This window comes from Roseococcus sp. YIM B11640, assembly GCF_049727625.1.
GTDB lineage: Bacteria > Pseudomonadota > Alphaproteobacteria > Acetobacterales > Acetobacteraceae > Roseococcus.
In genome coordinates this window covers 657960-767869 of sequence record NZ_JBBJOZ010000001.1, presented here as the reverse complement: position 1 = coordinate 767869, position 109910 = coordinate 657960, and the positions used below count along the sequence as shown (strand labels likewise).

Genomic DNA, 109910 nt, shown 5'->3' with positions numbered 1-109910 from the left:
GGTGCCGATCCGCGACCTGCGCTGGGTGCTGGGCCACATCGCCGTGCTGAGCCGCGAGCAGGTGAGCAAGATCCGCGACCTCGGCCTCGTGATCACGACGCACACCAACCGCTACATCTACAAGGAAGGCCACCTGCTGCAGGAGCGAAACAAGCTGCCCGACGAGGACAGCATCTCGCCGCTGCGCTGGCTGGAGGAGGCGGGCGTGACCTACTCGCTGGCGACGGACAACGTGCCGGTCTCGCTGTTCTACCCGATGTGGCAGTCGGTCTCGCGGATGAGCCTCTACACGCAGAAGATGGTGGGCGAACGCCAGGCGATCAGCCGCGAGAGCGCGATCCGGGCCGCGACGAATGCGGGGGCTTATCTGACGATGTCGGAGAAGGACAAGGGGGCGATCGAGGTGGGGAAGCTGGCGGATCTCGCGGTGCTGACGGCGGACCCGCTGACGGTGGAGCTGCCGGCACTGAAAGATGTGGCGTCAGAGCTGACGATGGTGGGGGGGAAGGTGGTGCACGGGGGTGGTTAGATTATGGATGATAGTAGCTCGACGCTTGGACGGTTCAATCTAATTGCCTTTACCCACATCGAGTCGGCCGATAGAATCCTTTGCGGGTAGCTATGTCCACGAGGCGGTATGGCGCGACTTAAGGTACGGTTTGTATTAAATCGAGGGCGCCATGGCGCTCCCCTCTCGAAGCTTGGCCGAATTGCCGAACAAACCGAAAAATTTCTTCGTTCTCTCGCGAGTGATTGTCATGTCTCTACTAATCCAGGGGAATGGCTTGGAGTTAATTTTAGAAACGGTTCGGTTGAATATGACGCCGAATTTCAGAGAGATGTTAACGCGGGTGATGCGCAGGTTTTTGCTCGCAACCTTGAGTTTTTAGCGGACTACGATTCTGCGAGCGACGGACTAAATGGCTCGATCAGCAATGCAACTGCATTGGAATTTGCCAGAATTGGTTCCTTAATTGACCCCGATGAAGTTATCGGTTTGGGCATATTCCCAGTACATGGCGGGTCTTTAAAGTGGAGAAATATCACTTATAGCCAAACCGCTAATCTCCGAAGGGAGATTGAGACGCCATTACCTGCTCATGGCGCTCTTCAGGGAATTCTTCATGCTTGGTTTAAAGAAGCAAGAGAGCCTAACTTCCAAATAAGAGATTTATCCAACGATAATCTTATTAAGATAAGTTACCCATCGTCTTTGTATTCTCAAGTCGCTCAGGCCGTTCAGGAACGAACTACGGTATTGATAGTGAGCGGCTTGATAAACTTTAATCGAGCGACGCGCCAACCTTTAGACATGGTTGCAGAGCGCATCGAGCGTCAACGGATGTTATCGGCTGCCGAATTTGAACGGCTTGTTGGTAGTGAACCTAATTTCGTGGCAGACATGACGGAGTTCGAGCACGATCACGAGGTCACTTGAATGGCCGATTTGCGCAAAGTTTATGTCGATTCGTGCTGTTTCATAGATTTAGTGAGAACGGACATTGGCAAGTCCGTCACTTCCGAGCGGGAGCATGACGTTTGGTATCTCAAGCGGCTCCTCGAAGCACACAGGGATGGAGAGGTGCTCGTTTTCACTTCAGTCCTCTCTGTTGCCGAATGCAGACATGCGGGCGACAATAATATTAGTGACGAGGTAAAATCTCAATTTAATCGCTTATTGTGCTCAGGCCAGTACGTTCGACTTGTTATGATGACTCCATTTATTGCACAGGACGCAAGAGATCTGCATTGGGTACATGGTATCCTAGGCATCAAGGGCGCCGACAGCATCCATATTGCATCTGCCCTTGACCGAAAATGCGAAGAATTTCTTTCCTGTGACGGTCGATTAGAACGAATAGGAGCTCAAAGCGGCCCTCTTTCCAGATTTGGGCTATACTCCAAACGGCCAAAAGATACCTCTTGCCTACCAGCAAAGTATTTGCAGATGGAGCTAGGCAATACGAAGCACTGATAATTAGCGAATGGCCCCACCCGCAATCACCCGCCCCTCCCAATAAACCACCGCCGCCTGCCCCGGCGCCGCGATCCCCGGCACATCCGGCGTCAGAACCAACTCCGCCCCATCCCACTCCGCCATCATCCCCGCCGGCCGCTCGCGCCCGCGCAGCTTCGCCTCGCAGCGGAAGGCACCGGCAGGCGGCTCGATCAGCCAATTCACCTCGCCCACGCGGATCCGTGCCTGGGCCAGCTTCTCCCGATGCGCCACCACCACGCGCCGCTTCGTCGCGTCCAGCTGCGCCACGAAGAGCGGCGCCTCGTCCTCGCGCCGCGAAATCCCCAACCCGCGCCCCTGCCCCACCGTGTAGCGCGCCAGCCCACGATGCTGCCCCAGCACCCGGCCTTCCTCGTCCACGATCTCGCCCGGCTCCAGCGCCTCCGGCCGGAACTTGCCGACCACATCGGCATAGGTCCCGGTCGGCACGAAGCAGATGTCCTGGCTGTCCGGCTTCTCCGCCACCGCGACGCCGAGCCGGACGGCCTCGGCCCGCACCTCCGCCTTGGTGGCGTAGCCGCCCAGCGGGAACAGCGTCTTCGCGAGCTGCTCCCGCGTGGTCTGCGCCAGGAAGTAGGACTGGTCGCGCACGGGGTCCACGGCCTGGTGCAGTTCCGGCCCCTCCGGCCCGTCGATGCGGCGCGCGTAATGGCCCGTGGCCAGCGCCTCGCAGCCGAGGTCCGCGGCCAGCTCCGTCAGGTCGTGGAACTTCACCGTCTGGTTGCAGCGGATGCAGGGGATGGGCGTCTCGCCGCGCGCGTAGCTGTCGGCGAAGTCCTGGATCACGGCCTCGCGGAAGCGCTGCTCGCGGTCCAGCACGTAGTGCGGGATGCCCAGGTGCTCGGCCACGTTGCGCGCGTCATGGATGTCCTGCCCCGCGCAGCAGGCGCCCTTCTTCTGGATGGCGGCGCCGTGGTCGTAGAGCTGCAGCGTGGCGCCGACGACCTCGTGCCCCTGCTCGTGCAGCAGCGCGGCCACGACCGACGAGTCCACGCCGCCCGACATGGCCACCAGGATCTTCATCGGACCGCGTCCAGCCCCTGCTGCCAGAAGCGCTGCTCCAGCCGCGCGGCCATCGAGAAGTCCCGCAGCAGGCCGGCGAAGCGCGCCTCGCCGCCGTGGCTCTCGCCCAGCGCGTCGATCCGGTGCGCGGCGGCTTCCGCCAGCGCCTGGTAGCCATCGGCCGAATAGGTGTCGATCCAGGACTGGTAGGGGTTGCCCGCCACCATCCGCTTCGGGTCGGCCAGGATGCGCCGCGCCACCTCGCCATAGCCCACGGTGCAGGGCACCAGCGCGATCTCGAGGTCCATGATGTCGCCGTGCATGCCGCGGTCCATGACCCAGCGGGTGTAGCTCACGGTCTCCATGCTCTCGGGGATCATCGTGACCTGTTCCTCGGAAAGGCCCCACTCCGCGCAGTATTTCAGGTGCAGCAGCGTCTCGTCGAGGATGGCGAGCACGGCGGCGGCCTTGCCCCGCATGGCGGCCAGGCTCTCGCCCTTCACCACCGCCAGCGCCTTGGCGCGCGCGAAGTGGATGAGGAAGAGGTAGTCCTGGATCAGGTAGGTCTGGAACGCCTTCAGCGGCAGCGTGCCGTCCGAGAGCCGCTGCACGAACGGGTGCCAGGTGTAGGCCGACCAATCCGTGCCGGACGCCGCCCGCAGCCGGCGGAACAGCCCCCCTTCGGCGCCAAAATCCTCAATGCCCCGCATCACTTCTCCTCCGGGGCGGGCCGTCGTGCCTTCCGCCCCCCGCAATCCCGGCGGAGCTTCGCTTCGCCGGGCCACTCCGAACCCAACAAGCCCAGGCCCCATCCCGGGGCCCCGCAAAAATGCGAAGCGTTCTTGTGGGGTATCAGCCGGCCTTGGGCAGCTTCACGACGAGCCCGTCCAGCTCCTCGGTCATGATGATCTGGCAGCCCAGGCGGCTCGTCTCCTGCAGGTCGAAGGCGAGGTCGAGCATGTCCTCCTCATCCTCCGTCGGCTCGGCGAGCTTCGTGAACCAGTCGCTGCCCACGATGACATGGCAGGTGGCGCAGGCCAGGCTGCCCTCGCAGGCGCCCTCGATGTCCACGCCGTGACGATGCGCGATCTCCAGCACGGACAGGCCGAGGGGCGCTTCCACTTCGCGCGGGCTACCATCGCGCTCGATGAAGGTCATCTTGGGCATTCTGCAAACTACTCCGCGGCGTGGCTCTGGGCGACGAGGCCCTTCCAGGCCGCGCCCATCAGGGCCGCGGCCTTCTCCGCCTCGGCGGGCGAGGTAAAGCGCCCCAGCCCAATCCGCAAGGTGGCGCGGGCCTCCGGCTCGCGAATCCCCATGGCGCCCAGCACGTAGGAAGGCGCGATCTCGGCCGAGGAGCAGGCCGAGCCGGTGGAAAGGCAGAGGTCCGGCACCGCCGCCATCAGGGCCTGGGCATCCACCCCGCCCGGGAAGGTAAGGTTGAGGTTGCCCGAGACCCGGGCCTCCATGCTGCCATTCACGCGCAGGCCCGGGATGGCGGCCTTCAGCCCGTCCAGCAGGATCTGCCGCTGGCCCGCGATGCGGCCGGCATCCAGCGTGCCCTCGGCGGCCGCGATGCGCGCGGCCTCGCCGAAGCCGATGATGAGCGGCGCCGGCAGCGTGCCGCTGCGCAGCCCCCGCTCCTGCCCGCCGCCGGAGAAAAGCGGCGCCAGGCGCACGCGCGGACGGCGGCGGATATAGAGGCCGCCCACGCCCTTGGGGCCGTAGATCTTATGGGCGGTGACGGACATGAGGTCCGCGCGGATCTCGTTCACATCCAGGGGGATGCGCCCCGCGCCCTGGGCGGCGTCGGTGTGGAAGAGGGCGCCGGCCTCCTTCACCAGCGCGCCGATGGCGGCGAGGTCCTGGATGACGCCCGTCTCGTTGTTCACGGCCATGACGGAGACCAGCAGCGTCGGCGTCTCCAGCGCCTCGCGCAGGACATCCAGGTCCAGCAGGCCGTCGGGCCGCACCGGCAGGATGACGGGCTCGAAGCCCTCGGCCCCCAGGTCGCGGACGGATTCCAGGACGCATTTATGCTCGGTGGCGAGCGTGATGACGCGGCGCGGGGAGCCTTTGCCGCCTCGCGCTTCGCCGCCGGCGGAGGTGCCCGCGAAGCGCGCGGCGCCCTTGATGGCGATGTTGTTCGATTCCGTGGCGCCGGAGGTGAAGATCACCTCGCGCGCCTCGGCCCCGATCAGCGCGGCGACCTGGGCGCGCGCGGCCTCCACCGCCTCCTCCGCCGCGCGGCCGAGCGCGTGCTCCACGGAATGCGGGTTGGCGAAATTCTCCTCCCACCACGGCCTCATACAAGCCAGCACGCGCGGATCCATGGGCGTGGTCGCGTGGTGGTCGAGGTAGATGGGGCGGTTCGGTCGCATTCCGACTATGTGGAGGCACTTGCCCTGCGTGACGAGAGGCGCTTGTGCATGGCCGCGTAGGCGGCAAGGAAACGCTGCGGCGCATCATCCGGCGCGTTCCACGGCAGGGAGATGCGGATGCCGCAGGCCGCGTCCGCCCCGAAACCCATCGCCTCCAGCACATGCGAGGCCCCGACCTTGCCCGAGGAGCAGGCCGCCCCCGCCGAAACCCGGATGCCGGCGAGGTCGAGCGCGATCACCTGCGTCTCCGCCGGCACGCCCGGCCAGACGGCCAGGCTGGTATTGGGCAGGCGGGGCGCCCCACCCCCCGCGATGACGATGGCGGGGTCGAGCTCGCGCAGCCCGGCCTCGATGGCATCGCGCAGGCCGGCGATTCGGCGGGCGTCGTAGGGCTCGGCGGCGGCCGCGCCGAAGGCGGCGATGGCCGGCAGGGGCTCGGTGCCCCCGCGCCGCCCGCGCTCCTGCCCGCCGCCGGCGATGAGGGCGGGCAGATGCAGGCCGGGCGCGAGGATCAGCGCGCCGGCCCCCGGCACACCCCCCATCTTGTGGGCCGAAATGGCGATGCTCGCGGCACCCAGCCGGCGCGCGTCCAGCCCGACGCGCCCGGCCGACTGCACGGCGTCCACATGCAGCAGGGCGCCGTGAGACGCACAGAGCGCCGCGATCTCATCCAGCGGGTTGAGCACGCCGGTCTCGTTGTTCGCAGCCATCAGGCAGACCAGGGCGGGCGCGCCCTCGGCCAGCAGGGCGAGAAGGTGTCCCAGGTCGGCCCGCCCGTCCGGGAGCACGCGGATGGTCTCGGCGGCGGAGGCGGCGGCCCGGACGGCGGGGTGCTCGGTGGCGCCCACCAGCACGCGGCGCCCGGGCGAGAGCCCATGCAGGGCCAGCGCATTGGCCTCCGTCCCGCCCGAGGTCAGCACCACATCGCCGGGCGCGGCGCCGAAGCGGTCCGCGACCTGGCGCCGCGCGCGCTCCACGACGCCACGGGCGGCCCGTCCCCCGGCATGGATGGACGAGGGATTGCCGCCCTGGCGCAGCGCCGCCACCAGCGCGGCCTTGGCGGCCGGGCGCAGGGCTTCCGTCGCATTGGCATCGAGATCGAGCGGATCCATCTGGCTCCTCTCGGCCGGGCGGGCCGGGCGGTCAATTCCCGGCCGTGTCAGCGGGCGGCGCGGTGCCGCGGCGGCGGCGCGACTCGGGGATGAATTCCTGATGAGGACTTTGCCTGGGCTGCCATGCAATTAAGCCGACCCAGCCATGCAGCCTCTCGGATGAATCCATTATGAATTCAGCATCGCAGCTGACTATGATGCGCCCGTCGCGCACGACAGATGCGACAAATCTCTCGAAGCGATTGTTTTTCTTGCCGAATGAGACGATTTCGGCAGATACCGCCCGGTTTCCCTTGGGTCGCCCAGACCCATGAAAGGGTATGCAGTCTGGCGGTGGGAAGGATGCGCGTCAATGCACGCATCTCCCGGCATGGACTTTCGAGAACCACATGGGCAGCACGCCCGCGACGCCGGTCTCCCCCGGGACCGATTGACGCCGCGGGTGCCAGCTGGATCCCCAGGTGGGTACGCGCCATCTCGGCGTCGGGAGGCCCTCGGCAGGGGTTTCGCGGCGCCCAAAGAAACGGACAAAGGACACGATGCCTGAAGTCATGTTCGCCGGGCCCGACGGCCGCCTCGAAGGCCGCTATCATCACGCGAAGCGGCCCAATGCCCCCGTGGCGCTGCTTCTTCACCCGCACCCCCTCCATGGCGGGACGATGAACAATCGCGTGGTGCACGGGCTCTACGGCAAGTTCCAGTCGATGGGCTTCTCCGTGCTCCGCTTCAACTTCCGCGGCGTGGGCAAGAGCCAGGGCCGTTACGACGGCGGCATCGGCGAGATCAGCGACGCCGCGGCGGCGCTCGACTTCCTTCAGGCGGTGAACCCGAACGCGTCCATGCTCTGGGCGGCGGGCTATTCCTTCGGCTCCTATGTCGGCATGCAGCTCCTGATGCGGCGCCCGGAGATGGGCGGCTTCGTCTCGATTAGCTCGCCGGCCAGCCACTACGACTTCGGCTTCCTGGCGCCCTGCCCCTGCTCGGGCATGATGATCCATGGCGAGGATGACGAGCTGGTGCCGCTGAACAGCGTGCAGAAGCTGGTCGACAAGCTGAACACCCAGAAGGGCGTCGCCATCGACTTCCGCTCGATCCCGAAGGCCGGCCACGTCTTCTCGCCCGAGCAGGTCGAGACCATCACGGAGATGACCGAGGACCACGTCCTCTCCATGATGAACCGCGGCCGCATGGCCCTCGCGGCGGACTGAGAGCTTCCGCTCCTCGAAAAAGCCGGCCCGGCCTCGCCGCGGCCGGCTTTTTTGTGTCCCTGGCCCGGATCGCCCCGGGCAGATCGCAACGCACCCGGAATTTCCCGCGCCGCGAAAGCGTCATATATCTCGAGGCGGAGGAATACCGATGATCGCCCGCCGCACCCTTCTCGCCGTGCCGAGTCTCCTGGCCGCGCCTGCCCTCGCCCGTGCCCAGGCCGCCGAATGGCGCCCGGACAAGTCGCTCACCATGATCGTCGCCTTCGCGGCCGGCGGCGGCACGGACGCCGCGGCCCGCACCATCGCGCGCTTCATGGAGAAGGATCTCGGCCAGCCCGTCGTGGTGCTGAACCGGCCCGGCGCCGGCGGCGAGATCGGCTTCACCGAACTGGCGCGCGCCCGGCCGGACGGGCTGACGATCGGCTTCATCAACACGCCGCACATCGTCACCCTGCCGATCGAGCGCCGGACGCGCTTCCGGCTCGAGGATTTCTCGCTGATCGGCAATATCGTGGACGATCCGGGCGGCCTGTGGGTGCGCGCGGATTCCGACATCCGGGATTTCGCGAGCCTTCTCGCCGCCGCCCGTGCCCGCCCGGGCACGATCGGCTACGGCACCACCGGCGTCGGCTCGGACGATCATCTGGCCATGCTGGCGCTGGAGCGCGCCTCCGGCACCAGCTTCCTGCACGTGCCCTTCGGCGGCAGCGCGCAGGTGAAGCAGAACCTGCTCTCCCGCGCGATCCCGCTCGCCGTCATGAACGTGGCCGAGGGCGTGAACGAGACGCGCCAGGGCGTGCTGCGCCCCCTGGCGCAGATGGGCGCCACGCGCTGGGCGCCGCTCGGCGACGTGCCGACGCTGAAGGAGCTGGGCTTCGACGTGGTGGAGGGCTCGATGCGCGGCATGGCGGCGCCCGCCGGCCTGCCGCCCGAGATCCTGGCCCGCCTCTCGCTCGCCGTCCGGCGGACCGTGGAGAATCCGGAGTTCAAGGCCAGCGCCGAGCAGCAGAGCCTGCCGCTGCGCTTCCTCGGCCCGGAGGAATACCTGGCCGAGCTGCGCGGCCTGCAGCGGAACTACCAGTCGCTCTGGGACCAGCATCCCTGGCGCGACTGAGCGGTAGGTGGGGGCTCAGCCCCCCCTGATCAGGCCCCCGTGCCGCCGGTCCGGATCAGGTATTGCGGCCCGAGCTCCTCGAGCGCGTTCACGCCCAGCAGCGCCATGTCGCGGTCCATCTCGCCCTTCATGAGCCGGATGGCGTGGGCGATGCCCTCCTGCCCTGCCACGGCCGCCGCATGCAGCATGGGCCGGCCGACGAAGCAGAAATGCGCGCCGAGCGACAGCGCCTTCAGCACATCGGTCCCGCGCCGGATGCCGCCGTCGATCATCACCGCCATCTGCCCGGCCGCCGCCGCGATGTCGGGCAGGATGCGAAGGGGGCCGGAAGTGCTGTCGAGCTGACGGCCGCCATGGTTGCTCACGATGATGCCGTCCGCGCCCTCCTGCTCGGCGCGGCGGGCGTCGTCGGGGTGCATCACCCCCTTCACGATCAGCCAGCCGGGCCAGCGGCGGCGGATCAGCGCCAGGTGCTCCCAGTTCAGATGGTCGCGCGCCGTGAAGTCGCGCAGGACGTTGCGCGCCAGGATGGGCGCCCCGCGCTCGGCGAAGCTGTTCTCGAAATGCGGCATCCCGTGCTGCGCCCAGGTCCGCAGGAAGGAGCCGATGGACCATTTGGGGTGCATCGCGCCGTCCATGAACAGGCGCAGCGACGGGCGCAGCGGGGTGGAGAAGCCGTTGCGGACGTTGTTCTCGCGGCTCGGCAGCACGGCCGTGTCCACCGTCAGCAGCAGCGTGCCGAAGCCCGCCGCCGCCACGCGGTCCACCAGCGCCTCGACGCGGGTGGAATCGCCGGGCAGGTAGGCCTGGAACCAGGCGTCCGGATTGGCTGCGATCACCTCCTCCATGCGGATCAGCGACGAGCCGGAGAGGATGAAGGGCACCTCCGCCTCCCGCGCCGCCTGCGCCAGCGCGAGGTCGCCGCGATAGGCCACGAGAGCGGCCATGCCCATGGGCGCGATGCCGAAGGGCGCCGCCCAGTCCCGCCCGAAGATCGTGCGCCGGAAGGTGCGGGGCGAGACGTCGCGCAGCACGCGCGGCAGGAAGTGCAGCTCGGAATAGGCGCGGGCGGCATCCGCCAGGGAGGCGTTCCGCTCGGTCGCGCCGGCGATGTAGCCGAAGATCGGCCGGGGCAGATGGCGCCGGGACATCTCCTCGAAATCGTCGAGGCAAAGGGCGCGCTGGGCGATACGGGTGCTCATGCCGCGGGACTGTAACGTCTGGACCCATCAGCGCCAGACGGCGAAGCCGGATTTTGCCTCATGCCGCGCGATGCTCCATGTGGCGGACCAGCCACCCGGACGCCGCGCCCAGGTCCGGCTCGACGCCCAGGCCCGGGCCGGGAGGCAGCGTGAAGATGCCGTCGCGCATGCGCGGGAAGGGCTGGGCCAGCGCCTCGCGGAAGGGGTTCTCCATCACGTCGTGCTCCAGCATGCCGGGGCCGCCCGCCGCCGCCAGCACCTGGGCCGCCGCCAGCAGCCCGATGCCGCCCCCCAGCCAGTGGGGGCAATAGGAGCGCCCGGCCGCGATCGCGCGCCGGCCCACCGCGAAGGCCCCCGCCACCCCGCCCCATTTCAGCGTGTCCGGCTGCACCACGCCGTGATTTCCATGGGCGATGAGGGCGGCGAAGTTCTCGAAGCCCATGACGTTCTCGCCGCCGGCCAGCGGCACGGGCGAGAGCATGGCGAGCTCCGCCCATTCGGCGGCGGGACGGTCCGCCGGGATGGGCTCCTCGATCCAGCCCAGCCCATAGGCACCCAGGCGCCGCACGGCGCGGCGCGCCTCGGGCAGGTCCCAGCCCTGGTTGGCGTCGATCATCAGCCGCTCGCCGGGCCTGAGGTCGCGTGCGAGGCGGGAGACGGTCGCCTCGTCCGCCTCCGCGCCGAAGCCGACCTTCACCTTGAAGGCGCGGAAACCGGCCTCGCGGCAGCGCGCCACCGTCTCGGCCGAGCTGTCGGGGTTCAGGCCGCTGGCATAGGCCGGGATCTCTCGCCGCACGCCGTCGCCGCCCAGCAGCGCGCGCAGCGGCTTGCCCGCCCGGCGCGCCGTCAGGTCCCACAGCGCGAGATCCAGCCCCGCGATGCAGGCCGCGAAGGGCCCGGGTTCGCCCACCTGGTTGACCCAGCGGACCGTGCGCGCGGTCAGGCTGTTCCAGGCATCGGACGGATCGGCATAGCTGGCCGCGAGCGCGGCGGGCGCGATCACCGTCTCCAGCAGACGCTGCTTGTTGTCGGCGCCATAGGGCGGGAAGTTGCACCAGACCTCGCCCCAGCCATGGGCGCCCTCGGCGTCCTCGACGCGCAGCAGCAGGGCGCTGCGGCGCGCGATGCTGCCGAAGGACATCTTCACCGCCTCCTTCACCTCGGCGCGGTAGAGGAAGGTCTCGATACGGGCGATGCGAAGGGTCATGTCGGGCTTTCAGGGATGATGATGCGCGATCCAGTGGCGCGCGATCTCCTCGCGCCGGCAGACCCAGACCTGCGGTTGCGTCTTCACCCAGTCGAGCAGCTTCGCGAGCCCCGCCGCGCGTCCGGCATGGCCGATGATGCGGTTGTGCAGCCCCACGCTCAGCATGCGCCCGCCGGGCTCGGCCAGCATCAGCTCGATCGCGCCCTGGATGTAGCGGAAGAATTCCTCGCCCGTGGTCAGCGCCGCGCGCTGGAAGCGGATGTCGTTGTGGGTCAGCGTGTAGGGCACGACGAGGCGCTTGCGGCCGCCGACATCGCGCCAATAGGGCAGCTCGTCGTCATAGGCGTCGCAATCATAGAGGTAGCCCGCTTCCGCGAGCAGGTGGCGCGTGTGCAGCGACGGCGCGTAGCGCGTGTACCAGCCCAGCGGCGCGCTGCCCGTCATGCGCGCGATGATCTCGGTGGCCTCGGCGATGCGGCGGCGCTCCGTCGCCTCGTCCATGCCGATATGCATCTCCCATTTCCAGCCATGGCCGCAGACGTCCCAGCCCGCCTCGCGGATCGCGGCGGCGGCCTCGGGCGTGCGCTCCAGCGAGCGCGCGACGGCGAAGACGGTGCAAGGCAGGTTCCGCTCGGTGAAGAGGCGGTGCAGGCGCCAGAAGCCCACGCGGCTGCCGTACTGGAACATGCTCTCGGCGCCGAGGTCGCGCCCCTTCACGGCGGCGGTGCTGCCTTCCGTCAGCGCGTTCTCGCTGCGCGGATCGCCGTCGGGGATGCTCTCCTCGCCGCCCTCCTCGTGGTTGATGACGAAGTTGAGCGCCACCTTGGCGCCGCCCGGCCAGCGCGGGTCGGGCGGGTTGCGGCCGTAGCCCTCGAAGTCGCGCGGATGGCTGTCGGTCATGGCAGATCTTCCGATCCGGGCACGGTGCCCTTCGGCAGCGTCGCGACATACTCCGCCAACTCGCCCGGGCGCGTGATCCAGAGCTCGTCGCGATGGGCCATGATGTGGCGCAGCGCCTGGCGGAAGGGCTTCAGCCGGTGCGGCTGGCCGATGATGAAGGGATGCAGCACGACGCTGCACACCAGCGGCCGCTTCGCCGATTGCCGCAGCAGCTCGTCGAACTGGTCCACGATCATCTCGGCGAATTCGCGACCGCTGTGCTGGCGCGCGACAAGCGCCGGGCTGTCGTTGATCTCGACCGAATAGGGCACGGAGAGGATAGGGCCCGCGCGCGTCGTCATCCAGAAGGGCTGGTCGTCCGCCGGCCAGTCCATGACATAGGTGAAGCCCGCCTCGCGCAGCAGGTCGAGCGTCGCGCCGCTCTGCGCGATGTAGGGGCCGAGCCAGCCGCGCGGCGGCGTACCCGCATGGCGCGCCAGCACGTCGCGGCTTTCCTCGATGAGGCGGCGCTCGTCCTCTTCCCACATGCCGTCCTGGCGCTCGGAATTGCTGCGGCCATGGCCGATGAACTCGTCGCCGCGCGCACGCAGCGCGGGGCCGATCTCGGGGCAGGCTTCCAGCGCCGCGCTGTTGATGTTGTGCGCGGACGGGATGCCGAGTTCGTCCAGCGTGTCGAGCAGGTTCCACAGGCCCACGCGGTTGCCGTAGTCGCGCCACGCGTAGCTGCGCTGGTTCTGCACGGGCGTGAGGCCCGTGCTGTCCGAGCCCATCCCCGCGCGATAGGCGAAGTGCTCGATGTTGTTGACGACATGCAGCGCGAGGCGCTTGCCGCCCGGCCATTCATAGGCCGGGCGTGTCGGGATCGCGCTGTGCGCGTAGCGGGAATGGGTGGGTAGCTTCATGGGTGCGGATGCTCGCCCGCATATCCCGGTGCGGCAAGCTACTCGATCTTCACGCCGGCGGCGCGGACGATGGGCGTCCAGCGGTCGTATTCCTCGCGCACGAAACGGTCGGTCGCGGCGGCGTCCATCCAGATCGCCTCGCTGCCCAGGTCGCGCAGGCGGGCGCGGGCATTGGCCGTCTCCAGCGCCTCCTTCGAGAGGTTGGCCATGCGCTGGATGATCGGCGCGGGCGTGCCCTTCGGCGCGAAGAGGCCCGTCCAGGAGCGGACGGCGTAGTCCGGCACGCCGCCCTCGGCGACGGTGGGAAGATCGGGCCGCAGGCTCACGCGCTGGCCGGTGCAGACCGCGATGATGCGCACGCGCCCGGCCTCGGCCGGCGGGATGACGGTGGGCAGGTTCATGAAGGCGAGCTCGATCGTGCCCGCCACGAGGTCCGTCAGCACGGGGCCGCCGCCGCGATAGGGCACATGCGTCATGTCGAGGCCCGTCCGCATGCGAAAGAGCTCGCCCGCGAGATGGTTGGAGGAGCCGACGCCGGAGGAGCCGAAACTCATGCCGCCCCGCTTGCCGCGGATATGCGCGATCAGCTCCTGCACGTTATGGACCGGCAGGCTGGGGTTCACCGCGACCACGTTGGGCACGTCCACCCACATGGCCATGCTCTCGAAGACATCGCGCACATCGTAGCCGATCTCGCCCGAGATGAGCGGGTGGAAGACGTGGTTGGAGGCGGAGGAGACGAACAGCGTCTGCCCGTCCGGCCGCGCGCGCATGGCCTGGCCCATCCCCACCGCGCCGCCGCCGCCGGGCCGGTTCTCGACGAGGAAGGGCTGGCCGGTGCGCCCCTCGAAGGCCGGGGAGAGCAGCCGCGCCACCACGTCGTTGGAGCCGCCCGGCGCCCAGGGGACGATCATCGTCACCGGGCGGCTCGGCCAGGAATCCTGGGCCAGGGCGCTGCGGGTCATGATGGCGGGGGCGAGCAGGCCGGAGGCGGCCAGCAGGGCGCGACGCTTCATCGGATCGGATCCTCGGGGTGTTTTGTTGCGCGGAAGGATACACCAGCCCGCCCGGCCTGCCATCCGGATGCTGCAACCACGCCACAGACAAACAAATGGTTGCGAAAGCGCGACCCGGCGCCACCGATGATCCATGGCGCATTATTCAGACACGGTTTAGGGTTCGCGCGAGTGGCAGCGGAATGAGATGGAAGATGCGGGCAACCCAGCTGGCAGTTCTGGCGGGAGCGGCGGCGATGCTGAGCGCCTGCGGCGCCACCATTCGCGACGGCATACAGTCCACGGGCGGCGACGTGTTCTTCCTGCAGAACAGCAGTCTCAGCGGCTCCCGCGCCGTGACCGCGGGCCTCAATGAAGCGCAGGAATTCTGTTCGGCCCAGGGCCGGCAATTCGTGATGCAGAACAGCCGCGTGGGCTCGGGCAGCTACCAGCTGGAGTTCCGCTGCGTGACCCCGGGCAGCCTGGGCCCGGTCGCGCGCCCCACCTATTCCGCGCCGGTCGCCGAGGCGTCCGAGCCCCGCCGCCGCCGGGGCAGCCGTGCCGCGAGCACGGATACCGCCGCCGAGACGCCGGCGCCCCGCCGCGGCCGGGGCCGCCGCGCCGACGATCTGAACGCCGCCTATGCGGGCGGCGGAACCGCGACCACCACCATGGCCGCCCCTGCCGCGCCCGCTGCGATCAATTACGGTTCCGGCTACGCGCAGGGCGGCTATCTGCCCGCCCAGCCGGTAACGGCTCAGCCCATGGTGGCCTCTGCGCAGCCAGCCATGGTCCAGCAGCCCCAGGCGATGCAGACCTCGACGCGGGCACAGCCCAATCTGCCGGCGGAGCTGCCGCCGGTGGCCACCACGCCGCTGTTCAACCCGCCGCCCGGCACGCATTTCGCGCCGACGCCCGCACCGATGCGCCTGCCGGCCGACAACCGGCCCTATGCCCCGGTGGCGGGCCAGGCAGGGCCGGCCCCCGCCGGCACCGCCATCACGCCGGCCGCGGCGGCCCCGGCCCAGCCGCTCTCCGATGGACTGCCGCCGATCCAGGTCACGCCTGTCGTGGCGCCGAGCGCCGCGCCGGCCGCGTCCAGCACCTCCAGCCGGGCCGCTCCGGCACCCCAGACCTATGTGGTGCCGAGCCCGAATGCGCTGCCGGGCGCGAATTCCGCGCTGACGCCGATCGCGGCGCCGCCGGTCTCGGAGCGGCCGGCGCCGCGTGCGCCCGTCCAGAACCTCAACGTGCCGCCGCCCGGCTTCTTCACCGGGCCGCGCTGAGCGGTTTCAGCGCGACGGCGTAGAATCCGGCCGCGCGCCCGCCGCCTGAGGGCGTCAATCGTAAACCTGCGCGAGCGTCTCCGCGACGAGGCAGGGGCGCGGGCTGCCCTCCAGCTCCATCTCGTTCTCGATGGTGATGCGCACGCCGCCCTGGATCGGCTCGCAGGCCTTGAGCGTGGCATGCAGCCGCACGCGGGAACCCGCGGGCACCATCGCCGTGAAGCGCACCTTGTTGGTCCCGTAGTTGATCGCACGCGAGCGCTTCACCACGCGATAGATGGTCGGCGCCAGGCGCGGCAGCAGCGAGAGCGTGAGGAAGCCATGGGCGATGGTCTTGCCGCCCGGCATCTCCTTCTTCGCGCGCTCCACGTCGATATGGATCCACTGGTGGTCGCCCGTGGCTTCCGCGAAGAGGTCGATGGTCTTCTGGTCCACCGTGAACCAGTCGCTCGTGCCGAGCTTCTTGCCCACCCATTCCTGCATGGCGGCAGGCGATTCGATATCCAGCATGGCGATTCCTTCCCAGTGTCCGGCGGCAGATTGCCGTGCCTCCGCCGCGCTGGCGAGAGGGGGGCCGTCCGGACGGCCGGTCGGGCCACGCCGCCCTTTCCCCTGCGTTGCGGAAACGCTCTGATGCCGCCGGACCTGGAGACAAGATGAATGGACCCGTCCCTCGCCGCGACCCTCACCGCCTGGCGCCGCCACCTGCACGCGCATCCCGAGCTCTCGCAGCAGGAGAGCGAGACCTCGCGCTACGTGCAAGAGCGGCTGGCTGAGCTCGGCATCCCCTTCGTCGCGGGCGTAGGGCAGCACGGCATCGTCGCGACGCTGAAGCGCGGCGGCTCCAACCGCAGCGTCGGGCTGCGCGCCGACATGGACGCGCTGCCGATCGAGGAGACGACCGGCCTCCCCCATGCCTCCACGAAGCCGGGCGTGATGCACGCCTGCGGGCATGACGGGCACACCGTCTCGCTGCTCGGCGCGGCGGCGCTGCTGCGGGACGACCCTTCCTGGAGCGGCACCGTCCAGCTCATCTTCCAGCCCGCCGAGGAGAATGGCGCGGGCGCGCGCGCCATGATCGCGGACGGCCTCTTCGAGCGCTTCCCGATGGACCAGGTCTTCGCCTTCCACAATCTGCCGGGGCTGGAGGCGGGAACAGTGGGCCTGCGCCCCGGGCCGATCCTGGCGCAGGGCGGGCGCATCGCGATCACCGTGAAGGGCCATGCGGGCCACGCCGCCAAGCCGCACCTGACGCGGGACCCCATCGTGGCCGCCGCCGCCCTCGTCGGCGCGCTGCAGAGCGTGGTCTCGCGCAACGTCGATCCCATGGAGCCCGCGGTGCTGACCATCGGCACCATCCATGGCGGCACGGTGAGCAACCAGATCCCGGAATCCGTGGTGCTGGAGGGCACCGTGCGCTCCTTCCGCATCGGCCAGCGCGAGGAGATCGTCGCCGACATCCAGCGCATCTGCGGCGGCATCGGCGCCGCCTTCGGCGTGGAGGTCACGCTGGAGGCGAGCCGCGCCGGCCTGCCCACCATCAACAGCGCGGCCGAGGCCGAGCTGGGCTGCGAGGCCGCCGAGGCCGCGGGCTTCCCCGTGAAGCGCGACATCCCGGCCAGCACGGGCGGCGAGGATTTCGCGGCCATGCTCCAGATCGTCCCCGGCGCCATGGCCTGGATCGGCAACGGCCCGTCCGAGCCGGGGCGCGAGCTGCACAATCCCGGCTACGACTTCAACGACGCCATCCTGCCGGTCGCATCCGGCTGGCTCGCGGGCGTCGCGAAGCGGGCGCTTGCCGCTAGCGGTTGATCGACGGCGGCTTGAAGCTGGGCACCGTTGGCAGGGGCTGCGCGGGCGGCTTCGGCCCGAAGCGCATGGTGGCGTAGGTCCCGCCCGCGATCGCGACCAGCGCGCCCACCAGGATCAACAGCGCCGCGCGCCAGGCCGCGAAGGGATGGCGCCGGACGGGCGGCGGTGGCGGCGCCGCGGCCCTGGAGCGGCGGGCGGCGACGGTCATCGCATCGGCCAGCTCGTTCAGCGGCCGCAGCCGGCCCTCGCCCTCGATGCGGAAGAGGCGGCGCTTCAGGTCGATCTCCGCTGCGATGGCCCCGCCCTCGTGATAGCGCCGTAGCCCGAGGCGCAGCTTCCCGGGCCCGGGGAAGATCGGCGAGGCGTCCCAATCCGTGTTCCAGAAGTCGACCAAGACCTGGCCCGTCGCGGTCTCGACCACGCGCGGCGCGCGGACCCAATGGGAATTGCCCCACTCGACCTCCTGCAGATCCACGCGAAGCTCGCCATCCGGCGAGATGAGGCGGCGGAAGCCGGAGCCGGCGGCGCCCTGGCGCGCTTCCTCCAGCGCCATGTCCAGCTCCTCCAACGGCCGCTCCGGCCCGCCGGCGCCCTGGTCGCGGAAGACGCGCCGCGCGGGGTCGATGCGAAAGAGCGCGTCGAAGCCGTTCAGCTCGGCACGCAGGAAGAGGCTGCCATCCGGCCGGTTCTCGGCCCAGCTCGTGCCCCAGCGGGCGGCATCGGCCCGGACGCAGCCGGTGGCGGCCTCCGTCACCACCGCCCAGGAGGAGAAGGAATGGTCGCGCCCGTTCATGTATTCGCCGAGGCGATGCGCGAACCGCAGCGAGCCGTCGGCGGAAACGCCCTGCGAGATGACGGGCAGGTCGGTGGGCAGCCAGAAGCCCCAGACGCCATTCGAGAGCTCGCCGACCGCGAAGCGGACGCGGCCCGTGCCCTCGCCCGCCTCCAGCACCTGATGGGAATGCATCTGGCCGGGATGGGTGGGGTGGGGCAGCTCGACCGGCGGGCCCGCCTCGTGCCAGGGCACCGACCAGACATCCACGCCGCCGATCCGCAGGCCGTCGCGCTCGAAGCCGATATGCAGGAAGCGCCAGCCCCCCGTCTCGCGCGCCGATTGCAACGGCGCAGCGGGGACGGCCGCGGCCGGAACCGGCGGGGGCGGAGGCGGCGGCGCGCGCCGGAGGAAGTGGCGCAGCGTGAAGCCCAGGACGATCCCCGCGAGCCATATCCCGAGCCAGGGCAGCAGGAGGAAGGCGCCCATATAGGCCAGCGGGTAGAGCGAGGCGCCCAGCCAGCCGGCGGGCATCGGCTGCGTCGCCGCCTCCCAGAAGATCCAGCCGTAATAGGCGAAGAGTGGAGAGATCAGCCACAGCACCGTGGTGCGGCCCAGCCAGCGCGTGGGCACCGCCCAGATCACCAGCGCCGGCACCACCACCAGCCCGACCAGGAGCAGCAGGCGGCTGTCCATCGTCCCCCCTTGGGGAGAGGTGCTAGTCCTCCAGGCCCACGAGGCTGCGCGCGAAGTCCCGCGCCTCGAAGGGCCGAAGGTCCGCCGCCTTCTCGCCCACGCCGACGGCATGGACGGGCAGGCCGAATTCCTGCGCCAGCGCCACGACCACGCCGCCCTTGGCCGAGCCGTCCAGCTTGGTCACGACGAGGCCCGTCACGTCCACCATTTCCTTGAAGACGCGCACCTGGCTGACGGCGTTTTGGCCCGTGGTGGCATCGAGCACGAGCAAAGTGGAATGCGGCACGGAGGCATCCTCGCGCCCCAGCACGCGCACGACCTTGCGCAGCTCCTCCATCAGCGCGGACTTGTTGTGCAGGCGCCCAGCGGTATCGACCAGCAGCACGTCCACGCCCGCGGCCTTGGCGCCCTTCAGCCCATCGAAGGCGAGGCCCGCCGCATCGGCGCCCATCTTGGCCGGCGCCACCACATGCGCGCCCGTGCGCTCGCCCCAGACCTGGAGCTGCTCGACGGCCGCCGCGCGGAAGGTGTCGCCCGCCACCATCCAGACCTTGAGCCCGCGCGCGCGATACTGCTCGGAGAGCTTGGCGATGGTGGTGGTCTTGCCCGTGCCGTTCACGCCCACCACCAGCACGACATGCGGCGCGCGGCGCGGCTCGATCACCAGCGGCTTCGCCACGGGGGCGAGGATGGCGGAAATCTCGTCGGCCAGCGCGGTCTTCACCTCCTCGTCCGTCACCTCGCGGCCGAACTTGGTGCGGCGGAAGCTCTCCACGATGCGGCCGGAGGCGGCGACGCCGAGGTCCGCCGTGATGAGCATCTCCTCCAGTTCCTCCAGCGCGGCATCGTCCAGCTTGCGCTTGGTGAAGACGCTGCCGATGGCATCGGTGAGCTTGGCGGTGGAACGCGAGAGACCGGCCTTGAGCCGCGCGAAGAAGCCGCGCGGGGCCTCCGGTTCCTCGATCGGCGCCTCGGCCACCGGGAAGAGCACGACCGGCTCCTCCGCGCGGGGCGCGGGCACCGGCTCGGCCAGTTCGGCGCGCGCCGGGGGCGGCACCTCCGGCTCGCGGATCGGCTCGGGCGGGATCTCGGGGGTGGGAGGCTCCTGCACCGGCTCGGGCGCCGGGGGCGGCGTCTCGGCGGGAGGGGGCGTCTCCGCGGGGGGCTCGGGGGCCGGCGGCGGGGTCTCGGGGACCGAGGGCGGCGGGATGTCGCTGGGGCCGGACTTGCCCGTCAGGCGCCCCCAGAAGTCACGCAGGGCCATCAGGCGGCCTCCCCGATCAGCTTGCCGTCCATGACGGAAAGGATGCGGGCGCGCAGAAGCTGCCCGCGCGCGGCGCCCGGCAGCTTCACCGGCGCGAAATGCCGGGTGTGCCCCTGCCCGTCGCCTTCCATCAGGACCTCCTCCAACATGCCCAGGCGCGAGGCCAGGAAACGGCCGCGCTCGGCCTCGCCCGCCTGGCGCAGCCTGGCCGCGCGCTCCCGCCGCAGCGGCATGGGAAGCTGCGGCATACGCGCGGCGGGCGTGCCGGCGCGGGCGGAATAGGGAAAGACGTGCAGGAAGGCCAGCCGTGCCTCCGCCACCAGATCGACCATCGCGCATAGCTGCTCCTCCGTCTCGGTCGGGAAGCCGGCGATGAGATCGGCCCCGAGCGCCACATCAGGGCGTAACGCCCGCGCCCGGGTGGAGAGTTGCAGCAGGTCGGCCCGCGAATGCCGCCGCTTCATGCGCTTCAGGATGAGGTCGTGGCCATGCTGGGCCGAGAGATGGAGATGCGGCATCAGCCGCTCCTCCTCAGCGAAGAGGCGCCAGAAATCCTCGCCGAGCATGGCGGGGTCCAGCGAGGAGAGGCGAAGGCGCGGCAGTTCCGGCACCTCGCGCAGGATGGCACGGATGAGGGCGGTGAGCTCCGGATGGCTGGCCAGGTCCACGCCCGTCAGCACGATCTCGGCATGGCGGGCGGCGAGGTCGCGCGCGGCGGAAACGGCCTCGGCGACCGGCATGGCACGGGCCGGGCCGCGGCCCTGCGGGATGATGCAGAAGGTGCAGGAATGGTCGCAGCCCTGCTGCACGGCCAGGAAGGCACGCGTGCCGCCGCCCGCCGCGACACCCATGGGCATATCGCGCGAAATCGGCGCCACGGGCGCGGCCCAGGCGGCCGGGTCGAGCTTCCGGCCATTGCCGATGACGCGCGCCACGCCGGGCAGCGCGGCCCAGGCCTCGGGCGCGATCTGCGCGGCGCAGCCGGTGACGAGGATGGGGCGGCCGGGATTCTCTCGCGCCGCGCGGCGGATGGCCTGGCGCGCCTGGGCCTCGGCCTCGCCCGTCACGGCGCAGGTGTTCACGATGAGGGCATCCGCGAAGCCCGCGCGCGCGGCCAGGGCGCGCATGGTCTCGCTTTCGGCGATGTTCAGCCGGCAGCCGAAGGTGATTGCTTCAGCCAAGCTCGATTTCGCCGGTGAAGGCGGTGGCGACGGGGCCGCTCATCAGCACATGGCCGTCCTCGCGCTGCTCGATCACGAGGTCGCCGCCCGGCACTGTCACGGTGGCGCGCGCGCCGACCAGCCCGCGCCGGCGGGCATTCACCAGCGCCGCGCAGGCGCCGGAGCCGCAGGCCAGCGTCAGCCCCGCGCCACGCTCCCAAACCACCAGCTTCAGATGGTCCGGCGCCATCACCTGCACGAAGCCGATATTGGCGCGCCGGGGGAAGAGCGGGTCGTGCTCCAGCGCCGGGCCGATGCGCGGGATGTCCAGCGCGTCCAGGTCCGGCACGAAGAAGGTCGCATGCGGATTGCCCATCGAGAGGCAGGCCGCGTCCGAGACGCCCTCGGCCGAGACGGGTACGTGCAGCGTGTCCATCTCGCGCGCCAGCGGCACGTCGGCCCAGCCGAGACGGGGCGGGCCCATGTCGACGCGGAAGATCCCGCCCGGCAGGCGCTCGGCGCTCAGCTGGCCGCCGGGGGTGCGGATGGTGATGAAGTCGCGCCCCAGCTCGTCCAGCACCAGAGAGGCGGCGCAGCGCGTGCCATTGCCGCAGGCCCCGGCCTCCGAGCCGTCGGAATTGTGGAAGCGGATGAAGACATCGGCGTCCTCGGCGCGCTCCAGCGTCACGAGCTGGTCGAAGCCCACGCCGCGGTGGCGGTCGCCGACCTGGCGAATGGAATCCACCGGCAGGGCGAGCGCCGACTTCCGTGCGTCGAGGACCACGAAATCATTGCCCAGGCCATGCATCTTGCGAAAAGGGACACGCATGCAACCCATATAGGCGAGGAAAGCGCTTGGCGCGACGGGTCGGGGGCCCTACCTCCCGCGCATGCGACGCACAGCACCTCTCCTTTTTTGTGCAGGCCTCCTGGCCGCCTGCGCCCCGAAATATTCTGCGGACGAGTACGCGACCCGCGCCGTCCAGCAGGCGAACCCGGTCCAGCAGGGCGTGGTGGCGGGCTCGCGCCGCGTCGCCATCACCTCCGACGGAACGACGGGCGCTGCGGCGGGTGCGGCGGCGGGCGGTGCGATCGGCGGGGCGGCGGCGGGCGGCAACAGCGTCAGCACGGCGCTCGGCGCGGTGGGCGGCGCGCTGCTCGGCGGGCTGGTCGGCACCTCGGCCGAGCGGGCCAGCGCCAATACCGACGGCATCGAATACATCGTGCGCAAGACGAATGGGGAGCTGGTCTCCGTCACCCAGCGCGACATCGAGCCCATTCCGCTCGGGACGCGCGTGCTGGTGATCTCGGGCGCCCAGGCCCGCGTGGTGCCGGACTATACGGACAGCCAGACCGACGCCGCCCCGCCCCAGCCGCCGCAGGCCCGGCGCCCGGCCGCCCCGCGGCCCTCGCCCGATGCCCCGCCGGCGGCGCCCGCCGAGGGCACGGCCCCGCTGCCGCCCGCCCCCAGTTCGGAGAGCCTGGCCCCGCCGGAGGGCGCCTCGGCCTCGCCCGGCCTGGCCCCGATCGCGGCGCCCGAGGGGGCGGCCGCCAACCAGGTTCCGGCCGCGGCGGGCACCGAGGTGCAGACTCCGGCGGCGGCCGCCGAGGCTCCGGCCACGCCGGCGCCGGCTCCGGCGGCGGCCGTGCCCGCCCCGGCGCCCGGCCTTGCCCCCATCGCCGGGCCGGCATCGCCCTAGCGGCGGCGCGGCCCAGAATGTCTGCCATGCGCCGGCGCGCCCCCCTGGACTTGGGCGCGTGCCGCCGCTAAAGACCCGCCTCCCGCACCGAGGCCCTGGACAGCCCGGCCGGGGAAGCTCGCCTCCGTCGCATGGTGCGACAGCCTGGGGCAGCCCCAACCCACCGACAGGAGGGCCCGAATGTCCAAGATGAAGACGACCTCGAGCGCCAAGAAGCGCTTCAAGATCACGGCGACGGGCAAGGTCCTCGCCGGCCCCGGCAAGAAGCGTCACTGCCTCTCCGCCCGTAGCCAGAAGGCCAAGCGCCAGAACCGCGGCTCGCAGGTTCTGGAAGTGCAGGACGGCAAGACCGTCAAGCACTGGCTGCCCTACGGCCTGTCCCGCTAAGCCCGGCGAAGGAGAAGACAGATGGCACGTGTCAAGCGCGGCGTTACCGCCCATGCCCGCCACAAGAAGGTCCTGGACCTCGCCAAGGGTTACGTCGGCCGGTCGTCCACGACCTACCGCGCGGCCCTGCAGCGCGTCGAGAAGGCGCTGCAGTACGCCTATCGCGACCGCCGCAACAAGAAGCGCGATTTCCGTGGCCTCTGGATCCAGCGTATCAACGCCGCGGTCCGTGAGCACGGCATGACCTATTCCCAGTTCATCGCGGGCATCAAGGCCGCGGGGATCGACATGGACCGCAAGGTCCTCGCCGCCCTCGCCTTCGACGAGCCCGCGGCTTTTGCGGCCATCGTCGAGAAGGCCAAGGAAGCGCGCACCCCGGCCTGATTTCGCCGAGGGTTTAAGTGGTGTTTCGAAGGGCCGCTGCGCGTAAGCGTGGGCGGCCCTTTTTCATTTTGGGGAACCTGACCCATGACCGATGACCTCGCGGCCCTCGCGGCCAGCACCGAGGCCGAGCTCGCCGCCGCCGCCGACCTGCGCGCCCTGGACGCGGTGCGGGTGGGCGTGCTCGGGAAGTCCGGCGCCCTGACGGCGCTGCTCAAGGGCCTCGGCGCCATCCCGGCCGATCAGCGCAAGGAGCGCGGCGCCGCCGTGAACGCGCTGAAGACGCAGCTGGAGGCCGCCATCGAGGCCCGCCGCGCCGTGCTCGACGCCGCCGCGCTGGACGCCCGCCTCGCCGCCGAGAAGCAGGACATGACCCTGCCGCCGCGCCCCGCCGCGCCAGGCGGCATGGGCGGCATCCACCCCATCAACCGCACCATCGAGGAGCTGACGGCGATCTTCGGCGCCATGGGCTTCAAGGTGGTCGAGGGGCCGGACATCGAGGGCGACTGGTACAACTTCGCCGCGCTCAACATCCCCGACCATCACCCCGCCCGCCAGGACCAGGATACCTTCTACCTGCCCGGCATGGTGGATGGCCGCCGCACCGTGCTGCGCACCCAGACCTCGCCGCTGCAGATCCGCACCATGATCGGCCAGGAGCCGCCGATCCGCATCATCGCGCCCGGCCGCACCTACCGCTCGGACCACGACGCGACGCATTCGCCCATGTTCCACCAGGTGGAGGGGCTGGTGATCGACCGCGGCATCACGCTCGGCCACCTCAAGGGCTGCCTGACGGACTTCCTGCGCGCCTTCTTCGGCATCGCGACGCTGCCGGTGCGCTTCCGCTCGAGCTACTTCCCCTTCACCGAGCCCTCGATGGAGGTCGATATCGGCTGGAACCGGAAGACGGGCGAGCTCGGCGCCGGCACCGACTGGCTGGAGATCCTGGGCAGCGGCATGGTGCATCCGCGCGTGCTGGCCAATTGCGGGCTGGATGCGCGCGAGTGGCAGGGCTTCGCCTTCGGCATGGGCATCGAGCGCATCACCATGCTGAAGCACGGCATGGCCGACCTGCGCCCCTTCTTCGAGGCCGACACGCGCTGGCTGAGCCATTACGGCACGAGCCCCCTGTCCCCCGCCACGCTGCACGAAGGGGTTTGAGCATGCCGCACAGGATTATCGCCTCGCCGACGGCATCCGGCCGCGAGCCGGCCGGCGCCGCCCCACCGACCCGCCAGCTCGCGCTTCCGTGGCGCGGCGAAGCCAAGGCCGCGGATGCGGCCGCCCGGCGCCTGAGGGCATAAGAAAATGAAGTTCCAGCTCTCCTGGCTCCGCGAGTACCTCGACACCGATGCCAGCGTCGATGAGATCGCCACGACCCTGAATGCCATCGGCATCGAGGTCGAGGGCATCGAGAATCCCGCCGCGATCCTCTCCAGCTTCCGCATCGCCCGCGTGATCGAGGCCGTACAGCACCCGAACGCCGACCGCCTCCGCGCGCTCCGCGTCGATGCCGGCGACGGACGCGAGTATTCCGTCGTCTGCGGCGCGCCCAATGCCCGCACCGGCCTGGTCGGCGTGGTCGCCATGCCCGGCGCCTATATCCCCGGCACCGACGTCACGCTGAAGGTCGGCGAGATCCGCGGCGTGAAGTCCGAGGCCATGATGCTCTCCAAACGGGAGATGGGCCTCGGCGACGACCATTCCGGCATCGTGGAGCTGCCCGAGGATGCACCCATCGGCACGCGCTACGTCGATTATGCGGGCCTCGACGATCCGGTCATCGAGATCAAGGTGACGCCGAACCGCGGCGACGCGCTGGCCATCCGCGGCGTGGCGCGGGACCTCGCGGCCGCCGGCCTCGGCACGCTGAAGCCGTGGTCGCCGCCGACGGTCGCGGGTGTCTATGAGACGCCGCTGCAATGGCGCATCGAGGATCCGCGCGCCTGCACCTGGGTGCTCGGCCGCGCCATCCGCAAGGTGAAGAACGGCCCCTCGCCGCAATGGCTGCAGGACCGGCTGACCGGCATCGGCCTGCGTCCCATCTCGGCGCTGGTGGACGTGACCAACTGGTTCACCTTCGCCCTCGGCCGGCCGCTGCACGTCTTCGACGTCGCCAAGGTGAAGGGCGCCACGCTCTCCATGCGCATGGCGCGCGAGGGCGAGGAGCTGCAAGCGCTGAACGGCAAGACCTACGCGCTCAGCCCGGAGGACGGCATCATCGCCGACGCCGCGGGACCCGAGGCGCTGGGCGGCATCATCGGCGGCGAGCCCTCGGGCTGCGACGAGACGACCACCGAGGTCTTCATCGAATGCGCGCTGTTCGATCCCGTGCGGATCGCCCTCAGCGGCCGCCGCCACGGCGTCTTCACCGATGCGCGCGCGCGCTTCGAGCGCGGCGTGGACCAGGCGCTGCTTCCGGCCGCGCTGGACGCCGCGACGGCCATGATCATCGAGCTCTGCGGCGGCGAGCCCTCCACGGTCTCCGAGGCCGGCAGCGAGCCGCTCTGGCGCCGCGAGGCGACGCTGCGCTTCGAGCGCCTGACCGGGCTCGGCGGCCTCATGGTCCCGCCGCATGAGGCGGAGGGCCGGCTGGAGCGCCTCGGCTTCACCGTCACGGCGCGCGGCAGCGACCGCATCACCGTCGCCGTGCCGCCCTGGCGCAACGACGTGGCCGCGCACATCGTGCTCGACCAGGATCCCAAGCTCGACCCCGAGCGCGCGCGCATCGCCGCCGAGGGCTGCGCGGCCGTCGAGGCCGAGTGCGACCTGGTGGAGGAGGTGCTGCGCCTCGGCGGGCTGGATGCCGTGCCGTCGGTCTCGCTCCCCGTCGCCTCGCCGGTGCCGCCGCCGTCGCTCGACGCGAAGCAGGTGCGCAGCATCCTCGCGCGCCGCGTGCTCGCCGCGCGCGGGCTGCAGGATTGCGTGACCTACGGCTTCCTCGAGACCCGCATCGCCGCGATGTTCGGCGAGACCCCCGAGGCGCTGCATCTCGAGAACCCGATCGCGTCCGACCTCGACCAGATGCGCCCCACCCCGCTGGCCTCGCTGGCGATGGCGGCGGCGCAGAACGCGGCGCGCGGCTTCGCCGACGTGGCGCTGGCCGAAGTGGGCGGCGGGTACCGCGACACCTCGCCTGCCGGGCAGCTCGCCATGGCCTGCGGCGTGCGCTCCGGCGCCTCGCCGCTCAACTGGGCCTCGCCCGCGCGCCCCGTGGATGCGCTGGACGCCAAGGGCGACGTGATGGCGGTGCTGGAGGCGCTGGGCGTCCCCCTGGCCGCGCTGCAGGTCACCGCCGATGCGCCGGGTCACTACCATCCCGGCCGCTCGGGCGTGGTCCGCCAGGGGCCCAAGACCGTGATCGCGCAGTTCGGCCAGCTGCATCCGCGCCTCTGCGCGGCGCTGGACGTGCCGGCGGGCGCCGTGGGCTTCGAGATTTTCCTCGACGCCATCCCCGAGCCGAAGCGCCGCAAGAAGCCGGCGCCCGAGCTCTCGGCGCTGCAGCCGGTCCGCCGCGACTTCGCCTTCCTGGTGGATGCGGACGCGCCCGCCGAGAAGCTGCTGCGCGCCATCGCCGCGGCCGAGCGCACGCTCATCTCCGATGTCGTGCTCTTCGACCGCTATGCGGGCGAGCGCCTGCCGGAGGGCAAGGTCAGCCTCGCGGTCCAGGTGACGCTGCAGCCGCGCGATCGCACGCTGACCGATGCGGAGATCGAGGCCGTGGCGGCCAAGATCGTCGCGGCCGCGGCCAAGTCGGTGGGCGCCACGCTGCGCGGATAGCGCCCGATCCCACGGCTCCTGCCGCCCGGACCAAGCTCGAGGTGGCAGGCGGCCGGGCGGAGCGGCTAGCCTCTCTCCGAAAGAGGGAGAGCAAGATGTTCCGAACCATCCTCGCCGCCGGCCTGCTCGCGGCGCTCGCGGCAGGTTCGGCTCATGCCCAGGGCGGCGACGGAATAGATTGCATCGCCTCGGGCCGGCTGCAGATCCTGCGGGTCAGCAGTTACGAGGCGAGGGACGAAGTCGGCGGGTTGGTGATCAGCGTGGCGATCCTGAACCCGCAGCACGAGGTCCAGGCCTTCACCATCAGTTTCGTCGGCCCGGCACGGCATTCGGCGATGGGCCTGCGCGCCAGCCGTAACCCGCGCGAGCGCGCGGACCAATGGGTGGCGACGTTGCCGCCGGGTACCCGCATCTCCGACCGGCAGGTGCGCAGCCAGATACGTTTGAACTGCTACTGATGCCCCGAAGCATCGGCGTCACCCATCCGCCTGATTGGCAAAGCGGATTGGCAGGCCGCCGCGTGGGCCGTTAGCGTCCCTCCCATAGACGGAGAGAAACATGATGCTCAGGCCCATCCTTGCCGCCTCGCTGCTGACCGGCGCCATCGCGGTCTCGCTGCCCGGAACTGGCCAGGCCCAGTTCGCCCCCCAGAGCGTGGACTGCATCGCCACGGGCAAGCTCCAGATCACGCATATCGGCCGCAACCAGATGACGGGCGGCGAAGGCGGCGGGCTCGCGATCAGCGTGCTGATCTACAACCCGCAGAACACGTCGCAGCGCTTCTCCATCACCTATACCGGCGGCGCTCGGAACAAGGTGACGAACCAGGAGCGGAACTGGAGCGCCTACATGCGCCAGACGGAATGGGTAGCGACGGTCACCGGCGGCTCCTCCATCACCGACCAGCAGATCCGCAACAACGTCCAGCTGCGCTGCTACTGAGCGGCTCCGAACCCGTAGAGGCGCGCCGGGTTCTCCACCAGGATCTTCCGGCGCAGCGCCTCCTCCGGCGCCCATGACGCGAGCAGCCCCAGCACGTCGCCGTCATTGGGCATCACGCCCGTGAAATGCGCCACATGCGGCCAGTCGCTACCCCAGAGGATGCGGCCGGGCGCGGCCTCTATGACCGCGCGAGCCATGGCATGCGTGTCCGAATAGGGAAAGCGGTCCTCGGTGGAGATCCGCGAGAGGCCGGTGAGCTTCACCCACAGCAACCCGTCCCGCAGCATCGCCAGGAACTCGCGATAGCCGGGATGGTCCAGCCCGCCCTTCGCCACCTTGGTGTAGCCGATATGGCCGACCGAGACGGGCAGGCGCATCGCTTCCGCTAGGCGGCGCAGCTCGCCCGGCATTTCCTCCACATGCACCAGCAACTCCACATGCCAGCCGAAGGGCCGCAGCACGGATGCGACCTCGGCCAGCGCGTCGAGCGAGCGGAAGGGCATGCCGCCGCGGTCCACCAGGTTCACGCGAATGGCGCGGGCACCCTTCGCATGCATGGCGGCGATCTCGGCCTCGGTCACGCCCTCGCTGACCGCCACCACGGCGCGCAGCCGGTCCGGATGGGCGGCGGCCGCGTCCAGCACCGCACGGTTGTCGGTGCCGTGCACGCTCGCCTGGATCACCACGCCACGGGAAAGCCCGAGCGTGTCGTGCAGCCGGAGCGCCGTGCCGATTGGGGAGTCCGGCGGCGTGTAGCCGCGCGTGGCCTGGTAGGGAAAGCGCGCGCCCTCGAAGACGTGGAAATGCGTGTCGCAGGCGCCCTCCGGCATCGCCAGGGCGGGCTTGCGCGGGTTCGGGTCGGGCGCGGGGCAGTCGCGGATCTCCATGGTGCTCACGCCACCAGCCCCAGGCCGCGCAGGAAGCGCCGCACGCCCGGATGGATCAATGCGGGGTCCGCGATGGCGGCGGCCGTGTTCGCGGAGGTCGTCTCCGACGCCTGCGGCAGGCGCCGCCCCAGCTCCGCATGTGCCGCGTGGATGGCGGCGGCGAGGCGGTATCCCACCTCCTCCGGCAGGCCCGGCCGGGCCAGGACCAGGCTCCAGGTGCCGACCGAGGCGATGGAGGCGTCCTGGCCGGGATAGCTGCCGGCGGGCAGCGACATGGGGCGCAGGCGCGGGTCGGCGGCGACGATGCGCGCACGCTCCGCCTCGTCGGGGGCGAGGAACCGGCCGCCCTGGCGCGCCAGCGTCACGAAGCCCGGCCAGCCCGCGCCGCCGCCCCAGAGCGCGGCCACGCGCCCATCCATCACCATGGCGGGGCCATCGCCGGCGCGGTCCAGCAGGACGGGCTGGAAGTCGCGCTCGATGTCGAGTCCGAGGCCCGCCATCACCTGCCGCGCCAGCACCACGAAGCCCGAGCCCCGGGCGCCCCAGGCGATGGGCTTGCCCTTCAGCTCCTCGATACGGCGGATGGGACTGTCGCCCCGCAGGCCGAAGAGGCCGGGCTGCGCGTACATGGCGGCCAGCAGCGTCACCCCCTGCCCCGCCGCCAGCGCCGCCGCCGCCGTCTCGCCCGCGACGAGGCCGAGATCCACGCTGCCTTCCGCCAGCAGGCGGACGTTCTCCAGGCTGCCGGCGGTGTTGCGGGGCTGGATCGAGAGGCCGGGGTCCGTCGCCATCACGGCGCCCGCGAAGGCCTCGCCATAGGCCGGGAAGCCGCCGCCCGGGGTCGCCGTGGCGAGCGAGAGGGGCAGCGGCGCCTGGGCCTGCGCGACACCCGCCGAGAGGCCGCCCCACAAGGTCAATCTGCGCGAAACCGAGCCCGCCATCCCACCGGTCCTCCCCTTTTGCCGGGAGGCTATTCGGAAGCGCGCCTCAAGTCTCCTCCTCCTCGGGAGGCTGGATGACGGGCAGGAGCACCGTCTCCTTCACGGTGGCCATCGCGATCTCCACCCCCAGCCGGTCGATCCCCGCCAGGCCGCGGATCTCCTCGGCGATGAGCGTATCGAGTGCCGCGATGTCGGGCAGGCGCAGCTTCAGCAGATAGGACCACTCGCCGGTGAGCTGGTGGCACTCCAGCACGGACTCCAGCTTGCGGACGGCGCGGCGAAAGCCCGCATCCTCCTTCCCCGGTCGCACAGCCACGCGCAGGAAGGCCAGCAGCGGGCATCCCACTTCAGCCGGGTCGAGCTCTGCGTGCCACCCTCGGATCACGCCCCGCTCCTCCAGGCGCTTCACGCGCTCGGCGGTGGCGGAAACGGAGAGGCCCGAGACCTTGGCGAGGTCGGAAAGCCCCGCGGCGCCGTCCTGCTGGACGGCGATGGCGATCTTCCGGTCAATCCCATCCATGGCCGAAGTGTATACGGATTTCGCTCCGGCGTGAAGGAAAAATCCGGGCTGCGCCAAAGTCGTATCGGCTGGGGGCGAAACCTGGGCGCAACCATCTTGTGCCGGGCCTCGCCGCTCAATACATGGGCAGGGAAAGAAAGGCCGCGCGACGGGCGCGGGCTGCCAAGGGGCTTTGTCCGGTGCCTCCCCGGGCCGGGAAAAGCCGCCGCAAAGGAGCAGGGCATGAGTAAAGTCATCGGTATCGACCTCGGCACGACGAACAGCTGCGTCGCCATCATGGAAGGCGGCGAGGCCAAGGTCCTCGAGAACGCGGAAGGCGCGCGCACCACGCCGTCGATGGTCGCTTTCGCCAAGAACGGCGAGCTGCTGGTCGGCCAGAGCGCCAAGCGCCAGGCCGTGACGAACCCCACCAACACCCTCTACGCCGTGAAGCGCCTCATCGGCCGCAAGTTCGACGACCCGATGGTGCAGAAGGAGAAGGGCCTCGCCCCCTTCCACATCGTGAAGGCCGACAACGGCGACGCCTGGGTCGAGGTGGACGGCAAGAAGTACGCGCCGCAGCAGATCAGCGCGAACGTGCTCACCAAGATGAAGGACACCGCCGAGGCCTATCTCGGCGAGAAGGTGACGCAGGCCGTCATCACCGTCCCCGCCTACTTCAACGACGCCCAGCGCCAGGCGACCAAGGAAGCCGGGGCGATCGCGGGCCTCGAGGTGCTGCGCATCATCAACGAGCCGACGGCGGCCGCACTCGCCTATGGCCTCGACAAGAAGACCGCCGGCACCATCGCGGTCTACGACCTCGGCGGCGGCACCTTCGACGTGTCGATCCTGGAGATCGGCGACGGCGTCTTCGAGGTGAAGTCCACGAACGGCGACACCTTCCTCGGCGGCGAGGACTTCGACCAGCGGGTGATCGACTACCTCGCGGACGAGTTCAAGAAGGAGAACGGCATCGACCTGCGCGGCGACAAGCTCGCCCTGCAGCGCCTGAAGGAAGCCGGCGAGAAGGCGAAGATCGAGCTCTCCTCCTCGAAGCAGACCGAGATCAACCTGCCCTTCATCACCGCCGATGCCTCGGGTCCGAAGCACCTGGTGATGCAGCTCACGCGCGCGAAGCTGGAGGCCCTGGTCGAGGACCTGGTCGCCCGCACGCTGGAGCCCGTGAAGAAGGCGCTCGCCGATGCCGGCATGTCGGCCGGCGAGGTGAACGAGGTGATCCTGGTCGGCGGCATGACCCGCATGCCCAAGATCATCGAGACGGTGAAGGACTTCTTCGGCCGCGAGCCCGCCCGCAACGTGAACCCCGACGAGGTCGTGGCGATCGGCGCGGCCATCCAGGGCGGCGTGCTGAAGGGCGACGTCAAGGACGTGCTGCTGCTGGACGTCACCCCGCTGAGCCTCGGCATCGAGACGCTGGGCGGCGTGTTCACGCGCCTGATCGACCGCAACACCACGATCCCGACCAAGAAGTCGCAGACCTTCTCGACGGCCGACGACAACCAGACCGCGGTCACCATCAAGGTGTTCCAGGGTGAGCGCGAGATGGCGGCGGACAACAAGCTGCTCGGCAATTTCGACCTGACCGGGATCCCCGGCGCGCCGCGCGGCGTGCCGCAGATCGAGGTGACCTTCGACATCGACGCGAACGGCATCGTGAGCGTCTCGGCGAAGGACAAGGCGACGGGCAAGGAGCAGCAGATTAAGATCCAGGCCAAGTCCGGCCTGTCGGACGCCGACATCGAGAAGATGGTGCGCGACGCCGAAGCCAATGCCGAGGCCGACAAGAAGCGGCGCGAGGCGGTGGAGGCCCGCAACCAGCTCGACGCGCTCATCCACGCGACCGAGAAGACCATCGCCGACAATGGCGACAAGGTTCCGGCCGATGAGCGCGCCGCCGCCGAGGCCGCGATCACCGAGGCGCGCGGCGTGATGGACAGCGGCGACGTCGATGCCATCAACGCGGCCGCCGAGAAGCTCGGCCAGGCTTCGATGAAGCTCGGCGAGGCCATGTACAAGGCCGAACAGGCGAGCGCCCAGTCGGCGCAGCCCGGCCCCGAGCAGGCCGCCAAGCCGGACGACAAGGTGGTCGACGCCGAGTTCGAAGAGGTGGATCCGAAGAAGAAGAAGAGCTGAGGTTGCACGGCATTCCTCAATCCTTCGCGCCCGGGCCAGTAATGGCCCGGGCGTCGCTGCATTTCGGATAGGACTGGCATGAGCAAGCGCGACTATTACGAGGTGCTGAGCGTCAGCCGGGAAGCGTCGGACGACGAGCTGAAGCGGGCCTACCGCAAGCTCGCGATGCAGTATCACCCGGACCGCAACCAGGGCGACGCCTCGGCCGAGGTCAAGTTCAAGGAAGTCAACGAGGCCTACGAGGTCCTCAAGGACAGCGAGAAGCGCGCGGCCTATGACCGTTATGGCCATGCCGCCTTCGAGAATGCCGGCGGCGGTGGCGGCGGGCCCTTCGGGGGCGGCTTCGGCGGCGGCGGCTTCGAGGACATCTTCGAGGAGATGTTCGGCCGCTTCGGCGGGCGCGCCGGCGGGCGGCAGAACACGGGCCGCGGCTCCGACCTCCGGCAGGAGGTGCAGGTCACGCTCGAGGAAGCCTTCGCGGGCGTGAAGAAGACGATCCGCGTCCCCTCCTCGGTGCAGTGCGAGGCATGCAGCGGCAGCGGTGCGGAGGGCGGCAACGCCAATGTCCAGACCTGCGGCACCTGCCGCGGCTCAGGCAAGGTCCGCGCGCAGCAGGGCTTCTTCCTGATCGAGCGCACCTGCCCGACCTGCTCGGGCTCGGGCAAGATCATCAAGAACCCTTGCAAGATCTGCCATGGCGCGGGCCGCGTGCAGCGCGACCGCACGCTGAACGTCTCGATCCCCGCGGGTGTCGAGGACGGCACGCGCATTCGCCTCACCGGCGAGGGCGAGGCGGGGCTCCGCGGCGCGCCGGCGGGCGATCTCTACGTGGATATCGGCGTGAAGCCGCACCCGATCTTCCAGCGCGAGGGACCCAACATCATGGTCCGCGTGCCCCTGCGCATGACGCAGGCGGCGCTGGGAGCGAGCGTGGAAGTACCATCGATCGACGGCGGGCGGTCAGCCGTGAAGATCCCGGCAGGCACCCAGACGGGCGACAATTTCCGCCTGCGCGGAAAGGGCTTCTCCGTCCTGCGCAGCGCCGCGCGCGGAGACATGTACGTGCAGGTGGTCGTGGAAACTCCGCTCAACCTCTCGGCCAAGCAGCGCGAGCTGCTGGAGGCCTTCGAGGCCGAGGCGGAGGCCGGCGCGAAGCACTCGCCGGAGAATGAGGGCTTCTTCGCCAAAGTGAAGGAATTCTGGGACGGGCTGGGGCGCTAGGCCCCAGCCATTCCCAGTCCGTCAGACACCCCAGTAGTTGTCCACCATCGTCCAGTCGCGCGTGCCGACAGGCTCGTAGACCGGGGCGTTGTCCAGGCGGTCCTTCGTGATGTTGTCCACCACGAAGCCCTCGAGGTCGACGTCGTAGCGCAGCATGCGCCAGGGCAGCGCGTAGTGCTTCGAGCCGAGGCCGAGGAAGCCGCCGAAGTTCAGCACGGCGTATTCGACCGTCCCGGCGCGCTTGTCGATCATCAGGTCCTCGACATGGCCGATATGGTTGCGATCCGCGCCATAGACGGCCACCCCGTTGACGCGGCCGGCGGCGATGAGCACGCCGTAGGTGTCCCGGGTAAGATCGGCCGTGGTGGGCTGGCGAATGGTTTCCATGACGTGGTCCCTTTCCTGTGTCGTGCTCCCTCGTTGAACGTCCCGCGCGGGGGTGGGGTTGCCTTCCGCACCCCGCCGCGGGCATGACGATTCGGCTGCAAACAACGTTTCGGGAGTGGGCGGAGATGGGCCTTCGTATCGGCATCACCGGCATCGCCGGCCGCATGGGCAAGCTGCTGTCGGAGGAGGTGAACGCCGCCGGCGCCACGCTGTCGGGCGGCACGCGGCGCGGCGACGATCCGCGCGGCCTCTTCGAGGCCAGCGACGTCGTGATCGACTTCACCCACGCCCATGCCGCGCCCACGCATGCGCGGCTGGCGGCCGAGCTCGGCAAGGGCCTGGTGCTCGGCTCCTCCGGCCTCTCGGCCGAGGAGGAGGCGGCCGTGGCCGAAGCGGCGAAGAAAGCGCCTATCGTCTATGCGGCGAATTTCGCGACCGGCGTGAACATCGTGCTCGCCCTGGCCGAGAAGCTGGGCGCCGCCCTCCCGCCGGAGCAGTACGACGCCGAGATCGTCGAGATGCACCACCGCCAGAAGGTGGATGCGCCCTCCGGCACCGCCATCGCTCTCGGCCGCGCCGTCGCGGCGGGGCGTGGCACGACGCTGGAGGAGACGGGCCGCGAGAGCGGGCGCGACGGCCATACCGGCGCACGGAAGACCGGCACCATTGGCTTCGCGGCGCTGCGGGGCGGCCAGGTGGTGGGCGAGCATACGCTGCTCTTCGCCGCCGGGTCCGAGCACATCGCCCTCACCCATCGCAGCTTCGACCGCCGCGCCTACGCGACCGGCGCCGTGCGCGCGGCGCAGTGGCTGCAGGGCCGGTCGCCGGGTCTCTACGGCATGAAGGACGTGCTCGGCCTCGGCTAGCGGCTCAGCGCGGCAGGTGCGGCACGCGCGGGCGCGGGGCGTTGTTGGTCGTGAGCGCGGAGGGCCAGCCGATGCCGCGCTCGATCGCCACGAGCAGCAGTCCCACGCCCAGCACCACGAGCATGATGATGAGCTGCTGGCGAGAGGGACGGCGCCGCAGCCACTGCGAGAGGCGGATCGTGAGGCGAAGAAGCTGGTCCATCCTGGCAGTTGAACCTTCGACGGCCGTGCTGACCAGCCCATTCCCTGGCATCGCATCCCGCCGGACCGGCGCAGGGACGCTCGCGCAAAGGTTGCGAAACATGAAAATCAAACGACATCGACTAAATATCTGGTAATTCTTTATCCATTTTCTGTTGCCCATTTTGGTAAGGAATCGCGTCAGTATCGCGCTTGTGCACCCTTTTCCTGAAATTCCACTGGATCGAGGGGTAGTGGACGAATTATGTCACTTACAGGAATGACATTTATCGTTAAGTTGATCCTGGGGAGTCCTCTCGCCAGAAGGGAATCATGAGTCCGGGAATCGGCAAAGGCGGGGCCGCGCCGATGTCCGGATGAAAAAGAAAGGGTTGGGAATGTCCGCAAATACAATGGGGGCGCACAGCCCCAGGCCTATGACGCCAGGCGAGAAGAAGGTGATCTTCGCCTCGTCGCTCGGTACCGTCTTCGAGTGGTACGACTTCTATCTCTACGGCAGCCTCGCCGTGATCATCGGCGCCAAGTTCTTCAGCCAGTTCGACCCGAATACGCGCAACATCTTCGCGCTGCTGGCCTTCGCCGCCGGCTTCCTGGTCCGCCCCTTCGGCGCCCTGGTCTTCGGCCGCCTCGGCGACCTCGTGGGCCGCAAATACACCTTCCTGGTCACCATCGTGATCATGGGCGCCTCGACCTTCATCGTCGGCATCCTTCCCACCTCGGATCAGATCGGCATCACCGCCGCGGTCATACTCATCATCCTGCGCCTGCTCCAGGGCCTGGCGCTCGGCGGCGAGTATGGCGGCGCGGCGACCTACGTGGCCGAGCACGCGCCGCAGGGCCGGCGCGGCTTCTATACGAGCTGGATCCAGACCACCGCGACGATGGGCCTCTTCCTGTCGCTGCTGGTCATCCTCTTCACCCGCACCATCCTGGGCGAGGCGGCCTTCGCCGACTGGGGCTGGCGCATTCCCTTCCTGATCTCGATCGTGCTGCTCGGCATCTCCGTCTGGATCCGGCTGCAGCTGCAGGAAAGCCCGGCCTTCCAGAAGATGAAGGAAGAGGGCACCGGCTCGAAGGCGCCGCTGTCTGAGGCCTTCGGCCAGTGGAAGAACGCCAAGATCGCGCTCATCGCCCTCTTCGGCCTGACGATGGGCCAGGGCGTGGTCTGGTACACGGGCCAGTTCTACGCGCTGTTCTTCCTGCAGAGCATCCTGAAGGTGGACGGCTACACGGCGAACCTGCTGATCGCCTGGTCGCTCATCCTCGGCACCGGCGGCTTCATCTTCTTCGGCTGGCTGTCGGACAAGGTCGGCCGCAAGCCGATTATCCTGCTGGGCTGCGCGCTTGCCGCGCTGACCTACTTCCCGCTCTTCAAGATGATGACGAGGGAGGCCAACCCGGCCCTCTACGCCGCGCAGCAGAGCATCCCCGTGCGCGTGGTCGCGGCACCCGGCGACTGCAACTTCCAGTTCAACCCGACCGGCACGGTGACCTTCACCACCTCCTGCGACATTGCCAAGGCGGTTCTGGCAGGCCTGTCCATCCCCTACACCACCGAGACCGGCCCCGCCGGATCGCTCGCCGTGGTGCATGTGGGCAACAGCGCCGTGACTTCCTTCAATGCGACCCAGGCGGGCGCTGGCGCGGCGGCAGCACGCGCCACCTTCACGCGTGAGCTCAACGCCGCGCTGACGGCGGCGGGCTTCCCGCCCGCGGCCAACCCGTCGGTCGTGAAGATGTCGCATCCCTTCGACATCTTCCGCGAGCAGCCGGCCGTGATCATCGGCATCCTGTTCATCCTGGTGATCTACGTGACCATGGTGTACGGGCCGATCGCCGCGGCTCTGGTGGAGCTCTTCCCGACACGGATCCGCTACACCGGCATGTCGCTGCCCTATCACATCGGCAACGGCTGGTTCGGCGGGCTTCTGCCGGCCACGACCTTCGCGCTGATCGCGGCCACGGGCGATATCTACTTCGGCCTCTGGTACCCGATCATCTTCGCGGTCGCGACCGTCGTCATCGGCCTGATCTTCGTGCCGGAGACCAAGGATCGCGACCTCTTCGCCGACAGCGATGCGCCGGCCGCACGGCCGACCTACCGACCGGCGGAGTAGTTCGGAGATCGCCGAAACGGCGCCGGGGGCTTCGGCCTCCGGCGCTTTTTTTATGTGCCTCGCTTTGCCTGCTCAGGCCGCCGCCTGCCGCGACGGGCCGCTCACCGCCCTTGCCGCCAAGCGCGCGCGCATCGCTACCGGCAGCTGCCGCGCCGATTTCACGCGCGGTGCCTCCATCTCGGCACTGCCCGCCTCGCCATAGAGAGCGACGAACTCGGCGTGATTGTCGAAGCGGGCGCGCGTGCGGTTGTCCACGAAGGTCTCGACGGGCGTGCCCTCGGCCAGGATCACGGCGTGATCCTCCATCTCGACGTGGTACCAGGTAAAACGCGGCTCCGGCCGCATGACGCGCGTGACGGTGCTGCCGTTCACCAGCGCCGCGGCCTCCACCAGCAGCCCTTCCCACATCACGCCATGCGCGGGCGAGAGGAAAAGGTCACGCGCCGGCACGCCCTCGGCGAGCGCGCCGGCAGCGATTCGGATGGGGAAGCTCCGCAGCGGCTCGGCGAAGACCGCGACCACCTCCTGCCGGCCGATCCACTTCACCGCCCGTGCCTCGCCCCCCGCGGTGAGGACGAGGTCGCCGATGGCCAGCGCCTCGACGTCGCACCAGCCCTCAGGCGTCGCGATCCGCGTGCCGGCGAGGAAACAGACCGCAAAGGCCGCCGGATCGATCGTCACGAAATCGGTTTCGCAGAGGCAGTCGTTGGTCAGGAGGACCTTGAGGCTCGCGGTCTCGCCCGTGTCGGGATCCGTAATCGAGAACTCTCCGACCCACCCATGCCCGTACTGGCCGATATAGGTGAAGGCATCGGGGTCCGGGCTGCCGAGATCCACCAGAATGGTCTGGCCGGGGTCGAAGGTCGTCGAGGCGGGATCGCCGTTGCTGGCGACGAACGAGCCGTCCCCGACGAAGTAGGGGATGTACTCGCCGGGGCCGCCACCGCCGCAACCGCAATCCGCTGGCTCAAGGACGAAGAAATAGTTGGCTATGAACTCCGCCATGCCGTTGTCGCCTCTTTCGGGGGCGCCTCCTCTGGAGCGGCATGGTTCTCACATGGCCAGGTCGGCCAGCGCCAATCGGTCCTCGCGATGGGGCCAATAGGTGCCTGGGACTCTTCCCTACCGGGCGACGGCGGGCACGCGGCTCGCGCCCCTCGCCTTCTGCCAGGCCAGCAGCGCCAGTGCGGCCACCAGCGGCGGGATCAGCGTCATGTTCAGCACGCTCCAGCCGAAGCGCGCATGCACGAAGCCGGCGAAGAAGGCCGTGCACGCCACGGTGCCGAACACGATGAAGTCGTTCGCCGCCTGGGCCTTCACCCGCTCCTCCGGCGCGTAGCTCGTCGCCAGCAGGTTGGTCGCGCCCACGAACATGAAGTTCCAGCCGAGGCCGAGCAGCGCGAGGCCGATCGCGAAATGCCCGAAGCTCTCGCCCGAGAGCGTGATCGCCACGCAGACGAAGTTCAGGCAGGCGCCCGCCACGATGACCGGGCGCACGCCGAAGCGCTGGATCAGCCGGCCCGTGATGAAGCCCGGCGCGAACATCGCGAAGGCATGCGCCTGGATGACGGTCGCCGCATCGCCGACCGTGAAGCCGCAGAGCAGCATCTCCAGCGGCGTGCCGGTCATGGCGAGGTTCATCGTGCCGTAGGCCGTCATTCCCGCGACGACCGAGGTGATGAAGATCGGCCGCCGCAGGATCTCCCCGAGCGGCGTCGGTGCCGCCGCGCCTCGCTTGGGCAAGGGCGGCAGCTTCAGGCCGCTGAGCAGCAGCAGGCTGCCCAGCGGCAGCAGGGTCAGCGCCAGGTAGGTGCCGAGGAAGAGGTAGGGCATGAAGGCGTCATGCGTGTGCTTCACCAGCTCCGGCCCGAAGATGGCCGAGAGCACCGGCCCTGCCATCACCAGCGCGATGGCGCGCGGGCGGTAGGCCGGGGTCGCGGCCTCGGCCGCCGCGAAGCGGTAGTGCTGCGCCACGCCCCAGGAGAGGCCCGCGAAGACCGCGCCGAGGCAATAGATCAGGAAGTCCTGCTGGTAGACGCCGAGCGCGAAGGTCAGCGAGCCGAGCAGCGAAACCACCGCGCCCAGCAGGAAGACCGGCCGCCGCCCGAAACGCGTGAAGAGGAAGGAGGCGGGAATGGAAGCCGCCATCGTGCTGGCCATCTGCACCGCCATGGGCAGCGTCGCCAGCGCGGCGTCGGACGAGAGGCTGCGCCCGATCAGCGCGCCCATCGTCGCCTGCCCGACCATCGTGGCGTTCATCAGAGCCTGGCCCAGAAAGAGGCGCCAGACGGTGGCCCGCATCGTGCGGTCCGCATCGGACATCAGAAGTGGCTCCATCCCCCGCGGGGCAGGTTCAGGAGGCCGCCCGTCGCATCCCGCACCGTCACATCCGGCGCGCCTTCCGTGAAGCGCCCGATGCGCGTGACGGGGGTGCGCGCCGCGCGCCCCGCGGCCTGGACCCTCGCCGCATCGCCGGGCGGGGCGGCGAAGAGCAGCTCGTAATCGTCGCCGCCCGAGAGGATCAGCGGCAGCAGCGCGGCATCGGCCCCCAGCGCCGCCCGGGCGGCGGGCGAGAGCGGCACGGCAGCGGCCTCGATCTCCGCGCCGCATTCGGCGAGCCGGCACAGATGCCCGGCATCCTGGGCAAGCCCGTCCGACACATCCATCGCCGCCCGCGCCACGCCGCGCAGCGCCTGGCCGAGCGCGAGACGCGGCTGGGGCAGCCGGTAGCGGCCGGCCAGGAACCCGTCATCCGCAAGCTCGCCGCGCGCCGCGCGCAGCCCCAGCGCGCCGTCGCCGATCGTGCCCGAGACCCAAAGCTCGTCGCCCGGCCGCGCGCCCCGGCGCAGCAGCGCCTCGCCCGGCGGCACGCTCCCCAGGATCGTGAGCGACAGGCTGAGCGGCCCGGGCGTGGAAACCGTATCGCCCCCCAGCACCGAGAGCCCGAACTCCGCCTGGTCCATCGCCAGCCCGGCGCCGAAGCCGTCCAGCCATTCCGGCGTCGTGCCCTTGGGCAGCGCGACCGTCATGAGATAGCCGAGCGGCGCCGCGCCCATGGCTGCGAGGTCGCTGAGGTTCACGCGCAGCAGCTTGCGCCCGATGCTCGCGGGCGGATCATCGGGCAGGAAGTGGACGCCCGCCACCATCGCATCGGCGGCGAGCACGAGCTGCTGCCCCGCGGGCGGCGCCAGCAGCGCCGCGTCGTCCGAGAGCGCCAGCGCGCCCTCCCCGGCCAACGGCCTGAAGTGCCGCGCGATGAGCGAGAATTCCGGGGGCAGGCTCACCCCCCGTTGAACTCCTCGGCCCGCAGCACGCGTGCCATGGCATCGAGCACGCCGTTGCAGAAGCGCGGCTCCTCGCCGCCGAAGAAGCCATGGGCGATGTCCATGTACTCCTTGATGACGACGCGCGCGGGCGGGCCGCCCATGTCGCGCATCTCGCCGCCGGCGGCGCGCAGGATGGCGCGCAGCACGGGGTCCAGCCGGTTCATGGCCCAGCCGGAAGCCAGATGGGCCGAGATGACCTGGTCCAGATCCTCGGTCCCGGTCGCGGCGCCGCGCAGGATCCGGGTGAAGAGCGGCACGTCCGCCTCCTCCACGCGCCCATCCTCGAAGCCCTGCTGCCCGGCCATGGAGCCGAGGCGATGGCGGATGAACTGGTCCAGGACCGTCTCGATGGCGTCGCCGGACTGCTCCGCCTGGAACAGCGCCTGCACGGCGGCGACGCGCGCGCCTGTGCGCGGACGGCCGGACTTGCTCACGCCATCCTCCAGCGACGCTTCAGCGCGACCTGGAGCAGCGCGGCCTGCGCGGCCTCGGCGCCCTTGTTGTGCCCGTCATCGGCCGAACGCTCCTCGGCCTGCTGGATGGTGTGGACGGTCAGCAGCCCGAAACCGATGGCCGCCCCCGTCTGCACGGAGATCTGCATCACGCCCGAGCACGCCTCGCGGCAGATATGGTCGTAATGGTCGGTATCGCCCTTCACGACGCAGCCCAGCAGGACGAAGCCGTCCCAGTAAGGCGGCTCATCCGGATGCTCCATGGCATCGAGCGCCAGGCGCAGCGCGGCCGGGAGCTCGAAGGCGCCCGCGACGTCCACGACTTCCAGCGTGCCACCGGCCTCGGCCACCACGCGCTCCACCCCGCGGCGCATGCCGCCCACGATGCCCTCGTAGTAGGGCGCCTGGATCAGCAGGATGCGCGGCGGCTCGCCGTCGAGGCGGATGGTGTCGCGCTTCGGTCCGTCGATCGTGCTCATCAGCGCTTCTCACCGACCAGGGGACGCGTTTCGATGACGCGCAGGCCCCAGCCATCCAGCCCGACCAGCGGGCGCGGGTTGTTGGAGAGGCGGATGATGTCCTTCAGGCCGAGATCCGCCAGGATCTGCGCGCCAATGCCGTAGTCGCGCAGGCGCGGCATGGTCTTGCTGTCGCGCAGGTGGCGCACCTGCTGGCTCAGCCCGTCCGGCCGCCAGTCGCGCAGCAGGATCACGACGCCGCGACCCTCGGCCGCGATGGCCTCCATCGCGCCGTGCAGATCGCGCGTGCCGCGGCCGCCCACCATATCGTTGATGAAGCTCGCCGCATGCATGCGGGTCACGACCGGCTCGGGCGTGGTGATGTCGCCCTTGATGAGGGCGAGGTGCTCGCCGCCCTCGTCCAGCGCGCTGGAATAGACCACCAGGCGCCAGTCGCCGCCGACCGCGTGGGAGATCTCGCCCTCCTCGACCCGCTTCACCAGCCGCTCGGTGCGGCGCCGATGGGCGATGAGGTCCGCGATGGTGCCGAGCTTGAGGCCGTGCAGCTGCGCGAACTGCACCAGGTCCGGCAGGCGGGCCATGGTGCCGTCCTCGTTCATGATCTCGCAGATCACGCCGGCCGGGTTGAGGCCCGCCAGGCGCGCGAAGTCCACGGCGGCCTCGGTATGGCCGGCGCGGACCAGCGTGCCGCCCTCGCGCGCCACCAGCGGGAAGACGTGGCCGGGGGTCACGATATGCTCGCGAGAGATCTCGGGATTGATCGCCACGGCCACGGTGCGCGCGCGGTCGGCCGCGCTGATGCCGGTCGTCACGCCATCGCGCGCCTCGATGGAGACGGTGAAGGCCGTCTGGTGGCGCGTGCCGTTGCTCTGCGCCATCAGCGGCAGGCCCAGCTGCTCGACGCGATGGCGCGTCATGGCCAGGCAAATCAGGCCGCGCGCGTGGCGGGCCATGAAGTTGATCGCATCCGGCGTCGCGAACTGCGCGGGGATGACGAGGTCGCCCTCGTTCTCGCGGTCCTCGTCGTCGACGAGGATGAACATCTTGCCGCGGCGCGCCTCCTCGAGAAGCTCCTCGGTCGGCGTGATGAACTCGTGGAAGGTGGTCGTCTTGGTGGCTACGCTCACGCGCGGAACTCCAGGAGGCGGGCGACGTAGCGCGCCAGCGTGTCGATCTCGATATTCACCCCGTCGCCCGGCTGCAGCGTCCCAAAGCTGGTCACGGCGGTGGTGTGCGGAATGATGTTGACCCCGAAGCTCTCCCCGTCAACCTCGTTGACCGTCAGCGAGACCCCGTCCACCGCAATGCTGCCCTTCACCGCGATCAGCTTCGCGATCTCCGCCGGCACCCGGAAGCGCCAGCGCACGGAGGCGTTCTCCGGCACAGCCGAGATGACGGTCCCCACCGCGTCCACATGGCCTGAGACGAGATGCCCGCCCAACTCGTCGCCGAGCTTGAGCGAACGCTCCAGGTTGATCCGGTCGCCCGCCTTCCAGCCGAGCTTCGGCGCGGCATTGCCGCCCGCCGGGGCCTTCCAGTCACCCAGCGTGGTGCGGGAGAGGGTCTCCGCGCTCGCGTCCACGGCGAAGCTGTCGCCGTTCAGCTCCACCGCCGTCAGGCAGATGCCCGAGCAGGCGATGGAACAGCCCAGCTCCGCCCCCTTCAGGAAGTCAGGCGAGACGCCGATGACCAGGCGCGTGTCGTGGCCCTCCCCCTGCGGCAGGACCTCGCGCAAAGTGCCGAGGGCGGTAATGATCCCTGTGAACATGCGCTAGCCTTTCGTCATCTCGGTCATGATGTCGTCGCCTACGGGCCGCGAGTCCAGCAGGCGGAAGCGCGGCATGGCCGAAAGCGGCGAGACGCCCATGGCCGCCAGGCTGGGAAAGCCCTCGGCCCCCATGGCGCCGGGCGCGTGGAACCAGACCAGCCGGTCCACCAGCCCCGCCTTGAGCAGCGAGGCCGCGAGGCCCGCGCCGCCCTCCACCATCACCCGCGTCACGCCACGCGCGCCCAGGGCCTGGAGCATGGCGCGCGGCTGCAACCCGCCGCCGGGCGTCCGGCGGATGGGAACGACCTCCACCCCCGCCTCGATATAGGGCGCCAGGGCCGCCGGGCGATGGCCCGAGCCGGTGAGCAGCCAGGTCGGCTGCTCGCGGGCGCCGCGCACCAGCTTGGAGCCGTGAGGCAGGCGCAGCCGGGCGTCGGCCACCACCCGCAGCATGGGCACCGGGTCGAGGCCTGGGATACGGCAGGTGAGCTCCGGATCGTCGGTCAGCGCGGTGCCGCTGCCCACCATCACGGCGTCATGCCGGGCGCGGAGCGCATGCACCTCGCGCCGCGCGGCATCGCCGGTGATCCAGCGGCTCTCGCCCGTCGCGGTGGCGATGCGGCCATCGAGCGTGGAGGCGAGCTTGAGGGTGACGAAGGGCAGGCCCTCGGTGACGCGGCGGATGAAGCCGGCATTGAGCGCCGCCGCCTCCTCGCGCATCAGCCCTTCCTCGACCTCGATCCCCGCCGCCCGCAGCCGGGCGAAGCCGCGCCCGTCCACGCGGCTGTCCGGGTCGCGCAGCGCGACCACCACGCGGGCAACCCCCGCGCGGATCAGCGCATCGCAGCAGGGCGGGGTGCGGCCGTGATGGGAGCAGGGCTCCAGCGTGACATAGGCCGTGGCGCCGCGGGCCTTCTCCCCGGCGCGCTCCAGCGCCACGGCCTCCGCATGCGGTCGGCCGCCGGGCTGCGTCCAGCCGCGCGCGATCACCACGCCGTCCTTCACCAGCACGCAGCCCACGGCCGGGTTCGGCCAGGTATTGCCGAGGCCCCGTGCCGCGACCCTGAGCGCGGCCCGCATATGGGCCCCGTCGCACATCAGGGCGTGTCCAGCCCGCCGAGGAAGGCTTGGAAGTCCTTCGCCTCGGAGAAGTTCTGGTAGACCGATGCGAAGCGGACGTAGGCGACCTGGTCCACGCCCTTCAGCGTCTCCATCACCATCTCGCCGATCCGGCGGGAGGAGATCTCGGTCTCGGATTCCATCTCCAGCCGGCGCTGGATGCCGTTGAGCAGCCGCTCGATCCGGTCCTCGTCGATCGGGCGCTTGCGGCAGGCGATGCGGATGGACTTGCCGAGCTTGTCGCGGTCGAAGGGCACGCGGCGGCCGTCGGATTTCGTGACCGTGAGCTCGCGCAGCTGTACGCGCTCGAAGGTGGTGAAGCGGTTGCCGCAGGCCGGGCAGAAGCGCCGGCGCCGGATGGAGGAACCGTCCTCGGAGGGGCGGCTGTCCTTCACCTGGGTCTCGTCATTGCTGCAGTAAGGGCAGCGCATCCTATCGTGCCCTCAGACGCCGGGCGGCGGCCTTCGCCGCCTTGGCTTCGCGCCCTGTCATGTCTCGCTCGCTCTCAGGTCGGTCGCGGCGCGCCGGTCGCATTTGCGGCCGGATTCTCGCGAGTCGCGCTGATCCTAGCAGCGCGGCGCTTCCCGTCAGTAGATGGGGAAGCGCGCACAGAGAGCCTTCACCTCTTCGCCCACCGCGGCCTCGACCGCCGCATTGCCCTCGGCGGAGTTGGCCTTGCTCAGCCCTTCCAGCACGCGGCCGATCAGCGCGGCCACCTGCTGGAACTCCGCCTCGCCGAACCCGCGCGAGGTCGCGGCCGGCGAGCCCAGGCGCACGCCCGAGGTCACCATCGGCTTCGCCGGGTCGAAGGGGATCGCGTTCTTGTTGCAGGTGAGGTGCGCGCGGTTCAGCGCGGCCTCGGCATCCTTGCCCGTGAGGTTCTTCGGCCGCAGGTCCACCAGCATCAGGTGGTTGTCCGTGCCGCCGGTCACGATGCCGAAGCCCTGGGCCTTCAGCGCCTCGGCCAGCGCCTTGGCGTTGGCGACCGTCTGCCTGGCATAGGCGCGGAACTCAGGGCGCAGCGCCTCGCCGAAGGCCACGGCCTTCGCGGCGATGACATGCATCAGCGGGCCGCCCTGCAGGCCGGGGAACACCGCCGAGTTGATCTTCTTCGCCAGCGCCTCGTCATTGGTGAGGATCAGGCCGCCGCGCGGGCCGCGCAGCGTCTTGTGCGTGGTGCTGGTCGTGACATGCGCGTGCGGCACCGGCGAGGGATGCGCGCCGCCGGCCACGAGGCCCGCGAAATGCGCCATGTCCACCATGAAGTAGGCGCCCACCTCGTCCGCGATCTCGCGGAAGCGGGCGAAGTCCCAGTGGCGAGCATAGGCGGAGCCGCCGGCGACGATGACCTTGGGCCTGGACTCGCGGGCGATGCGCGCGACCTCCTCCATGTCGATCATCTGGTCCTCGCGGCGCACCGTGTAGGGCGCCACCTTGAACCACTTGCCGGACTGGTTGGCGGGCGAGCCGTGCGTGAGGTGGCCGCCGGCCGCGAGGTCGAGGCCCATGAAGGTGTCGCCCGGCTGCATCAGCGCGAAGAACACCGCCTGGTTGGCCTGCGCGCCGCTATGCGGCTGCACGTTCGCGAAGCCGGCGCCGAAGAGCTGCCTCACACGCTCGATGGCCAGGTTCTCGGCCACGTCCACGTATTCGCAGCCGCCGTAGTAGCGGCGGCCGGGATAGCCCTCGGCATACTTGTTGGTGAGGACCGAGCCCTGGGCCTCCAGCACCGCGCGGCTGACGATGTTCTCCGAGGCGATGAGCTCGATGCCGTCCTGCTGGCGCACCAGCTCCTTGCCGATGGCGGCGGACAGCTCGGGATCGGCCTCGGCGACGCCGGCCTGGAAGAAGCGGGCGGGAAGGAAGCGGGCGGTGCTCTCGTTCATGCGGGCGATCCTTGGGCCTGGGGCGGCGGGAATATCATGCTGCGGCCCGTGGGGACACCGGCCGGACGAAAAGTCAGGCGAGGGCCGAGGCGGGGCTCAGCTTGTCCAGGCGGCGCTGGTGGCGGCCGCCTTCGAACTCGGTCGCCAGGAAGGACGCGAGCGAGTCCAGCGCGACCTCGGCACCCAGCGTGCGCGCGCCGAAGCAGGCGACGTTCGCGTCGTTGTGCAGGCGGGTCAGCCGGGCCTCGGTGGTGTTGTGCAGCACCACGGCGCGGATCTTCGGGTTGCGGTTGGCCGCGATGGACATGCCGATACCAGAGCCGCAGACCAGCACGCCGAAGCGCGCCTCGCCGGCCGCAACCTTGGCCGTCACGGCATGGGCGAAATCGGGATAATCCACGCTTTCCTCGCCATTCGTGCCGGCGTCCAGCACGGTATGGCCGGCGCCCTCGAGGGCGGAGAGCAGAACCCGCTTCAGCGGCAGGCCCGCATGGTCGGAACCGATGGCGATGATCATGGCCCGCCATCTACCACGCGCGAGCGCGCGGCCGAAACCGCGCTCTCGTCATGGCGGACCGGCGTGTTCCTGCAGGAATTCCGCCACCAGCCGCCGCGATTCCGTCCTCGCCGCCGGGTCCGGCCCCAGCGAGACGGTGTTGCCGTTGGGCAGGTGCCGCTGCCGGATGCCGCCGGAGAGCCCATCGAAGCTGTGATGCGCGCCGGGGAAGGTGACGCGGGTGATGAGACGGGGCGCCAGCGTCGCCACCTGCTCGCAGGGCGCGGCCGGCGTCCAGTCGTCCAGCTGGCCCAGCAGCATGAGCAGGGGCGCCGTGCCCTGCACGGCCGGGACCGGCGGGCCCGAGCCGCGCCCGCAGCCGGGGTAGAGCGCCACGGCGGCGCGGACGAGGCCGGGCGGCGCCGAGTTCCAGGCCGCGAGCGTCGTCGTCCCGCCATGCGACCAGCCGATCAGCACCACGCCCTCGCCCCGCGCCCAGGGCTGCGCGCGCGCCCAGCGCGCGGCCTCCAGCGCATCGAAGCGGCGCACGCCGACCGGCCCGGCCGGGAAGTTCGGCACGCCGCAGGCCGGGCCGAGGCCCCGGCTGCCGAAGCTGTCGGGGAAGACCACCGGGTGGCCCGCCGCGACCAGCCGCGCCGCCCAGTCCCGCTGGTGCGGCGCCAACGTGATGGGCTGCTGGGCCGAGCCGATGCCCGAGCAGGAATGCAGCGCCACCACCGGCGGGCGCGTCGGGCTGGCGGGCACGAAGAGCAGCGCGCGCAGCGGCGTGCCCTCCGCGCCCGGCACCGTCACCGCCTGGGCGGGGACGGGCATGTTCATCGGCGCCTCGTCGGCCGCCAGCTGCCCGGCGCAGCCGGCAAGGACCAGCAGCGCGAGGAGGAGGCGCTTCATCGGCCCGCGAGCGCCCGCAGCCAGATCGCGACCGCCACCGCCCCGCCATCCGGCGCCCCCACCGCCCGCGCGCCGAGATAGCTGGCGCGGCCCAGGCGCGGGGTCATGGACGCCGTGGCCTCGGCGCCCTTCTCCGCCGCTTCCGCCGCGGCCGAGGCAGCGGCGGCGATGCCCTTGTGCAGCGTCGCCTCGAAGGCGGCCACGGCGGGATCGAGCGCGTCCACCATGGTGCGGTCACCCGGCTTGGCGCCGCCGAGCTCGCTCACCGAGGCGACGGCCGCCCGGAAGGCCCGCGCCCAATCCTCGGGCGAGGGCTCCTCCGGCAGGGCGCGGGCGGCGCGTAGCAGGGCCGTGGCGTAGAAGGGGCCGGAGCTGCCTGCCAGCGCCCGGCGCAGCGTGCCGGCCATGGCCTCGAAGGCGCGGGGCGGATCGGCCCAGGCGCCCTCCGGCAGCGCTCGCAAGGCCTCGGCGCCGCGCTGCATGCTGATGCCGAGGTCGCCATCGCCCGCCCGGCTGTCGAGGTCGGTCAGATGCGCCTCGGCCTTCTCCAGCGCCTCCGCGACCGCCAGGGCCAGGCGACGCAGCGCGGGCGCCAGCGGCCCCGGGGGCACCGAGGGGACGGCCTCGGGCGCCGCGGCGGCGACCATGTTCCGCTCGCCGATCCGGCCCGATCCCGGCCATGCCGGGGCCGTGCCCGCCATGTCCAGCAGGTCCAGCCGCACCGGGTCCAGCCGCAGGACCGAGAGCGAGGCGCCGGGCATTTCCAGCGCGGTCAGGAAATCGCCCGCCCAGGCGCGCTCCACCTTCAGCCCCTGCTCGCGGAGGCAGGCGATGGCCCGGCGCGCGACGATGGCCAATTCCATCGGCGGCGTGCCGCCGAGCCCGTTCACCAGCAGCGCCACCCGCTCGCCAGGCTTCAGCGCAAGGTCCTGCACGATGGTCGAGAGGATGCGCTCCACCAGGCGGTCGGCAGGCAGCAGTCCCGTGCGCTCCACCCCCTGCTCGCCATGAATGCCGAGGCCGAGCTCGATCTCCTCCTCGCCGATCTCGAAGCCCGGGCGCCCGGCAGCCGGGACCGTGCAGGCGCCGAGCGCCACGCCCATGCTGCCGAGATGATCCGCCGCCGCGCGCGCCAGCGACGCGACCTCCTCCAGGCTGCGGCCCGAGGCGGCGGCCGCGCCCGCGATCTTGTGGATCAGCACCGTCCCCGCGATGCCGCGCCGCCGGTCCTGGGGCACCGTCGCGTGCAGGGCCACGTCGTCCGCCACGACCACGACCTCGACCGGAATGCCCTCGCCGCGCGCCAGTTCCGCCGCCAGTCCGAAGTTCAGCCGGTCGCCCGTGTAGTTCTTCACCACCAGCACGGCGCCCGCGGGGCCGGCGGCGGCGCGGATCGCGGCCAGCACCGCGTCCACGCTCGGCGAGGTGAAGACGTCGCCCGCGATCGCGGCCGTCAGCAGGCCGGGGCCGACATAGCCCGCATGCGCCGGCTCATGCCCCGAGCCGCCGCCGGAGAGGATGGCGACGGGCCTCCCGGCGGGCGGCGGCAGGTCGGCGCGCACCACCACGTCCTCGTCCTCCAGCAGGGCGAGGCCGGGGTGCAGATCGCAGATGCCTTCCAGCATCTCGCGCACCACATGGCGGGGGTCGTTGATCAGCTTCTTCACGCAATCTCCCTCCCAGTTCTTTCTTGTTGCCGGGCAGCTTGCCCCGGCATCCGGCCCTCTGGGGAGGGGGCGCGTTCACATTTCCTCGCCCTCGGCGCGGCGGCGCAGATCGCGCAGGCGCTCGTTGCCGCCGGGGAGGTAGGGGTGGATGGCCATGGCGGCCTCTTGGCTGCGGAGCGCGCCGGCGAAGTCGCCCGCCTCCTCCTGCAGGCGCGAGAGGCTCAGCAGCGCGGGGAAGTGGCGCGGATCGAGGCGCAGGCACTCGCGCAGATCGCCCGCCGCCGCCACGCGGTCGCCCACCTGGGCATTGGCCTGGGCCCGCCAGTGCCAGGCATCGGCGAGGCTGGGCGAAAGGGTGATGGCGGCGTCGAAATCCTCCAACGCATCGCCCGGCTGGCCGGCGCGCAGGTTGCGGACGCCCCGGTTGATGAGCAGCGCAACGGAGGCCGTGGCCTGCCGCGCCCAGACCTGGCGGATGATGGCCTCGGCCGCGAGGGCGCCGCGCTCGTCCGGCGCCTCGCGCAGCGCCTCGAAGGCCCGCTCGAGGTCCCGCTGCGCCTGGCTGGGGGGCGCAGGGGCGGTTTGAGCCCAGGCGGGGCTGGCGAGCAGAAGGAGGGCAAGCAGCACGCGGCGCATCGGCGGATTGTCCGCCCCCGCGCCGCGCGAAGCAAGTTTCAGGTTCGGCCCAGGGTCAGGCCGGTCTCTCGGACGATGGAGCGGAACTTATCCAGCTCCGACGCCGCGAAGGCCCGCGTGCTGGCCGGCGTCGAGGACTCGGCCGGGTCCACGCCCGCATCCGCCAGGCGGCGGCGCAACGTCGGCTCGGCCAGCGCTTCCATGGCCGCCCGGTTGAGGCGCGTCAGGAGGGGCTCCGGCATGCCCTTGGGCCCCTGAACCAGGTTCCAGGTCACGACCTCGAAGCCGTTCAGCCCGCACTCCTGCAGCGTGGGCACGTCCGGCAGTAGCGGATGGCGCGTCAGCGAGGTGACGGCGAGCGGCCGCGAGGAGCCGTCGCGCACATGCGGGTAGGCGGAAGCCAGCACCTCGGCCGAGAAGTCGATCTCCGCCTTCCGCATCGCCTCCAGCACCGCCGAGCCGCCGCGATAGGGCACGTACTCGCCCCGGAAGCCGGAGCGATGCGCGAAGAGCGAGCCGGTGAGATGCCCGATGCCCCCGATACCGGAGCTGGCCCACAGCAGCGGCGAGCGCGCCGCCTTCGCCGCCGCCACCAGCTCCGCCACCGTGCGATAGGGGCTCGACCCCGGTACGATGATGAGCATGGGCCCGCCGCCCAGGATCGCGATGTGCGAGAAATCCTCCACGGCGTCGTAGCGCACCGTGTCGGGCAGCGCGGCGGGGTTGGTGCCCTGGCTCGACGCCGATTGCACCGCGAGCAGGTAGCCGTCCGGATTCTGCCGCGCGACATATTCCGCGCCGATGGAACCGCCCGCGCCGGGACGGTTGTCGATGATCATGCGCGCGTTGGGCGAGAGGTGCGGCGCCATGCGGTCAACCAGCAGCCGCGCCGCGATGTCGGTGGAGCCGCCGGCGAGGAAGCCGACCACGACGTTGATCGGGCGATCGGGATAGTTGGGCTGCGCTTGCGCCGGCCATGCGAGCAAGGCGGGCGCGGCGAGCAGGGTTCGGCGATTCATGTTCGTTCACTCCCGAAGTTGTTCGGAAGCTAGAACGATTCAGCCTCTCAATAAAGCTGGCTTCGGCCCGCCCGCCATCCAGTCCAGCAGCTGCACCGTGTGCACCACCGGCAGCGCGTCACCCGAAAGCTGGGTGATGCAGCCGATATTTCCCGCCGCGACCAGGTCCGCCTTCGTCTTCGCGATGTTGCCGAGCTTGCGCTCGCGCAGCTGCCCCGCGATCTCGGGCTGGAGGATGTTGTAGGTGCCCGCGCTGCCGCAGCAGATATGGCCCTCGGCGGGCTCCTTCACCTGGAAGCCGGCGCGCGTCAGCAGCTCCTTCGGCAGCGAGGTGATCTTCTGCCCGTGCTGCAGCGAGCAGGCGGAGTGGTAGGCGACGGTGAGCGCCGGCGCCTCGCGCGTCGGCGCATAGGCGAACTTCGCGAGCACTTCCGTGACGTCCATCGCGAGCGACGCCACGCGCGCGGCATCCTCGGCATCGGGCTCCTCGCGGAACATGAAGCCGTAGTCCTTCAGCGTGGTGCCGCAGCCCGAGGCGTTCACCACGATCGCGTCCAGCCCCTCGCCCGCGATCTCCGCGCTCCAGGCGTGGATGTTCGCGCGCGCGGCCGCCATGGCGCGGTCGTGATGGCCCATGTGGTGCGTCAGCGCGCCGCAGCAGCCCTGGCCGGGCGTGATCACCACCTCGATCCCCATGCGCGTCAGCAGGCGGATGGTGGCGGCGTTGATCTCGGGGTCGAGCACCTTCTGCGCGCAGCCCGTCAGCAGGCCCACGCGCCCGCGCCGCGTGCCCTCCGCGCGATGCACCTGGGCCTCCTGCGCCGGCAGCGGCGCGGGCAGGCTGGCGGGCGCGAGCGCGAGCATGCCGCGCAGCCGCTGCGCCAGCATCGACTGCCCCGGGATCAGCGCGCGGAGCGGCCGCGCCAGCGCGGCGGCGCGCAGCGAGAGGCGGAACAGCTTCGGGTTCGGCAGCACGCGCGCCAGCACGCCGCGCAGCATCCGCTCCGGCCAGGGGCGCGTGTAGGTCTCCTCGATGTAGCGGCGCGCGTGGTCCACCAGGTGCATGTAGTTCACGCCCGAGGGGCAGGTCGTCATGCAGGAGAGGCAGGAGAGGCAGCGGTCCACGTGCCGCACCTCCAGCTCGGAGGCGGGGCGGTTTTCCTCCAGCATGTCCTTGATGAGGTAGATGCGTCCGCGCGGGGAATCGAGCTCGTCGCCCAGCAGCAGGAAGGTCGGGCAGGTGGCGGTGCACATGCCGCAATGCACGCAGGTGCGCAGGATCCGGTTGCTCTCGGCCGTATCCGGATCGCGAAGCTGCTCGGCGGTGAAGCTGGTCTGCATGGGTTCTTCCTACGCCCGCATGCGGCCGGGGTTGAGCACCCCTGCCGGGTCCAGCACCGCCTTCACGCGGCGCGAGAGAGCCGCAAGCGGCAAGGGTTCGTCGGGAAGCACGGGAACGCTGGCGGCCAGCGAGGCTGGCGCGCGGAAGAGGGTGAAGGTGCCGCCCGCATTCGCCGCCGCCTGCATCACGGCGCCATGCGAATGCGCCGTCGCCGGACCGGCAACCCAGACCAGCCCGCCGCCGCAGTCGAGCAGCAGCTTCGCCGCGAAAGCCGCTCGCAGCGCGGCCACAGCCCCAGGAGCCTCGGACGGTGCGAGCGACAGGCGCCACACCGCCTCATCGGGCGCCGCGTCCAACGGCTCGGCATCGCGGATGGATCGCCACAGCGCGCGCGGATCCTCGACGGTGGAGATGTCGCCATGCCGCGCCAGATCCTCGCGCAAGCGACCGAGCCGGTAGGTGACGCTCTCCGCGAAATCCTCGATGCGCACGAAGGCCGTCACGGCCTCGCCATCGATCCGCAGCGCCGCGCCGCTCACGCCATAGGGCGAGCCGAGCGCGGCGCTCAGCGCCGCCACGCCGGCGGCCGCGTCGGGAACGGCGATCGCGAGCGTGCCCGTTGCCTCGGCGGCGGGAAGCACCTTCAGCGAGATCTCCGTCAGCACGCCGAGCGTGCCATGCGCTCCGCTGAGCAGCTTGCAGAGGTCGAGCCCCGTCACGTTCTTCAGCACGCGCCCGCCCGAGCGGAAGATCTCGCCCCCGCCCGTCACGGCCACGATGCCCAGCACGTGGTCGCGCATCGCGCCCCACATGATGCGGCGCGGGCCGGACAGGTTGGTGGAGACGACGCCGCCCAGCGTCGCCGGAACCTCCGTCCCGTAGAGCGCGCGGAGGTCCGGCGGCTCGGCGACGATCTGCTGGCCATGCTCGGCCAGCGCGGCCTCGATCTCGGGGATGGGCGTGCCGGCGCGCGCGCGGATCATCAGCTCCGTCGGGCGATAGAGCGTGATGCCGGTGAGGTTGCGCGTGGAGAGCGTGCGCGCGGCCTGCACAGGCCGCAGCATGGCCCGCTTGGTGCCCTGCCCTTCGATGGCCAGCGGCTCGCGCGCCGCCGTCGCGCGCGCGACCTCGGCAGCCAGCGCCTCGTCCGTTTCCGGGGCGATGACTTCGCTGGACATCCGGTTCAGCTCTCCGCGCCCTTCGGCGCTCCGACCATCGGATGTCATCACGCCGCGATCTTCGGATTGTCGTCGAGGGGAAAGACCTTCGCCGTGTTCAGCAGCCATTCCGGATCGAAGGCCGATTTCAGCGCGCGCTGCAGCCGCAGCTCGTCGCGCGTGAACTGCGAGGTCATGAGGTCGCGCTTCTCCACGCCCACGCCGTGCTCGCCGGTCAGGCAGCCGCCCACCTCGACGCAGAGCTTCAGGATATCGGCGCCGAAGGCCTCGGCGCGGCGAAAGCTGTCCGCATCGTTGGCGTCGAACATGATGAGCGGATGCAGGTTGCCGTCGCCCGCGTGGAACACGTTCGCGACGCCGAGCCCGTACTGCACAGACATCTCGCCGATGCGCTTCAGCACATGCGGCAGTTCGCCGGTCGGGATGGTGCCGTCCATGCAGAGATAGTCGGGGCTGATGCGCCCCACGGCGCCGAAGGCGCCCTTGCGCCCCTTCCAGATCGCGGCCGATTGCTCCGCGCTCTCCGCGACCTTCATGCTGATCGGGTCGAACTTCGCGCAGATGCCGCGGATGCGGTCCAGCAGCATGTCCTGCTCGGCGATGCTGCCCTCGACCTCGATGATGAGCATGGCCTCGGCGTCCAGCGGATAGCCGGCATGGGCGAAGGCCTCGCAGGCATGGATGCAGGGGCGGTCCATGAACTCCAGCGCCACGGGGATGATGCCCGAGCCGATGATGGCATCCACCGCCGCACCCGCGATCTCCACGCTCGAGAAGGCGGCGAGCATCGCGCGCGCGCCCTCCGGCCCGCGGAGGATGCGCACCGTCACCTCCGTCACCATGCCGAGCTGGCCCTCGCTGCCCGTGATGAAGCCGAGCCAGTCGTACCCCGCCGCATCCAGGTGCTTGCCGCCGATCTCGATCACCTCGCCCTCGATGGTGACGAAGGTGAGGCCCAGCAGGTTGTTCGCCGTGACGCCGTATTTCAGGCAATGCGCGCCGCCCGAGTTCATCATCACGTTGCCGCCGATCATGCAGGCGAGCTGGCTGGACGGGTCGGGCGCGTAGAAGAAGCCGTCGCCCTCCACCGCCTTGGTGATCCCGATATTGGTCACGCCCGCGCCCACGATGGCGTAGCGGTCCTCGTAGTTGATCTCGCGGATCGCGTTCATCCGCATGAGGCCCACCACCACCGCATCGGCCAGCGGCAACGCCCCGCCGGACAGCGAGGTGCCGGCACCGCGCGGAACCACGCGGATGCCGTTCGCGTGGCAGTAGCGCAGCACGGCGGCCACCTCCCCGGTCGTGCGCGGCAGCACGACAGCGAGCGGCACCTGGCGGTAGGCGGAGAGCCCATCCGTCTCATAGGGGCGCAGCCGAACGGGCTCGCCGATCACGGCGTCGGCCGGGACCAGGCGCGCGAGGTCCGCGAGGATGGCGTCGCGCCGGGCCAGGATCTCGGGCTTGGGAGCCGGAAGGGGAATCATGGGTGAAATCCGGACGTCTTTGCGAAAAGATGTCGCCGGGGGGCGCGGGGTGCAAGCGGCCGCCCGACATGGAAGGAACCGACATGCTCCGCTTCGCCCTGGCCGCGACCATCCTCGCCGGCGCCCTGCCCGCCGCCGCCCAGCGCGCAGGCGCCTACGCGGTGGAAGGGCGCGGCGCCGATGGCACGACCTATGTCGGCGCGGTCAACCTTCAGCCGACCGGGCCGCAGACCTGGCGCGTCACCTGGCGGGTGGGGGGCGAGACGGCGCGCGGCGTGGGCTTGACCATGCGCAACACGCTTGTGGTGGGCTACGTGCTGAGCAACGAGGTCGGCGTGGCGTCCTACGAAGTGCAGCCGGATGGCCGGCTCGTGGGCCGCTGGACGCAAGGGCTCGGCGGCGCCGTCGGCAGCGAGGTCTGGCTCCCGCGCTAGCCGGCGAGCCATTGCCAGAGCAGCACCAGCACGCCCAGCCATATCGCCAGCAGCGCCGTGCCGATCGCCGCCGCGGCCACCAGCGGGCGGCGCAGCCAGCGCGCGATCGCGGCATCGGCCCGGCGCGCCGAATCGGCCTCCACCGCCGCCGGCAGCGCGCCGGCGATGAGCGAGACGGCCAGCGGCACGATCAGCAGGTCGTCCACCACGCCCAGGAGGGGCACGGTGACCGGCACGAGGTCGATCGGGCTGAGGAGATAGAGGCCGGCGGCCAGGCTCGCGGCCCTGAGATGCCAGGGCGTCGCCGGATGGCGAAATGCGAACCAGAGAAGAAGGGCTTCCCGCCGGAAGGCGAGGAAACGCCGCTTGAGGAATCCCGGGCGCGGCAGGGATGCGGTGGCGATCATGCCGCGCGATATGGGGATGCGACCCGCCCGGCAAAAGCACCGGGCGGCAGGGGTTTAGCCCTGGCGCGCCTTGAAGCGGGGGTTCTTCTTGTTCAGCACGTAGAGGCGGCCACGGCGGCGCACCACGACGCAGTTCTTGTCGCGCGCCTTGGCGGACTTCAGGCTGTTGCGGATCTTCATGACGCGGACTCACGAAAGACAAGAAAGGATACGGGGCAGACGACGCCTGCCCCGGGGAGGCGCCGAAATAGTCGCAGGCGCCCGCAGAGTCAACATCATCGCGGCGCCACGCCGGGCGGAATGCCCAGCGCGCGCGTCCGCGCGACCTCGCGATCCTCGGCCGTCGGGGCCGGGTAGCTGCGCGGGTAGGTGATGGCCTCCTGCGGGCCCGGGGGCCGGGGCGGGCCGACGCGCCCGCAGCCCGCCAGGGACACAGCCGCCAGCAGGATCAGCGCGGACCTCATGCCAGTCGCTCCTTCCATTCCTTCACCATGGCCCGCACGTTGTCGGGGGCGGTGCCGCCATAGGAACGGCGGGAAGCCACCGAGGCCGCCGGGCTCAGCACGCCAAAGACGCTCTCGTCGATCCGGGGCTCCACCTCGCGCATCTCCACGATGGTGAGGCCCGAGAGGTCCACGCCCATCCCTTCCGCCTTGGCGACCAGCCGGCCCGTGACGTGGTGGGCGTCGCGGAACGGCAGCTTCAGCTCGCGCACTAGCCAGTCGGCGAGGTCCGTCGCGGTGGAGAAGCCCTCGCCCGCCGCCGCCGCCATCTTCGCGATGTTGGGCTGCATGTCGCGCACCATCGCGGCCGTGGCGGCGAGGCAGAGGGTCAGGTTCTCGGCCGAGTCGAAGACGCCTTCCTTGTCCTCCTGCAGGTCCTTCGCATAGGTCAGGGCCAGGCCCTTCACCACCGTCAGCAGGCCCACGAGGTTGCCCGTCATGCGCCCCGTCTTGCCGCGCACCAGCTCGGCCGCGTCGGGGTTGCGCTTCTGCGGCATGATGGAGCTGCCGGTCGTCAGCCCGTCGCTCAGCTTCACGAAGCCGAAGGACGGGTTGGTCCAGATCACGATCTCCTCGGCGAGGCGCGAGAGATGCGTGGCGCAGATCGCGCAGGCGGCCAGGAACTCCATCGCGAAGTCGCGGCTGCCGACGCCGTCCAGGCTGTTGCGCGTGGGCCGGTCGAAGCCCAGGGCCTTCGCCGTCTCGTGCCGGTCGATCGGGAAGCCCGTGCCGCACATGGCGGCCGAGCCCAGCGGGCACTCGTTCAGCCGCGCGCGGGCATCGAGCATGCGGCCCCGGTCGCGCCAGAGCATCTCGGCATAGGCCAGCATGTGGTGGCCGAAGGTGGTGGGCTGCGCGGGCTGCAGGTGGGTGTAGCCGGGCATGATGGTGCCCGCATGCTCCTCGGCGCGGGCGACCAGGGCCTTCACGCAATCGAGCATCTGCGCCGCCAGCCCGTCCATCGCGTCGCGCGTCCAGAGGCGGAAGTCGGTGGCCACCTGGTCGTTGCGGCTGCGCGCGGTGTGCAGGCGCTTGCCGGCCTCGCCGATGCGCTCGGTCAGGCGGGCCTCGATGTTCATGTGGACGTCTTCCAGCGCCTCGGACCATTCGAAGCCGCCGGCCTCGATCTCCTGGGCGATGGCGGCGAGGCCCTCCTTGATCGCGGCCTCGTCAGCCGAGGAGATGATCCCCACATGCGCCAGCATGGCCGCATGGGCCAGGCTGCCGTTGATATCCTGGCGCCACATCTTGGCATCGAAGCCGATCGAGGCATTGATGGCCTGCATGATGGCCCAGGGGCCTTCGGCGAAGCGGCCGCCCCATTGCTGGTTGGTGTTCGTGTCGTTGGGAATGGACAAGGGAGTACCGCTTCCGTGCTGATGTCGCGCCGCAGGCTGACCCGGGCTGGCATGCTCGTAGCCCCCGCCATTATGGCGACGCAAGCCGCGCTGGCTGCGGCCGGCCCGGAGCGCCTGCGCGAGGACACCAAGCCCCTGGCGCCCTTCACCTTCCAGGACGCCGACGGAAACGAGAAGACCGCCGCCGATTTCGCCGGCCAGGGGCTGGTCCTGAACTTCTGGGCCACCTGGTGCCCGCCCTGCGTGGCCGAGATGCCGGCCCTGGAGAAGCTGGCCGCCGCCCTCGCCGCAGATCGGGTGGCCGTGCTGCCCCTTTCCTCCGACCGGGGCGGCAAGCCGGTGGTGGAGGCCTTCTACCAGCGCGTGGGGCTGACGGGCCTCGGCATCTGGCTGGACCCGCGCGGCGCCGGCGCCCGGGCCCTGGGCGCGCGCGGCCTGCCGACCACCGTGATCGTGGACCGCGCGGGCCGGGAGCGGGCGCGGCTCGAAGGCGACGCCGCCTGGGACCGCGCGGACATGGTCGCCGCCGTGCGCCGGCTGGTGACGCCCTGAATGCCGAGCGCTGAGGACCGGGCCCGCTTCGGCGAGGACCCGCAGGCGAGCTTCGCGGCCAACCTGGCCGATGTGCGCGCCCGCATCGCCGCCGCCTGCGCCCGCGCCGGGCGCGACCCCGCCGGGGTGCGGCTGCTGCCCATCACCAAGACCGTGCCGCCGCACATCCTGCGCCTCGCCTACGCGGCCGGCATGGGGGAGATGGGCGAGAACAAGATCCAGGAGGCCGTGGGCAAGACCGAGGCGCTGGCGGACCTGCCGATCCGCTGGAGCATCGTGGGGCACCTGCAGTCCAACAAGGCCAAGTATCTCGCCCGCTTCGCCGTGGAGTTCCACGCGCTGGACAGCCTGAAGCTCGCGGCCGAGCTGAACCGGCGCCTCGAGGCGGAGGGGCGCGACCTCGACGTCTTCGTGCAGGCCAATACCTCGAGCGAGGAGAGCAAGTTCGGGCTGGAGCCGGCGGAAGTCGCGGATTTCGTGAAGCGGCTGGGCGAGTTTCCCCGCCTGAGGCCGCGCGGGCTGATGACGCTCGCCATCTTCAGCCAGGACATGGCCAAGGTGCGGGAATGCTTCCGCATCCTGCGCCGCCTCAGGGACGAGACGGGGCTGGAGCACCTGTCGATGGGCATGTCCGGCGACTACGAGGCGGCCATCGAGGAGGGCGCCACCATCGTGCGCGTGGGCCAGTCCATCTTCGGGGCGCGGCCGGCGGGGAGCGGGCCTTACTGGCCGGGGTATATCCCCGGCACGGGGTAAGGCGCTCATACCCAGATCGCCTTGATCATGCGCGGGATGCGGCGGCGCCCGCCCGCGACGCCGATGCATTTCCCGAGCGACTTCAGATAGCCGAGGACGGCGTTCAACTGCCCGCGCGTCCGCGGAATGTCGCGCGGAATCGGCATGGCGAAGAGCTTTTCGGACAAATCCGGATCGGGACACATCCAGGGCGGGGCCGGCAAAGCGCGGGTCAGCTTGAGGCGCCGGGCCAGGACGATGAGCGGAAGGCCCCGGAGGCGGATGGCGCGGCGGGTCGCGCGGCAGATGATGCGCGTGAGGGAGTGGAGCGGATGGCCGGGCGGGCTCGCCGCGAGAGTTCTAAGAAGACGTTCCCACAGGCCCGCATGGGTGAGGCGGCGGAAGCAGCGCGCGACGCTGGCGGGGTTGCCGTATCCGGGCGGGAGTTCGCGCCAGGGGCCGTCGGTGGCGGCAACGCGGAAGATGGCGTCGAGCTGGGCGCGGCGGTCGCAGGGGCGGCCGCTGGCGGAAGTGTGGGGGAGAAGGGCGCGGAGGGCGGCCCATTGGGCATCGGTGAGTGGGGAGTGGGGGATGCGGAGCGAGGCCATCGTCGGGATATAAGACAATTATCCTATATCTTCAACGAAAACCCGCCCCCCGCTCGTACCACCCCCTCGTTCGCCGCACGATGTGAACGACGGAAAGCATCACCGGCACCTCGATCAGCACGCCCACCACCGTCGCCAGCGCCGCGCCGGACTGGAAGCCGAAGAGCGCGATGGCCGTCGCGACCGCGAGCTCGAAGAAGTTGCTTGCCCCGATCAGCGCCGAGGGCCCGGCCACGCACCATTCGACGCCGAGCTTCCGGTTGAGCCAGTAGGCCAGCCCCGCGTTGAAATAGACCTGGATCAGGATCGGCACGGCCAGCAGCGCGATCACGGCCGGCTGGCGGATGATCTGCTCGCCCTGCAGGCCGAAGAGCAGCACCAGCGTCGCCAGCAGCGCGAGCAGCGACCAGGGGCCGAGGCGCCGCAGCGTGGCCTCCAGCCGCGCCGGCCCGCCCCGCGCCAGCAGCGACCGGCGCCAGAGCTGCGCCACGATCACCGGCACCACGATGTAGAGCACCACCGAGAGCAGCAGCGTGTCCCACGGCACCGTGATGGCCGAGAGCCCCAGCAGCAGCCCCACCACCGGCGCGAAGGCCACCACCATGATGAGGTCGTTGAGCGCGACCTGCCCCAGCGTGAAATGGGGCTCGCCCTCCACCAGGTTGGACCAGACGAAGACCATGGCCGTGCAGGGCGCCGCCGCCAGCAGGATCAGCCCGGCCATGTAGCTGTCGATCTGGTCGGCCGGCAGCCAGGGCCGGAAGAGCGTGCCGATGAAGAGCCAGCCCAGCAGCGCCATGGAGAAGGGCTTCACCAGCCAGTTCACGCCGACCGTCGCGGCGATCCCCTTCCAGTGCGCCCCGACCTGGCCGAGGGCGGCCAAGTCGATCTTGAGCAGCATCGGCACGATCATCAGCCAGACCAGCACCGCGACGGGCAGGTTCACCTCCGCCACGGTCGCGTCGCCCAGCGCATGGAAGAGGCCCGGCACCGCCTGCCCCAGCAGGATCCCGGCCAGGATGCAGAGCGCGACCCAGAGCGTCAGGTAGCGTTCGAAGAGGCCCATGGCGGGCGCGGCCGGCCTTGCCGGCGACAGCGCGGCGTCGCTCACGGGGCGGGCCGCCGGCCGGATGCGTCCACCACGACTTCCCCGTCCTCCTTGGCGAAGGCGCCGAGCTGCGGCGGCAGCAGGTCGAGAACCGCCTCGGACGGCCGGCACAGGCGCACGCCCTTGGGCGTCACGACGATGGGGCGGTTGATGAGGATGGGGTGCGCCATCATGGCGTCGAGCAGCTGGTCGTCCGTCAGGGCAGGGTCGCCGAGGCCGAGCTCCGCATAGGGCGTGCCCTTTTCCCGCAGCAGGTCACGCACGGAGATGCCCATGCGCGCGATCAGCGCCAGCAGCTCGGTACGGGAAGGCGGGGTCTTGAGATACTCGATGACCCGCGGCTCGACCCCGCTGTTGCGGATCAGCGCCAGCGTGTTGCGCGAGGTGCCGCAATCCGGGTTGTGGTAGATGGTCGCGCTCATGCCCCGGCCTCCACCGGCGGGCAGGCGCAGGCCGAGAGCGCCGCGACGGCGGGCGCGCAGACCTCGGGCCGCCCCTGGCAGCAATCCCGCATCAGGAAAGCGATCAGCCCCGAGAGCGCGTCGAAGCTGGCCGAGTAGCGGATCGACCTGCCCTCGCGGCGGGACCGGACCAGCCCGGACTGCTCCAGATGGCTGAGATGGAAGGAGAGGCGCGAGGAGGCGGCCTCCAGCTCCTCGCCGATCGCACCGGCGGGCATGCCGTCGGGCCCGGAACGGACCAACAGGCGCACGATGCGCAGGCGGGTTTCCTGCGCCAGGGCGGAGAGCGATTCGAGGGCTTGCGTTTCGTTCATGGTTCATCTCAATATCTCAAGAGACATCGAAATGAAAGAGGCTCCGTGATGAATGCCCCTGCCCTTCCCCTCACGCTGGATCTCCACGGCGATGCGTCGCTCGGCGCGTTCCTGGGCCTGCTGGCCGCCCATGAGGGGCGGAAGCTCGTGATCTCCTATGGCGGCCGGCTGATCCAGCCGGGCTATCACGTCACCGAGGTGAAGGCGGGCAGCTTCGTGACGCTCGACTGCGGCGGAAATCCCGATTCCTGGCGCGAGACGATCCTGCAGGTGGAGGATCTGCCTGCGTCGGAAAAGACGCCCGAGCACATGACCGTCGGCCGCTTTCTGGCGATCCTCGACAAGGTGGCGCAGCGCGTGGCGCTCGACCCCTCCGCACGGCTGACCTTCGAGGTCGGGCCGGCGGGGGAGCCGATGCAGGTCTTCGATGCCGGCACCGTCTCGATCGAGGCGGACCGGGTTCTGCTGCGGCTCGCCGCGCGGCCGGCCATCTGCAAGCCGCGGCATCGTGCCGAACAGGAGGCGGCCCCCGCCTGCTGCGCGCCCCAGAGCAAATGCTGCTGAGGCCGGGCCGCGCTACAGCAGCGCCAGCTGCCGGTCGTCCGCCCGCCCGTTGAACTGCGAGCAATCCAGCGGCTTCGCCCACATCCGCTGGCCGATCCCGGCACGCTTCACCGCCAGCTGGAAGCGCTGCCCCAGCACGCCGGCATAGACGCCCTCGCCCGACTGCCGCTGGCCGAAGGTGCTGTCGTAGAGCTTGCCGCCGCGCGTCTGCCGCACCAGCGCCAGCACCTTGGCCGCGCGGTCGGGGAAGTGCTGGTGCAGCCATTCCTCGAAAATCTGCTTCAGCTCGTGCGGCAGGCGCAGCAGCACATAGCCCGCGCTGTCCGCCCCCGCGCGGGCGCTCGCCTCCACGATGCGCTCCAGCTCGGCGTCGTTGATGCCGGGGATCATGGGCGCGGCCAGCACCGCCACCGGCACGCCGGCCGCGGAAAGCTGGCGCACCGCTTCCAGCCGCCGCACCGGGCTCGCGGCGCGGGGCTCCATCACCCGGGCCAGCCGCGCATCCAGCGTGGTAATGGAGACGCAGACCCGCACCAGGTTCTTCTTGGCCATGCGCGCGAGGATATCGAGGTCCCGCAGCACGCCGGCCCCCTTGGTCACGATGCTCAGCGGGTGGTTGAAGCGCTCCAGCACCTCCAGGATACGGCGCGTCAGGCCCTGGGTGCGCTCCACCGGCTGGTAGGGGTCCGTGTTGGCGCCCAGCGTCACCGGCTTCGGCACGTAGCCGGGCTTGGAGAGCTCCCGCGCCAGGATCTCGGGCATGTCGGGCTTGAAGAGGATCTTGGTCTCGAAATCGAGGCCGGGCGACAGACCGACATAGGCGTGGCTCGGCCGGGCGAAGCAATAGACGCAGCCGTGCTCGCAGCCCCGATAGGGGTTGAGCGAGCGGTCGAAGCCGATATCCGGGCTGTCATTGTAGGTCAGCGCCGATTTCGCGGCCTCGCGCGTCAGCTCCGTGCGCAGCGGCGGGATGTCCTCGACCAGCGAGCCCCAGCCGTCGTCGAAGGCTTCCGCCACCTGCGTCTCGAAACGCACATGGGGGTTGGAGACCGCGCCGCGGCCCTTTTGGGCCAGGGGATAATGAGCACCGTCGGGCATGACCGTGTTCTCTGTCTGTTCACGACGAACCCTGCCTTCCATGCCCAGGCACGTCAAGAACAAAAAGTGAATATACCCCTGGCCCGCGAAGCTTGTTGCATGCCGCGCATCCGCCCTGTCTCATGCCCGCCGAGCGCCGAAGCGCGCCACGCCAGTCCCGGCCGTCATCCTCTGAATGGCTGGGAGAGTTTCATGCATCGCCGTAGCCTGCTCGCCGCCGGGGCTTCCACCCTCGCCGCGCCCGCCTTCGCGCAGCCCGCGAATTCCCGCGTGGTGCGGTTCGTGCCGCAATCCGACCTCACGGTCATCGATCCGGTGATCACCACGGCCTATGTGACGCGCAACCACGCGCTGCTGGTCTACGACCAGCTCTACGGCTACGACGCCAACCTGAACCCCACGCCCCAGATGATCGAGGGCCACACCCTCGAGGACGACAACAGGCGCTGGACCTTCCGCCTGCGGGAGGGGCTGAGGTTCCATGACGGCACGCCGGTGCGCGGCGCCGACTGCATCGCCTCCATCAAGCGCTGGGCGGCGCGGGATTCGCTCGGCCAGGCGATGATGGCGCGCCTGGCGGAGATGACGACGCCGGACGACCGCACCTTCGTCATCCGCCTCAACCGCCCCTACGGGCCGATGCTGCACACCTTGGCGAAGATCGGCCCTTCCGCGCTCTTCATCATGCCCGAGCGCATCGCGAACGGCACCGACCCCTTCACCCAGATCCGCGAGGTCGTGGGCTCCGGCCCCTTCCGCTGGAAGCCGGACGAGCGCGTGGTCGGCGCCCGCGTGGTCTATGAGCGCTTCGCCGACTACAAGCCGCGCGCCGACCAGCCCATCGCCTGGTCCGGCGGGCCGAAGATCGCGCATTTCGACCGCGTGGAATGGACCGTGATGCCCGACGCCGCGACCAAGGCTGCGGCGCTCGCCAACGGCGAGATCGACTGGTGGGAGAACCCCCCGAACGACCTGATTCCCCTCCTCCGCCGCTCGCGAGATATCCAGATGGACAATGCGAGCCCGCTCGGCACCGTGGGCAGCGGCATCTTCAACTGCCTGCACCCGCCCTTCAACAACCCCGCGATCCGCCGCGCCGTGGTGGGCGCCATGTCCCAGGCCGACTTCATGATCGCGGCCGCGGGGACGGAGCCCGGCATCTACCGCGACAATGTCGGCATCTTCACCCCCGGCACGCCGCTCGCAAACGACGCGGGCATGGAGATCATCACCCGCCCCCGCGACATCGAGCGCTCGAAGCGGGAGCTGCGCGAGGCCGGCTACAATGGGGAGCGCGTGGTGCTCATGGGCGCCTCCGACCAGCCGGCGCTGACCGCGCTCTCCGAGGTCGGGCACGACCTGCTGAAGAAGCTCGGCATGAATGTCGACTTCCAGGTGATGGACTGGGGCTCCGTCGTGCAGCGGCGCGCGAGCAAGGAGCCGATCGACAAGGGCGGGTGGAGCATGTTCCACACCACCTGGTTCGGCATCGATAGCGTGAACCCTCTCGGCTACCAGGTGCTGCGCTCGAACGGCGAGAATGCGTGGTTCGGCTGGCCCAATGCGCCGAGGGCCGAGGAACTGCGCATGGCCTGGATCGACGCGCCGGACCTGGACAGCCAGAAGCGCATCGCGTCCGACTTCCAGCGCGAGATCCTGCAGCAGGCGACCTACCTGCCGACGGGCCAGTACTTCAGCAAGACGGCCTACCGGAAAAGCATCACCGGCGTGCTGGAAGGCATCGTCGCCTTCTGGAATGTGAGAAGAACCTAGTTTCCGCCCCCGGAGGCCGGGCGCGGGTTACGCGTGCCCGGCTTCGCCGGACAGCAGGCCCGGGTCGATCTTCAGCTTGGCCATGGCACGGGCCCAGCGCGTCTCGTCCTCGCCGCCGAAGAGCAGGTCCTCGTCGGCCTCGACGCAGAGCCAGTCGTTGCGCAGCAGCTCGTTCTCCAGCTGGCCCGCGCCCCAGCCGGCATAGCCGAGCGCCAGCACGCCCTGGCGGGGGCCGCCCCCGGAGGCGATCGCCTTGAGGATGTCGATGCTGGCGGTGAGCGCGTAGCCGCCTTCGACGGGCAGCGAGCCTTCGGTCTTCCACTCGTCGCTGTGCAGGACGAAGCCGCGGCTTTCCTCGACCGGGCCGCCGTTGACCAGGCGAATGACGCGCTGCGGCGGCTGCGGCTCCACCCCCACCTGGCGCAACAGGCCCTCGAAGCTCAGGGTCGGGATCGGCTGGTTGAGGATGAGGCCCATCGCCCCGCCTTCCGAATGGGCGCAGAGGCAGATGAGGCTGCCCGCGAAATTCGGGTCCCGCATGTTGGGCATGGCCACCAGGAGCTGCCCTGCGAGGCTGGTCGGGGCGGCGGGGGGCGCCGCGTCCTTGTCTTGCTGTCCCATGGCGCATCATGTGGCCGCGAGGGCGGGCGGGCGCAAGCGTGACAGGCCCCCGGAAATCGCGGATGCTCCCGGCCTCACTCATTCGGAGGCAACGCGTATGACGATCAAGGTCGGCGACAAGATCCCCTCGGCCAAGCTGATGGAAGCCACGGCCGATGGCCCGAAGGAGGTCACGACCGATGAGCTCTTCGCCGGCAAGACCGTCGTGCTCTTCGGCGTCCCCGGCGCCTTCACGCCGACCTGCTCGGCCAAGCACCTTCCCGGCTTCATCACCAACGCCGCCGCCTTCACGGCCAAGGGCGTGGACACCGTGGCCTGCATGGCGGTGAACGACGTCTTCGTCATGGGTGCCTGGCGCAAGGACCAGGGCGTGAAGGACGAGGTGGTGATGCTGGCCGATGGCGGCGCGGCCTTCACCAAGGCGCTCGGCCTGGAGTTCGACCTGACGGCGCGGGGCCTCGGCGTCCGCGTGCAGCGCTTCGCCCTGGTGGCGAAGGATGGCGTGGTCACGCACATCGCCGTCGAGGCGCCGGGCGCCTTCGAAGTCAGCAACGCGGAAAGCGTTCTGGCGGCGCTCTGATTCCTTAGCGCCTCGACGCCGGGCGGCGGCCTCCGCCGCCTTGGCTTCCCTTCGGACTCGCTGATCTTTTGAGGCCGCTCCTGCCATCGGCCCGGCCGATGGCGCGGTTCGGCGCTTTCACTTGGCGAAGGCCCGCGCGCTCCCCCTACCCTGCCGGCCTGGGAAGGGAGAGAAGCATGCCACGACATCGCGCGCATTTCTGGGCGGGCCTCGCCGCCGGCGCCATCCTCGCGGGCTCGGCCGCCTTCGCGCAGAGCGCCGTCACGCTGATCCGGGGCGAGACCTACGGCCTCATCATCGGCAATACCGCGACGATCTACTGCACCCTCGCCAACGGCCAGCCGCGCCGCGGCAGCGAACCGACCGTGCAGCAGACCCCGGCGACCATCGGCGGCGTGCCGATGCGCCAGATCCATGTGACTTGCTTCAATTGACCCTCGGGCGGCGGATGGCGCTCACCTGTTCGCGCGGGCGACCACCGCTTCGAACAGCACCTGGCAGCCGGCCTCCGCCTCCTCCGGCAGGATGCTCTCGGCCTCGTTGTGGCTGAGGCCGTCCTTGCAGGGGGTGAAGATCATCGCCGTGGGGATCAGCCGCGCCACATAGACCGCGTCATGCCCCGCGCCCGAGATGATTTCGCGCGCCGGATAGCCCAGCCGCGCGGCCGCCTGGCGCACGAGGTCCACGCATTCCTTGTCGAAGGGCTGGGCGGGGATGACGAAGAGCTCCTTCAGCTCCAGCGAACAGCCGGTGGCCTCCACCAGCGCCTTCGCCGCTGCCGGGAAGGACTTGGCGATGCCCTCGATCTCGGCGCCGTCGGGGTGGCGGAACTCGATGCTGAAGCGGACCTCGCCGGGGACGACGTTGCAGCTGTTGGGGAAGACCTGCAGGCGGCCCACCGTGCCGCGGCCGTCGTCGCCGCGGGCGCGCATCATCTCGTCCACCTTGGCGATCACGCGGGCGGCGGCCACCAGCGCGTCCTTGCGGGTGGAGGGGGGCGTGGTGCCGGCATGCGCGTCCTGGCCGGTGATCACGGCGTCGTACCAGACCTGCGCCTGGGCGCCGGTGACGATGCCGATCTGCTTACCCTCGCGCTCCAGGAAGGGGCCCTGCTCGATGTGCAGTTCGAAATAGGCGTCGGCCGGGAAGGGCCTGGCGGGGTGCGGGCCCTTGTAGCCGATGGCATCCAGCGCCTCGCCGACGGTGATGCCGTCGAGATCCTTCAGGGCATAGGTCTTGGCCTGGTCGTAGACGCCGGCCCAGACGCCGCTGCCCATGAGGGAGTGGCCGAAGCGGCTGCCTTCCTCATCCGTCCAGTTCACGAGCTCGATGGGGGCTTCGGTCTGGATGTTGAGGTCGTTGAGCGTGCGCATGACCTCGAGGCCGGCGATCACGCCCAGCGCGCCGTCGAATTTTCCCCCGGTGGGCTGGCTGTCGAGATGGCTGCCGAGGAGGACGGGCTTGCGCGTGGGGTCGCGGCCCTCTCGCCGGCCAAACATGTTGCCGATGGCATCCACGCGGACGGTGAGGCCGATGGCCTCGCACCATTCGGTGAAGCGCTGGCGGCCGGCCTTGTCGACCTCGGTGAGGGTGAGGCGCTTCACGCCGCCCTTGGGCGTGGCGCCGATCTCGGCCATCGCCATGAGGGTGTCCCAGAGGCGGGTGCCGTTGATGCGCTGGTTGGTGGTGGGGTTCATGGGCTGGGTTTTAGGGGAGGATGGGTAGGAGTGGGAGTGGAGTGAGGTCCGCTTCGGCCCATCATGATCCTTCTGGCTGTTCGAAATTGACAACGGAAACCGACACTCGCTCGTAAAGGTTCAACGGAACCACCAAGTCATGACGAATATGCCAATCGGCCGAGCGGCCGTGAGGACGGTGCTGGCTAGCTGCTTGAAGGCTGCAACATTGCCCTCGCCTAGAAGCGGCCGGTGGGCAGACGAGCAGTCTCTTTGACGATTTCCTCCAGGCGGTCATCACCGCGCAGCATTGCGTTCAAGTGACGCTCCAGGTGATCATCGTAGCTCAGATCCATGATTGGCGCCCCTCCACCACAGATGACGCGATTGTAGTCGGTGACGTAGCGACTCCGGAAGGAGATCCGTCCAGTCACCGACTGCAGCTTTCCGTCGATCTTCGCCGAGCCGTCGTCTAACTCGCCGCGGGTAATGAAATACTTGCCGTCAACGATGCCATATTCCTCCCAAAAATAAGAAAAGGGGCCTTGTCCCAACCCAATCTCAGCGATGTGATTTTCTGTATTTTTATAAATACCGGTAGGCGGCAGCGGCGCGATATCAAGCAAAACAAAGCTATATTTGTATGATGCAGAGTTAACCGCGGCGATCCGTCGAATTCGCATCTCATCGTCGTTCATCACAAGGATGCCACCCGACATTGAGGCGGAACTGATGTGCAAGTTGCAGTTGCCTCGCGTCCACCAGATGGGGGTTCCATCTTCGAACTCGAGCGGCTGCTTCAACAGTATCTCTAGTCGCTGCTGTATGTCGGCGGGATCATCGAACCACTCGATACCCCGGACCCCAGGAAACGCGTCGGCGAAACGCTTAGCGAACAGGATGGTACTGTGCTCACCCTCTAGCGACGGTCGCTTCGGCTCGGCCGCAATTGCAGCCGCCCGGGCCTCGAGCCTGATCGCAGCGTCCAAAACCAGTTCCGACAGCAGCAGTTGGTCACTCGAACTTAGTGGACCGGGTTCGCCCCGCCCTCTGCGGCGTGTGGCGTACCGACGGCTTAGGTCACCAAGTTGGGCACGTCGGTCATGAAGCATCATGGTCAGGCAGTCGGCGCCGACATTTACGTCGTACTCTGCCCCTGGATCACCGTCGCCATCGTCCTCGAGATATTGTACCATGGCGGCGTGGCGCATGATCGCTTTTGGAGCTGGATCCTCGCGATCGTCGAAAGGTTTGAGCGCCTCATCGCCGAGTGCGTTGGCAGCGAGATAGACGTTGCGCTGCTTCTGCGCGAACCTCACACATCCCAACACTAGTCGCTCAGCAATCTTTCGGCTACCAGCGCTCGGTAAGCCGTCAATTAACTTGCCCTCGAGCAGATCGTAAAATACATTGACTGTAAAGAATTCTGAAGTACCGTCCTTGTGAGCGTCAGCTGCAACCTCAAGCGCGGTTGCCGCGACCACGCTGCATATGAGCTCCTGTCGGTCCCGCCGCAATAGACGACCCAGCCTATCCTCGAGCTCGATCTTCTTTGCAAGCAATCGTTCGATCCACTTGGCGCGATCGACACCGTCCGGGAGTTCGGGCATCACGACGACGAGATCGACGTCGCTCTTATGGCTAAACTGCTCCCCGTCACGGTAGATCAGACTGCCGAACACATAGACGCCGCTTGGTCGGAGTTCGGCCGCAACATCATTGGCCCAGTGCCCCAAAAGCGCAATCGTCTCGGTTATGATATTTGCAGGCAGGGTTGCCCCCTCTTGTTATTCGATATGCACGAACACGCTGCGGACCATTAAAGAGGACAGTCTCCTTGAGCGGAAGCCTCCTTCGAACGAGAAATTACAAATTTCTGCGATGATCCATCAATATCATTCTCAGGAAATAGTTATAATCTTCCTTTTATTCATGCTATGGAATCTTCCATTCTTAAATATATCTTTAGAAGTGGACATATCGGCCTCGGCTCCAATAGATCACTCCATACCCGGTAGTTCACCGCCCCTACCTCGGCTGCAACAACAACGCGAACCCCGGAATATACGTGGTCAGCATCAGCACGATCAGCATCACCACGATCTGCGGCCAGATCGCCCGCGCGATCCGCGCCAGCGAGAGGCCGCTGATCGCCATCCCCACGAAGGCAGTAGCCGATCGGCGGCGCCGCCATGCCGATCGCGACGTTCGTTACGATGACCGCGCCGAAATGCACCGGGTCCACCCCAAAGCGCTGCGCGATGGCGATCAGCATCGGCCCCAGCACCACCATGATGGCGATCTCGTTCCATCACGGCCGCCAGTAGGAAGAAGGGCGCCCCGCATCGCGCGGCGCCCCGCCGCTCACCCCCGGCGCGCCCTCTCGATCGCCGCCACGTCGATCTTCCCCATCTCCATCATCGCCTCGAAGGCACGCCGGGCCTCCTCGCCGCCGGCCGCCAGCGCCTCGGTCAGCACGCGCGGCGTGATCTGCCAGGAAATCCCCCAGCGGTCCTTGCACCAGCCGCAGGCGCTCTCCTGCCCGCCATTGCCGGTGATGGCGTTCCAGTAGCGGTCCGTCTCCTCCTGGTCCTCGGTCGAGATCTGGAAGGAAAAGGCCTCGCTATGCGTGAAGGCGGGCCCGCCATTGAGGCCGAGGCAAGGGATGCCCGCCACGGTGAACTCCACCGTCAGCACGTCGCCGGCCTTGCCGGCGGGATAGTCGCTGGGGGCGCGATGCACCGCCGTCACGGCGCTGCCGGGGAAGACGCCGGCATAGAAGCGCGCGGCGGCCTCGGCCTCCTTATCGTACCAGAGGCAGATCGTGTTCCGGGGCATTTCCTGTCCTTCCCTGTGACCTGGCGGGAAGATGGGCCCGCCGGGAAACGGTTCCACCCCGGCCCGCCTTCGGGCAAAACAGGCCGGGCGACCTTTCCGGCCCTGCCACGTTAGGCATCATCACAACACCCGTGACGCAGAGCCCCCAGCCCGTGACCCACGCCCCCCCGGCGCCGGAATCTCCCGCCGATGCCCTGGCCCGCAGCGAGGCGCGCTACCGCGCGCTGTTCGAAGCCATCGACGACGGCTTCTGCATCATCGAGTTCATCGACGGCCCGCGCGGCCCCCTCAGCGACTACCGCCATATCGAGGCCAATAGCGGCTACGCGCGCCACACCGGCATCGCGGACATCGTGGGCAAGACGGTCTACGACGTGGCGCCCAGCGACGGCGCCGCCTGGGTCGATCTCTACGGCGAGGTGCTGCGGACCGGAAAGCCCCTCCGCTTCGAGCGCGAGTTCCGCGACGCCGGCCGCCATATCGAAGTCTCGGCCGCCCGGGTGGAGCCCGCCTCCCTCCACCAGGTCTCCGTCCTGTTCCGCGACATCACCCATCGCAAGCGGGCCGAGGCCGCGCTCCATGCCAGCGAAGCCGTGGCGCGGGAGGCGGTGCAGCGCGTGCAGCTCGCGCTCGCCGCCGGGGCCATCGTCGGCACCTGGCTCTGGGACATTCCGAACGACCGCCTTACGGCAGACGAGGCCTTCGCGCGCGCCTTCGGGCTGGACCCCGCGCTGGCGAGCCGCGGCTTCACGATGGCCCAGGTCCTCGAAAGGGTGCATCCCGACGACCGCCCCGGCCTCGACGCCGCCATCCGGCAGGCGGTCGAACGCGGCGGGCCCTACGCCCACCAGTACCGGACCCGCCGCGCGGATGGCAGCTATTCCTGGCTGGAAGCCAACGGCCATGTGGACAAGGGCGCCGACGGCCGCGCGATCCAGTTTCCCGGCGTGCTGCTCGACATCGACGACCGCCGCAAGCTGGAGGCCGAGCGCGACCGCGCGATGGAGATGCTTCGCCGCCTCAACGAGACGCTCGAGCAGCGCGTGGCGGAAAAGACGGCCGAGCTGATGGCCGCCGAGGAAGCGCTGCGCCAGTCCCAGAAGATGGAGGCGGTGGGGCAGCTCACCGGCGGGCTGGCGCATGATTTCAACAACCTGCTCGCGGGCATCTCCGGCTCGCTCGACATGATGCAGACGCGCATCCAGCAGGGCCGCATCGGCGAGCTGGACCGCTACATCATCGGCGCGCAGGGCGCGGCCAAGCGCGCGGCGGCGCTGACGCACCGGCTGCTCGCCTTCTCCCGCCGGCAGACGCTCGATCCACGGCCGACGGACGTGAACCGCCTCGTCGCCAGCATGGAGGAGCTGATCCAGCGCACCGTGGGCCCGCAGATCGAGGTCGAGACGGTGGCCAAGGGCGGCCTGTGGCCGACGCTGGTGGACCCCAACCAGCTCGAGAACGCGCTGCTCAACCTCTGCCTCAATGCGCGCGACGCCATGCCCGACGGCGGCAAGATCACCATCGAGACGGGCAATCGCTGGCTGGACGACCGCAGCGCGCGGCAGCGCGACCTGCCGGCGGGGCAGTACGTCTCCATGTGCGTGTCCGACACGGGCACCGGCATGACGCCCGACGTGATCGCCAAGGCCTTCGACCCCTTCTTCACGACGAAGCCCATCGGCGTGGGCACGGGCCTCGGCCTCTCGATGATCTACGGCTTCGCGCGCCAGTCCGGCGGGCAGGTGCGGATCTACTCGGAGGTCGGCAAGGGCACGATGGTCTGCATCTACCTGCCCCGCCACCACGCCGAAGCCACGGCCGAGATGGCGCTGGAGCCGGAGATCTCCCCGGCCGCGACCTCGCAGAAGACCATCCTCATCGTGGATGACGAGCCCCTGATCCGCATGCTGATCGTGGGGCTCGTGGCCGATCTCGGCTACACCCCGCTCGAAGCGGGGGACGGCCCGCGCGCACTGAAGCTGCTGCGCTCCGGTGTGCCGATCGATCTGCTGGTGACGGATGTCGGGCTGCCGAACGGCATGAATGGCCGCCAGGTCGCCGATGCGGCGCGCGAGCTGCGGCCCGGGCTGAAGGTCATCTTCGTGACGGGCTACGCCGAGAACGCGGTCATCAGCCACGGGCACCTGGACCCGGGGATGCAGGTCGTCACGAAGCCCTTCGACATGACCGCGCTCTCGAACCGCATCCGCATGACGGTCGAGGAGGATTAGCCGCCTATCTCGGCTGCAGGAGAAGCGCGAAGCCGGGGATGTAGGTCGTCAGCATCAGCACGATCAGCATCACGATGATCTGCGGCCAGATCGCCCGCGCGATCCGCGCCAGCGAGAGCCCGCTGATCGCCATGCCCACGAACAGGCAGTAGCCGATCGGCGGCGCCGCCATGCCGATCGCGACGTTCGTCACGATGATCGCGCCGAAATGCACCGGGTCCACCCCGAAGCGCTGCGCGATGGCGATCAGCATCGGCCCCAGCACCACCATGATGGCGATCTCGTCCATCACGGCCGCCAGCAGGAAGAAGGCCAGGTTCAGCGAGGCCAGCGCCAGCCACTTGTTGCCCAGGCTATCGGCCATCCAGGCCGCGAAATCGACCGCGATCCGCTCCTGCGCCACCAGCACGCCGAAGCCGACCGAGACCGCGATGATCGAGGTCACCATCGCGCTCGTCCGCGCGGAGCGGATGAAGAGCTCCGGCATCGCGCGCAGGCTCAGCGTGCCGCCCAGCAGCCCCACCACCAGCGCATAGACGCAGGACATGGCGGCCGCCTCGGTCGGCGTGAAGACGCCGCCATAGATGCCGCCCAGCACGAAGACCGGGGAGAGCAGCGCCCACTTGCCCGCATTCACCGCGCGCCAGACCTCGCCCCAGCTCGCGGCCGCCTGCCTGGGCACGCCATGGCGCCGCGCATGGAACCAGCAGATGCCGATGAGGCCGGCGCCGATGGCCAGGCCCGGGATCACGCCCGACAGGAAAAGCCGCCCGATGGATTGCTCGGCGACGATCCCCCAGATCACGAAGGCGATGGAGGGCGGGATCAGCGGCCCCAGCACGCCGGCGGACACCGCGATGGAGGCGGCGAAAGCCTTGTCGTAGCCCGCCCTCACCATGGCCGGGATCATGATCCCGCCGATGGCCGCCGTGGTCGCGGGCGCCGAGCCCGAGATGGCGGAGAAGACCAGCGCCGCCAGCACGGTCACGATGGCGAGCCCGCCCGTGCGGTGCCGCACCAGCGTGGACGCCACGTCCACCAGCCGTTGCGAAAGCCCGCCCGCCGTCATGATCTCGCCCGCCAGCATGAAGAGCGGGATGGCGAGCAGGCTGAAGGATTGCGAGCCCGCGATGAACTGCTGCGCGAGGAAGGCGGGCTCGATATCCGCCACCGCCAGCGAGCCCATGGTCACCAGCGCGATGGCGATGGCGAAGGGCACGGCGCAGATGACCAGCGCGGCGAAGCCGCCGGTCAGGAGGAAGGTGACGCTCATGCCTCGGCGGTCGCGACGGGCGGCGGCGCGGGCAGCGCGATGCGTCCCAGCGCGAAGAGGCAGACGAGGCCGCCGGCGATGGGTGCCATCACGTTCAGGATCTCGATGGGATATTCCATGGCGGCCGAGGTGCTGCCCGCCGTGAACTCCATGAAGCGCAGCCCCGACCAGGCGAGATAGGCGCCGAGCGCGGCCGTCAGCAGGTTCACGCCGGCCTCCCACGCCACCGCTGCCCGCGGCGGGAAGCGGTCTGTCAGCAAGGTGAGCCGCACGTGGAAGCCCTCGCGCACGCCGAGCGCGAGCCCGCCCATCGTCGCCCAGGAGAAGGCGAGCAGCGCCAGCTCCTCCGACCACGCCAGCGCGTGGGAGAAGACGTAGCGCATCACCACCTGCAGGAAGATGAGCACGAGCATCGCCGCCGTGGCAACGATCAGGCTCCAGCGCAGCAGCGCGGCGAGCGCGCCGAGGCCCGCCGCGATGGCTTTCACGAGCGCGACGCCGCCAGGGCTTCCTGCACGACGTCGGCGCCGATGGCGCCGCGGAACTGCTCGTACATGGGCAGCACGGCCTGGCGGAACTCGGCGGGGTTGGCGATGGTGTTCACTGCCATCCCCTTGCCGCGAAGCCCTTCGGCGATGGCGCGGGCGTTGCGGATGGAGGCTGCGCGCTGCGCCGCCGTCGCCGCGATGCCGGCGTCGCGCACCACCTGCTTCAGGTCGGCGGGCAGGCGGTCGAAGCTGCGCTTGGCGATGAGCAGCGCGATCATCGAATAGATGTGGTTGGTGAGCGAGAGATACTTCGTCACCTCGTTGTACCGGTTGGCATCGATGACCGCGAGCGGGATCTCCAGCCCATCCACGGTGCCCTGCTGCACGGCGGTGAAGGTCTCGCCCCAGGCCATCGGCACGGCCGTACCGCCGAGCGCGGTGTACATGCCCACATAGATCGGGCTCTGCAGCACGCGGAACTTCACGCCGCGCAGATCCGCCGGATGCACGATGGGGCGGACGTTGTTGATCATCTGCCGGAAGCCGCCCTCCATGTAGCCGAGGTTGACGACGCCGCGCGTCTCCAGCCGCTGCGCGAGGCTGTTGCCCATCGCCCCGTCCAGGCCGCGCTGCGCGGCCGCCTCGTCGGCGAAGAGGAAGGGCATGTCGTTGATCTGGAACGCCGGCTCCACCTGCGCGATCACGGCATTCGTGATGACGCCCATATCCACGGTGCCGAGGCGCATGCCGTCCAGCATCGGCCGCTCGTCGCCCAGCGCGCGGTTGGGGAAGAGCTGCACGTCCAGCCGGCCGTTGGAGCGCTTCTCGGCCTCTTCCTTGAAGAAGCGCGCGCCGGTCGCATAGGGGTCGTTCGCGCCGTCGCCCGTCGTCCAGCCCAGCCGGAGCACCGTGCGCGCCTGCGCCTGCGCACGGCCGACGATGGCGAAGCCGGCGCCGGCCAGGAAGGCGCGGCCCAGCGGGCGGCGAGAGACGAGCATGGGACGATCCTCAACACATGGTTGTTGTTGCGGCGAACCATGGCGGCGGTCCGCGATGCCGTCAAACCCATGCCTTGCCCCATGGCGCGCGCGGCGGCAATTTGCGCCGCATGGCCCACGCGCTCGCATCCTCCGCCCCTGCCCTGCTCCGCAATTCCGATCTCGACCTGCCGGAAATCCGGCAGGCGCGCGTCGATCTCGCCGCCTGCTTCCGCATGGCCGCGAAGCTCGGCCTGCAGGAGGGCATCTGCAATCACTTCAGCCTCGTCGTGCCCGGGCGCGACGACCTGATGCTGGTGAATCCCTACGGCTACGCCTTCGCCGAGGTGACGGCATCGAACCTCGTGATCTGCGATTTCCAGGGCCGCGTGGTGGCGGGGAACGGCGTGCCGGAAGCGACCGCCTTCTACATCCACGCGCGGCTGCACATGAAGCATGCGCGCGCCAAGGCGGCCTTCCACACGCATATGCCCAACGCCACCGCCCTCTCGATGCTGGAGGGACCGCCGCTGGTCTGGGCCGGGCAGACAGCGCTGAAGTTCTACGGCCGCACGCTGGTGGACGAAGATTATAATGGCCTGGCGCTGGATGAGCGCGAGGGCGACCGCATCGCGGAATCGCTGGGCGATGCGGATATCGTCTTCATGAAGAACCACGGCGTGATGGTGGTGGGCCCCACCATCGCCGAGGCCTGGGACGACCTCTACTATCTGGAGCGCGCGGCGGAGGTGCAGCGCCTCGCCATGGCGACGGGCCGCCCGCTGAAGCCCGTGCCGGAGGACGTGGCCCGCGCCACCTACGCCCAGATGCGAGAGGGCGACCGCGAAAGCGCGTTCCTGCACCTGGAGAGCATCAAACGGCAGCTGATGAAGGAGCAGCCGGATTTCGCGGACTGACGCGGCCGGCCGGCACGGCTTGGCGCCGGCTGAATCCCGCTGCTCCGCAGATCAACGCTATCCCCTGCTTTTGCCTTGCGGCATGCTGCGGCGTGTCCTTCCTGCTGCCCAACGCCGCCATGGCCCGGCCGACGCCCGCTGAGCGGGGCGTCGATGGCGCCATCCATCTCCTGGGAGTTGCCACGGCGATCCTGGCCTGCGTCGCGCTGGCCATCGCAGCGCGGCCAGGCATCGGGATTTCCGGAGGGGTGGGCATCGGCCTGTACTCAGCGGGGCTGCTCGCCACCTTCGTCTGCTCGGCGCTCTACAACACGGCGCCCACGGGCCAGTGGAAGGCGAGGCTGCGGCGATGGGACCATGCGGCCATCTTCGCGATGATCGCCGGCACGGTGTCGCCGCTCGCCCTGCTGGCTATCGGCGGGCAGCTGGGCTGGACCTTCTTCGCCGTGATCTGGTCCGGCGCACTCGCGGGCGCATCGCTGAAGCTCTTCGCCCCCGGCCGCTTCGAGCGCGCCGCGATCGGCGCCTACCTGGCGCTGGGATGGCTGGGCTTCATGATGGTCGCGCCCCTGGCGGAAGTGCTGAGCGCGAGGGACTCATCGCTGCTGCTGGCCGGCGGCCTCCTCTACAGCGTCGGCGTCGTCGCGCATCTCTGGACACGCCTGCCCTTCCACAACGCCATCTGGCATGCGCTGGTGCTCATCGCAGCGGGCTGCCACTTCCCCATCGTGCTGGGGCTCGCGGGCCTTCCGCCGCCTGCCTGATCGCGGGCAAGCGCGCCCAGGCCAAGAAAGTCCTTGCAGCGGCGCTTGCATGAAACCATATACAACCGATCAAGTTTGTTCGGCACGGGCTGCCGCCGCGCTTCCACGGAAGCCATCGATCGCCCCCATCTCGCAATATTGATCCGAGGGACCCGGTCAGGGCCTCGGTCCGAAGTCTCAAAGAAGGAAGACGGGCAGGCCCGGATCGTCCGGCACTGCCCCACATTCGTACATGCACACTCATTCCCTTTCCCTTGCCCATTCTCAGCGCCAGCCACAGCGCCAGCCTGAGAAGGAGCCGGCGCGCCCGGCCGACGTCACCAGCTTCTCGCAGAGCGAGCTTCGCCAGATCGTCCTCGATCTGATCGGCTGACGGCCCCCGCGCCCAACACCCAACAACACAGAAGGATATGTCCCTTGGCGACAGCGCCCGCATGGCAGGACCACCACAAGGATCGTGAGAAGGCCGCCAACCAGGCGCGCCAGAAGATGCTCAGCCGCTTCTCGCAGCGGCCTCGCCTGGACGACCCCGAAGTCATCCAGCGCCTGGCGGAGCAGAAGGCGGCCGGTGAGCTCCGCCGCGAGCGGAAATCCCAGCTCCAGGCGGAGAAGCTCGCCAAGGCGCAGGCCGAAGCCGCGGAGCGGATTCGGCTCGCTGCGGAGATGAAGGAGCGCGCGGCGGCCGAGGCTCTCGCCGAGGAGACCCGTGTGCGCGAGGAAAAGGCCGCGGCCATTGCCCTCGCGGAGCAGCAGAAGGCAGCGCGGGACGCGCGCTATGCCGCGCGCAAGGCTCGTTCCAGATAACCTGTCGCGGGCTTGCCCGCCGCCCCGGCTCAGCCCGGGGCAGTCTGGGCGAGGATCTCGCTCTGCCGCACCATGCGCTCGTGGCCGTTGGCCACGTGCTTCACGTGGTATTCGAAATCGACGCCATCGTTCAGCAGAGCCCGCAGGATTCTGTAGGGACCCGAATGCACGCCGAAATACCGGCCGGGCACCAGCGAGACGTTCTGGCCGGTATGGTATCTGTGGGTGGTCATGGCGTCGCTCCGAAGCTGTTGGCAGGGAATTCCCTTGGCGCGCGTGGAAGCTCCACAGCTCCAAAGCATCAGGCGTAGGCGGGTCCGAGGCGAAGGCGGGCATAGCCCGCCGTCATGCCAGTGACCGCACATGGCCCTGATTTCCGCCTTTGCAAGCTCCCGTGCCGGCCGGACCGCCTGACACTACCGGCAGGTCTGTCCACCGATGCCGTTCGGCGTGCAGGTGAACTGCCGCCCACCCGCGATGCCGCGCGTCGTGCCGCTCGCATCCGTCTGGCCGATGAAGGGCGTGTTGCCGATCCGGCCCGTGGTGTTCCCGAAGCGATCGGTCTGGGCCTGGATGGGCGTGTCGCCGATGCGCCCCGTCGTGAGCCCGCCCTGGTGCTGCATCTGGACGGGCGCCTGGCCGATGCGGCCTGTGGTGTTGCCGTAGCGATCCGTCTGCACCTGGGCCGAGGCCAGGAGGGGAAACAGCACCATCGGCAGGGCGAGGAGCTTTCGCATCATCCGTGAAACGCGGCCGGCCGGGGCACGGTTGCTCACGGCCCCTGGTCCAGCCCGGCGCGAAGCTTGCGGCCTTCGGCGCTGGCCGGGTCCACCAGCCCCTCGCGCAGGAACAGGTCGATCAGGACAAGGTTCACGTTGAACTTCACCGTGTCGGTCTCGGCCACCGCCTCCAGCAGGCGCCGGGCGGGCCAGAGCTCGAAGCGCTCCACCTCGTCGTCGTTGGGCTGGGGCACGAAATCCTCCGGCAGCTCCAGGTCGAAGACGTGCAGCACGTCGCGCCGGAGCCCCTCATTGTTGGTGAGGATGTAGGAGATCCGTCCCGTCCGCCGTGCCTGAACGGCAAGCTCCGGCGGGAGGGAGGCTTCCTCGCCCGCCTCCTTCAGCAGGGTCTCGTCCGCGTCGAGCCCGGCCGGGATGCCGCCGGCCACGAGGTTGTCGAGCTGCCCGGGCGCCACCGCCTTGTCCTTGGAGCGGATGCCGACCCAGACGTGCAGCCCGTCGGCCCGCCGCACCAGCCCGTTCAGATGCGCCCCCTGGCCGATGATCCCGAACTGCGGAATGGCGCCGCGGTCCAGCGTGCCCAGCACCGGGCCGTTCGCCTCGGCCCGGATGTCGAAGAGCTCGCCCCGCACCCGGCCGAAGCCCTGCTTCGCCAGCTGGCGCACCGCCGCCGCCAGCGCGTCGCTGCGCATGCCCGGTGTGCGGAGGCGGCCGGCCATGGCCACGCCCTTGCCCTCGAAGTGGAAGTCGCGCGGGAGGAACGTCAGCGCCCGCGCAAGCTCGGCCGAGACCCAGCCCACCTGCGCCGGCCCGAAATGGAACGGCAGCAGATGGTTGGGGGAGGGCGTGTTGTTGCAGGCCTCGATGTGGCGATACAGGCGGTCGGTCATGGCCGACATGTGCCAAAGGGGAGCCCTGGGGGAAAGGCACCTGTTTTCAAATCCCGCGCCGAGCGCCACATGGGGCCGATGACCCCTCCCCGTGAAACTGCCCCCCGGGACAACACCCAGGGCCGCGCGCTGCTGACGATCCTCCCCTACCTCTGGCCCAGGGGCGAGGTCGAGCTGAAGGCCCGCGTCATCCTGTCCCTGATGGCGCTGATCCTGGGCAAGGCGGCGAATGTGCTGGTCCCGATCATCTATGCCCGCGCCGTGGACGCGCTGACCCCGAAGGAGGGCGCGGCCGCCATCGTCGCCATTCCCATCGCGCTGGTCATCGGCTACGGCCTGCTGCGGCTGACGGCGGCCGGCTTCAACGAGCTGCGCAACGCCATCTTCGCCAAGGTCCAGGCCCGCGCCGGCCGCCGCGTGGCGCTGGAGGTCTTCCGCCACCTGCACGCGCTCTCCATGCGCTTCCACATGGACCGCGCGACGGGCGGGCTCTCCCGCGTCATCGAGCGCGGCACGCGCGGCATCGCGACGGCGCTGAACTTCCTGCTGTTCAACATCATCCCGACCATCATCGAGATCGTGCTGGTGGCCGCCATCCTGTGGTGGCTCTTCGCCGTCTCCTTCGCGCTGACGGTGCTGCTGACCATCGGCGGCTACGTCGCCTTCACGCTGCTCTTCACCAACTGGCGCCTGGCCTTCCGCCGCGCCATGAACGACACCGACCAGGAGGCCAACACCAAGGCGGTGGACAGCCTGCTGAACTACGAGACGGTGAAGTACTTCAACAACGAGGCGCACGAGGCCCGCCGGTACGACGAGAGCCTCCAGCGGTACGAGCGCGCCTATGCGCGATCCGAGATGTCGCTGAACGCGCTCAATGCCGGGCAGGCGGCGATCATGTCGCTCGGCCTCACGGTGGTGATGCTGCTGGCCGGGCGCGGCATCGCGGGCGGCACCATGACGGTCGGCGACTTCGTCATGGTGAACTCCTACCTCATCCAGCTCTACCTGCCGCTGAACTTCCTCGGCTTCGCCTATCGCGAGATCAAGCAGGGGCTGACCGACATGGAGGAGATGTTCCGCCTCCTCGCCGTCCCGCAGGAGATCTCGGACAAGCCCGGCGCGCCGGCGCTCGATGCCCGGGCGGGCGCCATCCAGTTCCGCGACGTGCACTTCGCCTACCGGCCGGACCGCGAAATCCTGAAGGGCGTCAGCTTCGAGGTGCCGCCGGGCAGGATGCTCGCCATCGTCGGGCCCACGGGGGCGGGCAAGTCCACCATCTCGCGCCTGCTCTTCCGCTTCTACGACGCAACGGGCGGCGCCGTGCTGATCGACGGGCAGGACGTGCGCGACGTGACGCAGGACAGCCTGCGCCGGGCCATCGGCGTCGTGCCGCAGGACACGGTGCTGTTCAACGACACCATCCGCTACAACATCGCCTATGGCCGCCCCGGCGCCACCGACGAGGAGGTGCAGCAGGCCGCGCGCCTCGCCCAGGTGCATGATTTCGTGACGCGCATGCCCGACGGCTACCGCACCCGCGTCGGCGAGCGCGGCCTCAAGCTCTCGGGCGGCGAGAAGCAGCGCGTGGCCATCGCGCGCACCATCCTGAAGGACCCCCGCATCCTGATCCTGGACGAGGCCACCAGCGCGCTCGACACCCGTACGGAGCAGGAAATCCAGGCCGCGCTGCGCGACGTCTCGCGCGGGCGGACCACGCTGGTCATCGCCCACCGCCTGTCCACCGTCGTGGAGGCGGACGAGATCATCGTGCTGGAGGCGGGGCGCATCGCCGAGCGCGGCACGCATGCCGGCCTCATCGCGCGGGACGGGCTTTATGCCGAGATGTGGCGCCGCCAGTCCGAGGCGGTGGCAGCGGCCGAGGCCGCGGCCCTGGCCCAGGCCCAGGCGGAGTTCGGCACCGGCCTGAGCGCCCGGGCGGCCGGCGAGATGACAAAGACTTCATGATGGGCCCAGACGCGGCCGGGGGCTTTCCTCCCCGGCCGATTCGGCCCATCTCCCCGGCAACTGGAGATTGCGATGATGGATGAGGACGCCCCCGAGGATCTGAGCCACGCCGGTTCGGTCGTCGACAAGGCCATCGAGTATATGCTGGAGCAGCAGATCGCCCCCGTCTCGGCCGCCTCGGCCCTGCTGGGCGGCGCGCTGGGCCTGCTCTCGCGCAGCATGGACGACCGGGCGATCGCGGGCGTGCTCCGCCAGGCGCTGGCGAGCGTGGAGGCCGGCGAGCTGCGCCAGCTTCCGAGTCTCCCAAAGCGCGGCTGACCCGCCTCCAAGGCTCGGCTCCGCCGCCGACACGGCTTGACTCTCCGGGCGCGCTGCCGCATACGCCGCGCTCCGTTTTCCACCCGCCGCGGAGATCCGCGCGCGACCTGACTGCAGGATCATTCATCATGGCTCGCCGCTGCGGCATCACTGGCAAGGGCGTTCAGTCCGGCAACAACGTCAGCCACGCCAACAACAAGACCCGCCGGCGCTTCCTGCCGAACCTGCAGGCGACGTCGTTCTTCTCCGAGATCCTCGCGACCTCGGTGCAGATCCGCCTGACGACGAACGGCATCCGCACCATCGAGCACAATGGCGGCCTGGACTCCTTCCTGCTGACCACGCCGGCGCGCAACCTGCCGCCGGAGGCGCTGGTCCTGAAGCGCCGCATCGTGCGCGCCCAGGCCAAGAAGGCCGCCGCCGCGGCTTGATTTAGGCGGGCGTTAACCCGTCCCCGTCATCATGCGGGGATGGCGCCCGATCCTATCGATCTGTTCCTGATCGTCCTCGCCTGCACCGGCTTCGCGGCCGGAGCGGCGGGGTTTTCGCGTTCGGCCCGCCTGCGCGCGGAAGCCGCCACCCAGCGGCGCCTCGCGGCCGCGCGGGCGCGCAGCCTGAACCTCCTGGCACGGGATCTGAAGAGCCTCGGCCTGACCCTGCTGGGCCGGGCCCAGGCCTCCGGCCCGGCCGGCCTCGCCTTCGAGGGCGAGGCGCGCCGCCTGCTCCACCTCTCCGACGCCGCCGCCGAGGAAGCCGGCGCCCACGCCACCCGCCAGCTCTTCGAGGAGCGCTTCGCCCTCCGCCCGGCGCTGGAGGAAGCGGTCGGCGAGGCCACCTCCCATCTCGGTCCCGGCCGGCGGGACTGGCGCATCGGCGCCGGGATCGGCGATGCCACGGTCCTGGGCGACCGCCGCGCCCTCCGCAGCGCCCTGGCCGAGGTGCTGGCCCGCGCGGCCCGTGCCACGGGCGAGGGCGACGTCATCGAGATCCGCGCCGAAGCCCGGCAGCACGCCATCTCCATCATCGTCGAGGATGAAGGCGCGGGCACCGCCTTGGCCGATCTCTCCCCCCGCGAGCATGACGGCACCGCCGAGCGCACGCGGGGCATGGGGCTCGGGCTTTCGCTGGCGCGCTCGCTGCTGCGCGCCCATGGCGGCGAGCTCGTGATCGAGGCTGCGCCGGGCGTGGGCGCCCGCGCCTTCCTCTCCCTCCCGCGCGAGCGCTTCTTCGCGGCCTAGGCCACTTCGTAGAGCGCCAGCAGGCTGCGCTGGAACGGGTTCTCGTTGTCATCGGTGGCGAGGATCACGAGCAGCCGCCCACCCACCCGGGCGGCGGCGACACCCTCCCAGTTCTCCGCGGGCAGGTCCGGCGGCATGTCGAGCCAGGTCTCGCCGCGCAGCACGCCACCCGCCCGGAAGGCGCTGGCGGGCACATGCGCGAGCCGGCAGCTGAAGCCGCCGAACAGGCTGAAATGCCGTTCCAGCACCAGGGCGCTGCCGTCCGGCAGGCCGGCCGCGTCGGTGGGCTCCAGGCCAGGGGCGGGATGGTAGCTCAGCCGGGACCAGGCCATGCGCCCCTGCTGCTGCGTGCCGAGCCAGGCCATGCGGCTCCCCTCGCCCGCCGTGCCGGGAAGGCTTTCGGCGATGCCCAGGATGCGACCATCCGCCAGTACCGCCAGCGTCTCCAGCCCGCCATTGTCGGGCGCGCCGGAAAGCCCCGGTGGCGGCTCCACGGGCTGCGCGGGGCCGCCAAGCTGGCGGTAGCGCATCAGCCCGTGCCAGCGCTCGAAGCCCAGGAGCCATTCGCCATCCGGCAGCCGGGCGAGGCTTTCCGAATCGCCCATCCGGCCCCGCAAGGGCTGGCCCCGCGAATCGCGCGTCAGCCCATGCGTGACGGCGCCGACCCCGGCCAGCACGCCATCGCGCAGTTCCAGCGGCGCACGCCACCAGCGCCCGCGATCGGTGATGGCGGTAAGCGTCAGGTCGGGTGCGAGGTGAAGGCCGGAGAAGCTGCCGAAGCCCCACGGCGAGGTGTCGAGCTCCAGCCCGCCCAGCGGCCGCAGGAAGGGCCGCGCCGGCGCGGCCTGCCGGAAGGGCCCTGCGCGCGCCGCCGCGTCGCCCGCCCCGAGAAGGGCGAGCCCGCCGAGGAGAAAGCCGCGGCGGATCAGGCTGTCAGGCCACCAGGGGCGCGCGCTCGGCGGCCGCGCGCTGCCAGGCCTCGGCGGCGTCCTCGTCGAAGAGCTCGGCGAGCTTCTTCATCATGGTGCCGCCCAACTCCTCGGCGTCCACGATCGTGACGGCGCGGCGGTAGTAGCGCGTGACGTCGTGGCCGATGCCGATGGCGATGAGCTCGACGGCGCTGCGGCCCTCGATCTCCTTGATCACCTCACGCAGGTGGCGCTCCAGGTAGTTGCCCGGATTCACGCTCAGCGTGCTGTCATCCACCGGCGCGCCATCGCTGATGACCATGAGGATGCGGCGATGCTCGGAGCGCGTCAGCAGGCGGCGATAGGCCCAGTTCAGCGCCTCGCCGTCGATGTTCTCCTTGAGCAGCCCCTCGCGCAGCATCAGGCCGATGGCCCGGCGCGAGCGGCGCCAGGGCGCGTCGGCGGCCTTGTAGACGATGTGGCGCAGGTCGTTCAGGCGGCCCGGATTGCGGGGCTTGCCCTCCTGCACCCATTTCTCGCGCGACTGGCCGCCCTTCCAGGCGCGGGTGGTGAAGCCGAGGATCTCGGTCTTCACCGCGCAGCGCTCCAGCGTGCGGGCCAGGATGTCGGCGCACATGGCCGCGACCGTGATCGGCCGGCCGCGCATGGAGCCCGAATTGTCGATCAGCAGCGTGACCACGGTGTCGCGGAAATCCGCGTCGCGCTCGCGCTTGTAGGAGAGCGAGAGCGTCGGGTTGGCCACCACACGCGCGAGGCGCGCGACGTCGAGCAGGCCTTCCTCCAGGTCGAACTCCCAGGCGCGCTGCTGCTGCGCCATGAGGCGGCGCTGCAGCCGGTTCGCGAGCTTGGAGACCACGCCCTGCAGATGCTGCAGCTGCTGGTCCAGCTGCTGGCGCAGGCGCGTCAGCTCGTCCGGGTCGCAGAGGTCATCGGCCTCCACCACCTCGTCGAACTGCGTCGTGAAGGCCCGGTAGCGCGTGGTGTCGTCGGTCTGCGGGACCTCCTTGCGGGCCTGCGGGCCGCCGGGCTTCTCGTCGCCCTCGGCGGCGGCGCCCTCTTCCTCGCTCTCCTCGGCCTCCTCGTCGGCGGCCTCGCCCTCCATGGCTTCGGGCTCGGCGCCCTGCATGGATTCCTGTTCCTGGCTCTGCGCCTCGCCGGCCGAGGACTGGTCCTGCTGGCTCGACTGGTCGCCGCCCTCGTCGCCTTCCTCGTTCTGGTCGGCCTCGCTCTCCGTCTCGGCCTCGGCGAGGTCGAGCGCGGTGAGAAGCTTGCGGGCCGCGCGGGCAAAGGCCGCCTGGTCATCGGTCGCGGAGACCAGCTCCTCCATCGCGGCGGCGGCGTTCGCGTCCAGGCTGTCGCGCCACATCTCCAGCACGCGGCTCGCCGCGGCGGGCGCGGCCTCGCCCGAGATGCGCTCGCGCGCCATGAGCGCGAGGGCGGAATGCAGCGGAAGCTGGTCCTTCCGCGTCATGCGGTCGTAGCCCTCGGCCTCGCATTCCTCGGAAAGGCGGGCACGGAGGTTCGCCGCGACGCCGGCCATGTGGCGGCTGCCCACGGCCTGCACGCGCACATCCTCGAGCGCGTCGAAGACCTCGCGCGCTTCCTTGCGGGAGGGGGCGCGCGCGGCGTGGGTCGCTTCGTCGTGATGGCGCAGCTTCAGCGCCACCGCGTCGGCGGCGCCGCGCAGCTTCGCCATTTCGGCGGGCGGGAGCGTGCGGGTGGGAAGCGGCAGGCGCGCGCGCTTGCCGGAGACGCCGGCCGGGCCGGGCTGGAAGGCGACCTGCACCTCCTGCTGCTGCGCGATCGCGCGCACGGCGCCGGCGGTGGCCCGCTTGAACTCTTCCTGCCGCGTGAGGTCCTGCTTGGACATGTTTCAACTCGTCGGATCGAGGCGGCGGACGGGCCGCTCCGCGCGCGGCGCGCTCGCGCCGCGCGGTACGGAAGGCGAGACTAGCTCGCCTTCTTGTAGAGACCCGTCGCGATCTCGGCGTTGAAGCAACGCTGGTAGTACTCGGCCACCGTCGGACGCTCCGCCTCGTCGCACTTGTTGAGGAAGGTGAGGCGGAAAGCGAAGCCGACATCGCCGAAGATGCGCGTGTTGTCGGCCCAGGTGATGACCGTGCGCGGCGACATGACGGTCGAGATGTCGCCCGCGATGAAGCCCGCGCGCGTGAGGTCGGCCAGCGCGACCATCGCCTCGACCTGCTTCTTCAGCTTCGCGTCGCCGGTCGCGCCGAGCTTCGCCAGCACGATCTCCGTCTCCTGCGCATGCGGCAGGTAGTTCAGGGTCGCGACGATGTTCCAGCGGTCCATCTGGCCCTGGTTGATCTGCTGCGTGCCGTGATAGAGGCCCGTCGTGTCGCCGAGGCCCACCGTGTTCGCCGTCGCGAAGAGGCGGAAGAACGGGTTGGGGCGGATCACCCGGTTCTGGTCGAGCAGGGTCAGCTTGCCCTCGACCTCCAGCACGCGCTGGATCACGAACATCACGTCCGGGCGGCCCGCGTCATACTCGTCGAACACGAGCGCGCAGGGATGCTGGAGCGCCCAGGGGAGGATGCCCTCGCGGAACTCCGTCACCTGCTTGCCGTCCTTGAGGACGATCGCATCCTTGCCGATCAGGTCGATACGGCTGATGTGGCTGTCGAGGTTCACGCGGATGCAGGGCCAGTTGAGGCGCGCGGCCACCTGCTCGATATGCGTGGACTTGCCGGTGCCGTGGTAGCCCTGGACCATGCAGCGGCGGTTGTGCGCGAAGCCCGCGAGGATCGCGAGCGTCGTCTCCTTGTCGAAGCGGTAGGAGGGGTCGAGTTCGGGCACATGCTCGGTGCGGACCGAGAAAGCCGGCACCTCCATGTCGATATCGACGCCGAAGACCTCACGCGCATTCACCGTCTTGTCGGGCGCGGAGATCGCCGAGGTCGGATTCACTTCGGCCAATTGAGCCAGCTTGGTCATCACGCTTCCGCTTCGTTCACTTGAGGAGATCGGCCGGATGTTAGGACAGCCCGTGACGGTCGGCTACCCGGCATGGGCGGGCTCGGCCCGCCCCACGCGCTGGCGCAGCAGGGAATAGGCCCGGTTGATGTCCTTCAGGCGCTCTTCCGAGCGCCGGTCGCCGCCATTCGCGTCCGGATGGAAGCGCTTGGCGAGTTCCTTGTAACGCGTCTTCAGCGTGGCCGGATCGAGCGGCCAGGCCAGTTCCAGCAGGCCGAGCGCGGCGCGCAGCTCGGGCGGCGCCTCGACATTCGGCTGGGGCGCGCGGCGCTTCTGGTGCAGGCCGGTATCCCGCAGGATTCCAAGGGGATCGGCCACCGCCTCGGGGTCCAGCCGCATGCCGCCGAGCCGGCCGAGCGGCCAGGTCGGGCGCTGCCAGCCGGTATCGGCGCGCAGCGAGCTCTCGATATCGGCCGCGCCCATGCCGCGATAGAAATCCCAGCCCGCATTGTACTGCCGGACATGGTCCAGGCAGAACCACAGATACTCGCGCAGCGCGCGGTCCTTGGGTGCACGGAATTCCCCGGGCTTGCCGCAATCCGGCGCGGCACAGCCCTGCGGGGGTGCCTTGGGGTCGTTCTGGGGCTGGAAGCTCGCGCGGCGCGCCATCGGGGATTTATGGGTTCCCGCGACGGGCTTGGCAACGCCGCGATCAGGGTCGATTCTGGGAAGCATGGACAATCGGGCCGATCGGATCCGTTCGGTGCTCGCAGCGCGCTTCGCGCCGCTGCACCTCGAGGTGGTGGACGACAGCAGCCAGCACGCGGGCCATGCCGGCGCGAGGCCGGGCGGGCAGACGCATTACAGCGTCCTGCTGGTCAGCGAGGCCTTTACCGGCATGAACCGCGTCGCGCGGTCCCGTGCCGTGCATGCGGCGCTGGAGGCCGAGTTCGCGGGCGGGCTGCACGCGCTGGCGCTGAAGCTCAAAGCTCCTTCGGAGCCTTGATTTTCATGCCCTGATGCGCCGGGCGGCCGCAGCCGCGGCCTTGGGCCGGGCTTCGGGCCGTTTCGCCGCTCAGCCGACGCTCAGCACGCTGAGCCGGCGCATGCGGCCATCCACCGTCGGCCAGTCGATGGACTGGCCCTCGGAGAGGCCGATCAGCCCCGCGCCGACCAGCGAGAGCACGGAAATCCGGCCCTCCGCGATATCGGCCTCGCCGGGCAGGACGAGGCGGGCTTGCCGCGTCTCGCCCGTGGATTCGTCGCGAAACTCGACGCGGGAGCCGAGCGCCACGACATGCGCGGGCACATGGTCCACCACCTCGCTCCGGTCGGCCTCCTCGGCGAGAAGGCGCGCGACGAGCGGCTGGCGCGGCGCGGCGGCATCGGCCAGAGCGTAAAGCTGGTCCTGGCCCTCGGCGGACATGAGCAGCGGCGGGCGCATCGGCGCCTCCTGGGGGTACATGATCGAGTGATTCCTTGGATGGACCCCGGCGCGCGTCGCACGGCCTCGGGTCCAGGGACTTAGTCGTGAGGAGAAAGGGCGGAGGGCGATGCCCGGGGGCAGCGCGCGGCTCCGCCTAGATGCCCGCGACGAGGCAACCCGGGCGCTCCTGGCGCTGATCCATGATCATCGGGTTGCGGGGCATGGCTCCCAGATGGGGAGACACGCGCCTCAGGTCAAGAGGCGGCTTCGGAAGGGGTCTTGGAGCGCGCGGCCTGACCGAGGTCGCTCCACTCCGGCCAGCGCTTGCGCACCACGGGGCTGTCCGGCGCATAGGCATGGCAGGTGCCGAGCAGCGCCGGGCGCTCGGCCGGCCTGCCCTCGCCCGCGGCGGCGCGCGCCTCGTCCATCTTGCGGCGGCGGAGCGGCCACATGGTCTGGAAGGCGACCGTCGCCATCTGGGCCAGCACCTCGCGCAGATGGGTGCAGCCGGCGACGCCGCCAACGCGCTCATTCACCGCGCGGTTGAAGCCGGCGCCCACCGTCAGCCCGGCAAGGCGCGAGAAGTTGGGCGCGGCATCCACGCAGACCGCGAAGGGCGTGTGGTCGGACACGGCCTCGCAGGAGTGGATCAGCATGTCCTCGTCCACGGTCATGCGGATCCACATGCCGTGCAGGGGCTCTCCCGGCTTCACGTCGCCGCGATGCTCGGAGGGGAAGCCGTACGTCTTGGTGTCGACCAGATGGGCCTCGATATCCACGAGCCCATCCTCACGCGCATAGCCCCGCAGGGTGATATCGCGCAGATGTTCGAGCTTCCGAGGGGCAGGAGCGGACAACGGCATCGCCACATAACTTAGCCCTTATGCCGCACCGCGCAATCTTCTGCGCGCAGGGCTGCCCCGCGTGGCGTCGCGCACTGGCGGCATGTCCGGGCGCGTGGTAGCGGGCGCCATCCTCCCTCCAAGCCAGGGCGCCCGCCATGTCCGACGAACCGATCCAGCTTCCGCCGCAGCAGCCCCCGGCCAACATGCCGATCATGCTGAACATCCAGTTCACGAAGGACCTCTCCTTCGAGGTTCCCGGCGCGCCGGAGGTCTTCAACAACCTGCGCGAACAGCCGCGCGTGGACCTGGCGCTGGACGTGCAGGCCCGGCCGGTGATCGAGGGCGGCAACGTGTTCGAGGTCTCGCTCATCATCCGGGCCGATGCGAAGGCGCAGTCCACGCCGTGCTTCATCGCGGAGCTGACCTATTCCGGCGTCTTCACCCTGAACGTCCCGCAGGAGCATCTGGAGCCGGTGCTTCTGGTGGAATGCCCGCGCCTGCTCTTCCCCTTCGCGCGCAACATCCTGGCCGACGTGACCCGCGACGGCGGATTCCCGCCGGTCCTGCTCGATCCGATTGATTTCGTTCAACTGTGGCAGAATCGCCGCGGGCAGACCTCGGGCACGGCCTGATCCCAGGAAAATCCTGACGTTTCCACTTCCGGCCTGGGAATTGAATATTGTTCCCAGGCATTTGTTCTCGTTTTTGAGTTGCAAGACCCCGCGGTCTCTACACGCGTCGCTTGCATTCACGATTCGTTTACCGAATCCTCGGCCCCGTCCCTGGACCGAGAGCCTGCCAAAAGATGGCGCATCTACAGCCGATTACCGAGCACGCGGCGCAGATACTCCCCTTCCGGCGCTCCTCCGCGCCCCGGCCCGAACCGCTTGCGCTGTCGCCGCCGCAGTTCGAGGGGACTGAGATTGAATTCCTGAGACAAGAGCTCGCCTCCGGCTGGCTGGCGCCGGCCGGCCCCACGCCGCGCCGGTTCGAGGCCGCGCTCTCGGCGGCGATGGACCAGCCGCACGCGGTGGCGGTGAATTCGGGAACCGCGGCCCTTCACCTCGGCTACCACCTTCTCGGCGTGCAGCCCGGCGACGAGGTCTGGACCAGCACGCTCACCTTCGTCGCCACCGTGGCGCCCGCGGTGCAGATGGGCGCGACCCCGCGCTTCCTGGATGTGGACCCGCAGAGCTGGACGCTCGACCCCGCCTTGCTGCGGCAGGAGCTCGCGGCCGCCGCCCGCCGCGGCCGCCTGCCCCGCGTGGTCGTGCCGGTGGACCTCTATGGCCAGGCGGCGGACATGCCCGCCATCCGGGCCGCCTGCGGCGAATGGGGCGTGCCGGTCCTCTCCGACAGCGCCTGCGGCCTGGGCGCGCTGCAGCACGGCCGCCCGGCCGGCCATGGGGCGGACCTCGTGGCCGTCAGCTTCAACGGCAACAAGATCGTCAGCACCGGCGGCGGCGGCGCGCTGCTGGGCCCCGGCGAGGCGCGGATCGCCCGCGCCCGACAGCTCGCGACCCAGGCACGCGAGCCCGCGCCGCACTACCAGCACGAGACAACCGGCTACAACTACGCCATGAGCTGCGTCCTGGCCGCGATCGGCCTGGCGCAGCTGCCCTCGCTGGAGCGGCGCGTGGCGGCCCGGCGGGCCATCTTCGCCCGTTATCGCGAGGAGCTGGCCGCCCTCCCCGGCCTGACCTTCATGCCCGAGCCCGGTTGGGCCCGCGCCACCCGCTGGCTAACCGCCGCCCAGATCGACCCCGCCCGCTTCGGCGCGGGGCGGGAGGCGTTGCGCCAGGCGCTGGAGGCCGAGGGCATCGAAAGCCGGCCGGTCTGGAAGCCGCTCCACCTCCAGCCCGCCTTCCGCGACGCCCCGCGCGCGGGCGGCGAGGTCGCGGCCGGCTTCTTCGAGCGCGGCCTGTGCCTGCCTTCCGGGAGCGGCATGAGCAGCGAGGCGCAGTTCCGCGCCGTCGCCACCCTCCGCGCGCTTCACCGGGGCTGAGGCCCCTTGGCGCGCATTCTCTATCTGCACCAGCATTTCTCGACACCCGAGGGTTCGGCCGCGACGCGCAGCCACGCCCTGGCGCGCGCGCTGGCGCAGCGCGGCCATGAGGTGACGCTGGCCTGCGGGCAGTGGCAGGGCGCGGAGACGGGGCTCGGCGGGCCCTTCCGCCTCGGCGCCCGGCAGGGGCGGGTCTCGGGGTTCGAGGTGGTGGAATTCGCCATCCCCTGCGCCAATGCCATGGGCCTCGGCCAGCGCGGGCTGGCCTTTATCCGCTATGCGATGCGCGCCACGGCACTGGCCCTGCGCCCGGGCTGGGACCTGGTGATCGCGAGCTCCACCCCGCCGACCGTGGCCATGCCCGCCCTGGCGGCGCGGCACCTGCGCGGCACGCCCTTCCTCTTCGAGATCCGCGACCCCTGGCCGGAGCTCCCCGCCGCCATGGGCCTGCGCGCGCCGCTGGCGCTGCGGGCCATGCGGCAGCTCTCGGCGCTGGCCTGCCGGGGCGCGGCCGGCGTGGTGGCGCTGACCGAGGGGATGGGCCGCATCGCGCTGGCCCACGGCACGGCGCGGCGGGCCCTGCACGTCATCGGCCAGGGCTGCGACCTGGACCTGTTCGGGCCGCAGGTGGCGCCGTGGCGCCCGCCCCAGGCCGCGAGTCACGAGGTCCTGGCCGTCTATGCCGGCGCGCATGGCCGCGCGAACGGCCTCGGCCTGCTGCTCGACGCCGCCGCCCGGCTGCGCGCCGCCGGCGAGCGGCGGGTGCGGCTGGTCCTGGTGGGCGAGGGCAGCGAGAAGCCGGCCCTCATGGCCGATGCCGCCGCGCGCGGGCTGACCAACCTCACCTTCCTCGACCCCCTGCCCAAGCGGGATCTGGCGGGGCTGCTCGCGGGCAGCCAGGCGGGGCTGCTCTGCCTCGCCCCCGTGCCGGAATTCGCCGAATGGACGGCGCCGAACAAGCTCATGGACTATCTGGCCGCGGGGCTGCCCGTGCTCTCCAACGTCCCCGGCGAGGCCGAGCGCCTGCTGGCCGAGGGCTGCGGGGTGACGGCACGGGACGCGGGCGCCATGGCCGCCGCCCTCGCCCGCCTTGCCACCCATCCCACGGAGCGCGAGGCGATGGGCTGGGAGGGGCGCGTGCTGGCGGTCCGCCGCTTCGACCGGCGGCTGCTCGCCCGGCGTTTCGTGGCGGCGGCCGAGGCCGCGCTGCACCCGCGCGCCGCCGCGCTGCCCCGTCCGGTGCGGGTGTGATCCTCCTGCTCTCGGCCGCCCATCCGGCCGACGACATGCGCGTGGTCCGCAAGGAGGGCGCTTCGCTGGCCGCGGCGGGGTGGGAAGTGCGGCACCTGTGCCCCGGCGCGGGCGGGGCGCTGGCGCCGGTCGCGGGGGTGGCGATCGAGACGGTGGCGGGCGCCTCCCGCCTGCGGCGCCTGCCGGCGCTGTATCGCCGCGCGGTGGAGCTGCGGCCGGCCGCGATCCACGCCTCGGAGCCCGATGCCTGGGCCGTCGCGCTGCTCGCCGGGCGGCGATGCGGGGCGCGCGTGGTGCTGGACGTGCACGAGCACTATCCCTCGCGGCTGGACACGCGGCTGCCCGGCTGGCTGCGCCCGGCGGCGCGGGCGGCGCTGCGGCTCGCGCTCCGGGGCATGGGGCGGCTCGCGGATGCGGTGGTGCTGGCCAAGGATGGGCTGGCCGGCGATTTCCCGGCCGGGACGCCCCGGGTCAGCGTCCGCAACCACGCGCTGGTCCCGCCGGGCCTCGGGCGGCGCGCGCACGGGCCGGGACCGCTGACCCTGCTGCATCTCGGCGCCATCGGGGTGAAGCGGGGCTGGCCGCAGCTCCTGGCCGCCCTGGCCCGGGCGCCGGCCGGCACGCGGCTGCTGGTCATCGGGCGCTTCACCGATGGAAGCGAGCCGGCCTTCCGCGCCGAGGCCGCGCGGCTCGGCCTCGGGGACCGGATCGAACTCGCGGGCTGGATGCCGGCGGACCGCGCCCTGGAGCGCGCGGCGGCGGAGGCCGACATCAACCTCGTCCTCTTCCAGCCGGGCGAGGTGAACCATCGCCTCGCGCTGCCGCACAAGCTTTTCGACGGGATGGCCGCGGGGCTGCCGGCGATCGCGCCCGCCTTCGCGACGGGGGTCGCGGAGGCGGTGCGCGAGGCCGGTTGCGGGGTGCTGGTGGATGTGACCGACCCGGGAGCCATCGCACAGGCCATCGGGGAGCTGGCCGATCCTGCCCGGCGCGCGGCGCTGGGCGGCCAGGGCTGGCGGGCGGCGAGGGCCGAATGGGGCTGGGAGGCGGAGGGCGCCCGCCTGCTGGCGCTCTACCGCGGCCTGCTGGGACCGAACGTTTCCGCCATCCCATAACAGGCGCTATAAGCCCGCCCATGGCCAAGGCGCCCTACCGAATCCTTCTGAACCTCTGCCTCGACGCGGTGCTCGCCGTCGCCGCGCTACCGCTCGCGCTGCTCCTGGCGGGCCCAGGCAGCTGGCCCTCGCCGGTCTGGTGGGCGCTGGCGGTGCCGCTGGCCGCGCTGACCATCATGCCGCCGGCCTGGGCGCTCGGCCTGCCGCAGCAGTACTGGCGCTATGCCGGCGTGCGCGACCTGCTGCAGGTGCTGGGGGCCGCCATCGGCGCCGCCGTGCTCTTCACCGGCATCCTCTGGATGGTCGGCGCCTGGCACTCGCCCAACCACGCCTTCCCCGCCCTGCACGCCATGGCCCTGACGGGCATGCTCGGCCTGCCCCGCCTCAACGGCCGCCTGCGCACCATCCGCCGCATCGCCGAGGAAGGCGCGACCCAGCCCGTCCTCGTCGTCGGCGGCGTGGACCAGGCCGACATCTTCATCCGCGCGCTGGAGCAGGAGCGCCGGCCGCACTACCGCGTACAGGGCATCCTCGCCCGCCGCTCGCGCCAGGTCGCGCGGCGCATCCAGGGCCACCCCATCCTCGGCACCATCGAGGAGGCCGATGCGGTGCTGGAGCAGCTGCGCGCCGAATCCCGCCTGCCCAGCCTGCTGGTGCTCGCCGCGCCCGACCTCCACGGCCCGCTGCTGGAGACGCTGCTGGACGCGGCCGACCGCCATGGCGTGCCCATCCGCCGCGCGCCGCAGCCTACCCACCTCGCCCAGGCCGCGCGGCCCGGCGAGGCGACGAAGATCGACCTCCGCCCCGTCTCCATCGAGGAGCTGCTGGACCGCCCGCAGGTGCCGCTCGACCGCGAGGGCATGGCGCGGCTGGTGCAGGGCAGGCGCGTGCTGGTGACGGGCGCCGGCGGCACCATCGGCGGCGAGCTCGCGCGGCAGGTGGCGGCGCTCGGCCCGTCGATGCTGACCCTGCTCGATCACGGCGAGTACGTCCTCTACGAGATCGACCTGGAGCTGTCGGAGCGCCATCCCGGCGTGCCGCGCCGCTCGGTCCTGGCGGATGTGCGCGACGAGGCGCGGATGCGCCGCCTGATGGAGGAGATCCGTCCCGAGCTGGTCTTCCACGCCGCCGCGCTGAAGCACGTGCCGATGGTGGAGAACGACCCGCTGGAAGGGCTTCTCACGAACGCCCATGGCACGCGCATCGTGGCCGATACGGCGCGGGCCGCGGGCTGCTCGCTCATGGTCTTCATCTCCACCGATAAGGCGGTGAATCCGACCAGCGTGATGGGCGCCTCCAAGCGCCTCGCCGAGATGTACTGCCAGGCGCTGGACATGCAGGCCCGCGCCGCCCGCGGCGACGAGGCCCGGCAGACCGGCCAGGGCATGCGCTGCATCACCGTGCGCTTCGGCAATGTGCTGGGCTCCACCGGCTCGGTCGTGCCGCTGTTCCGGCGGCAGCTGGAGCGCGGCGGGCCGCTGACCGTCACGCATCCCGACATGCGCCGCTACTTCATGACGGTGCGCGAGGCGGTGGGCCTGGTGCTCCAGGCCGCCGTCGTCGGTGCCGTGGACCGCGAGGACGCGCCGCCGGAGCTGCGCGAGGGCGGCATCTTCGTGCTCGACATGGGCAGCCCGGTGAAGATCGTGGACCTCGCCCGCCGCATGATCCGCCTCGCGGGGCTGCGGCCGGACGACGACGTGGAGATCCGCTTCACGGGGCTGCGGCCCGGCGAGAAGCTGTTCGAGGAAATGTTCCACGGGCAGGAGCCGCCGCGCCCCACGCAATTCCCGGGCCTGCTGGTGGCGACGCCGCGCACGGCCGATGCCGCGCTGGTCGGCCGCGCGCTGGATGAGATCGCGACCGCAGCGCGCACCGGCCACGGGCGGCTGGCGCTGGCGCAGCTCTCGCGGCTGGTGCCGGAATTCGACCACCAGGACGCGGCGACGGTGGCCCAGAAGGGTGGCGCTTAGGGGCAGGTTTGCCTCCCCCTGGATATCCATCAAGAATACCTGCCTCACGAAGCAAAGGCCGGTTCCCGATGGCATCCACCCCGCTCTGGCAACTCTGTGCGACCGAACTCGGTGGCCTCATCCAATCCGGGCAGGTGAGCGCGGTCGAGGCGGTGCAATCCTCCATCGACCGGATGCATGCGGTGAATCCGGACCTCAACGCGGTGGTCACCGATCTCTCGGAATCCGCGCTGACGCGGGCCAGGGCGCTCGATGCCGCGAAGGGTCCGAAGGGGCCGCTGCACGGCGTGCCGGTCACCATCAAGATCAACATCGACCAGAAGGGCGAGGCGAGTTCCAACGGCGTCGTCGCGCTCAAGGATCTCGTCGCCCCGGGCGACGCGCCGCTGGTGAAGAACCTGCTGGACGCGGGCGCCGTGGTGATCGGGCGCACCAACGTCCCGGAATTCTCGCGCCGCTGCGAGACGGACAACCCCCTCTTCGGCCAGACCTGGAATCCCTGGGGCCGGCATGTCAGCGCGGGCGGGTCCTCGGGCGGCGCCGGATCGGCGGTGGCGGCGGGCATCGGCGCGCTGGCGCACGGCAATGACATCGGCGGCTCGCTGCGCTTCCCGGCGGCGGGCAATGGCGTCGTGACGGTGAAGCCGGGCGTCGGGCGCGTGCCGGTCTTCAACCCCTCGGCGGGCGCCGAGCGCGGCATCCTGGCGCAGCAGATGTCGGCGCAGGGGCTGCTGGCGCGCTCGGCGCGGGACCTGCATCTCTCCATGCCCGCGATGATCGCGCCCGATGCGCGCGATCCGTTCCACGTGCCCCTGCCCTGGCGCGGTCCGGCGCTGGAAGGTCCGATCAAGGTCGGCTTCAGCCTGGAGTCGCCCGACCTGCCGCTGCATCCGCAGGTGGAGAAGGCGCTGCTCGCGGCAAAGGCCGCCCTGACGGATGCGGGCTATGCCGTCGAGGAGATCGCGCCCCCCTCGCTGAAGGAGATCCAGTTCGAGGGCCGCTCCGCGCTGATGACGGAGAGCTTCGCCCTGATGGCGGAGGACATCGCGAAATACGGCTCGCCCGCCATCGCCAGCGTCTTCGAGGAGAACTACCGCCGCACGCCGACGGTGGAGATGAAGCGGATGATGGAGCTGCTGGCGCACCGCACCTTCTTCGCGCGGCAATGGTCGGTGCTGATGGACGAGTATCCGCTCTTCCTCTCGCCCTTCTACCCGCTGCCCTTCTACAAGCCGGGCCGCGACGCGGAGGGCGCCGAGGGCCTGCGCGAGACGATGGGCCAGGGCCACTGGTCCACGCTCGGCAACTACCTGGGCCTGCCGGCCGGCAATGTCCCGGCGGCGCTGGGCCAGTTCCCCGAGGGCCCGAAGCCCATCGGCGTGCAGATCCTCGGCCGCCGCTGGCGCGAGGATCTGGTGGTGGACGCGATGATCGCCATCGAGGACCGGCTGGGCACGCTCTCCGCCCGGCTCTGGGAGCGGATGCGGGAGAAGGTTCCGGCGTAGAGCTGGGACCTACGCCGCCGCGACATGCACGGCGGGCCGCCGCCCGCCGTTCCACTTGCCGTCCAGCGCGCGCTCGACCTGCGCCGCCAGCTGCAGCAGCAGCCCGTCCTGCCCGAGCCCGCCGATGGCCTGGATGCCGAAGGGCAGGCCGTTCGCCTGCTCGCCCATCGGCATCGAAATGCCGGGAATCCCCGCGAGGTTGCACAGCGGCGTATAGGCGAAGATCCCCCAGAGATTGGCGAACCAGTCGTGCACCGAGGGATTGTCGGCGATCGTCAGGTATTCCGTGGTGCCGACCTGGGGCGTGGGCTTCGCGGTGATGGGCGTGAGGATGATGTCCCATTCCTCGAACCAGGCGCCGAACTCGCGGGAGGTCACGTTGAACGCCGCCTGCATCGCCGTGCGCTCGGAATAGGTCGCGCCGATGCCCGCCTCCCAGATGCGGATGTTCATGCGCTCCACGAGGTCGGCCGGCGGCTTCTCCAGCCCCCTGCCGCGCAGCAGCGCCGCGATGGTCTGCGCGAAATTGGTGATGTAGCAGGCGGTCTGCGCCGCATAGGCCGCGTGGAAATCGATGCGCGGCACCACCCATTCGACATGATGGCCCAGGCTCTCCAGCAGGCGCCCGGCCTTCTCCAGCTCCGCCACCAGCTCCGGCGCCGCGCGGTAGTCGCCCCATTCGTGGGAGAGCGCGATGCGCAGCTTCGGCGGCGCGCGGCGGATCAGATCCGTATAAGGTTCCGGCACGGTCCAGTAGGGCATGAACTCGCCCGGCGCGCCGCCGCGGCAGGCATCCACAAAGGCGGCCGTGTCGCGGACCGTGCGCGTGTGGCAGCCCTGGATGGAGACGACGCTCGCGAGGTCCGATCCATAGGGCGCGATGGAGAAGACGCCGCGCGACGGCTTCAGCCCGATATTGCCGTTCCACCCCGCCGGGATGCGGATGGAGCCGCCGCCATCGGTCGCGTGCGAGATGGGCGTCACGCCCGCCGCGACCAGCGCCGCCGTGCCCGCCGAGGAACCGCCCGTGGTGAAGCCCGTGTTCCACGGATTGCGCGTGACGTAGACCTCCGGATTCTCGGCCGAGGAACACGTGCCGAATTCCGGCGTGGTGCTGCGCCCGATGATGTTCAGCCCGGCCTTGCGGATGCGGGACGCGAGGAAGCTGTCCGCCGCGGGCCGGTTCCCGCGCATGAGCTTGGAGCCCATCTCCTGCAGCCGCCCCTTCAGGGTGGGGCCCAGATCCTTCATGAAATAGGGTACGCCCGCGAAGACGCCGTCGGGGGCCGTGCCGTTCGCGACCGGGTCGGCGACGGCGTCGTCGAAGACCTCGACCACCGCGCCGATGCTGGGATCGACCTTCGCGGCGCCCTCGGCGGCCTGGGCGGCGAGCTCGGCCGCCGTCACCTCGCCCTTGCGGACGCGCGCCGCCAGCGCCGTCGCATCATGCCGCGCCCATTCGTCCCAAGACATCGCCAGGGTCATGCCAAGCCACCTATTCCGGAATCGGGACGAAGCGTAGGTCCGCCGGGACGGGGGTCAAGGCGCGGCGAAGGCCCGCAGCAGCGTATCGGTCGCCGCCTCCACCTCGGCCGCGATCTGCTCGTCCGTCGGCGAGGGCATCAGCCCGAGCGTGACCTTGACGTAGAGCGCGCCGCGCAACAGCGCGAAGAACTGCGTGGCGGCGACCTGGGGCTCGAAATCCGGCCGCAGCCGCCCACGCCGCTGCTCCTCCGCCATCCAGTCCCGCACCCAGGCGAGGCTGATCGCGGGCCCGGCCTCGAAGAAGGCGCGCGCCAGGTCCGGGAAGCGGCCGCCCTCGGCCAGCACGATGCGATAGGTGCCGACGACGCCGGGGCTCAGCATGAAGCGCAGCCAGAAATCCATGATGCGGCGTAGCGACTCGCCCACCGGTATCTCATGGCCGATATCCAGCAGGCCCTGCTCGATCATGGCGGCGCAGCGCTCGGCCACCACGGCGCCGAAGAGCGCATCCTTGCCGGTGAAATGCCCGTAGAGCGTCGCCTTGGAAACGCCGGCCTCCCGCGCGATCGCATCCATGGCGACGGCGGCGTAGCCTTCCCGCAGAAAAAGTCCGCCCGCCGCGTTCAGGATAGCCTGGTACTTCGGGGACCGCTCGGCGGGTTGGGGGAGGCGTTCTCTCATGCCCCTCTTATGGGCCCTGCATGACCAGCGGTTCAAGAACGAACTGAACCGTTCAGTTCATTCTTGACGCGGCAACCCGATCGTTCCATCTTCGTTGCTGAACTGAACGGTTCAGTACGATGAATGCCAGCACCAAGACCCCTCCCGACCAGACCCGCCTGACCGCCCCGCCCGAGGCGAACAAGCCCTCGCGCCTGCGGCGCCTGCGGCCTTTCCTGCTGCTCGCCCTGCTGGTGGGCAGCGGGCTCACGGCCAATTGGTGGTTCAAGGTCGGGCGGCACATGGAATCCACCGACAACGCCTATGTGCAGGGCGACATCGTCCTGCTCGGGCCCCGCATCGAGGGCGATGTCGCCGCCATCCTGGTCACGGACAACCAGCGCGTGGAGGAGGGCCAGCCCCTGATCCGGCTGGAGGATCGCGACTGGCTGGCCCGGCGCGACGCTGCTGCCGCCGCCCTCGCCCAGGCCGAGGCCGGCATCGCCACCATCCGCGCGCAGATCGGCCAGCAGCAGGCGCAGATCGCCTCGGCCGACGCCCAGGTGACGCAGGCCGAGGCCGAGCGCATCCGCGCCACGGCCGATGCCTCGCGCTACGGCACCCTCGCGCAATCGGGCTTCGGCAGCCGCGAGAACGCCGACCGCACGCTGGCGGACCGCCGCAAGGCCGAGGCCTCCGTCACGGCGGCGCAGGCCTCCGCCGCCGCCGCGCGGGCCGCGCTGCCGGTGCTGGAAGGCCAGCTGGCCACCGCCGGGGGCCGCCGCTCGGAGGCCGCGGCGCAGCTGGCCCTGGCCGAAAGCAACCTCGCCTATACCGTGATCCGCGCGCCCTTCTCCGGCATCGTGGGCAACCGCTCCGGGCAGCAGGGCGCGCATGTGCGGCCGGGCCAGAACCTGATCGCCGTCGCGCCCCCGCCCGAGCGGCAATGGGTGGTCGCGAACTTCAAGGAGACGCAGCTCCACCGCATGCGCCCGGGCCAGCCCGTGCACATCACGGTGGATGTCGGCGGGCATGAGCTGCATGGCCATGTCGAAAGCGTGGCGCCGGCCACCGGCGCGCTGTTCAGCCTGCTGCCGCCCGAGAACGCGACCGGCAACTTCACCAAGATCGTGCAGCGCGTGCCCGTCCGCATCGCGCTCGATGCCGGGCAGGACGCCTCGCTGCTGCGGCCCGGCCTGTCGGTCGAAGCCGAGGTGGACATGCGCGCCGATCCCGCCGCGCCGCGCGGCCTGCTGGGCGCCGCCGCCGCGACGCTCGGCCTGCGCTGAGCCGCCCCCATGTCGGCCACCGCCGCCGCCCTGCCCTCGCCGCACCGGCAAATGGCGGGGGTGGGGCCCGCGAAATTCGCGGGCTTCATGGTCATGGTGCTCGGCATGTTCATGGCGATCCTGGACATCCAGATCGTCTCCGCCAGCATCGCCGAGATCCAGGCCGGCCTGGCCGCCAGCCCCGACGAGGCCTCCTGGATCCAGACTTCCTACCTGATCGCGGAGATCGTCATGATCCCGCTTTCGGGCTTCCTCTCGCGCCTGCTTTCCACGCGCGTGCTGTTCACCATCTCGGCGCTCGGCTTCACCGTCTTCTCGCTGGCCTGCGCGATGGCGACGTCGCTGCCGCTGATGATCGCCTTCCGCGCGGCGCAGGGCTTCCTGGGCGGCGCGATGATCCCAACGGTCTTCGCCACCGCCTTCATCCTCTTCCCCGCCAAGCAGCGCACGCGCGTCTCCGTGCTCATCGGCCTCACGGCCACGCTGGCGCCGACCATCGGCCCGACGCTGGGCGGCCTGCTGACCGAGACCTTCTCCTGGCACTGGCTCTTCCTGATCAACGTGCCTGTCGGCCTGCTGGTCGCCGGCGTGGTCTGGCGGACCATGTTCATCGACGAGGGCGACCGCCGGCTGCTGGCGCATTTCGACTGGTGGGGCCTCGCCTTCATGGCGGTCTTCCTCGGCAGCCTCGAATACGTGATGGAGGAAGGTCCGCGCTGGGAATGGCTGGAGGACGAGACCATCGCCTTCTTCGCGCTGGTCGCCCTGCTGTCCGGCATCGCCTTCTTCTGGCGCGCCTTCACGCGGCGCGAGCCGATCGTGGATCTGCGCGCCTATGGCAATGCGAATTTCGCCATCGGCAGCCTCTTCGCCTTCATCGTCGGCATCGGGCTCTATGGCGCGGTCTATCTGGTGCCGCTCTTCCTCGGGCGGGTGCGCGGCTTCAACTCGCTGCAGATCGGCGAGACGATGTTCGTCACGGGCCTCGCGATGTTCATCGCGGCCCCGATCGTGGGCCAGATGGCGCAGCGGATGGATGTGCGCGTCGTGCTCGCCATGGGGCTCGGCATCACCAGCTATGCGCTGTGGCTCACCGCCGGGCTCACCACGCTCTCGGGCTTCTGGGAGCTGGCGCTGCCGCTCGCGCTGCGCGGCGTGGGGACCATGATGGTGATGGTGCCGGTGAACCAGGTCGCGCTCGGCACGCTGCCGCCCGCGCGCATCAAGAACGCCTCGGGCCTCTACAACCTCATGCGCAACCTGGGCGGCGCCGTGGGCCTCGCCATGATCAACACGCTGGTGACCGATCGCGGCGCCGCGCATCGCCTGCATCTCGCGGAACAGGTGAGCTCCGGCCGCGTCGCCGCCACGCAGTGGTACGACAACCTCGCCAATGCCCTGACGCCGCGCCTGGGCGAGGCGCAGGCCTCCATCGCCGCGCTGCGCCGCATCGCCCAGATGGTGGAGCAGCAGGCGATGGTGCTGGCCTATAACGACGTGCTGATCGTGATGAGCCTGCTCTTCGCGGGCGCGATCCCGCTGGTGCTGCTGCTGAGCAAGCCGCAGGCCGCGCCGGGAGGCGGCGGGGCGCACTGACCCTCGGCCCCTGAGGCTGTCGGCGCCACCGGCGCTCCGGCTATGTTGCGCCGGAATGATCTGGGGGCGGAGCCTGTAACACGCATGTCGACAGCCATCGCCATTCTCGGCGGGGTGGGATTGTTCCTGCTCGGCATGACCGTGATGACCGACGGGCTGAAGGCGATGGCCGGCTCGGCGCTCCGCACGGTGCTGGGCAAGGCGGCGGCCACGCCGGTCTCGGGCGCGTTCTGGGGCGCGATCGTCACGCTCCTCGTGCAGTCCTCGAGCGCCGTGACCATGACGACCATCGGCCTGGTCAGCGCGGGCCTGCTGACCTTTCCGCAGGGGCTCGGCCTGGTCTTCGGTGCCAATGTCGGCACGACGGGGACGGGGTGGCTGGTGGCGCTGATCGGCGTGCGCGTCTCGCTCTCCTCCTATGCGCTGCCGCTCATCTTCGCCGGGGCGCTGGCGCGGCTGCTGGGCAGCGCGCGGATCGCGGCGGCGGGCGGCGCGCTCGCGGGCTTCGCGCTGGTGCTCTACGGGCTGACGACGCTGCAGCAAGGCATGGGCGGGCTCGCGGAAAGCCTGAACCCCTCGGACCTGCCCGCCGTGCTGGGCGCACCGGGCGTGGGGTGGCTCGCGGGCATGGCTGGGCTGCTGGGCCTCGTCGCGGCGGGCCTCGCGATGACGGCGGTGATGCAATCCTCCACGGCCGCCATCGCGGTCACCATCTCCGCCTTCGCGGCCGGGGCGGTGGACCTCGACCAGGGCGCGGCGCTGATCATCGGCCAGAACATCGGCACGGCCACGAGCTCCGCGCTCGCCGCCATCGGGGCAAGCACGACCGCCAAGCGCCTCGCCCTCGCCTATGTGCTGTTCAAGCTCATCGCGGCCCTCATCGCCGTCGCCGCCTTTCCCTTCACCTCGCGGCTGATGCACCACCTCCTCCCGTCGCTGGAGGGCATGACGCTGCTGGCCGCCTATCATACCGCCTACAATGTCGTGGCGGTCGCGGTGCTGCTGCCGGCCACGACATGGTTCACCCGTCTGGTGGAGCGGCTGCTGCCGTCCCGGCAGACGGCGCTCGAGCGCGCGCTCGACCCCAGCGCCCTCGCGAACCCGGTGATCGCGGTCGAGACCGCCCGGCGCGTGGTGGCGCGGATCCTTTCGGCGACCGCGGCCGGCACGGCCGCGAGGCTTTCCGGCGGTTCGGCGCCCATGAGTCCGGAAGCGGCCGCCGCGCTGGCCTCGGTGCGGGATTTCCTGTCGGGGGTGAAGCACCCGCCGGATTCCGAGGCCGAGCGGCTCCGCATGACGAGCACCCTGCACGCGCTCGAGCACGCCTCGCGCCTCGTGCGGGACCTCGCCGCCGAGGGTCCGGCCGCGGGGCGCGACCCGCGCACCGTGGCGCTGTGCATGCAGGCGATGCGCGGAGCGGAGGCTGTCGGCGCCTCGATCGCCGCGGAATCGGCCCTGAGCGCCCAGGCCGAGCCCATCGGCTGGCACATCTCGCCGGAGATCGGCGCGGCGCTGGACGCCGCGGAGCGCGCGGCGCGGGATCTGGAGGCCCTGCAGCGGGAGCAGCGCGCCGCCACCCTCGCCGCCGTCGCGCCCGGGGAGCTGACGGCCACGGAGGCCTTCGCCCGGATCGAGGCCACGCGGCATCTGGAGCGGATCGCGCGCCATGCCTGGCGGGCCGCGGCGCATCTTCTCGGGCGCGGGTCCGGGGAGCCGGCCGACGGGCCCATGTAGCGTTCGGTCACACAGCTTGAATCACCCGGGACTTGATCCTGGCGCCCCCCCGGCGCACTGAGGCGGCCATGACCGAACAGACCCGTCCCATCGCTCTCTTCGACATGCAGGCCCAGCAGGCGCTGATCCGGCCCGAGCTGGACCGCCGCATCGCCAGCGTCCTGTCCTCCGGCCGCTTCATCAACGGCCCCGAGGTCGTGGAGCTGGAGAAGCGCCTCGCCGATTTCGCCGGCTGCGCCCATGCCGTCGGCGTCTCCTCCGGCACGGATGCGCTGCAGATCGCCATGATGGCCGAGGGGATCGGCCGCGGCGACGCGGTGTTCCTGCCGGCCTTCACCTATACCGCCACGGCGGAGGTGCCTTTGGTGCTCGGCGCCACGCCCGTCTTCGTGGATGTGGACCCCGAGACCTTCAACATCGACCTCGCGGATCTCGAGCGCCGCATCGAACTCGTGGTGAAGGAGGGCAAGCTGAAGCCCCGCGCGCTGGTGGGCGTGGACCTCTTCGGCCTGCCGGCGGACTGGCCCGCCCTGCGCGCCATCGCCCAGAAGCACGGCCTCTTCACGCTGGACGACGCCGCCCAGGCCTTCGGCGCCGCGCTGCACGGCCAGCGCCTGGGCCGGCATGCCGACGCCACGGCGCTCAGCTTCTACCCGACCAAGACGCTCGGCTGCTACGGCGATGGCGGCGCGCTGCTGACCGACAGCGCGGAGCGCGCCGAGCTCTACCGCTCGCTCCGCACCCATGGCGAGGGCGGCGGGCGCTACGAGGTGCTGCGCACCGGCATGAACGGCCGCCTCGACACGCTCCAGGCCGCTATCCTGCTCTGCAAGATGGACCTCTTCGAGCAGGAGCTGAAGGACCGCGCGAAGGTCGCCTCCTGGTATGGCGCGCGCCTCACCGGCAAGGTCGGCCTGCAGCGCCTTTCCAACGAGGCCGAGAGCGCCTGGGGCCTCTACACCATCCGGCTCTCGGGCCCCGAGCAGCGCGCGAAGGTTCAGGAGGCGCTGAAGGCCCAGGGCATCCCCTTCGGCGTCTACTACCCCAAGCCGCTGCACCATCAGCCGGCCTACCAGGGCGCCCATGCGGCCGGGCTCGCCGCCGCGCCGGCGCTGGCAGTGGCCGAGTCGCTGTGCCACCAGGTCATGTCGCTGCCGATGCACCCCTACCTGACCGAGGGCGAAGTCGAGCGTGTTTGCAACGCGGTAGTCGCCGCAGTTTCATAACTCCGCAACTAAGGATTGCATTCGCAATTGCGGTAGAGGTTCCATGGACGACCCATGGAGTCTCGCCGCATGCGTCGTCGCTCTCTGATCACGGGTTCCGCTGCTGCCGCCCTCGCCCCGCGCCTCGCGCGCGCCGAGCCCGAGCCGGTCGACGTGCTGCTGGTGATGGCGGTGGACGTCAGCCGCTCCATCGACGAGGACGAAGCCAAGCTCCAGCGCGAAGGCTACCGCAATGCCGTGAGCGACCCCCGCGTGGTGGAGGTGATCCGGCGCGGGATGATCGGGGCGATCGGCATCGCCTATGTCGAATGGGCGGGCTTCGAGTACCAGCGGCTGGTGCTGCCCTGGACGCGCATCGGCCGGCAGTCGGACGCGGATGCATGGGCCTCGGCGCTCGCGGAGGCGCCGCGGGCTTCGCTGTCCTGGACCTCCATTTCCGGCGGCATCGACTTCTCCCGCCGGGTGATGGCGGAGGCGCCCTTCGAGGCCACGCGCCGCGTCATCGACGTCTCGGGCGACGGGGTGAACAACTCCGGCCGCCCGGCGGAATCCGCCCGGGACGACGCGGTGGCCGAGGGCATCGTCATCAACGGCCTGCCCATCATCAACGACCGCCCGACCTTCGGCCGCATGCCGAGCCTGCCGCTCGACCAGTACTTCCAGCAGCACGTGATCGGCGGCGACGGCGCCTTCATGATCGTCGCCGAGGATTTCGAGGCCTTCGGCACGGCCGTCCGGCGCAAGCTGATCCGGGAGATCGCCTAGATTCCTGTCGCCCTCAGACGCCGGGCTCGGCCCTCCGCCGCTGGCTTCGCCTCGAACCGGCGGGGCGGCCCACTCGCTTGACGCTTGGCATCGCAATGCGGAAAACATCCGCATGGAGCCGCACCTGATCCGGACACGGCGCGGCCTGGCCGCGCGACACGCTTGACCACGCAGCCCATTCCCCTCGCCACGGTCCGCTGGGCCTACCGCTTCCTGCTGGGCCGCGAGCCGGAGAGCGAGGCCATCGTCCGCGCCTGGGCCGGGGAGAGCACGCTGCACGGGCTGCTGGAAGGCATGCTGGGCAGCCAGGAGATCGCGCTCGCCGCCAGCCAGGGCTTCCCGGCGCGCGGCAGCTGGATCGAGAACGAGGTGAGCGAGGAGGCGGCCGTCGCACTGCTCTCGCTCCGCGACGGCCGCTTCCCGGCCGAGGAGGCGGTGCGGGAGCTGCGCGAGCGCTGCGCCAGCCTGGCGGAGATGCGGCGCGTCCTGCTCGAAGCCCCCGCCATCGAGGCGCGCCTCGCCATGCCGGAAGGGCCGCGCCGGCGCCGCCTGCTGCTCGCCGGCCGGCCCGTGACCCTGCATGGCGACAGCCGCGAGCCCGAATTCCTGCAAGGCCCTGCCCTGGCGCCCCGGCTGGCCGCGCTTGCCGCCGCGCTGCTTCCGGGCGGCGGCGAGGGCTGCGTGATCGTCGAGGCGGGGGCCGGCATCGGCGTCTCCACCCTCGCCTTCGCCGCCGGCGCGCCCGGCCATGCCGCGCTCGTCGCCCATGAGGCCGACCTGCCCCGCGCGGCGGCACTGACGCGCAACATCGTGGAGAACGGCCTGTCGCGCGCCGGGGCCCGCGCCGTCCCGATGGGCGATCCGGCCGAGATGCTGGCGCGCGAAGGGCTGTCGCGGCTCGACCTGCTGCGCCTTGCCGAGCCCGGCGCCACGCTCCGCGCCCCCCTGCTCGCGCCCTTCCTGCTGGCCCGGGGGGCGGCGCTGCTGCTGCGCCTCGACCTCGGCGAGCTCATCGCCACGGCCGAGGGCCCGCGCGCGGCGCTGGAGGCCTGCCTCGCGGCCTTCCCCCACGGCGCCGCCTTCGGCCCGGGCTCCGAGCCCTATCTGCTCGACAACCCCGCCGCCGTCGAAACGGCGCTCCGGGGCGCCCTCGCACGGACGGACCGGCGGGACGACATTCTCCTCTTCGGCGATACCGGCTGGATGGATCGCTTCGGCGCGCTTTGATCCGCCACGAAAGGACTCCCATGACCCCCTCGATCCTCGGCTGGATCCGGAACACCGCCGGGCTGATGGCGCGGATGGAAGCCGACCAGGAGATGCTGGCCGCCGCCAACGCGGCCGCCGATCTCTGCATCCAGGCGCTCAAGGCCGGGAACAAGGTGCTGATCTGCGGCAATGGCGGCAGCGCGGCCGATGCCCAGCACTGGGCCGGGGAGCTGGTGAGCCGCTTCTTCTACGACCGCCCCGGCCTGCCGGCGATCGCGCTCACCACCGACAGCTCCATCCTGACCGCCATCGGCAACGACTACGGCTACGAGCACGTCTTCTCGCGCCAGGTGGAGGCGCTGGGCGTGGCGGGGGATGTGCTCTTCGGCCTCACCACCTCCGGCCGCTCGCCCAATATCCTGGCCGCGATGCGCGCGGCGAGGGAGAAGGGCATCCATGCGGTGGGCTTCACCGGCAATGGGCCTGGCTCGGCGGATCTGGCGGCCGTCTCGGACGTCACTATCCGCATCCCGAGCCCGGTCACGCCCTCCATCCAGGAAGGGCACGAGGTGCTGGGCCATGCGATCTGCGCGATGATCGAGGCGGCGATTTTTCCCAGGAACTCCTGAAGGGAATCCCGGGTCTTTCGCTCGCTCAGGCGGCCAGGCTCGCGCTCGCGCCCGAGCCTGATGGACGGCGCCACTTCCTTATAAGCTCGCGGCAGGTCTAGCCTCTCCCAAAAGGGAGGTTCCGAACCGATGCTCAAGCCCGCCGCACTGGCGCTGGGTGCCGGCATGCTCGCCATGCCGGCCGCCGCCGAGGTCATCCGTTTCGAGCCCACGGGGCCGGCGCAACCCGCCTTCGAGGGCCGCGCCTTCGGCGAGGCAGGGCGCTACGAGCGGTTGGCCGCCCGCGCCACCATCGCGCTCGACCCCACCGATCCGCGCAACGCCGTCATCGCCGACATCGCCCTCGCCCCGCGCAACGCCCAGGGGCGCGTCGAGGCCGTCGCGGAGGTGGTGGTGCTGCGCCCGGCCGAGCCCTTCCGCGGCAACGGCACCCTGTTGGTCGAGGTCCCGAACCGGGGGCGCGAGCTGGCGGGGCAGCTCTACAACGAGGGCCCGGCCAACGGGCTGATGAACGGCACCAACCCCGGCAACGGCTTCCTGATGCGCCAGGGCCTCACCCTCGTCTGGGTGGGCTGGCAGGCGGACATCCCACCCGGCGAGGGCCGCGGCGCGGGTCTGCGCCTGGAGGCGCCCGTGGTGCCCGGCATCACCGGCGCCTCGCGCGAGGAATTCCTCTTCGACCACATGACCAGCCCGGTCACGGTCCCGCTGACCTACCCGGCGGCCGGCGAGCAGGGGGCGACGCTGACCGTGCGCGGCCGGTTCGAGGATGCGCGCCAAACGCCGGCCGGGCTTTCCTTCCGTTTCCTCGATCCCAGCCGCATCGAGATCACGCGGCCGGCGGGCTTCGATGCCGGCGCGCTCTACGAGTTCACCTACACGGCCAAGGACCCGCGCGTGCAGGGCATGGCCTTCGCCGCCATGCGCGACGTCGCCGCCTTCCTGCTGCGCGAGCGCGGCGCGGGCAATCCGCTGGCCGCGAACGGCCGCGTCTCGGTGGACCGCGCGGTGCTGCACGGCGTCTCGCAATCCGGCCGCTTCGTGCGGGACTTCCTCTATCTCGGCTTCAACGAGGATGAGCGCGGACGCCAGGTCTATGACGCCATGCTGCCGCATATCCCGGGCACGCGCCGCACCTTCACCAATGCGCGCTTCGCCCAGCCCGGCCGCAACCCCACGCCGCATGGCGACCGGCTCTACCCGGCCGACCAGTTCCCCTTCACCTATGCCACGACGCAGGACCACCTGACCGGCGCGCGCGACGGGCTGCTGCAGCGCTGCCGCGTCTCCGGCACCTGCCCGCGCATCATGCAGACGGACAGCGAGTACGAGTTCTGGGGTGCCCGCGCCGCGCTGCTGGTGACCGACACGCGCGGCAACCACGTCGAGCTCCCGCCCGAGGTGCGGGCCTATGCCATGACGGGCCATCCGCATTTCTCTGCCGGGGATGCGGTGGCCTCGCGGCTCGACCGCTGCGCGCTGCCGGTGAACCCGCTGCATGCGGGGGCGCCGATGCGCGCGCTGCTCGTCGCGATGGAGGAATGGATGCGCGAGGGCGTGCAGCCGCCCGCCACGCGCTACCCCATGCGCGCCCAGGGCACGCTGGTGCCGGCCGAAGGGCTCTACGCGGGGCTTCCGCTGCTGGGCTATCGCGGCGCCTATGGCCCGGCCCAGCTGGTGGACAACAGCGTCATGCCGCCGGTGGTGCGCGGCGAATACACCGTGCTGCTGCCCCGCGCGGATGCGGACGGCAATGCCATCGGCGGCGTGCGCAACGTGATGCTGGAGGTTCCCCGCGCGACCTATACCGGCTGGAACCCCCGCGCCGAG

General features: G+C 70.4%; 116 protein-coding genes (2 of these 116 cut by a window edge). 50 read left to right on the top strand and 66 right to left on the bottom strand.

The annotated features are described in order from the left end of the window. The 3 genes from WJM96_RS03930 to WJM96_RS03920 form a co-directional block, all read left to right on the top strand. A protein-coding gene (locus WJM96_RS03930) for an amidohydrolase (RefSeq protein ID WP_424811116.1) crosses the window boundary here: on the top strand, positions 1 to 529 show its final stretch. 1151 nt of this gene lie to the left of the window's left edge; the window shows 529 of its 1680 coding nt (coding positions 1152-1680); its start codon lies off the left edge, out of view; it ends in the stop codon at positions 527 to 529. A gap of 108 nt (positions 530 to 637) precedes the next feature. Beyond that, positions 638 to 1438 carry a hypothetical protein gene (locus WJM96_RS03925; RefSeq protein WP_424811115.1) on the top strand — a complete coding sequence of 267 codons (801 nt, stop codon included), beginning with the start codon at positions 638 to 640 and terminating at the stop codon, positions 1436 to 1438. Continuing rightward, on the top strand, positions 1439 to 1975 hold the full coding sequence (locus WJM96_RS03920) for a type II toxin-antitoxin system VapC family toxin (protein WP_424811114.1): 537 nt from the start codon (positions 1439 to 1441) through the stop codon (positions 1973 to 1975). A 3-nt stretch (positions 1976 to 1978) separates the two neighbouring features. Here the strand turns inward: WJM96_RS03920 and mnmA are convergent, their stop codons facing one another. The 5 genes from mnmA to WJM96_RS03895 all read right to left on the bottom strand — a co-directional run bounded on the left by mnmA (position 1979) and on the right by WJM96_RS03895 (position 6512). Further along, positions 1979 to 3040, bottom strand: a complete 1062-nt coding sequence (gene mnmA, locus WJM96_RS03915) for a tRNA 2-thiouridine(34) synthase MnmA (RefSeq protein ID WP_424811113.1) — start codon at positions 3038 to 3040, stop codon at positions 1979 to 1981. Beyond that, positions 3037 to 3729, bottom strand: coding sequence for a TenA family protein (locus WJM96_RS03910; RefSeq protein WP_424811112.1), 693 nt, complete (start codon positions 3727 to 3729; stop codon positions 3037 to 3039). The genes mnmA and WJM96_RS03910 overlap by 4 nt, the downstream gene beginning before the upstream one ends. Positions 3730 to 3871: 142 nt before the next feature. Continuing rightward, positions 3872 to 4186, bottom strand: coding sequence for a ferredoxin family 2Fe-2S iron-sulfur cluster binding protein (locus tag WJM96_RS03905; RefSeq protein ID WP_424811111.1), 315 nt, complete (start codon positions 4184 to 4186; stop codon positions 3872 to 3874). Between the two features lie 8 nt (positions 4187 to 4194). Further along, positions 4195 to 5400, bottom strand: coding sequence for a cysteine desulfurase family protein (locus WJM96_RS03900; protein WP_424811110.1), 1206 nt, complete (start codon positions 5398 to 5400; stop codon positions 4195 to 4197). Positions 5401 to 5405: 5 nt separating this feature from the next. Continuing rightward, positions 5406 to 6512 carry a cysteine desulfurase family protein gene (locus tag WJM96_RS03895; protein ID WP_424811109.1) on the bottom strand — a complete coding sequence of 369 codons (1107 nt, stop codon included), beginning with the start codon at positions 6510 to 6512 and terminating at the stop codon, positions 5406 to 5408. A gap of 461 nt (positions 6513 to 6973) precedes the next feature. Here WJM96_RS03895 and WJM96_RS03890 point away from each other — a divergent pair, with 461 nt between their 5' ends. After that, entirely contained in the window at positions 6974 to 7720 is a 747-nt protein-coding gene (locus WJM96_RS03890; protein ID WP_424811108.1) for an alpha/beta hydrolase, read from the top strand. A 148-nt stretch (positions 7721 to 7868) separates the two neighbouring features. Then, positions 7869 to 8834 carry a tripartite tricarboxylate transporter substrate binding protein gene (locus WJM96_RS03885; RefSeq protein WP_424811107.1) on the top strand — a complete coding sequence of 322 codons (966 nt, stop codon included), beginning with the start codon at positions 7869 to 7871 and terminating at the stop codon, positions 8832 to 8834. A gap of 29 nt (positions 8835 to 8863) precedes the next feature. Here the strand turns inward: WJM96_RS03885 and WJM96_RS03880 are convergent, their stop codons facing one another. From WJM96_RS03880 to WJM96_RS03860, 5 genes are read right to left on the bottom strand one after another with little or no spacing between them, the layout of a single operon-like run. Then, complete coding sequence (locus WJM96_RS03880; protein WP_424811106.1) at positions 8864 to 10036, bottom strand: alpha-hydroxy acid oxidase; 1173 nt, start codon at positions 10034 to 10036, stop codon at positions 8864 to 8866. 58 nt (positions 10037 to 10094) lie between these two features. Beyond that, complete coding sequence (locus tag WJM96_RS03875; protein ID WP_424811105.1) at positions 10095 to 11243, bottom strand: mandelate racemase/muconate lactonizing enzyme family protein; 1149 nt, start codon at positions 11241 to 11243, stop codon at positions 10095 to 10097. Positions 11244 to 11252: 9 nt separating this feature from the next. Further along, positions 11253 to 12143, bottom strand: a complete 891-nt coding sequence (locus WJM96_RS03870) for a polysaccharide deacetylase family protein (RefSeq protein ID WP_424811104.1) — start codon at positions 12141 to 12143, stop codon at positions 11253 to 11255. Next, a complete protein-coding gene (locus WJM96_RS03865; protein ID WP_424811103.1) occupies positions 12140 to 13045 on the bottom strand; it encodes a polysaccharide deacetylase family protein in 906 nt (301 codons plus the stop codon). Before WJM96_RS03865 ends, WJM96_RS03870 begins: the two co-directional genes overlap by 4 nt. Before the next feature lie 38 nt (positions 13046 to 13083). Continuing rightward, entirely contained in the window at positions 13084 to 14061 is a 978-nt protein-coding gene (locus WJM96_RS03860; RefSeq protein WP_424811102.1) for a Bug family tripartite tricarboxylate transporter substrate binding protein, read from the bottom strand. A 194-nt stretch (positions 14062 to 14255) separates the two neighbouring features. Here WJM96_RS03860 and WJM96_RS03855 point away from each other — a divergent pair, with 194 nt between their 5' ends. Further along, positions 14256 to 15326 (top strand): hypothetical protein, encoded by a 1071-nt coding sequence (locus WJM96_RS03855; protein ID WP_424811101.1) that lies wholly within the window; start codon positions 14256 to 14258, stop codon positions 15324 to 15326. A 54-nt stretch (positions 15327 to 15380) separates the two neighbouring features. On the opposite strand, the gene WJM96_RS03850 is transcribed toward WJM96_RS03855, so the two are convergent. Next, positions 15381 to 15836, bottom strand: a complete 456-nt coding sequence (locus WJM96_RS03850) for a MaoC family dehydratase (protein ID WP_424811100.1) — start codon at positions 15834 to 15836, stop codon at positions 15381 to 15383. A 150-nt stretch (positions 15837 to 15986) separates the two neighbouring features. Here WJM96_RS03850 and WJM96_RS03845 point away from each other — a divergent pair, with 150 nt between their 5' ends. Continuing rightward, on the top strand, positions 15987 to 17138 hold the full coding sequence (locus WJM96_RS03845; RefSeq protein WP_424811099.1) for an amidohydrolase: 1152 nt from the start codon (positions 15987 to 15989) through the stop codon (positions 17136 to 17138). On the opposite strand, the gene WJM96_RS03840 is transcribed toward WJM96_RS03845, so the two are convergent. The 4 genes from WJM96_RS03840 to dapF all read right to left on the bottom strand — a co-directional run bounded on the left by WJM96_RS03840 (position 17128) and on the right by dapF (position 21859). Next, a complete protein-coding gene (locus WJM96_RS03840) occupies positions 17128 to 18606 on the bottom strand; it encodes a hypothetical protein (RefSeq protein ID WP_424811098.1) in 1479 nt (492 codons plus the stop codon). The genes WJM96_RS03845 and WJM96_RS03840 overlap by 11 nt on opposite strands. A 22-nt stretch (positions 18607 to 18628) precedes the next feature. After that, on the bottom strand, positions 18629 to 19570 hold the full coding sequence (gene ftsY, locus WJM96_RS03835) for a signal recognition particle-docking protein FtsY (RefSeq protein ID WP_424811821.1): 942 nt from the start codon (positions 19568 to 19570) through the stop codon (positions 18629 to 18631). A gap of 299 nt (positions 19571 to 19869) precedes the next feature. Next, complete coding sequence (locus tag WJM96_RS03830; protein WP_424811097.1) at positions 19870 to 21051, bottom strand: MiaB/RimO family radical SAM methylthiotransferase; 1182 nt, start codon at positions 21049 to 21051, stop codon at positions 19870 to 19872. Further along, positions 21044 to 21859 carry a diaminopimelate epimerase gene (gene dapF, locus WJM96_RS03825; RefSeq protein ID WP_424811096.1) on the bottom strand — a complete coding sequence of 272 codons (816 nt, stop codon included), beginning with the start codon at positions 21857 to 21859 and terminating at the stop codon, positions 21044 to 21046. The genes WJM96_RS03830 and dapF overlap by 8 nt, the downstream gene beginning before the upstream one ends. Before the next feature lie 61 nt (positions 21860 to 21920). Between dapF and WJM96_RS03820 the strand changes: the two genes are divergently transcribed. The 7 genes from WJM96_RS03820 (at position 21921) to WJM96_RS03790 (ending at position 28223) form a co-directional block, all read left to right on the top strand. Next, positions 21921 to 22730, top strand: coding sequence for a hypothetical protein (locus WJM96_RS03820; protein ID WP_424811095.1), 810 nt, complete (start codon positions 21921 to 21923; stop codon positions 22728 to 22730). Between the two features lie 180 nt (positions 22731 to 22910). Next, the gene (gene rpmI, locus WJM96_RS03815) at positions 22911 to 23117 is read left to right on the top strand and encodes a 50S ribosomal protein L35 (protein WP_424811094.1); all 207 of its coding nucleotides are present in this window, start codon (positions 22911 to 22913) and stop codon (positions 23115 to 23117) included. 21 nt (positions 23118 to 23138) lie between these two features. Next, on the top strand, positions 23139 to 23501 hold the full coding sequence (gene rplT / locus WJM96_RS03810; protein WP_424811093.1) for a 50S ribosomal protein L20: 363 nt from the start codon (positions 23139 to 23141) through the stop codon (positions 23499 to 23501). Positions 23502 to 23585: 84 nt separating this feature from the next. Then, positions 23586 to 24662: a phenylalanine--tRNA ligase subunit alpha gene (gene pheS / locus WJM96_RS03805; RefSeq protein WP_424811092.1), complete on the top strand. Its 1077-nt coding sequence runs from the start codon at positions 23586 to 23588 to the stop codon at positions 24660 to 24662. Between the two features lie 147 nt (positions 24663 to 24809). Continuing rightward, positions 24810 to 27281, top strand: a complete 2472-nt coding sequence (gene pheT, locus WJM96_RS03800) for a phenylalanine--tRNA ligase subunit beta (protein WP_424811091.1) — start codon at positions 24810 to 24812, stop codon at positions 27279 to 27281. Between the two features lie 95 nt (positions 27282 to 27376). Next, positions 27377 to 27739 (top strand): hypothetical protein, encoded by a 363-nt coding sequence (locus tag WJM96_RS03795; protein ID WP_424811090.1) that lies wholly within the window; start codon positions 27377 to 27379, stop codon positions 27737 to 27739. Positions 27740 to 27839: 100 nt separating this feature from the next. Further along, positions 27840 to 28223, top strand: coding sequence for a hypothetical protein (locus WJM96_RS03790; protein ID WP_424811089.1), 384 nt, complete (start codon positions 27840 to 27842; stop codon positions 28221 to 28223). Here WJM96_RS03790 and WJM96_RS03785 read toward each other — a convergent pair. Genes WJM96_RS03785 through WJM96_RS03775 form a run of 3 tightly spaced genes read right to left on the bottom strand, consistent with a single transcriptional unit; the run spans position 28217 to position 30571 of the window. Continuing rightward, positions 28217 to 29110 (bottom strand): amidohydrolase family protein, encoded by an 894-nt coding sequence (locus WJM96_RS03785; RefSeq protein WP_424811088.1) that lies wholly within the window; start codon positions 29108 to 29110, stop codon positions 28217 to 28219. The two genes, WJM96_RS03790 and WJM96_RS03785, sit on opposite strands and share 7 nt — an antisense overlap. 5 nt (positions 29111 to 29115) lie before the next feature. Then, complete coding sequence (locus WJM96_RS03780) at positions 29116 to 30051, bottom strand: TAXI family TRAP transporter solute-binding subunit (RefSeq protein WP_424811087.1); 936 nt, start codon at positions 30049 to 30051, stop codon at positions 29116 to 29118. Positions 30052 to 30097: 46 nt separating this feature from the next. Further along, the gene (locus WJM96_RS03775) at positions 30098 to 30571 is read right to left on the bottom strand and encodes an Lrp/AsnC family transcriptional regulator (protein WP_424811086.1); all 474 of its coding nucleotides are present in this window, start codon (positions 30569 to 30571) and stop codon (positions 30098 to 30100) included. A gap of 222 nt (positions 30572 to 30793) precedes the next feature. Between WJM96_RS03775 and dnaK the strand changes: the two genes are divergently transcribed. Continuing rightward, positions 30794 to 32707: a molecular chaperone DnaK gene (gene dnaK / locus WJM96_RS03770; RefSeq protein ID WP_424811085.1), complete on the top strand. Its 1914-nt coding sequence runs from the start codon at positions 30794 to 30796 to the stop codon at positions 32705 to 32707. Positions 32708 to 32785: 78 nt separating this feature from the next. After that, positions 32786 to 33928 carry a molecular chaperone DnaJ gene (dnaJ, locus tag WJM96_RS03765; protein ID WP_424811084.1) on the top strand — a complete coding sequence of 381 codons (1143 nt, stop codon included), beginning with the start codon at positions 32786 to 32788 and terminating at the stop codon, positions 33926 to 33928. Positions 33929 to 33949: 21 nt separating this feature from the next. Here dnaJ and WJM96_RS03760 read toward each other — a convergent pair whose 3' ends face one another. After that, positions 33950 to 34315 carry a PRC-barrel domain-containing protein gene (locus WJM96_RS03760; protein ID WP_424811083.1) on the bottom strand — a complete coding sequence of 122 codons (366 nt, stop codon included), beginning with the start codon at positions 34313 to 34315 and terminating at the stop codon, positions 33950 to 33952. A gap of 125 nt (positions 34316 to 34440) precedes the next feature. Between WJM96_RS03760 and dapB the strand changes: the two genes are divergently transcribed. Then, positions 34441 to 35181 (top strand): 4-hydroxy-tetrahydrodipicolinate reductase, encoded by a 741-nt coding sequence (dapB, locus tag WJM96_RS03755; protein WP_424811082.1) that lies wholly within the window; start codon positions 34441 to 34443, stop codon positions 35179 to 35181. 4 nt (positions 35182 to 35185) lie between these two features. Here dapB and WJM96_RS03750 read toward each other — a convergent pair whose 3' ends face one another. Continuing rightward, positions 35186 to 35383 carry a hypothetical protein gene (locus WJM96_RS03750; RefSeq protein ID WP_424811081.1) on the bottom strand — a complete coding sequence of 66 codons (198 nt, stop codon included), beginning with the start codon at positions 35381 to 35383 and terminating at the stop codon, positions 35186 to 35188. Positions 35384 to 35759: 376 nt separating this feature from the next. On the opposite strand from WJM96_RS03750, the gene WJM96_RS03745 reads away from it, so the two are divergent. Continuing rightward, positions 35760 to 37499 (top strand): MFS transporter, encoded by a 1740-nt coding sequence (locus WJM96_RS03745; RefSeq protein ID WP_424811080.1) that lies wholly within the window; start codon positions 35760 to 35762, stop codon positions 37497 to 37499. Positions 37500 to 37571: 72 nt separating this feature from the next. On the opposite strand, the gene WJM96_RS03740 is transcribed toward WJM96_RS03745, so the two are convergent. The 18 genes from WJM96_RS03740 to WJM96_RS03655 all read right to left on the bottom strand — a co-directional run bounded on the left by WJM96_RS03740 (position 37572) and on the right by WJM96_RS03655 (position 55266). Continuing rightward, the gene (locus tag WJM96_RS03740; RefSeq protein ID WP_424811079.1) at positions 37572 to 38504 is read right to left on the bottom strand and encodes a Hint domain-containing protein; all 933 of its coding nucleotides are present in this window, start codon (positions 38502 to 38504) and stop codon (positions 37572 to 37574) included. A gap of 117 nt (positions 38505 to 38621) precedes the next feature. Continuing rightward, positions 38622 to 39821, bottom strand: coding sequence for an MFS transporter (locus tag WJM96_RS03735; RefSeq protein WP_424811078.1), 1200 nt, complete (start codon positions 39819 to 39821; stop codon positions 38622 to 38624). After that, complete coding sequence (gene thiL / locus WJM96_RS03730) at positions 39821 to 40783, bottom strand: thiamine-phosphate kinase (RefSeq protein ID WP_424811077.1); 963 nt, start codon at positions 40781 to 40783, stop codon at positions 39821 to 39823. The genes WJM96_RS03735 and thiL overlap by 1 nt, the downstream gene beginning before the upstream one ends. Next, positions 40780 to 41259, bottom strand: coding sequence for a transcription antitermination factor NusB (gene nusB / locus WJM96_RS03725; protein ID WP_424811076.1), 480 nt, complete (start codon positions 41257 to 41259; stop codon positions 40780 to 40782). The genes thiL and nusB overlap by 4 nt, the downstream gene beginning before the upstream one ends. Next, positions 41256 to 41756: a 6,7-dimethyl-8-ribityllumazine synthase gene (gene ribH, locus WJM96_RS03720; RefSeq protein ID WP_424811075.1), complete on the bottom strand. Its 501-nt coding sequence runs from the start codon at positions 41754 to 41756 to the stop codon at positions 41256 to 41258. The genes nusB and ribH overlap by 4 nt, the downstream gene beginning before the upstream one ends. Continuing rightward, positions 41756 to 42883 (bottom strand): 3,4-dihydroxy-2-butanone-4-phosphate synthase, encoded by a 1128-nt coding sequence (gene ribB, locus WJM96_RS03715; protein WP_424811074.1) that lies wholly within the window; start codon positions 42881 to 42883, stop codon positions 41756 to 41758. Before ribB ends, ribH begins: the two co-directional genes overlap by 1 nt. After that, positions 42880 to 43524 (bottom strand): riboflavin synthase, encoded by a 645-nt coding sequence (locus tag WJM96_RS03710; protein ID WP_424811073.1) that lies wholly within the window; start codon positions 43522 to 43524, stop codon positions 42880 to 42882. Before WJM96_RS03710 ends, ribB begins: the two co-directional genes overlap by 4 nt. Positions 43525 to 43527: 3 nt before the next feature. Next, positions 43528 to 44622 (bottom strand): bifunctional diaminohydroxyphosphoribosylaminopyrimidine deaminase/5-amino-6-(5-phosphoribosylamino)uracil reductase RibD, encoded by a 1095-nt coding sequence (ribD, locus tag WJM96_RS03705; RefSeq protein WP_424811072.1) that lies wholly within the window; start codon positions 44620 to 44622, stop codon positions 43528 to 43530. Beyond that, positions 44622 to 45074 (bottom strand): transcriptional regulator NrdR, encoded by a 453-nt coding sequence (gene nrdR / locus WJM96_RS03700; RefSeq protein WP_424811071.1) that lies wholly within the window; start codon positions 45072 to 45074, stop codon positions 44622 to 44624. The genes ribD and nrdR overlap by 1 nt, the downstream gene beginning before the upstream one ends. A gap of 156 nt (positions 45075 to 45230) precedes the next feature. Then, the gene (gene glyA, locus WJM96_RS03695; protein WP_424811070.1) at positions 45231 to 46529 is read right to left on the bottom strand and encodes a serine hydroxymethyltransferase; all 1299 of its coding nucleotides are present in this window, start codon (positions 46527 to 46529) and stop codon (positions 45231 to 45233) included. 73 nt (positions 46530 to 46602) lie between these two features. Further along, a complete protein-coding gene (gene rpiB, locus WJM96_RS03690; RefSeq protein WP_424811069.1) occupies positions 46603 to 47046 on the bottom strand; it encodes a ribose 5-phosphate isomerase B in 444 nt (147 codons plus the stop codon). 48 nt (positions 47047 to 47094) lie between these two features. Continuing rightward, positions 47095 to 47937 (bottom strand): dienelactone hydrolase family protein, encoded by an 843-nt coding sequence (locus WJM96_RS03685; protein ID WP_424811068.1) that lies wholly within the window; start codon positions 47935 to 47937, stop codon positions 47095 to 47097. Next, complete coding sequence (locus WJM96_RS03680; RefSeq protein WP_424811067.1) at positions 47934 to 49604, bottom strand: dihydroxyacetone kinase family protein; 1671 nt, start codon at positions 49602 to 49604, stop codon at positions 47934 to 47936. Before WJM96_RS03680 ends, WJM96_RS03685 begins: the two co-directional genes overlap by 4 nt. Positions 49605 to 49679: 75 nt before the next feature. Continuing rightward, positions 49680 to 50240 carry a hypothetical protein gene (locus WJM96_RS03675; protein WP_424811066.1) on the bottom strand — a complete coding sequence of 187 codons (561 nt, stop codon included), beginning with the start codon at positions 50238 to 50240 and terminating at the stop codon, positions 49680 to 49682. Between the two features lie 38 nt (positions 50241 to 50278). After that, on the bottom strand, positions 50279 to 51259 hold the full coding sequence (locus WJM96_RS03670; protein WP_424811065.1) for a Bug family tripartite tricarboxylate transporter substrate binding protein: 981 nt from the start codon (positions 51257 to 51259) through the stop codon (positions 50279 to 50281). Positions 51260 to 51298: 39 nt separating this feature from the next. Next, positions 51299 to 52600, bottom strand: a complete 1302-nt coding sequence (glcF, locus tag WJM96_RS03665) for a glycolate oxidase subunit GlcF (protein ID WP_424811064.1) — start codon at positions 52598 to 52600, stop codon at positions 51299 to 51301. 9 nt (positions 52601 to 52609) lie between these two features. Continuing rightward, positions 52610 to 53779 (bottom strand): FAD-binding protein, encoded by a 1170-nt coding sequence (locus WJM96_RS03660; protein ID WP_424811063.1) that lies wholly within the window; start codon positions 53777 to 53779, stop codon positions 52610 to 52612. A gap of 47 nt (positions 53780 to 53826) precedes the next feature. Continuing rightward, on the bottom strand, positions 53827 to 55266 hold the full coding sequence (locus tag WJM96_RS03655) for an FAD-linked oxidase C-terminal domain-containing protein (RefSeq protein WP_424811062.1): 1440 nt from the start codon (positions 55264 to 55266) through the stop codon (positions 53827 to 53829). Between the two features lie 83 nt (positions 55267 to 55349). Between WJM96_RS03655 and WJM96_RS03650 the strand changes: the two genes are divergently transcribed. Beyond that, a complete protein-coding gene (locus tag WJM96_RS03650) occupies positions 55350 to 55700 on the top strand; it encodes a hypothetical protein (RefSeq protein WP_424811061.1) in 351 nt (116 codons plus the stop codon). On the opposite strand, the gene WJM96_RS03645 is transcribed toward WJM96_RS03650, so the two are convergent. The 4 genes from WJM96_RS03645 to argH all read right to left on the bottom strand — a co-directional run bounded on the left by WJM96_RS03645 (position 55697) and on the right by argH (position 57896). Further along, entirely contained in the window at positions 55697 to 56107 is a 411-nt protein-coding gene (locus WJM96_RS03645) for a YkvA family protein (protein WP_424811060.1), read from the bottom strand. The two genes, WJM96_RS03650 and WJM96_RS03645, sit on opposite strands and share 4 nt — an antisense overlap. Before the next feature lie 54 nt (positions 56108 to 56161). Then, positions 56162 to 56287 (bottom strand): type B 50S ribosomal protein L36, encoded by a 126-nt coding sequence (gene ykgO, locus WJM96_RS03640; protein ID WP_424811059.1) that lies wholly within the window; start codon positions 56285 to 56287, stop codon positions 56162 to 56164. Positions 56288 to 56382: 95 nt separating this feature from the next. Further along, positions 56383 to 56571 carry a lipoprotein gene (locus tag WJM96_RS03635; RefSeq protein ID WP_424811058.1) on the bottom strand — a complete coding sequence of 63 codons (189 nt, stop codon included), beginning with the start codon at positions 56569 to 56571 and terminating at the stop codon, positions 56383 to 56385. Next, positions 56568 to 57896: an argininosuccinate lyase gene (argH, locus tag WJM96_RS03630; protein WP_424811820.1), complete on the bottom strand. Its 1329-nt coding sequence runs from the start codon at positions 57894 to 57896 to the stop codon at positions 56568 to 56570. Before argH ends, WJM96_RS03635 begins: the two co-directional genes overlap by 4 nt. A 144-nt stretch (positions 57897 to 58040) precedes the next feature. Here argH and WJM96_RS03625 point away from each other — a divergent pair, with 144 nt between their 5' ends. After that, positions 58041 to 58520, top strand: coding sequence for a TlpA family protein disulfide reductase (locus WJM96_RS03625; protein ID WP_424811057.1), 480 nt, complete (start codon positions 58041 to 58043; stop codon positions 58518 to 58520). Beyond that, on the top strand, positions 58521 to 59276 hold the full coding sequence (locus WJM96_RS03620) for a YggS family pyridoxal phosphate-dependent enzyme (protein ID WP_424811056.1): 756 nt from the start codon (positions 58521 to 58523) through the stop codon (positions 59274 to 59276). A 5-nt stretch (positions 59277 to 59281) separates the two neighbouring features. On the opposite strand, the gene WJM96_RS03615 is transcribed toward WJM96_RS03620, so the two are convergent. The 4 genes from WJM96_RS03615 to WJM96_RS03600 are packed head-to-tail and all read right to left on the bottom strand — an operon-like array spanning position 59282 to position 61746. Then, on the bottom strand, positions 59282 to 59863 hold the full coding sequence (locus WJM96_RS03615) for a transposase (protein ID WP_424811055.1): 582 nt from the start codon (positions 59861 to 59863) through the stop codon (positions 59282 to 59284). 31 nt (positions 59864 to 59894) lie between these two features. Then, positions 59895 to 60929, bottom strand: coding sequence for an ACR3 family arsenite efflux transporter (gene arsB, locus WJM96_RS03610; RefSeq protein ID WP_424811819.1), 1035 nt, complete (start codon positions 60927 to 60929; stop codon positions 59895 to 59897). A 41-nt stretch (positions 60930 to 60970) separates the two neighbouring features. After that, complete coding sequence (arsC, locus tag WJM96_RS03605; RefSeq protein ID WP_424811054.1) at positions 60971 to 61393, bottom strand: arsenate reductase (glutaredoxin); 423 nt, start codon at positions 61391 to 61393, stop codon at positions 60971 to 60973. Next, positions 61390 to 61746: an ArsR/SmtB family transcription factor gene (locus WJM96_RS03600; protein WP_424811053.1), complete on the bottom strand. Its 357-nt coding sequence runs from the start codon at positions 61744 to 61746 to the stop codon at positions 61390 to 61392. Before WJM96_RS03600 ends, arsC begins: the two co-directional genes overlap by 4 nt. A 48-nt stretch (positions 61747 to 61794) precedes the next feature. On the opposite strand from WJM96_RS03600, the gene WJM96_RS03595 reads away from it, so the two are divergent. Next, positions 61795 to 62310: a DUF6428 family protein gene (locus tag WJM96_RS03595; RefSeq protein WP_424811052.1), complete on the top strand. Its 516-nt coding sequence runs from the start codon at positions 61795 to 61797 to the stop codon at positions 62308 to 62310. A 12-nt stretch (positions 62311 to 62322) separates the two neighbouring features. Here the strand turns inward: WJM96_RS03595 and WJM96_RS03590 are convergent, their stop codons facing one another. After that, the gene (locus WJM96_RS03590) at positions 62323 to 63408 is read right to left on the bottom strand and encodes a PA0069 family radical SAM protein (protein WP_424811051.1); all 1086 of its coding nucleotides are present in this window, start codon (positions 63406 to 63408) and stop codon (positions 62323 to 62325) included. A 192-nt stretch (positions 63409 to 63600) separates the two neighbouring features. Here WJM96_RS03590 and WJM96_RS03585 point away from each other — a divergent pair, with 192 nt between their 5' ends. Next, positions 63601 to 65181 carry an ABC transporter substrate-binding protein gene (locus WJM96_RS03585; protein WP_424811050.1) on the top strand — a complete coding sequence of 527 codons (1581 nt, stop codon included), beginning with the start codon at positions 63601 to 63603 and terminating at the stop codon, positions 65179 to 65181. A gap of 27 nt (positions 65182 to 65208) precedes the next feature. Here the strand turns inward: WJM96_RS03585 and WJM96_RS03580 are convergent, their stop codons facing one another. Beyond that, positions 65209 to 65802 carry a YqgE/AlgH family protein gene (locus WJM96_RS03580; RefSeq protein ID WP_424811049.1) on the bottom strand — a complete coding sequence of 198 codons (594 nt, stop codon included), beginning with the start codon at positions 65800 to 65802 and terminating at the stop codon, positions 65209 to 65211. Positions 65803 to 65899: 97 nt separating this feature from the next. Between WJM96_RS03580 and WJM96_RS03575 the strand changes: the two genes are divergently transcribed. Both WJM96_RS03575 and WJM96_RS03570 read left to right on the top strand, forming a co-directional pair. Next, positions 65900 to 66382, top strand: coding sequence for a peroxiredoxin (locus WJM96_RS03575; protein ID WP_424811048.1), 483 nt, complete (start codon positions 65900 to 65902; stop codon positions 66380 to 66382). A 176-nt stretch (positions 66383 to 66558) separates the two neighbouring features. Further along, positions 66559 to 66816 (top strand): hypothetical protein, encoded by a 258-nt coding sequence (locus WJM96_RS03570; protein ID WP_424811047.1) that lies wholly within the window; start codon positions 66559 to 66561, stop codon positions 66814 to 66816. A 21-nt stretch (positions 66817 to 66837) separates the two neighbouring features. On the opposite strand, the gene WJM96_RS03565 is transcribed toward WJM96_RS03570, so the two are convergent. The 3 genes from WJM96_RS03565 to WJM96_RS03555 form a co-directional block, all read right to left on the bottom strand. Further along, complete coding sequence (locus tag WJM96_RS03565; protein ID WP_424811046.1) at positions 66838 to 68079, bottom strand: Zn-dependent hydrolase; 1242 nt, start codon at positions 68077 to 68079, stop codon at positions 66838 to 66840. A gap of 218 nt (positions 68080 to 68297) precedes the next feature. Further along, the gene (locus tag WJM96_RS03560; RefSeq protein WP_424811045.1) at positions 68298 to 69794 is read right to left on the bottom strand and encodes a hypothetical protein; all 1497 of its coding nucleotides are present in this window, start codon (positions 69792 to 69794) and stop codon (positions 68298 to 68300) included. A 194-nt stretch (positions 69795 to 69988) separates the two neighbouring features. After that, positions 69989 to 70303: a hypothetical protein gene (locus WJM96_RS03555; protein ID WP_424811818.1), complete on the bottom strand. Its 315-nt coding sequence runs from the start codon at positions 70301 to 70303 to the stop codon at positions 69989 to 69991. On the opposite strand from WJM96_RS03555, the gene WJM96_RS03550 reads away from it, so the two are divergent. Then, positions 70251 to 70385, top strand: a complete 135-nt coding sequence (locus tag WJM96_RS03550) for a hypothetical protein (RefSeq protein WP_424811838.1) — start codon at positions 70251 to 70253, stop codon at positions 70383 to 70385. The genes WJM96_RS03555 and WJM96_RS03550 overlap by 53 nt on opposite strands. 37 nt (positions 70386 to 70422) lie before the next feature. On the opposite strand, the gene WJM96_RS03545 is transcribed toward WJM96_RS03550, so the two are convergent. Further along, complete coding sequence (locus WJM96_RS03545) at positions 70423 to 70896, bottom strand: VOC family protein (RefSeq protein ID WP_424811044.1); 474 nt, start codon at positions 70894 to 70896, stop codon at positions 70423 to 70425. A gap of 152 nt (positions 70897 to 71048) precedes the next feature. Between WJM96_RS03545 and WJM96_RS03540 the strand changes: the two genes are divergently transcribed. Continuing rightward, on the top strand, positions 71049 to 73127 hold the full coding sequence (locus tag WJM96_RS03540; protein WP_424811043.1) for an ATP-binding protein: 2079 nt from the start codon (positions 71049 to 71051) through the stop codon (positions 73125 to 73127). A gap of 4 nt (positions 73128 to 73131) precedes the next feature. On the opposite strand, the gene WJM96_RS03535 is transcribed toward WJM96_RS03540, so the two are convergent. From WJM96_RS03535 to WJM96_RS03525, 3 genes are read right to left on the bottom strand one after another with little or no spacing between them, the layout of a single operon-like run. Next, positions 73132 to 74400, bottom strand: a complete 1269-nt coding sequence (locus WJM96_RS03535) for a TRAP transporter large permease (RefSeq protein ID WP_424811042.1) — start codon at positions 74398 to 74400, stop codon at positions 73132 to 73134. Then, positions 74397 to 74888 carry a TRAP transporter small permease gene (locus WJM96_RS03530; protein ID WP_424811041.1) on the bottom strand — a complete coding sequence of 164 codons (492 nt, stop codon included), beginning with the start codon at positions 74886 to 74888 and terminating at the stop codon, positions 74397 to 74399. The genes WJM96_RS03535 and WJM96_RS03530 overlap by 4 nt, the downstream gene beginning before the upstream one ends. Further along, positions 74885 to 75886, bottom strand: a complete 1002-nt coding sequence (locus WJM96_RS03525) for a TRAP transporter substrate-binding protein (RefSeq protein WP_424811040.1) — start codon at positions 75884 to 75886, stop codon at positions 74885 to 74887. Before WJM96_RS03525 ends, WJM96_RS03530 begins: the two co-directional genes overlap by 4 nt. Positions 75887 to 75996: 110 nt before the next feature. Here WJM96_RS03525 and WJM96_RS03520 point away from each other — a divergent pair, with 110 nt between their 5' ends. The 4 genes from WJM96_RS03520 (at position 75997) to WJM96_RS03505 (ending at position 78350) form a co-directional block, all read left to right on the top strand. Beyond that, positions 75997 to 76782, top strand: a complete 786-nt coding sequence (locus tag WJM96_RS03520; protein WP_424811039.1) for an aldolase — start codon at positions 75997 to 75999, stop codon at positions 76780 to 76782. 92 nt (positions 76783 to 76874) lie between these two features. Then, positions 76875 to 77546, top strand: a complete 672-nt coding sequence (gene trhA / locus WJM96_RS03515; RefSeq protein WP_424811038.1) for a PAQR family membrane homeostasis protein TrhA — start codon at positions 76875 to 76877, stop codon at positions 77544 to 77546. Between the two features lie 232 nt (positions 77547 to 77778). Then, a complete protein-coding gene (locus tag WJM96_RS03510; protein ID WP_424811037.1) occupies positions 77779 to 77919 on the top strand; it encodes a hypothetical protein in 141 nt (46 codons plus the stop codon). 44 nt (positions 77920 to 77963) lie between these two features. Further along, positions 77964 to 78350 (top strand): DUF6481 family protein, encoded by a 387-nt coding sequence (locus WJM96_RS03505; RefSeq protein WP_424811035.1) that lies wholly within the window; start codon positions 77964 to 77966, stop codon positions 78348 to 78350. Positions 78351 to 78379: 29 nt separating this feature from the next. Here the strand turns inward: WJM96_RS03505 and WJM96_RS03500 are convergent, their stop codons facing one another. From WJM96_RS03500 to WJM96_RS03490, 3 genes are all read right to left on the bottom strand, one after another. Then, on the bottom strand, positions 78380 to 78583 hold the full coding sequence (locus WJM96_RS03500) for a hypothetical protein (RefSeq protein ID WP_424811034.1): 204 nt from the start codon (positions 78581 to 78583) through the stop codon (positions 78380 to 78382). 183 nt (positions 78584 to 78766) lie between these two features. Beyond that, complete coding sequence (locus tag WJM96_RS03495; protein WP_424811033.1) at positions 78767 to 79090, bottom strand: hypothetical protein; 324 nt, start codon at positions 79088 to 79090, stop codon at positions 78767 to 78769. A gap of 32 nt (positions 79091 to 79122) precedes the next feature. After that, complete coding sequence (locus tag WJM96_RS03490; RefSeq protein ID WP_424811032.1) at positions 79123 to 79980, bottom strand: DUF4743 domain-containing protein; 858 nt, start codon at positions 79978 to 79980, stop codon at positions 79123 to 79125. A 78-nt stretch (positions 79981 to 80058) separates the two neighbouring features. Here WJM96_RS03490 and WJM96_RS03485 point away from each other — a divergent pair, with 78 nt between their 5' ends. From WJM96_RS03485 to WJM96_RS03470, 4 genes are all read left to right on the top strand, one after another. Continuing rightward, entirely contained in the window at positions 80059 to 81948 is a 1890-nt protein-coding gene (locus tag WJM96_RS03485) for an ABCB family ABC transporter ATP-binding protein/permease (protein WP_424811031.1), read from the top strand. Between the two features lie 72 nt (positions 81949 to 82020). Further along, a complete protein-coding gene (locus tag WJM96_RS03480; protein ID WP_424811030.1) occupies positions 82021 to 82266 on the top strand; it encodes a hypothetical protein in 246 nt (81 codons plus the stop codon). A 128-nt stretch (positions 82267 to 82394) separates the two neighbouring features. Beyond that, entirely contained in the window at positions 82395 to 82697 is a 303-nt protein-coding gene (gene rpmB, locus WJM96_RS03475; RefSeq protein WP_424811029.1) for a 50S ribosomal protein L28, read from the top strand. Between the two features lie 39 nt (positions 82698 to 82736). Further along, positions 82737 to 83504 carry a sensor histidine kinase gene (locus WJM96_RS03470; RefSeq protein ID WP_424811028.1) on the top strand — a complete coding sequence of 256 codons (768 nt, stop codon included), beginning with the start codon at positions 82737 to 82739 and terminating at the stop codon, positions 83502 to 83504. Here the strand turns inward: WJM96_RS03470 and WJM96_RS03465 are convergent. From WJM96_RS03465 to WJM96_RS03450, 4 genes are all read right to left on the bottom strand, one after another. Beyond that, positions 83501 to 84310: an esterase-like activity of phytase family protein gene (locus WJM96_RS03465; protein WP_424811817.1), complete on the bottom strand. Its 810-nt coding sequence runs from the start codon at positions 84308 to 84310 to the stop codon at positions 83501 to 83503. The genes WJM96_RS03470 and WJM96_RS03465 overlap by 4 nt on opposite strands. A gap of 127 nt (positions 84311 to 84437) precedes the next feature. Beyond that, positions 84438 to 86303: a cobaltochelatase subunit CobT gene (gene cobT, locus WJM96_RS03460; protein WP_424811027.1), complete on the bottom strand. Its 1866-nt coding sequence runs from the start codon at positions 86301 to 86303 to the stop codon at positions 84438 to 84440. An 80-nt stretch (positions 86304 to 86383) separates the two neighbouring features. After that, positions 86384 to 87388 (bottom strand): cobaltochelatase subunit CobS, encoded by a 1005-nt coding sequence (gene cobS / locus WJM96_RS03455; protein WP_424811026.1) that lies wholly within the window; start codon positions 87386 to 87388, stop codon positions 86384 to 86386. A gap of 63 nt (positions 87389 to 87451) precedes the next feature. Beyond that, on the bottom strand, positions 87452 to 88036 hold the full coding sequence (locus WJM96_RS03450) for a J domain-containing protein (protein ID WP_424811025.1): 585 nt from the start codon (positions 88034 to 88036) through the stop codon (positions 87452 to 87454). A gap of 64 nt (positions 88037 to 88100) precedes the next feature. On the opposite strand from WJM96_RS03450, the gene WJM96_RS03445 reads away from it, so the two are divergent. Next, a complete protein-coding gene (locus WJM96_RS03445; RefSeq protein WP_424811024.1) occupies positions 88101 to 88373 on the top strand; it encodes a BolA family protein in 273 nt (90 codons plus the stop codon). A gap of 69 nt (positions 88374 to 88442) precedes the next feature. Here the strand turns inward: WJM96_RS03445 and rnk are convergent, their stop codons facing one another. Both rnk and WJM96_RS03435 read right to left on the bottom strand, forming a co-directional pair. Then, complete coding sequence (gene rnk / locus WJM96_RS03440) at positions 88443 to 88832, bottom strand: nucleoside diphosphate kinase regulator (protein ID WP_424811023.1); 390 nt, start codon at positions 88830 to 88832, stop codon at positions 88443 to 88445. Positions 88833 to 89047: 215 nt separating this feature from the next. Beyond that, positions 89048 to 89656: a DUF2889 domain-containing protein gene (locus WJM96_RS03435; RefSeq protein WP_424811022.1), complete on the bottom strand. Its 609-nt coding sequence runs from the start codon at positions 89654 to 89656 to the stop codon at positions 89048 to 89050. Between the two features lie 137 nt (positions 89657 to 89793). On the opposite strand from WJM96_RS03435, the gene secB reads away from it, so the two are divergent. The 6 genes from secB (at position 89794) to WJM96_RS03405 (ending at position 97487) form a co-directional block, all read left to right on the top strand. Next, positions 89794 to 90270 (top strand): protein-export chaperone SecB, encoded by a 477-nt coding sequence (secB, locus tag WJM96_RS03430; RefSeq protein ID WP_424811021.1) that lies wholly within the window; start codon positions 89794 to 89796, stop codon positions 90268 to 90270. A 173-nt stretch (positions 90271 to 90443) separates the two neighbouring features. Next, the gene (locus WJM96_RS03425; protein WP_424811020.1) at positions 90444 to 91643 is read left to right on the top strand and encodes a DegT/DnrJ/EryC1/StrS family aminotransferase; all 1200 of its coding nucleotides are present in this window, start codon (positions 90444 to 90446) and stop codon (positions 91641 to 91643) included. Between the two features lie 6 nt (positions 91644 to 91649). Then, on the top strand, positions 91650 to 92894 hold the full coding sequence (locus WJM96_RS03420) for a glycosyltransferase family 4 protein (RefSeq protein WP_424811019.1): 1245 nt from the start codon (positions 91650 to 91652) through the stop codon (positions 92892 to 92894). Continuing rightward, positions 92891 to 94009 carry a glycosyltransferase gene (locus tag WJM96_RS03415; RefSeq protein WP_424811018.1) on the top strand — a complete coding sequence of 373 codons (1119 nt, stop codon included), beginning with the start codon at positions 92891 to 92893 and terminating at the stop codon, positions 94007 to 94009. The genes WJM96_RS03420 and WJM96_RS03415 overlap by 4 nt, the downstream gene beginning before the upstream one ends. A gap of 20 nt (positions 94010 to 94029) precedes the next feature. After that, positions 94030 to 95982, top strand: a complete 1953-nt coding sequence (locus WJM96_RS03410) for a polysaccharide biosynthesis protein (RefSeq protein ID WP_424811017.1) — start codon at positions 94030 to 94032, stop codon at positions 95980 to 95982. Between the two features lie 68 nt (positions 95983 to 96050). After that, positions 96051 to 97487, top strand: coding sequence for an amidase (locus WJM96_RS03405; protein WP_424811016.1), 1437 nt, complete (start codon positions 96051 to 96053; stop codon positions 97485 to 97487). 9 nt (positions 97488 to 97496) lie between these two features. Here the strand turns inward: WJM96_RS03405 and WJM96_RS03400 are convergent, their stop codons facing one another. Then, positions 97497 to 98972, bottom strand: a complete 1476-nt coding sequence (locus WJM96_RS03400) for an amidase (protein ID WP_424811015.1) — start codon at positions 98970 to 98972, stop codon at positions 97497 to 97499. A 54-nt stretch (positions 98973 to 99026) separates the two neighbouring features. After that, a complete protein-coding gene (locus tag WJM96_RS03395) occupies positions 99027 to 99653 on the bottom strand; it encodes a TetR/AcrR family transcriptional regulator (protein ID WP_424811014.1) in 627 nt (208 codons plus the stop codon). 119 nt (positions 99654 to 99772) lie between these two features. On the opposite strand from WJM96_RS03395, the gene WJM96_RS03390 reads away from it, so the two are divergent. The 8 genes from WJM96_RS03390 to WJM96_RS03355 form a co-directional block, all read left to right on the top strand. Further along, positions 99773 to 100921: an HlyD family efflux transporter periplasmic adaptor subunit gene (locus WJM96_RS03390; protein WP_424811013.1), complete on the top strand. Its 1149-nt coding sequence runs from the start codon at positions 99773 to 99775 to the stop codon at positions 100919 to 100921. A gap of 9 nt (positions 100922 to 100930) precedes the next feature. Beyond that, a complete protein-coding gene (locus WJM96_RS03385) occupies positions 100931 to 102517 on the top strand; it encodes a DHA2 family efflux MFS transporter permease subunit (protein ID WP_424811012.1) in 1587 nt (528 codons plus the stop codon). A gap of 84 nt (positions 102518 to 102601) precedes the next feature. Beyond that, positions 102602 to 104251, top strand: a complete 1650-nt coding sequence (locus WJM96_RS03380; protein WP_424811011.1) for a Na/Pi cotransporter family protein — start codon at positions 102602 to 102604, stop codon at positions 104249 to 104251. Positions 104252 to 104319: 68 nt separating this feature from the next. Beyond that, complete coding sequence (locus WJM96_RS03375; RefSeq protein WP_424811010.1) at positions 104320 to 105477, top strand: DegT/DnrJ/EryC1/StrS family aminotransferase; 1158 nt, start codon at positions 104320 to 104322, stop codon at positions 105475 to 105477. A 69-nt stretch (positions 105478 to 105546) separates the two neighbouring features. Next, positions 105547 to 106242 carry a DUF1194 domain-containing protein gene (locus WJM96_RS03370; RefSeq protein WP_424811009.1) on the top strand — a complete coding sequence of 232 codons (696 nt, stop codon included), beginning with the start codon at positions 105547 to 105549 and terminating at the stop codon, positions 106240 to 106242. Between the two features lie 162 nt (positions 106243 to 106404). After that, positions 106405 to 107469 (top strand): hypothetical protein, encoded by a 1065-nt coding sequence (locus WJM96_RS03365; protein WP_424811008.1) that lies wholly within the window; start codon positions 106405 to 106407, stop codon positions 107467 to 107469. A 20-nt stretch (positions 107470 to 107489) separates the two neighbouring features. Then, positions 107490 to 108080 (top strand): D-sedoheptulose 7-phosphate isomerase, encoded by a 591-nt coding sequence (locus WJM96_RS03360; protein WP_424811007.1) that lies wholly within the window; start codon positions 107490 to 107492, stop codon positions 108078 to 108080. Between the two features lie 129 nt (positions 108081 to 108209). Beyond that, positions 108210 to 109910, top strand: partial view of an alpha/beta hydrolase domain-containing protein gene (locus WJM96_RS03355; protein ID WP_424811006.1) — the 5' portion only. It continues 252 nt past the right edge of the window; 1701 of the gene's 1953 nt are visible here — the first part of the coding sequence; its start codon is at positions 108210 to 108212; its stop codon lies beyond the right edge, outside the window.

Coding starts and splice junctions, on each gene's coding strand:
- WJM96_RS03925 (WP_424811115.1), top strand. CDS start 638: ATGGCGCGACTTAAGGTACGGTTTGTATTAAATCGAGGGCGCCATGGC.
- WJM96_RS03920 (WP_424811114.1), top strand. CDS start 1,439: ATGGCCGATTTGCGCAAAGTTTATGTCGATTCGTGCTGTTTCATAGAT.
- mnmA (WP_424811113.1), bottom strand. CDS start 3,040: ATGAAGATCCTGGTGGCCATGTCGGGCGGCGTGGACTCGTCGGTCGTG.
- WJM96_RS03910 (WP_424811112.1), bottom strand. CDS start 3,729: ATGCGGGGCATTGAGGATTTTGGCGCCGAAGGGGGGCTGTTCCGCCGG.
- WJM96_RS03905 (WP_424811111.1), bottom strand. CDS start 4,186: ATGCCCAAGATGACCTTCATCGAGCGCGATGGTAGCCCGCGCGAAGTG.
- WJM96_RS03900 (WP_424811110.1), bottom strand. CDS start 5,400: ATGCGACCGAACCGCCCCATCTACCTCGACCACCACGCGACCACGCCC.
- WJM96_RS03895 (WP_424811109.1), bottom strand. CDS start 6,512: ATGGATCCGCTCGATCTCGATGCCAATGCGACGGAAGCCCTGCGCCCG.
- WJM96_RS03885 (WP_424811107.1), top strand. CDS start 7,869: ATGATCGCCCGCCGCACCCTTCTCGCCGTGCCGAGTCTCCTGGCCGCG.
- WJM96_RS03880 (WP_424811106.1), bottom strand. CDS start 10,036: ATGAGCACCCGTATCGCCCAGCGCGCCCTTTGCCTCGACGATTTCGAG.
- WJM96_RS03875 (WP_424811105.1), bottom strand. CDS start 11,243: ATGACCCTTCGCATCGCCCGTATCGAGACCTTCCTCTACCGCGCCGAG.
- WJM96_RS03870 (WP_424811104.1), bottom strand. CDS start 12,143: ATGACCGACAGCCATCCGCGCGACTTCGAGGGCTACGGCCGCAACCCG.
- WJM96_RS03865 (WP_424811103.1), bottom strand. CDS start 13,045: ATGAAGCTACCCACCCATTCCCGCTACGCGCACAGCGCGATCCCGACA.
- WJM96_RS03860 (WP_424811102.1), bottom strand. CDS start 14,061: ATGAAGCGTCGCGCCCTGCTGGCCGCCTCCGGCCTGCTCGCCCCCGCC.
- WJM96_RS03855 (WP_424811101.1), top strand. CDS start 14,256: ATGCGGGCAACCCAGCTGGCAGTTCTGGCGGGAGCGGCGGCGATGCTG.
- WJM96_RS03850 (WP_424811100.1), bottom strand. CDS start 15,836: ATGCTGGATATCGAATCGCCTGCCGCCATGCAGGAATGGGTGGGCAAG.
- WJM96_RS03845 (WP_424811099.1), top strand. CDS start 15,987: ATGGACCCGTCCCTCGCCGCGACCCTCACCGCCTGGCGCCGCCACCTG.
- WJM96_RS03840 (WP_424811098.1), bottom strand. CDS start 18,606: ATGGACAGCCGCCTGCTGCTCCTGGTCGGGCTGGTGGTGGTGCCGGCG.
- dapF (WP_424811096.1), bottom strand. CDS start 21,859: ATGCGTGTCCCTTTTCGCAAGATGCATGGCCTGGGCAATGATTTCGTG.
- WJM96_RS03820 (WP_424811095.1), top strand. CDS start 21,921: ATGCGACGCACAGCACCTCTCCTTTTTTGTGCAGGCCTCCTGGCCGCC.
- rpmI (WP_424811094.1), top strand. CDS start 22,911: ATGTCCAAGATGAAGACGACCTCGAGCGCCAAGAAGCGCTTCAAGATC.
- rplT (WP_424811093.1), top strand. CDS start 23,139: ATGGCACGTGTCAAGCGCGGCGTTACCGCCCATGCCCGCCACAAGAAG.
- pheS (WP_424811092.1), top strand. CDS start 23,586: ATGACCGATGACCTCGCGGCCCTCGCGGCCAGCACCGAGGCCGAGCTC.
- pheT (WP_424811091.1), top strand. CDS start 24,810: ATGAAGTTCCAGCTCTCCTGGCTCCGCGAGTACCTCGACACCGATGCC.
- WJM96_RS03795 (WP_424811090.1), top strand. CDS start 27,377: ATGTTCCGAACCATCCTCGCCGCCGGCCTGCTCGCGGCGCTCGCGGCA.
- WJM96_RS03790 (WP_424811089.1), top strand. CDS start 27,840: ATGATGCTCAGGCCCATCCTTGCCGCCTCGCTGCTGACCGGCGCCATC.
- WJM96_RS03785 (WP_424811088.1), bottom strand. CDS start 29,110: ATGGAGATCCGCGACTGCCCCGCGCCCGACCCGAACCCGCGCAAGCCC.
- WJM96_RS03780 (WP_424811087.1), bottom strand. CDS start 30,051: ATGGCGGGCTCGGTTTCGCGCAGATTGACCTTGTGGGGCGGCCTCTCG.
- WJM96_RS03775 (WP_424811086.1), bottom strand. CDS start 30,571: ATGGATGGGATTGACCGGAAGATCGCCATCGCCGTCCAGCAGGACGGC.
- dnaK (WP_424811085.1), top strand. CDS start 30,794: ATGAGTAAAGTCATCGGTATCGACCTCGGCACGACGAACAGCTGCGTC.
- dnaJ (WP_424811084.1), top strand. CDS start 32,786: ATGAGCAAGCGCGACTATTACGAGGTGCTGAGCGTCAGCCGGGAAGCG.
- WJM96_RS03760 (WP_424811083.1), bottom strand. CDS start 34,315: ATGGAAACCATTCGCCAGCCCACCACGGCCGATCTTACCCGGGACACC.
- dapB (WP_424811082.1), top strand. CDS start 34,441: ATGGGCCTTCGTATCGGCATCACCGGCATCGCCGGCCGCATGGGCAAG.
- WJM96_RS03750 (WP_424811081.1), bottom strand. CDS start 35,383: ATGGACCAGCTTCTTCGCCTCACGATCCGCCTCTCGCAGTGGCTGCGG.
- WJM96_RS03745 (WP_424811080.1), top strand. CDS start 35,760: ATGTCCGCAAATACAATGGGGGCGCACAGCCCCAGGCCTATGACGCCA.
- WJM96_RS03740 (WP_424811079.1), bottom strand. CDS start 38,504: ATGGCGGAGTTCATAGCCAACTATTTCTTCGTCCTTGAGCCAGCGGAT.
- WJM96_RS03735 (WP_424811078.1), bottom strand. CDS start 39,821: ATGTCCGATGCGGACCGCACGATGCGGGCCACCGTCTGGCGCCTCTTT.
- ribH (WP_424811075.1), bottom strand. CDS start 41,756: ATGAGCACGATCGACGGACCGAAGCGCGACACCATCCGCCTCGACGGC.
- WJM96_RS03710 (WP_424811073.1), bottom strand. CDS start 43,524: ATGTTCACAGGGATCATTACCGCCCTCGGCACTTTGCGCGAGGTCCTG.
- ribD (WP_424811072.1), bottom strand. CDS start 44,622: ATGTGCGACGGGGCCCATATGCGGGCCGCGCTCAGGGTCGCGGCACGG.
- nrdR (WP_424811071.1), bottom strand. CDS start 45,074: ATGCGCTGCCCTTACTGCAGCAATGACGAGACCCAGGTGAAGGACAGC.
- glyA (WP_424811070.1), bottom strand. CDS start 46,529: ATGAACGAGAGCACCGCCCGCTTCCTTCCCGCCCGCTTCTTCCAGGCC.
- rpiB (WP_424811069.1), bottom strand. CDS start 47,046: ATGATCATCGCCATCGGTTCCGACCATGCGGGCCTGCCGCTGAAGCGG.
- WJM96_RS03685 (WP_424811068.1), bottom strand. CDS start 47,937: ATGAAGCGCCTCCTCCTCGCGCTGCTGGTCCTTGCCGGCTGCGCCGGG.
- WJM96_RS03675 (WP_424811066.1), bottom strand. CDS start 50,240: ATGCGCCGCGTGCTGCTTGCCCTCCTTCTGCTCGCCAGCCCCGCCTGG.
- WJM96_RS03670 (WP_424811065.1), bottom strand. CDS start 51,259: ATGAATCGCCGAACCCTGCTCGCCGCGCCCGCCTTGCTCGCATGGCCG.
- glcF (WP_424811064.1), bottom strand. CDS start 52,600: ATGCAGACCAGCTTCACCGCCGAGCAGCTTCGCGATCCGGATACGGCC.
- WJM96_RS03660 (WP_424811063.1), bottom strand. CDS start 53,779: ATGTCCAGCGAAGTCATCGCCCCGGAAACGGACGAGGCGCTGGCTGCC.
- WJM96_RS03655 (WP_424811062.1), bottom strand. CDS start 55,266: ATGATTCCCCTTCCGGCTCCCAAGCCCGAGATCCTGGCCCGGCGCGAC.
- WJM96_RS03650 (WP_424811061.1), top strand. CDS start 55,350: ATGCTCCGCTTCGCCCTGGCCGCGACCATCCTCGCCGGCGCCCTGCCC.
- WJM96_RS03645 (WP_424811060.1), bottom strand. CDS start 56,107: ATGATCGCCACCGCATCCCTGCCGCGCCCGGGATTCCTCAAGCGGCGT.
- ykgO (WP_424811059.1), bottom strand. CDS start 56,287: ATGAAGATCCGCAACAGCCTGAAGTCCGCCAAGGCGCGCGACAAGAAC.
- WJM96_RS03635 (WP_424811058.1), bottom strand. CDS start 56,571: ATGAGGTCCGCGCTGATCCTGCTGGCGGCTGTGTCCCTGGCGGGCTGC.
- argH (WP_424811820.1), bottom strand. CDS start 57,896: ATGCAGGCCATCAATGCCTCGATCGGCTTCGATGCCAAGATGTGGCGC.
- WJM96_RS03625 (WP_424811057.1), top strand. CDS start 58,041: ATGGCGACGCAAGCCGCGCTGGCTGCGGCCGGCCCGGAGCGCCTGCGC.
- WJM96_RS03620 (WP_424811056.1), top strand. CDS start 58,521: ATGCCGAGCGCTGAGGACCGGGCCCGCTTCGGCGAGGACCCGCAGGCG.
- WJM96_RS03615 (WP_424811055.1), bottom strand. CDS start 59,863: ATGGCCTCGCTCCGCATCCCCCACTCCCCACTCACCGATGCCCAATGG.
- arsB (WP_424811819.1), bottom strand. CDS start 60,929: ATGGGCCTCTTCGAACGCTACCTGACGCTCTGGGTCGCGCTCTGCATC.
- arsC (WP_424811054.1), bottom strand. CDS start 61,393: ATGAGCGCGACCATCTACCACAACCCGGATTGCGGCACCTCGCGCAAC.
- WJM96_RS03600 (WP_424811053.1), bottom strand. CDS start 61,746: ATGAACGAAACGCAAGCCCTCGAATCGCTCTCCGCCCTGGCGCAGGAA.
- WJM96_RS03595 (WP_424811052.1), top strand. CDS start 61,795: ATGAATGCCCCTGCCCTTCCCCTCACGCTGGATCTCCACGGCGATGCG.
- WJM96_RS03590 (WP_424811051.1), bottom strand. CDS start 63,408: ATGCCCGACGGTGCTCATTATCCCCTGGCCCAAAAGGGCCGCGGCGCG.
- WJM96_RS03585 (WP_424811050.1), top strand. CDS start 63,601: ATGCATCGCCGTAGCCTGCTCGCCGCCGGGGCTTCCACCCTCGCCGCG.
- WJM96_RS03580 (WP_424811049.1), bottom strand. CDS start 65,802: ATGGGACAGCAAGACAAGGACGCGGCGCCCCCCGCCGCCCCGACCAGC.
- WJM96_RS03575 (WP_424811048.1), top strand. CDS start 65,900: ATGACGATCAAGGTCGGCGACAAGATCCCCTCGGCCAAGCTGATGGAA.
- WJM96_RS03570 (WP_424811047.1), top strand. CDS start 66,559: ATGCCACGACATCGCGCGCATTTCTGGGCGGGCCTCGCCGCCGGCGCC.
- WJM96_RS03565 (WP_424811046.1), bottom strand. CDS start 68,079: ATGAACCCCACCACCAACCAGCGCATCAACGGCACCCGCCTCTGGGAC.
- WJM96_RS03550 (WP_424811838.1), top strand. CDS start 70,251: ATGCCGATCGCGACGTTCGTTACGATGACCGCGCCGAAATGCACCGGG.
- WJM96_RS03545 (WP_424811044.1), bottom strand. CDS start 70,896: ATGCCCCGGAACACGATCTGCCTCTGGTACGATAAGGAGGCCGAGGCC.
- WJM96_RS03535 (WP_424811042.1), bottom strand. CDS start 74,400: ATGAGCGTCACCTTCCTCCTGACCGGCGGCTTCGCCGCGCTGGTCATC.
- WJM96_RS03525 (WP_424811040.1), bottom strand. CDS start 75,886: ATGCTCGTCTCTCGCCGCCCGCTGGGCCGCGCCTTCCTGGCCGGCGCC.
- WJM96_RS03520 (WP_424811039.1), top strand. CDS start 75,997: ATGGCCCACGCGCTCGCATCCTCCGCCCCTGCCCTGCTCCGCAATTCC.
- WJM96_RS03510 (WP_424811037.1), top strand. CDS start 77,779: ATGCACACTCATTCCCTTTCCCTTGCCCATTCTCAGCGCCAGCCACAG.
- WJM96_RS03500 (WP_424811034.1), bottom strand. CDS start 78,583: ATGACCACCCACAGATACCATACCGGCCAGAACGTCTCGCTGGTGCCC.
- WJM96_RS03495 (WP_424811033.1), bottom strand. CDS start 79,090: ATGATGCGAAAGCTCCTCGCCCTGCCGATGGTGCTGTTTCCCCTCCTG.
- WJM96_RS03490 (WP_424811032.1), bottom strand. CDS start 79,980: ATGACCGACCGCCTGTATCGCCACATCGAGGCCTGCAACAACACGCCC.
- WJM96_RS03485 (WP_424811031.1), top strand. CDS start 80,059: ATGACCCCTCCCCGTGAAACTGCCCCCCGGGACAACACCCAGGGCCGC.
- WJM96_RS03480 (WP_424811030.1), top strand. CDS start 82,021: ATGATGGATGAGGACGCCCCCGAGGATCTGAGCCACGCCGGTTCGGTC.
- rpmB (WP_424811029.1), top strand. CDS start 82,395: ATGGCTCGCCGCTGCGGCATCACTGGCAAGGGCGTTCAGTCCGGCAAC.
- WJM96_RS03470 (WP_424811028.1), top strand. CDS start 82,737: ATGGCGCCCGATCCTATCGATCTGTTCCTGATCGTCCTCGCCTGCACC.
- cobT (WP_424811027.1), bottom strand. CDS start 86,303: ATGTCCAAGCAGGACCTCACGCGGCAGGAAGAGTTCAAGCGGGCCACC.
- cobS (WP_424811026.1), bottom strand. CDS start 87,388: ATGACCAAGCTGGCTCAATTGGCCGAAGTGAATCCGACCTCGGCGATC.
- WJM96_RS03450 (WP_424811025.1), bottom strand. CDS start 88,036: ATGGCGCGCCGCGCGAGCTTCCAGCCCCAGAACGACCCCAAGGCACCC.
- WJM96_RS03445 (WP_424811024.1), top strand. CDS start 88,101: ATGGACAATCGGGCCGATCGGATCCGTTCGGTGCTCGCAGCGCGCTTC.
- rnk (WP_424811023.1), bottom strand. CDS start 88,832: ATGTACCCCCAGGAGGCGCCGATGCGCCCGCCGCTGCTCATGTCCGCC.
- WJM96_RS03435 (WP_424811022.1), bottom strand. CDS start 89,656: ATGCCGTTGTCCGCTCCTGCCCCTCGGAAGCTCGAACATCTGCGCGAT.
- secB (WP_424811021.1), top strand. CDS start 89,794: ATGTCCGACGAACCGATCCAGCTTCCGCCGCAGCAGCCCCCGGCCAAC.
- WJM96_RS03425 (WP_424811020.1), top strand. CDS start 90,444: ATGGCGCATCTACAGCCGATTACCGAGCACGCGGCGCAGATACTCCCC.
- WJM96_RS03410 (WP_424811017.1), top strand. CDS start 94,030: ATGGCCAAGGCGCCCTACCGAATCCTTCTGAACCTCTGCCTCGACGCG.
- WJM96_RS03405 (WP_424811016.1), top strand. CDS start 96,051: ATGGCATCCACCCCGCTCTGGCAACTCTGTGCGACCGAACTCGGTGGC.
- WJM96_RS03400 (WP_424811015.1), bottom strand. CDS start 98,972: ATGACCCTGGCGATGTCTTGGGACGAATGGGCGCGGCATGATGCGACG.
- WJM96_RS03395 (WP_424811014.1), bottom strand. CDS start 99,653: ATGAGAGAACGCCTCCCCCAACCCGCCGAGCGGTCCCCGAAGTACCAG.
- WJM96_RS03390 (WP_424811013.1), top strand. CDS start 99,773: ATGAATGCCAGCACCAAGACCCCTCCCGACCAGACCCGCCTGACCGCC.
- WJM96_RS03385 (WP_424811012.1), top strand. CDS start 100,931: ATGTCGGCCACCGCCGCCGCCCTGCCCTCGCCGCACCGGCAAATGGCG.
- WJM96_RS03380 (WP_424811011.1), top strand. CDS start 102,602: ATGTCGACAGCCATCGCCATTCTCGGCGGGGTGGGATTGTTCCTGCTC.
- WJM96_RS03375 (WP_424811010.1), top strand. CDS start 104,320: ATGACCGAACAGACCCGTCCCATCGCTCTCTTCGACATGCAGGCCCAG.
- WJM96_RS03370 (WP_424811009.1), top strand. CDS start 105,547: ATGCGTCGTCGCTCTCTGATCACGGGTTCCGCTGCTGCCGCCCTCGCC.
- WJM96_RS03360 (WP_424811007.1), top strand. CDS start 107,490: ATGACCCCCTCGATCCTCGGCTGGATCCGGAACACCGCCGGGCTGATG.